The sequence below is a fragment of the Agrobacterium sp. NPDC089420 genome (genome assembly GCF_044900305.1).
In the GTDB taxonomy this organism is placed as follows: domain Bacteria; phylum Pseudomonadota; class Alphaproteobacteria; order Rhizobiales; family Rhizobiaceae; genus Agrobacterium.
Genome location: NZ_JBJDMY010000007.1, coordinates 170,337 through 284,892, shown reverse-complemented (window position 1 = coordinate 284,892; position 114,556 = coordinate 170,337). Strand labels below are relative to the sequence as shown.

Here is a 114,556-nt window from a genome sequence, read left to right as displayed (position 1 = left end):
ACACATCTTCATTCATTTGAAAAGCATTAATATACTTTGCGTTGAAGTTTTCATAATTCAGACATCTTTGGTTGAATTGATGAAAATCAGCTGTCGAAAGCCACGCTTCAGCCGTCGGATTTTCCCGTAAACAGACGCTGACCCACAGCCACCTTTGGGCGGCTGCCGGAGCCATGGAATGGAAAACCGCAACCGGGTTTTCGGCAGGCGTTCCGCGCGGACCTAAAGCCCGGCCGTTGCAGGCGGCGGATTTTGCCTGGTCTCGATCGTTTGGCCGGGAGAATGTCCTGCCGATAGAAAACGACCGATAATCAGATGCATCATGTCGGCCTCTTCGAGCGGCCGGAAATCGGGATCGACCGCCAGACGCGAGAAAACACCGTCGATCAGTGCGGCAATCCAGGTTGCGGCCCGCTCGGCATCAAGATTGGCGTCAATCTGGCCGCGTTCCATTCCCTTGCGCAGCAGATCGGCAATGCCTGCCCGGATTTCCTGGTCGGCAGCCCTGACAAGCACATGAATGGCGGGGTTGCGGATCGCCTCGGACGCGATTTCCAGCACCAGCCGCGCATAGGTGGGGTCGGTGGCAAGCTCCAGCGATGCGTCGACAAACCCCAAAACTGCGCCGAACTGATCGTCCGCCGCGCCAAGCTCGGCGAAATAGGCGGCGGTTTCCCGCCGCTCTTCGGCAACGATCGTTTCGATGATCGCTTCCTTGCTGTCGAAATAATGGAAGAGATTGCCGGAACTCATGCCGACGGCCGTGCAGATCTGCGCGGTGGTGGTCTGGTGAAACCCGTTTTTTGCAAAGCAGCTAATGGCAGCTTCCAGTATCTGCTGCCGCTTGGCTTCATGCTTCGCCGGATCCAGCTTGCGGGCCATGATCGCTCCCATAAATTAATTGAGCGCTTAGTCCAATAATTATAACGGGGCGGCCTGTCAACCCGTTGCCTCCCCGCTGCGGCGTCGGCAATCCGTCAAACGCTCAGTTCAAACCGCTCGCATTCGCGCAGGAAAGGCAGTCTTTCCCTTGTTTCATCGAGCATCCGGCGTGACAGCCGCTGCTGGTGCACGGTAACGTTCACATTGGCGTGAAAACATATCTCTCCCAGCGGATCGATCACCATGCTGTCGCCGTCATAGGCAAGGTCATTGCCGTCAATGCCGACACGGTTGACGCCGATGACATAGGCCTGGTTTTCAATGGCGCGAGCCGGCAGCAGGCTTTTCCAGTGTGCGGCGCGGCGGGCGGGCCAGCTCGCAATGTAAAGCGCCACGTCATATTGGCCGCGGTTGCGCGACCAGACCGGAAACCGCAGATCGAAGCAGATGAAGGGCGCGATGTTCCAGCCCTTCAAATGCACCACCTGCTGCGCCTGCCCGGGCGTGTAATGCGCGTGCTCGCCGGCATAGGTGAAGAGATGGCGTTTGTCGTAGTGGATGAGCGCACCGTCCGGACTGGCCCAGAGCAGGCGGTTGAAATAACGGCCCTCCTCGGCGATCGCCACGCTTCCGACGATGTCGGCGTCATGCCGGCGGGCGGTCTCCAGCAGCCATTTAACCGCCGGCCCGTCCATGGGTTCGGCCACGGCCTGCGGATTCATGCTGAAGCCGGTTGTGAACATTTCCGGCAAAACAATCAGATCCGTCTCGCCGATTTCATCCAGGTGGCGGTCGAACTGCTGGAGGTTTCGTTCGGGGTTTTCCCAGGCCAGATCCGCCTGCACCAGCGTTATGCGAAGATCGTTGTCACCCATGAATATCTCCAAAAATGATCTAACGGCAGATCAGCCAGGTACGGACGAAACTGCCGGTCACCGAAAACCGGATATGGAAACGGCTGCCGGCCGGAAGCGACCGATGCAGCGGACGTGTCAGTTCCAGTCGCAATGCATCGCGGCCGGGTTTTTCGAAAAGGCGTGCGGCGTGAAAATCGAAATGACGCCCGACCAGCGGATAGAGCGCCTTGAACAGCGTCTCCTTGGCGGAAAACACCAGAAACGGCAGCACGCGGCCGTCGCGCCGTTCCCGGTCGACGATCAACTCCCGCTCCATCGTATCGAGGGCACGTTTCAGAATGACCCCCGTTACCGCGCCCGGCTCCATCTTCTCGATATCGACACCCACCCTGGCCTCGCCATCCGGCGTCGCCATGCCGACACATATGCCGTGTGAATGGCTGATGGAGCCGGATATGCCCGCTGGCCAGACCGGTTCGCGCCCGTTGCCAATGGCGATCGGAACGGCCGGACAGCCCAGAAAAATCATCGCCGCCTGTCCCAGAAAACGTCCTGCGAGGAACTCCGCCTGTCGCTTGGGAACGGCGTCGGCCAGCAGCGCCGGCATCGCCACGCCCAGCCTGTCGAACAGCGCCGGCCGGTAGAAGGACAGATGATAGTGCGCTTCCAGCGCAACGACGTTTTCCGACCCGGTATCGAAAAAGGCCGGACAGGACAGAAAACCCTCCGAGCGGGCCGCAGCGGCGGCGATATCGTCCCGCATGGCGGGCGCGGCGATGGGGAAGACCAGCTGACCGGGGCTCATCCGTGCCCCCTCGACATTTCGGGTCCGCCGCGCACCTGGCGTTCGGCCCCTGCCCGGTCGTCGGCCGTCACCGAGGTGAGGCGCTGCAGCCCGCGCCCCAGCCAGCCGCGCAGATCATCCATATAGGTGAAGACGACCGGCACGAAAACGAGGCTCAACAGGGTAGAGGTGATGAGGCCGCCAATGACCGCAATCGCCATGGGCGCGCGGAAACCGGCATCCGCCCCCACGCCCAGCGCCGCCGGCATCATGCCGGCAACCATGGCAAGCGTGGTCATGATGATCGGGCGGGCGCGCTCGACGCCGGATTCGACCAGCGCCCGGTGGCGATCGAGCCCGCCATGGCGCTTCTCGATGGCGAATTCCACCAGCAGAATGGAGTTCTTGGTGACGATGCCCATCAGCATCAACAGGCCGATGACTGCCGGCAGATCCAGCGCGCCGCCATAAAGCAGCAGGCCGACGATCGCCCCGCCCACCGAAAGCGGCAACGCCACAAGAATGGTGATCGGCTGGAGAAAATCCTTGAAGAGCACGATCAGCACCGCCAGCACCATCAGCAGGCCGAACAGCATGGCGGCGCTGAAGCTCTGGAACATTTCGCCGATATATTCGGCATCGCCATATTGCACCTCCCGCACCCCGGCCGGCAGTAAGGCCATCGCCGGAAGCGCATGAATGCGCTCCAGCGCCACGCCGAGCGGAATGCCGGCAAGATCGGCGCTGATTGTCACACGACGCTGGCGATCGAAGCGGTTGAGCTGGCCCGGCCCCTCCGATACCGAAAGATCGGCGATCGACATCAGCGGCACGTTGCCATTCGCCACCGATACCCTGAGCATGCCAAGCGTATCGAGATTGCTCTGCGCCTCTCTGTCGATCATCACGCGGATCGGCACCTGCCGGTCGCCAATATTGAACTTGGCGGAATTGGCGTCCGTGTCGCCGGTAGTGGCGATGCGCAGGACGGTCGCGATCGACTGCGTGGAAACACCGAGCCGGGCCGCTTCATCGAAACGTGGCCTGATCTGCAATTCGGCGCGCGGCAAGGGTTCGACGGTCTGGACATTGGCAATGCCGGCGACGCCGCGCATCCCGGTCTCGAGGGCCAGTGCCGCGGCCGCGAGCTTTTCCGGGGCGTCGCCGACGAGAATGATGGAAACATCGCGCACCGCATTTTCATTCTGGAACGCGAAGCGGATATTCGGCGTGCGGGCGATGAGGCCGGCGGCGACCAGCTCGAACTGGCGTTGCGAAAGCGTCCGTTCGGAGGATGGCGCCAGATTGACCAGCAGCGAGGCGCGGGCGACGTCCGGCCCGTCATCCGTGCGGCCGACGGAGGCGAAGATGCTTTTGACCTCCGGCATTTGCCTGAGCGCCGCCGTTACCGACTGCACGGCGTCATCCGTATCGCGCAACGTCGATTCCGGCGGCAATTCGATCTGGATTCGCGACAGGCTGCGGTCGTCGCTGGGCAGGAAGCCCGATGGCAGCAGCGGAACGAGAAGGAAGGAGCCGACCAGCACCAGAACGCCGATGCCGCAGGTTTTCAGCCGGTGGCGCAACGCAAGCTCGAGAAGGGAGACGTAAGCCCGGCCCATGCGCGATTTCGGCGCTGCATGCTCCTCCACTGTCACCGCCTTGGGCGCCAGGATATAGGCCGCCATCAACGGCGTGACGAGACGTGCGACCAGCATGCTGGCCAGGACGGCGACCGAAACGGTAAGCCCGAACTGCTTGAAATATTGTCCGATCACCCCGCCGATGAAGCTGACCGGTAAAAACACGGCGACAATGGTGGCGGTAATCGCGAGAACCGCAAAACCGATCTGGTCGGCGGCGTCGATCGACGCCTGAAACGGTCGTTTGCCCATATGCAGGTGGCGGTCGATATTTTCCACTTCGACAATGGCGTCATCGACGAGGATGCCGATCACCAGCGTCAATGCCAGCAGGGTGATGCTGTTGAGGGTGAAATCGAACCACAGCATCACCGCGAAAGTGGGCAGGATCGACAATGGCATGGCGACGGCGGCAATCAGCGTCGCGCGCCAGTCGCGCAGGAAGAAAAACACGACCACGACCGTCAGCACCGCTCCTTCGATCAGTGTCTCCATGGCGACCTCATAGCTCGCCCTCGTATAATCGACCGTCGAAAGCACGCGGTCGATCTCGACGCCCGGATAGCTGTCGCTCAGCCGTGCGAGGGTGGCGGTCACGGCGTTCTCGACGGCGGTGTCGCTCGATCCCCTGGCCCGGAACACCGAGAAACCGACGACCGGTTCGCCGTTAAGACGCGACAATTCTCGCGGCTCGGCCGATCCGTCCGTTACCCTGCCAAGGGTGGCGAGCGTCGTCCATTGGCCGTTGGGAAGGCTGATCGGCCGTTCGGCAAGTTCGCCGGCGGTGATCGCCCCGCCGACCGCACGGATCGACTGTTCCTTCTCATTGAGCCGGCTTCTGCCGCCCGGCACATTGGTATTGAACGCCTGCACCTGGTTGTTGACGTCCTCGGCAGTGATACCGAAAGCGATGAGTTGATCGGGGTCGAGCTGGACGGTGATTTCGCGGTTGACGCCGCCAAGCCGCTGCACCCGCTGCACGCCCTTGGTCGTCAGGAGTTCGCGGGCGACCGTCTCGTCGACGAACCACGACAGATCGACGGGCGACAACTGCGGCGCGCGAACGGCGAAATAGAGGATCGCCCCGCCCTCGACATCGAGGCTGGCGATGAGGGGCTCCTCGATGTCCCGCGGCATTTCCGTGCGAATCTGCGAAACGGCCTGCCGCACGTCATTGGTGGCGCGGGCGGTGTCGATGCCGAGCTGAAACTCCACCGTCGTCGTCGAAAGGCCGTCACCTATGGTCGACTGGATGTGCCGTATGCCGGCCAGACCGGAAATCGCACCCTCGACCCGCCGGGTCACCTGCGTTTCCAGTTCGGCCGGCGCCGCACCGGCCTGGGCGATGGATACCGTGACGATCGGAAAATCGACGCGGGGATTGGCATTGACCGGCAGCTTCAGAAAGGACTGGATGCCGACGATGGTCAGCAGCAGAAAGAGCACAAGCGTAGGGATCGGGCGGCGGATGGCCCAGGATGAGATATTGGTCATCAACGCCCCTCCCCATTTTGAGCCATCTCCTCCACGCCGACGATCTGATCGCCGTCACGCAGGAAGGCGGCGGCACTTTCGACGACGCGTTCAGCCGGTTCCAGCCCGTCGAGGATTTCGACGACGCCGTTCTGCACCTGCCCGAGGCGAACGGTGCGTCGCGCCACCCGGGCGTCGGCATCGACCACAACCAGCTGGGCGGCGCCCTCACGGCGCAGCCGCAGAGCCGCCTCCGGAACGGAAACGAGGAAGCGGCGCTCGCCGAGATCGACCTTGCCGCGGGCGAATGCGCCGGCGCGCAGATCGGCCGCCGGAGGGACGGCGATCCGCACGATACCAAGACGGCTCTGGGTGTTGACTGCGGGTTCGACCACACGAATGCGTCCCTGGATGGGCCGGCTCACGCCATTGACGGTAATCGCCACGGACTGGCCGGCCTGCAGCGACGGCAGCACCCGTTCCGGCGCTTCCGCCAGAAACTCCAGTTCTCCGTCCTGCAGCAGGCGGAACAGAGGTTCGGCGCTGTCGGGCATGGCGCCGATGCGGGCATGGCGCTGGGTGATGATGCCGGGTTTGGGCGACAATATGTCGGTGCGCTCAAGCTCGAGGCGATTCTGGGTAAGCTGCGCCTGCGCGCCCGCCAGTTCCGCCCGCGCGCCTTCGATCTTCGCCTTGGCGGTGGCCGCCGCCGCGCGGCGCTGGCCAAGCTGCTCCTTGCTGACGCTGGAGCCGGAAAGGCCTTCGGCGCGGCGCAGGTTCTCGCTCGCCTCGATCTCCGCCGCTTCGGTTTCGGCAAGGGCGGCACGGGCGCGGGCGACGGCGGCCGCCGTCTGCTGAACCTGGGCCGCAAGCGTCTTGTTCTCCAGCCGTGCCAGCAGCTGCCCGGCGGCGACGGTATCGCCGACATCAACGAAGACCTCGACGATCCGCTGTCCCGTTACGGCCGTGCCGATCGAAATATCGTTGCGGGCGGCGAGGAGGCCGGCGACATCCTGACTGGCGTTGAAAGCGAAGGGTGCTGCGGCAACCACCGAGACATGCGGCAGCACGCTTCCAGCTTCGGCATTCTGCGCGGCCGCCGGCGTGTCTTTGCCGGGCAGGATCAGCCAGACGGCCGCCCCGAAAAAAGCAATAGCGGCCAGCGCCCACCAGAGCAGCCCGCCGGCGGAACCGCGCCCGCGCGTTTCGAGAGGTGCAGGCCCGGCGGGGTCGGAGGAATTTGGGGAAAGGGAATTCGGTTCGGTCATGACGGTACGGGTCCGGATGGGAAATTGATCGGGATTGGAGAGTTGCGACGGCGCTCCGGTCACGGCGGCGACCTACCCATCATCCGTGCCGCCCGGCTGAAGAGAACCCACGGCATCAGCAGAAAAAGCGTTGCCGTCAGCCCCCAGAGGAACCAGGCGGAACCGGCAGCCTCGACCCCGAAACCGGCGACCAGCACGGCAAGCGGTGTCGCCATCATGGCAATTGCCGCAGTCGTTCCAAGCACGCTGCCCCGGATCGAGGCCGGCGCGCGTTTCAGGAACACGGCATTGGCAAGCGGGCCAAGCGCCCCGGTCGACAGGCCGATCAAGACGGCTGCGACAAAGAGATAGGGTCCGGTCTGGAGAAAGGCGATCAGGCCGATCGCAAGCGTGGCGCCCGATATGCCGGCCAGAAGCACGGCGCGACCGTTCCAGGCGTGCCCCCATACGGCAAAAGTGACAGCCGATAAGGCCGCCCCTGCCCCGGAGACGGCAAGGAAGAGACCGAGGTCCAGCACATCCGCGCCACCTGCCTTGAACAGGACCGGCAGAATGACGGCGTTGAGCGCCCCGAAAACCGCCAGCATCACCATGGCGACGACAAGCAGGAGGCGAAGCAGAGGCTCCGACAGAAGGAAGCGCAGGCCCGCAAGCGCCGCACCGCCTTTGTCCGGATCGATGGTTCTGCGCCGTTGGCGCGGCAGGCAGATGGCGCCGATGAAGGCAGCAAGCAGGGAACAGCCCGCCGTGATCAGCAGGGCATATTCCATGCCGAAAGCGGCGATTGCGATGCCCGCGACGGGCGGACCGAAGATCAGCGCGGCGTTTTCCAGCAATTCATCGATGGAGGTCACCCGCTCGATCGGCATGCGCGCGACACGGGCAAGCTCCGGCACCCTTGCGTCATGCGCGATCATGCCCGGTCCGTCGAGAAGCGCCCCGATCACGATCAGGCCGATCAGCAGGCCGATATCCAGTTGCCCCGTCATCATCAGCAGGGGGATAGCGGCAACGCTCGATGCGCTGGCAAGATCGGCGGTAACGGCAACGACACGGGAGCCGAAACGGTCAACGACAGGCCCGCCGAAAAACGCGCCGATCACCAGGGGCATCATGCCTGCCGCCGCCGCAATGCCGGTCCATGCGGCATTGCCGGTCAGGGAAAGCACGATCCATGGCAGCACGACGCCGGCCACCGCATTGCCGAAAAGCGACAGGCCACCGGCGACGATGACACCATAAAGCGGTGCCCGGCTTCGCGGCAGGCAAAGCCCGCGCAACCCCTCTCCCGAACCAGCGGCGCGATTACCGCAAGCGGACGCAACGGCTATCGCCTCGGCGGTGCTGCTGTCTGAAGGCATCACGATCTCCAGGTTTCGCCGATCCGGCATTGCCGGCAAGGCTGACGGCGGCAGATGATCTCGTCTCATCGCGGACTGAAAGGAAGCAGACGGCCGAACCGGCAGCCCCCCGCATTCAGTCTTTCAAATTCATTAATTAAGTAGTCAGTCTATTTATTTCAAAATACGGTTTCCTGTCAAGCCGGCCCGCGAAAAATGCTAGAAGACATCGAGCCAGAATCGAGCCTGACGGCGCGGTCTATCTGTTTTCCGGCGCTTAGATGCTGTCGTCAGAATGGAGGAATGGATGGCGCTTTAAAGGAGCAACATATGCATCACATCTGCGGATATATCGATTGCCCTTCCCGCCTGTGCTCGGCCCTGGCAAGGCAAGCCGACGCACAGATACAGGAAATATAATATAGATATATCAATAGATAAAAATGTTTTTCTAACCTTGTTTATAGCTCACCGGACGCCTCGCGACGTCTCAGATCAAGCTCTTCGCTGTAACGGCGCAGCGTGTGGCTTTCGGTCAGCAGGCCAACCGGGCGATTTTCGATCTTGTCATTAACGACGACCAGGGCCTCGCTCTCCGCAGCGTCGAAGGCCGCCGCGGCCTGACGGGCATTCATGGTCGGCAGCAGAACCTCGTTCTTGTATTGCAGGTAGCTTTCGAGACTGATCTTGCCGGGATCGCGATCCATCGGATCGGCGTAGATTTCCGGCACGAGCACGATGCCGGCATAACGCCCGTCATCATGGGTCATGATCACCCTTTGCGTCGAGCCGAGCGGAAACGTCTCCTTGAAGGCTGCAAGCCCCATGCTGACATTGGCCTTGCGGATATCGGCGCGCATCATCTTGCCCACCGTAAGGTCGCGGATCCAGCCGATATCATGGGCGCTGCGAATGCTTTCACCGCGCAGGTGAAAACGCCAGGTGGCAAAGGAATAACCGAAGGTGGTGCGCACCACCAGCGAAGTGGTGATGACGGCGGCCAGCACCAGCGCGGTGATCTGGAAGTCGCCGGTCAATTCCAGCGCCAGGAAGGTCATCGTCAGCGGACCGCCGATGATGGCAGCCGCAAAAGCGCTCATGCCGATCACGGCATAAACGATGGGCGCCGTCGAACCATAACCGATATAGGGGGCGCAGAGCGCGAAGATCTTGCCGAGCAGCGAGCCCATGAACAGCGAGGCGAAAAACAGGCCGCCGCGGAAATTCGAACCGATGGAGATGGCGCTGGCCGCCGCCTTCAGCAGGAACAGCCCGGCCAGCCCGTAGATCGTCAGTTCGGCATCGATATTGAGATGCAGCGCCCCATGGCCGCTCGACAGGACCTGCGGCGAAATCAGCGCCAGACCGCCCACCGCCACGCCGCCAATTGCCGGACGCAGCCAGCCGGGAATGGCGCTTTTGCGCGCCGTCTCCTCGATGAAGGACACGGTCTGCATGAGGACGATGCCGATTGCCGCGCATACGACGCCGAGGAAAATGGCAGGCACGTAATCGGCGGGCGTCACGCGGCTGGCGTCGACGATATCGATCGCGAGGCCGTGGCCGCCGATAAGCCCGATGACGGTGGTGGCGACCAGTGCGGAGACGATGAGTGGCGCAAGCGTCACCACGGTATAGGTGCCGATGATCAGTTCGATGGCATAGAACGCCCCGGTCAGGGGCGCATTAAAAGCCGCCGCGATCGCCCCCGCCGCGCCGCAGCCGACGAGGATGCGCATGTCCCCTCGCCGCAGTTTCAGCTTGATGCCGATCTTCGAGGCGACACCGCTGGCGATCTGCGTATAACCGGCCTCCAGCCCCACTGACGCGCCAAAACCGTTGGAGACGATGTTCTGCACGCAGACGATGATGCTGTCCGTCAGCGACAGGCGCCCGCCATGCAGGGCATTGGCCTCGATGGGGTCGACCATCGGTTTCTTGCGTGTCTTCGAAAGAATGAAGATGATCAGACCGAGGGCGATACCGCCGATGATCGGTCCGGCCAGCACGACCCACCCTGACAGGTCGCTGCTGCTCAGCCGCTCGACACCGAACACCAGCACATGCAGCGTCGTGCTCAGGGCGCCGATCAGCGCCACCAGAAGGCCCGCCGCAATGCCGATGAGAACGGCGAGCGCCACCAGCCCCAGTTCGCCGCGACGGAACATGGCCCGCAGCCGGCTGGCGCGCAGATTGTCGAAGAAGCTCGCCATACTGGGTGCACGGAAAGGCCTGGTCGACATGCTGTTCCTTTTCAGGCGGTATCAGGGTGTCGCGATTTCAATCTCGAAACGCATCTGGTCATAGGCCGGTTCAACATGATCCGGCGTTTCACGCATCACCGTGTCATAATCGAGCGGAACATGCATGTGGGTCAAGATCGCCCGCCTGGGTGCGAATGTCTCGATCCAGCCGAGCGCCTGTTCCAGCGAAAGATGGCTGGGGTGATATCGGTATTGCAGGGCATCGATGACAAGCACGTCGAGACCGGCAAGTTTCGGCAGGCTTTCGGCCGGAAAGTCGCTGACATCGGTGCAATAGGCGACATCACCGATGCGAAAGCCGAGCGAATGCACATCGCCATGCTGCTGCATATGCACCTTGAAGGGGATCGGCCCGCCGGCCCCCTCGATGATCAGCGGCGCATTGATATCGGCGATGAGCTGCGCTTTGACGATGGGCGGATAGTTGCTGCCCGCCGGCGTCTCCAGGCAATAGGCAAAACCGTCCCTGATGCGCGCCATGGTGACGGGATCGGCATAGATCGGAATACGGCTTTTCTGAAGAGCGAAATAGATGCGCAGATCGTCGATACCGTGCAGATGGTCGGCATGGGCATGGGTGTAAAGCACGGCATCGACGGCGTCCACCTTCGCCGCGATCATCTGCTCGCGAAAATCCGGACCGGTATCGATGACGACGGTTGTCTTGCCGCCATCCGGGCCGATCTGCTCCACCATGAAGGCCGTGCGCGTGCGCCGGTTCTTCGGGTTTTCAGGGTCGCAGGCGCCCCAGTCGCCGTTGATGCGCGGAACGCCGGGCGACGACGCGCATCCGAGAACCGTGAAGCGGCGACGGTAAGTTGCCACGCCTACACCCTTGTCATCTTGGAAAAGCAGCGGAAGGCATTTTCGGTGGTGATTTCCGCCATGCGCTCGAAGGAGATGCCATGCACCTCCGCCAGAACCTCTGCGGTATTGACCACATAGGATGGCTCGTTGCGTTTGCCCCGCCAGCGCTTCGGCGCAAGATAGGGCGCATCGGTTTCAACCAGCAGCCTGTCCAGCGGCACGGTGGCGGCGATATCGCGGATATCCTGCGATTTCGGGAAGGTCAGAATGCCGGAAAAAGACACATAGCCGCCCAACTCCACGCCGGTTTTCGCCAGCTCCGGGCCGGCGGAAAAACAATGCAGGATGAAGGGGAATGCCCCCTTTCCGCTTTCCGCACGCAGGATCGCGGCCATATCGTCATCGGCGCTGCGGCTGTGGATGACAAGCGGCAGCTTCGTTCTTCTTGCGGCCTCGATATGGCGAATGAGGCCGGTCTTCTGGTCTTCCGGCTTCTGCGTGTCGTAGAAATAATCCAGACCCGCCTCGCCGATCGCGACGATCTTGTCGTGGCTTTCCGCCAGCCGCACCAGCTCGTCGGCAGAAATATCCAGTTCCTCGTCGGCATTGTTCGGATGCGTGCCGACCGAGCAGAAGACCGACGGATAGTGTTCCGCGATCTTCAAAAGCTCCGGCAGGCGACGCACCCGGGTCGAGATCGTCACCATCTGGCGCACACCGGAGGCATGGGCGCGGGCGATGATATCGTCGCGCTCAGCCTCGAAATCGGGAAAATCCAGATGGCAATGCGTATCGATCAGCATGGGTTTCGCCTTCACGCTTCCGGTGCGACGTAACGCGGGAAGACCGGCTTGGGTGCTTCCAGCGGCGTGCCCGGAACCAGACGACCCGCCTCGCCCAAAGCCGCGAAATCTCTGCTATCGGCAGGCGCCGCGACGAGATCGAGCAGCTTTTCGCAGGATGCCGGCATGAAGGGCTGCAACAGAATACCGATCTGCCGCACCACTTCCGCCGTGACGTAAAGCACGGTGCCCATGCGCTCCGGATCGGTCTTCTTCAGCGCCCAGGGCTCCTGCGAGGCGAAATAGCGGTCGGTTTCCGAGACGACGGCGATGATGGCGGCAAGCGCGCGGTGGATGAGCTGCTTGCCCATCTCCTCACGGCAGATCGAAAGCAGCCCGTCGGCGGAGCCAAGCATCGCCTTGTCTTCTTCGGTGAACTCACCGGGCGTCGGAATCTGGCCGTCGCAGTTCTTGACGATCATCGACAGCGAACGGCTGGCGAGATTGCCGATGCCATTGGCAAGATCGGCATTGATGCGCGTGGCGATGCCCTCTTCGCTATAGCTGCCGTCCTGGCCGAAGGAGACTTCGCGCAGGAAGAAATAGCGGACCTGATCGAGGCCGAAATGATTGACCAGATTGGCCGGATCGACGACGTTGCCGAGCGACTTCGACATCTTCTCGCCCTTGTTGAGCAGGAAGCCATGCGCATAGACCCGCTTGGGCAGCGGCAGCTTCGCGCTCATCAGGAAGGCAGGCCAGTAGACCGCGTGGAAGCGGATGATGTCCTTGCCGATGATATGCACGTCGGCAGGCCAGTATTTCGCGCGCGGGCCGTTCCTGTCTTCGATGTAACCCGTGGCCGTGATGTAGTTGGTCAGCGCATCGACCCAGACATACATCACATGTTTCGGATCGTTCGGAACCTTGATGCCCCAGTCGAAGGTGGTGCGCGAAATCGACAGGTCCTTCAGGCCGGATTTGACGAAGGAGATGATCTCGTTGCGCCTTTCGGCCGGGCCGATGAAATCGGGATTGTCCTCATAGAGCTTCAGCAGCTTGTCCTGATATTCGGAGAGCTTGAAGAAGTAGCTTTCCTCTTCCACCCATTCCACCGGCGTACCCTGCGGCCCGTAACGGACACCATCGGCGCGCACGTCCGTCTCGTCTTCGCCGTAATAGGCCTCGTCGCGCACGGAATACCAGCCGGCATAGCTGTCCTTGTAGATGTCGCCGCTATCGGCCATCAGGTTCCAGATATTGCGCGAGGTCTCGTGGTGACGTTCTTCCGTGGTGCGGATGAAATCGTCGTTCGAGGCGTTGAGCAGCTTGCCCATCGCGCGGAACTGGTCGGAATTGCGCTCCGCCAGTTCTTCCGGCGAAATGCCTTCCGCCCGCGCCGTCTGCTGCATCTTCTGGCCGTGTTCGTCGGTGCCCGTCAGGAAGAAAACATCCATTCCGTCCAGGCGCTGGAAACGTGCCATGGCGTCCGTCGCAATCAGCTCATAGGCATGGCCGATATGCGGCTTGCCGTTGGGATAGGAGATCGCTGTGGTGATGTAGAATGGTGTCTTGTCTGTCATGACGGTCGATCGACTTTACAGGCTGTTTTTTGGATAGACCGCTCTTAAACCATTGTTCGCAGCAGCGAAAGCGAAAGAGTATGATTTTCGTACAGTGAGGTTGATCGCATCACACTGACGTCATCCTCGGGCTTGACCCGAGGATCCATTGATTTCAACGGGTTGTGAATCCTCGCGTCAAGCCCGAGGGTGACGGAGGCAGTCCAAGACCTTCCCAATGGGGAGAGCGCCTTCCCTACAATCCCCAGCGCTCACACGCCGCGAATATCTTCCAGAATGGAAAGCACCATCTGCTTCTTGTCGAGATTATAAGCCTGCGCCACCGTGATGCGTTCGGAGAGTGTGGAAGAAAGCCGCGCATGTTTTTCCGCCGCCGCGATATCGCCGGCCATGGCCGCCGCCCGCGCCCGCGCCATCAACTCTTCCGTCACATGCTCCATGAAGAAGCCGAGGACGATGTCGCCATCCTTCTGCGCCAGAACCTCGGCGAGCTTGTGCATCCGCTTGCGCGCTCCCGGCCCCTCGGCAGCCATGACCTCGGCAAAGGCCTCGACAATGTCGGAACCGCCGTAATTCATCAGCTTCAGCGCCTGCGCCACGCTGCCCTTGGAAGCGGCAAGCAGGGCGTCGCGCTTTTCACCGTCGGGGCTGATGCCGAGATGATCGAGCGCTTGCACCATGGCCGCATCGGAAAGCTGCAGCAGCCGGAGCGGCATGCAGCGCGAGCGGATGGTCGGCAGCAATTTTCCCGGCGCGTGCGACAGAACGAGGAACATCGCCCGTTTCGGCGGCTCCTCCAGTATTTTCAGAATGGCATTCGCCGCATTGCGGTTGAGATCGTCGGCGGGATCGATGATGACGATCCGCCAGTTGCCGGTGCCTGATGTCTGCGACAAGAAGTGCCCTGCCCGCCGCACCTCATCCACGGTGATGGCCGATTTCACCCGGCCGGTCTTTTCATCCACGGGACGGGTCAGATGCAGCAGATTGTGCGAGGCCCCGGCGGTGATCTGCCGGCTGACGAGGGATTGCGGGTCGGCATCGGCAAGGAAATCCGGCGCGGATGCCGGGTCGGGATGGCTGAGGACGTGGTTGGCGAACCGGAAGGCCAGCGTCGCCTTGCCGATCCCCTCCGGCCCCTCGATCAGAATGGCGTGGTGCCCCTTGCCGGAACGATAGGATTGGGCAAGAAACGCCTCCGCCTCCCCATGCCCGAAAAGCTTCGTGTTCTGCTGCGGTGCAATCGCACCGTCGAGAACGCCCTGACCCTCACTCATGCGCCGCGCCCGCCGCAGTGTGCAACCGTTCCAGCAAGGGCTCGACAAAGGACATCACGTCCTCCGCCACCTTCTCTTGCGGCTGGTCGGCATTGACGATCCGACAGCGACGCGGTTCGGCAAGCGCAATATCGAGATAGGCTTCCCGCCGCTTCTCGTGGGTTTCGATTTCCTCTTTTTCGAAACGGTCGGGCGCCGCCCCCTCATCCGCGCGTTTACGGGCACGCGCCAGCCCCTTTTCGGCGGCGATATCGAAGATCAGCGTCAGCTCCGGCACGACGCCGTCAATGGCGATACGTTGCAGCGTTTCGATGAAATCCGGCTCCAGATTGCCGGTCGTGCCCTGATAGACACGGGAAGAATCAAGAAAACGGTCGCAAAGCACGATCTCGCCGCGCGCGAGCGCCGGGCGAATGACCTCCTCCACATGGTCGTTGCGCGCCGCCGCAAACAGGATCGCCTCCATGCGCACACCGAAGGATTCCGCCGCGCCCGACAAAATCACGTGCCGGACGGCCTCCGCCCCCGGCGAACCGCCCGGCTCTCGCGTCACGACGACGGTGAAGCCGCGGCCGCGCAGCGCCTCGGCAAGCGTGCGAATCTGTGTCGACTTGCCGGCGCCCTCGCCGCCTTCGAAGCTGATGAACAATCCAGTCTTTTCGGCCAATGTCACGTCCTGCGAGGAATTCACGTCAATATTGAAATGCCTGTTTACAGCATCGAACCAAAAAGTGTGAAGCGCTTTTCAGAAAATCCGGCGTCTGAACAAAAGCATAGGAGGAAGGTGGCCAAAGCGTGGACTGTCAGAGCCAGAACAGCAGCAATTCCTTAAGCGCGCCCGCCGCATTCTGGCTGAGCGAACCCTTGCCGACCGTGCCCTTGGTATAAAGCGGCACTTCCCGCAGCAACCGCTCTCCCGAAAAGACCTTGAGCGTTCCCGCATTGGCGCCGGCGTCCAGCGGCGCGTTCAAAGGCCAGCGATAGACGATCCGCCCCGAAATACGCTCCGCAGTATTGACCGGCACCAGCACGCTGACATCTTCCTTTGGCGAAAGATCGACATAGGAGGCGTCGCCGCCATAAACGCTGACCGAGCCGACCACCTCATCCTTGCTGAAAAGGTGACGTTTTTCAAAGGCCGTCAGACCCCAATCCACCACGCGACGGGCTTCTTCCTGCCGTGTCTTGTCGTCGGATATGCCGGCGAGCGCCAGATAGACCCGCCGTCCCTCCCGCTCTGCCGAAACGACGGCGGCAAAACCGCTGCCTTCGGCAAAACCGAGCCCGAGGCCGTCTATGCCGCTGCCCGGCACCAGCAGCGTGTTCTTGTTACGCTGGAAAATCCGGTTCCATTCGAAATCCGGCCTGGTGAAAAGCCCGTAGCGGTCGGGATAGGTGTCGTGCAGATGCTGGGCAAGGCGCACCATGTCCCTGGCGGTCGTCCTGTTGCCCGGATCGGGAAGCCCGGTGGAATTGCTGAAGGCGCTGCTGCCCATGCCGAGTTCGCCGGCCCTGGCCGTCATGCGCTTGGCGAAGGCGGGGTCGGACCCGGCCATGCCTTCGGCGATGATGATGCAGCCGTCATTGGCGTTCTGCACGATGATGCCGGTCAAAAGATCGTTGACGCTGACGGAGGATTTCAGCGCCGCAAACATGGTCGAGGTTCTTGAGGGTGCACCGCCCGTCCGCCAGGCATATTCCGAGACGGGATAGCCGGTCTCGGGCATCACCTGCCCCTTGGACAAGGCATCCAGCACCACCTCCACCGTCATCAGCTTGGCAAGCGAAGCGGGTGGAAAGGGCTGGTCCTCATTTTGCGAAAGCAGCACCGTGCCGGTCTCGGCATCGATCATATAGGCCTGTTCGGCCTTGGCGATGAAAGGCGCGGTCTGCGATTGCGCCGTCGCCGCGTTTAAAAACGCAAGGGCAGCCGCCGCGATAACGAAACGATAGGAGCGATGAATGGCCCTGCGCATGAAACCGCCCCAAGTCCTGCCTGCTGCAACCGGTTGCCCACGGTGAAAGCGAGGGGCCGCAGCCGTATCCTTCAATCCGTCAGCGCGACTTCGCCTGCTGACGCTTCACATGGGCGAGTATCGATTGCTCGTTGAGCGCGCCACGATCGACGAGCACGCTGTCGAAGGCGTGCGCGGTCTTCGATACTGTAGCCGATTCTTCCGAATAGGCGGCCGCATATTTGGAGGACGGGGTCGGTACGCGCAGATAATTGCCGCCGGGTGCCGCCGGCGCACGCAGGAAATTGCCTTCCGGACGCTCGGCCAGGAACGGACCGATTTCCGGCAGGATCGCGAATTGCTCGAAAGCCGGCGCCGGGCCATTGACCAGCGGCATGGCCTGAAGCGCCGCATTCTTCTTGGAACCGACGAGCGCCGTCTGGGTGGAGCCGCCATAGTTGGGGTTGGAAGCGGGCGCCGGCACGAAATTCGGCGAGGCCGAAGCCACCATCACGCCCGTGGCGATCTGCCCTTCGGGCGCTACGCCCGGCGAACGCGAACCCTTCGGAATATAGGAGGCCATCAGATAAGGCATATCGTGACCGTCGAGCGGCGCGCGGCCGGCATATTGCACCCGCACATTGGCCGTGCCCGTCGCCTTCATATCGAGAAGATCGGCCGTCTTGCTGGAAACGTCGATCAGGCGGCCTTCGTGGAACGGTCCGCGATCGTTGACGCGCACCAGAACCGACGCGCCATTTTCCATATTGGTGATGCGCGCATAGCTCGGCAGGGGAAATGTCGGATGTGCGGCGGAAAGATGTTCCTTGTCGTAAACCTCGCCATTGGCCGTCAGACGGCCGTGGAAGGCGGAACCGTACCAGGAAGCAAGACCGACCTTGTTGTAGCCCGGCTCTTCTTTCGGAAAATAACGGCGACCCTTGACGGTATAGGCATTGCCGATCAGCTCGCGCCCGCCGCCCTTGGGGATGCTCTTGCCGTCGGCCACCCGCGGGCTTGCCTTCACGCCATATTCGGATTCGGAAAAATATTCCTTGCTGCGCTTGGGCTTAGGCTTGGTCTCGGAGGTGGTGGAACACGATGCCGTTGCGGCGCAAAGCACGGAAATTGCAAGCCACTTCGCACCCGATCTGGTGCTGATGCCGAGTTTCTTGACCGCCGAATTCAAATCGTCTGCCCCACGCTGCTATTGGGTCGGAGAACCGCACCCTCACTTGCCTCGATTATTGCCCCTGCCATCGAAGCACCTAACAGTCGCTTAATCTTGTGCATAACGTGGCGAAAATGCGAACGACTTCTGCAAATTCGATAAAATTGTAATGAACGTGGTTAATGATTTCTATCTTTTGCGCCCGTCTGTAGGGCCGGATTTATCCGCCTTGCCCTTTCTTACCGGCCGCATCCTCAAGGAACAAACGGACGGCGACCGCGTTCTCTCCCCGCAAACAATCGAGCTTTCCGCCGGTTTCGGCTGAGGGAGGAAATATGATCAAGTTCATGAAAACCACAGGCCTGGCGATCGGCATCGCCCTCGTATCCTTCGCCGCACCGATCCCCGCCGGCGCACAGGATATGGAGCTCAGAATCGGCCCCGACGGCGTTCGCCCGGTCATCCGTGATCGCGACCGGGACACAGACCGCCGCGGCCCGCCCCGCATGCGCGGGTGCAGCGAGCGCGAAGCGCGCGCAGCTGCGCGAGAGGCCGGCCTGCGCGATCCCGAGGTCGTTCGCGTCACCCCGGGCCGCGTCGTCGTAGAAGGCTTCACACGCCGGGGACCAGACCGCATCACCTTTGCGAATGAACGGGGCTGCCCGGAAATCTGACTGGATCGGTTACCAGGAACCCGCCGCGAGGCGGGTTCTCTTTCGTGCCGATCTTCCTCCGTGACAGATGCCGAACAAATCGGCCAAAACATCCCTCGCGCAGCGGGATTGACGGCTTTTTTCAAACCGCTATAAAGCCTCACCACCAAGGATGGGTGTCCGAGTGGTTTAAGGAACCGGTCTTGAAAACCGGCGTGCGTGAGAGCGTACCGTGGGTTCGAATCCCACCCCATCTGCCATTTTCCTGAAAAGATGATTCGAAGGTGCCGCAACGAGCGATGCGTCGCTTGCCCTGTATGGCCAGCAGATCACTGACCCTTGTTGGTTGCCGGCGGCAGCAGCGATCCGTCCCCCGACGGAATCGACGGAACCTGCTGCGCCGTATCGAACAGCGTCAGGCTTAATACGATTGCGACAAGCACCAGCAAAAGCGCCACGAAGAGGATTCCCGATTTATCCATGCGTCTGCTCATGTCACGTTATGTTAAAGGCGAATATGTGCAATTCGAGGCAATGCGAAGAATAACCCAAAAGTCTGTCAAGTTGTCTTACAGATTCGCCCAACTCATCGTTCAAAAAACTGCGGATTGAGCGAAATTTATGCATAGGCGTACTGTTTGGGACGGAAGTGGCCTATCGCGTCAGCATTATTGTCACTTATATCAAGCCATCGCTCCCGGGCATTGCCCAACTTTCCCCGAGCGATCAACCTGCCCCGCCTGTTTGCGGGGCTTTTTTCTTTTAGGGTCACGGAAGACGAGGTGCCGACGAAAGGTCAGCGCGCCCCGCTGCGACGCCCTTGCCTCAGACGCCGATGCCCGGCCCGCCATTGCCGTGGCGGCCGTCACCCCGCAGAATATCCTCAAACAGGTTCAGCAGGGCGGGCGGCAAGGTGTCAGACAATTCGGCGATGATTTCGTTCGCGCGATTGTAGGAATAGATGGCGCAAAGCGTCAGCACCAGCAGCACGATCCATGGCCAGATCGGCTTGCGCCGTTGCGGCTCACCGTTCGGTTGTTGCGGTAAAGTCATGCCGTCACCTTCCGTTCAGGCCTTGACGCGCGGTTCGCCTCCCGGCGCATAGGCGGTTTTCTGCAGGAAGCGGAATATATTGCCGCATTGGGCGCAGCGGATCATGAAATCGGTCGGATCACCCGAGGCCCGTTCCGCGCGAAACCCGCGCGGCATCTCATCGATACGAAAATCAACGTCGCGACGGCTCTTGTCATCCGATTCCGATGCCTCGGCGAAACCCTGATGGCCGCATTTGGAACATTCGAGTTTCCGGGAATATCTGTCGCGCGCTGCCATATGCCGTCCTTTGCTTGCCCCTATCAGGTAACAGCGGCAAAACATCATTTCAATGGCGATCGCCGCAGGTTAAAGCTTTGTCAGCCCATTTCCAGCCCGGAAACCGCATTGCCGCAGGAGTGAATCGGGAGGCCCATGCAGAACGAAAGCCCCCTATTTTCATCGTCCCTCATACGCCGCGCAGCCGTGGCCGCCGGAAGTCTTCTTGTCGTCCTCGCCGCGCTCAATGCCGGCATCAAATGGTACGGCGAACGCATTCTCCAGTCGGGCCACACAACAGCCAAAGACGAGGTGAACATCGTCATCGGCAATGACCGGCTGAAACTCGCAAAAAATACGCTGCGCATGCCCTCCGACCGCCAGGGCGGCGAACGCGAACGGGTGGACCTGTATCTGACCTGGCCCGACCTCCAGGGATATGAGGACGCGAATCGCGCAATCTTCGACGATCCGGCCCGCGCCACGGGACTGATTTTCATTCAGCTGTCACAAAGCACCATGTCCGAGGATATGTCAGGCCGCTTCGGCCCGATCTATTCGCGATTGACCGAGGGTGAACCGGTGCACCTGAAACACGACCTGCTGCTGCACCGCCTGCGGGCGGATTCGGGCTACGGCCGGGAGGTCATATTAACGGGACCGCGTGCGGGCGACAGCGACTATGCGGTGCGCTGCCTGTTGCCGCAAAAGCCCGAGGAGACAACGGGCAGCGACTGCCAGCGGGATATCCACGTCGGTCAGGATCTCAACCTGTTTTACCGGTTTTCCGCAAACCTGCTGCCGCAATGGCGGAAGCTCGACGCGGATGTGAAGGCCTATGTCACGCAGCGCCTCGTAAAAGACGAAAATCCGTGAAACGCCATGGCACAGATTGCGCGCCAAAAGTCGCATTTTATGGGAGGCAGATACCTTTCATAAACCACTTGGTAACGCCATCCCGATAAAGTTTCTTCCCGGAGCAATCGGGCGGGGCGTGTCCGAGCGGAATAGAAATATGCGATTGAAGAGTTCAGCAGTGTTGAAAAGTCTATCTGGGGCACATTCGCGCAAGGCGGGTGCGACGTCTTTTGTAAGGTTTCTTGCGTTGACCCTTGCTGCGGCGTTCATAACCGCAACATCCGTTGGTACGGCGCAGGCCGATCCGAAATATGCGGGCATCGTCATCGACGCCAAGACCGGCAAGGTCCTTTACGGCGAAGATCCCGACGGCTTGCGTTATCCCGCTTCGCTGACGAAGATGATGACGCTTTATCTGACATTCGAGGCGCTGAGTTCCGGCCGCATATCGCTGGATTCGAAGGTGCCGGTGTCGGCCAATGCCGCCAAGGAGCCGCCATCCAAGCTTGGTGTGCGCGCCGGTGGCAGCATCACCGTCGAGCAGGCGATCCTGGCGCTCGTCACCCGCTCCGCCAACGATATGGCGACGGCGCTCGGTGAATATCTCGGCGGTTCGGAAGACCGTTTCGCCAGAATGATGACCGCCAAGGCCCGTGCACTCGGCATGACGCGCACGACCTATCGCAACGCCAACGGCCTGCCCAACACGGCGCAGATGACGACGGCCCGCGACCAGGCCCGCCTCGGCATCGCCCTTCGCCAGCATTATCCGCAATATTACGGCTATTTCTCCACCCGGACCTTCAATTTCGGCAAGCAGGTTATCGGTAACCACAATCGCCTCGTCGGAACCGTCAGGGGCGTGGATGGCATCAAGACCGGTTACACCCGTGCGGCCGGCAGCAATCTTGCCACGTCCGCGCAGGTCGATGGCCGGTCCATCGTCGCCGTCGTCCTTGGCGGCCGCTCCAGCGCCGCCCGTGACGCCACCATGCGCAAGCTGGTCGCAACCTATCTGCCGCAGGCTTCCCGCGGCGGCAACAGCAACCTGATCGCACAGACGCGGTCTGCGCCGATCGAAGAACCGGTCGCCGTGGCGGCCGCCGTTCCTTCCGCCGCAGTTGCAGCCGCCGATTCCGGTCTGCCGCATGCCGGCCCCGTACCGCAGGCCCGTTATGAGGAAGCCCCGGTCACGGCCTTTGCCCCGTCATCCTCCAATGCCGCGGTAAAAGCCATGGAAGCCGCGACCTGGCAGAAGGGCAAGGACCCGGTTGTTCAGGCGCCGGTCCCGCCAGACCGCAAGCTGATCACCAATTCGACCAAGGTGGACAATATCGTCACCGCCTCCGTCGCCTCCCCTTCGGTTTCGGCCAAGTCCGAGGCTCCGCAGGGTGGCTGGGTGATCCAGATCGGCGCATCGCCGGATGAGAACTCCGCCCGCGGCCTGTTGCAGAACGCCCAGGAAAAAGGCGGTGCGGCTCTGCGTTCCGCAAAACCCTTCACGGTCGCCTTCAGCAAGGACGGCTCCCAGATCTACCGCGCCCGTTTCGGCGGCTTCGATGGCCAGAATGCCGCGGTAAATGCATGTAATGCATTGAAAAAGAAAGGCGTAAGCTGCTGGGCGTCACTCCAGTAACAGGCGTTTCCGCAGGCGGTGCTTCCTTGCCGGAACATCGCCTGTCTCCTCGAATTGTGTAATGTGTAGCGAGGCTTTCCAAGATGGCAGTCAACGAGAATTATTCGGACATTGCGTCTGGCAACGGGCAAGGCAGCCTGTCGGTTCTGCATCCCATTCACGAGGCGGCGATGCGCATCGCCGATCTCGGTCTCAACCGTTCCAAGGCAAAAACGCGCGATCTCGTGGCGCTGCTTCTGTCGCACGGCGCCCGCGCCTGGCGCGCCAATCAGCCGGAAGCAAGCATCCATCTTCACGTCGCCCACCGTTCCGGACGCGCGCCGATCCATATGCGCATCCGGTAAAGGACCAGCAAAGAGAACAGCCAAAGAAAAACCCCGCGGTGCCTGTGCACCGCGGGGTTTTCGTTGATAGGCAGAAACGGCAGCGGGGCGGCTTACGCCTCGCTCTCCGGTGCCTCAGGCGCATCCGGCAGATGGCCATCCGCCTCTTCGCCATTGCCGTTTTCCGCATCATCGTCGCCCTCGGGCTCGTTGATGCGCTCCACGGAGACCACCTTCTCATCCTTGGCGGTGGAGAAGATGGTGACGCCCTTGGTGGCGCGGCTGGCGATGCGGATGCCGTTCACCGGCACGCGGATGAGCTGGCCGCCATCGGAAACCAGCATGATCTGGTCGCCTTCGTCCACGGGGAACGCCGCCACCAGCTCGCCAATCTCGGCTGTCTTGGAGGTGTCGGTGGCACGGATGCCCTTGCCGCCGCGGCCCGATGTGCGGAAATCATAGGAAGACGAGCGCTTGCCGAAGCCCTTCACCGAAACCGTCAGCACGAATTCTTCGCGTGCCTTCAGCTCCTGATAACGCTCCTCGCCGAGTTCGCCCTCCTCCGTCACTTCCTCGCCGACGAGCGCGATGTCTTCCTCGTCAACGCCAGCGGCACGCCGTTCGGCCGCCGAACGCTTGAGGTAGGCAGCACGCTCCCACGGCTCAGCTTCCACATGGCCGACAATGGTCATGGAGATGATGCGGTCGCCTTCGGCCATGTTGATGCCGCGCACGCCCACCGAATTACGTCCGGCAAAGACGCGTACATCGTCCACGGGGAAGCGGATGCACTGGCCGAGCGCGGTCGTCAGCAGCACGTCGTCGCGGTCCGTACAGGTTTCGACGGAGAGGATTTCATCGCCCTCCTCGTCCAGCTTCATGGCGATCTTGCCGTTGCGGTTGACCTGCACGAAATCGCCAAGCTTGTTGCGGCGAACCGTGCCGCGCGTGGTCGAGAACATCACGTCCAGCGTTTCCCAGGTGCTTTCGTCCTCGGGCAAGGGCATGATGGTGGTGATGCGTTCGCCGGGCTCCAGCGGCAGCATGTTGATAAGAGCCTTGCCCTTCGACTGCGGCGTGCCGATCGGCAAGCGCCAGACCTTCTCCTTGTAGACGATGCCACGCGAGGAGAAGAACAGCACCGGCGTATGGGTGTTGGCAACGAAGAGACGGTTGACGAAATCCTCGTCGCGCGTCGCCATGCCGGAACGGCCCTTGCCGCCGCGACGCTGTGCGCGGTAGGTGGTCAGCGGCACGCGCTTGATATAACCGAGATGCGAGACGGTGACGACCATGTCTTCACGGGCGATGAGGTCTTCATCGTCCATGTCCGGACCGCCCTCGACGATCTCGGAGCGCCGCGGCGTGCCGAATTCGTCGCGGATGGCGCCAAGCTCGTCCTTGACGATCTGCTGGATGCGCAGGCGCGACGACAGGATTTCCAGATATTCGGAAATTTCCGCGCCGATCTTGTTCAGCTCGTCGCCGATTTCATCGCGGCCGAGCGCGGTCAGGCGGGCAAGGCGCAATTCGAGAATGGCGCGCGCCTGCTCCTCGGAAAGATTGTAGGTGCCGTCATCATTGATGCGGTGGCGCGGATCGTCGATGAGACGGATCAGGCTTTCCACATCCTGCGCCGGCCAGCGGCGCGTCATCAGTTCCTCGCGGGCCGAAGCCGGGTCGGGCGCATGCCGGATGACGCGGATGACCTCGTCGATATTGGCGACGGCGATGGCGAGACCGACCAACACATGCGCACGCTCGCGCGCCTTGCGCAGCAGATATTTGGTGCGGCGGCTGACGACATCCTCACGGAATGCGACGAAGGCGCGCAGCATGTCCAGCAGCGTCATCTGCTCGGGCTTGCCGCCGTTCAGCGCCACCATGTTGCAGCCGAATGAGGTCTGCAACGGCGTATAGCGATAAAGCTGGTTCAGGATGACATCGGCATTGGCGTCGCGCTTCAGCTCGACCACGACGCGGTAACCCTGCCGGTCGGACTCGTCGCGCAGATCGGAAATGCCTTCGATGCGCTTTTCCTTGACCAGTTCGGCCATCTTCTCGATCATCGAGGCCTTGTTCACCTGATAGGGAACCTCGGTGATGATGATCTGCTCACGGTCGCCGCGCATCGGCTCGATGGTCGCGCGGCCGCGCATGATGACCGATCCGCGCCCCGTCTCGTAAGCCGAGCGGATGCCGGAACGCCCCATGATCAGCGCGCCGGTCGGGAAATCCGGGCCGGGAATGATCTGCATCAGTTCCGCCAACTCGATAGCCGGATTTTCAATGAGCGCGATACAGCCGTCGATGACCTCGGACAGATTGTGCGGCGGGATGTTGGTGGCCATGCCGACGGCAATGCCGCCTGCGCCATTGACCAGCAGGTTCGGGAACTTCGCCGGAATGACGACCGGTTCCTGCAGCGTGCCGTCGTAGTTGTCGCGGAAATCGACCGTTTCCTTGTCGAGATCGTCGAGCAGCGAATGCGCCGCCTTTTCCAGGCGGCATTCGGTGTAACGCTCGGCCGCCGGCGGATCGCCGTCGATGGAGCCGAAATTGCCCTGGCCGTCGATCAGCGGCAGGCGGAGCGACCAGTCCTGCGCCATGCGCGCCAGCGCGTCATAAATCGCCGCATTGCCGTGCGGATGGAATTTACCCATCACGTCCCCGGTCACGCGGGCGCATTTGACGTATTTCTTGTTCCAGTCGATGCCGAGTTCGGACATGCCATAGAGAATACGGCGATGAACCGGCTTCAGGCCGTCTCGCACATCGGGAAGCGCGCGGGACACGATGACGCTCATGGCGTAATCGAGATACGACCGCTGCATTTCCTCCATGATGGAAATCGGTTCAATGCCTGGCGGAAGTTTTCCGCCGCCGGGGGGGCTCTGGTCAGTCAAAACGGATCACATTCTCTGTTAAGAATCGGATGGATTTTTATAGCGGAAACAGCCACGTTAAGCCAATTTCCCGGCGAGTTTTGAACAGGCTTTTGCGTCATTTGCAAGACGAGCGCCGCTTTTCACGCTTTAGCCCGGCAAAAGCATCGCCGCTCCCTTTCAAAGTGCCGGCGACTTGCGTAGGCTCCGACCTAAAAACAAAACGAATGGGGAAAGAATGGCCAGCAGCGAAACGCTCATCAATGCGCTTACCACACTTCTGGTCACGCTCGATCCGCCGGGTCTCGCCCCCGTTTTCCTGGCGCTGACAGCCGGCATGACGCGTGACCAGCGCTCGCAGGTGGCGCTGCGCGGTTCCATCATCGCCTTCGGCATTCTCGCCGTCTTTGCCCTGTTCGGCCTCGCCATCCTCAACCTGCTCGGCATTTCGCTCGGCGCCTTCCGCATCGCCGGCGGCCTTCTGCTGTTCTGGATTTCCTTCGAGATGATTTTCGAGAAGCGTCAGGAACGCAAGGAAAAGACCTCGGAAATCGCCATCACCAAGGACCATCTCCACAATCTGGCGGTCTTTCCGCTGGCGCTTCCCCTGATCGCCGGACCGGGCGCCATTTCCGCCACCGTCCTTCTTGCCGGAACGATGAAGACCACCGTCGAGATGCTCGTCCTCATCCTGATCCTCGCTTTCGCCATGGCCCTCGTCTACGCGGCGCTGATCGTTTCGGAACGCATGGACCGGTTTCTCGGCAATACCGGCCGCGCCATCCTGACCCGGCTGCTCGGCGTACTGCTGGCTGCGCTTTCCGTACAATTCGTGGTCGACGGCATAAAATCGGCCTTCGCTTTCTGATCCGCGGTTTGATCGCATATCCGCGCAACAAAATCCCGTATCCGCCACGAAGCGAGAAAAATCCGTTCTTTAAATCCGACCGCCGCTTCGGTTAAATCACAGGCATCTTTTCCGGATTCGAAAGTTATCCCCATGCGTTCCACGCTGCGCCGCCTCATCCCGGATGCCGCACCCGTCAGCAGCAGGGAAAGGCTGCGCTCTGCGACCGGCGCCTTTGTCGGCATTCTGCTGACCGGCCTCCTGGCCAACCTCGCATTGCATTTCGACCATACCCTGCCCGCCATGATCGCGCCGATGGGCGCTTCGGCCGTGCTTCTGTTCGCCGTGCCCTCGAGCCCGCTCGCGCAGCCCTGGTCGATCCTGTGCGGCAATCTCGTATCGGCTTTCGTGGGTGTGACGGCGGCGCTGCTGGTTCCGGACATATTCCTTGCCAGCGCGCTCGCCATCAGCCTTGCCATAGCCGCCATGATGGCGCTGCGCTGCCTGCACCCGCCAAGCGGTGCGGTGGCGCTGACGGCCGTTCTCGGCGGCCCCGCGGTGCACAGCCTGGGATACGGTTTCCTGCTGTGGCCGGTCGCCGGAAACTCGCTGATCCTTCTTGCGCTCGCGCTCGCCTATAACAATGCCACCGGCCGTGCCTATCCGCATGGCCTGAAGCTTGGAAAGGCGGCCCACGGCACCAAGGACCCCACTCCAATTCAGAAAATCGGCTTTTCGTCCACCGATCTGGACGCGGTCTTGAAGGAATATGACGAGTTCATCGACATCGACCGCGATGCGCTGGAAACCATACTGCGCAGAACCGAACTGCGATCTTACCGGCGTCGCGCGCTGCATCTCGATTGCGAAAGCGTCATGTCGCGCGACGTCGTCGGCGTCGCCCCGGACGACAGCCTGCGCCACGCCCATACGCTGATGCACAGCCATCATTTCAAGGCGCTGCCCGTCACCAATGACAGGGCGGAAATCCTCGGCATCGTCACCCAGACGGATTTTCTGGAAAAGGCGAGCTGGAGAAACGGTCGTCCCTCGATCGGTTTCCTGCAGCGGCTGCGCCTCATCCTGTCCGGCGCAAGTGCGCCAAACGATACCGTCAAGGACATCATGACATCGCCGGTCAGAACCGTGCGGCCGGAAACCTCGATCGAGGAAGCCATCATCCGCTTTGCGGAGGAAGGGCTGCATTATCTGCCGGTGATCGACGCCCGGGGCAAGATGGTGGGTATCGTCTCGCAATCCGACGTCATGGTCGCGATGCTGGCGGACAAGGTCGCCGCCTAGCCTGTCGCGATATCGAAGTGCCTGCGTCCCCGGGAGAGAACCGGCAGAGACGCGCGATCAGCGTCTCGCCTTGAGGAGACGCTGCCACAACGTGCCGCCGAAGAACCGCCCGAGCACGACAAAATAGGCGATGATCAGCGCAAAGGCGATAAAGGCGGGCACGCCATTCAGGGCAAAACCCTCTGGCGTGCGCCCGCCCGCAACCGCCGCGACAAGAAATCCGGCGGCGAAAAACGCCGTCCAGAAATCCAGGAAGAAGGCGAGGATGATGCGCCAGGTCGCCGGTTGTCTTTTCGCCGGCTGTTTCGGTGCGGTTTCGTCATTCATGCCAGTCTCCTGTCACGCTTTTATTGGTTCGCCGCCCGCTCAGAACGGGATATCGTCGTCCATGTCGTTGGAGAAGCCGCCGGAAGGCTGGCCGCCGCCACGGGAGGAGCCGCCGCGCGAGGAGGACTGCTGGTCGTAACCGCCGCCATAACCGGAGCCGCCGCCGCTGCCATAATCATTGCCGCCGCCGAAATCGCCGCCGCCGCTGCGGCCGCCGCCGCCTTCACCGCGACCGTCGAGCATCGTCAGCGTGGAGTTGAAGCCCTGCAGCACGATTTCGGTGGAGTAGCGGTCGTTGCCGGTCTGGTCCTGCCATTTGCGCGTCTGCAGCTGGCCTTCGATATAGAGCTTGGCGCCCTTCTTGACATATTGCTCGACGACCTTGCACAGGCCTTCGTTGAAGACCACGACGGTATGCCATTCGGTCTTTTCGCGGCGCTCGCCGCTGTTGCGGTCCCGCCAGGTCTCCGAAGTGGCGATGCGCAGATTGGCGATGGGCCGGCCATCCTGCGTCCGGCGGATTTCGGGATCGGCGCCCACGTTTCCGATCAGAATTACCTTGTTTACGCTACCAGCCATCTCGTCATCCTGTCCCGCCGGCCATCATGACCGGCAATTGCATTTCAAAAAATTCGCCACACAATAGCTGCGGCTGCCCGCAAAGGGCACCGCAGGCATGGAACTATCCACAAAGAATAATCTTAAGCTGCGGGAGCAGACATTCGCGCTTGCAATCCGTTCCTTTTTTGTTCTATTAAATCGCAGATTTCGAGTCAAGCATTCCGAAAAGCTGCGACCGATAGGGAATAGACCTCGACACATCCTGCTGCGTCACTACATAAGGACGCGCTGCCATCAAGCCTGTTATTTTGTCCGAGCCTTGTCATGAGTGAACTGAAGACGATTTCCATCCGTGGTGCCCGCGAGCACAATCTCAAGGGCATCGATCTCGATCTGCCGCGCAACAAGCTGATCGTCATGACCGGGCTTTCCGGCTCGGGCAAGTCGTCGCTTGCCTTCGACACGATCTATGCCGAGGGCCAGCGCCGTTATGTCGAAAGCCTTTCGGCCTATGCGCGCCAGTTTCTCGAAATGATGCAGAAGCCGGATGTCGACCAGATCGACGGTCTGTCGCCGGCTATTTCCATCGAGCAGAAGACCACCTCGCGCAATCCGCGCTCCACGGTCGGCACGGTCACCGAGATTTACGACTATATGCGCCTTCTCTTCGCGCGTGTCGGCGTGCCCTATTCGCCGGCCACAGGCCTGCCGATCGAAAGTCAGACCGTCAGCCAGATGGTCGACCGCATCCTCGCTTTCGAGGAAGGCACGCGTCTTTATATCCTCGCGCCGATCGTGCGCGGCCGCAAAGGCGAGTACAAGAAGGAACTTGCCGAGCTGATGAAGAAGGGCTTCCAGCGCGTCAAGGTGGATGGCCAGTTCTACGAGATCGCCGACGTTCCTGCGCTCGACAAGAAATACAAACACGATATCGACGTGGTGGTCGACCGTGCCGTTGTCCGCCCGGATATGGCCGCACGCCTCGCCGACAGTCTGGAAACCTGCCTCAAGCTCGCCGACGGGCTGGCAATTGCCGAATTCGCCGACAGGCCGCTGCCGCCGGAAGAGACCGCCGCCGGCGGTTCCGCCAACAAGTCGCTCAACGAAACCCATGAGCGCGTGCTGTTTTCGGAAAAATTCGCCTGCCCGGTTTCCGGCTTCACCATTCCGGAGATCGAGCCGCGGCTGTTCTCCTTCAACAATCCCTTCGGCGCCTGCCCGAGCTGCGATGGCCTCGGCTCGCAGCAGAAGGTGGATGAGAACCTGATCGTGCCGGAGCCGGCCCGCACGCTGCGCGACGGCGCCATCGCTCCCTGGGCCAAATCCTCCTCGCCCTATTACAACCAGACGCTTGAAGCGCTCGGCAAGGCCTTCGGTTTCAAGCTGTCGAGCAAATGGTCGGATCTGTCCAGGGACGCGCAGCACGCCATCCTTCAGGGTACGGACGACAAGATCGAATTCAACTATCAGGACGGCGCCCGTTCCTACAAGACGGTGAAGAATTTCGAAGGCATCGTGCCCAATCTGGAACGTCGCTGGAAAGAGACCGACAGCGCCTGGGCGCGCGAGGAAATCGAGCGTTACATGTCGGCGGCCCCCTGCCCGGCCTGCGCCGGTTATCGCCTGAAGCCGGAAGCGCTCGCCGTCAAGATCAACAAGCTGCATATCGGTGAGGTCACCGAAATGTCGATCCGCACGGCGCGCGACTGGTTCGAGGTTCTGCCGGAGAGCCTCAACGCCAAGCAGAACGAAATCGCGGTCCGCATCCTCAAGGAAATCCGCGAACGCCTGCGGTTCCTCAACGATGTCGGGCTGGATTATCTCAGCCTGTCGCGCAATTCCGGCACGCTGTCCGGCGGGGAAAGCCAGCGCATCCGGCTCGCTTCGCAGATCGGATCGGGCCTCACGGGCGTTCTTTATGTTCTCGACGAACCATCGATCGGCCTGCACCAGCGCGACAATGCCCGCCTGCTCGATACGCTGAAACATCTGCGCGATATCGGCAATACCGTCATCGTGGTCGAACATGACGAGGACGCCATCCTGACGGCGGATTACGTCGTGGATATCGGCCCGGCCGCCGGCATTCACGGCGGTCAGGTCATCGCCGAAGGCACGCCGCAGGAGGTGATGGCCAATCCGAAATCGCTGACCGGCAAATATCTCTCCGGTGAACTCGGTGTCGCCGTGCCGGCGGAGCGTCGCAAGCCCAAGAAGGGCCGCGAGATCAAGGTATTTGGCGCACGCGGCAACAATCTGAAGAATGTCACGGCCGCCGTGCCGCTCGGCGTCTTCACGGCCGTGACCGGCGTTTCGGGCGGCGGCAAATCCACCTTCCTGATCGAGACGCTCTACAAATCCGCGGCGCGCCGGGTGATGGGCGCGCGCGAAATCCCGGCCGAGCACGACCGCATCGACGGTTTCGAATTCATCGACAAGGTGATCGACATCGATCAGTCGCCCATCGGCCGCACGCCGCGCTCCAACCCCGCCACCTATACCGGCGCCTTCACGCCGATCCGCGACTGGTTCGCCGGCCTGCCGGAAGCAAAGGCGCGCGGTTATGCGCCCGGACGTTTCTCCTTTAACGTCAAGGGCGGCCGCTGCGAGGCCTGCCAGGGCGACGGCGTCATCAAGATCGAGATGCACTTCCTGCCCGACGTCTATGTCACCTGCGATGTCTGCCACGGCAAACGTTATAATCGCGAGACGCTGGACGTCACCTTCAAGGGCAAATCCATCGCCGACGTGCTGGACATGACGGTGGAGGAAGGCGTGGAATTCTTCGCCGCCGTGCCGGCCGTGCGCGACAAGCTGCAATCGCTGTTCGATGTCGGCCTCGGTTATATCAAGGTCGGCCAGCAGGCCAATACGCTCTCCGGCGGCGAGGCGCAGCGCGTCAAGCTCGCCAAGGAACTGTCGAAACGCTCGACGGGTCGCACGCTCTATATCCTCGACGAGCCGACGACCGGCCTGCATTTCCACGACGTCAACAAGCTCCTGGAAATGCTGCATGCGCTGGTGGAACAGGGCAATTCCGTCGTGGTGATCGAGCACAATCTCGAAGTCATCAAGACGGCCGACTGGATCATCGATATCGGCCCTGAAGGCGGCACGGGCGGTGGCGAAGTGGTTGCGACCGGCACACCGGAAGACATCGTCAAGGTTGAGCGCTCCTATACCGGTCACTTCCTGAAGGAACTTCTCGACCGCCGGCCGGCCGGCAAGCGGGAAGCTGCGGAATAATTGCCGGGGTGCCGAAAGGCCCCGGAGACTTCTCCGTCATCCTCGCCCTTGTGGCGAGGATCCGGGGCCAGGGATCCGGTCGGGCGCTGCACCCAAAGAATGACGGTGGCGCGGCGTGTTGGAAAACAGCGCGAATTGGGAGAAACAGCATATGTCGACATCAGGCACGATCCGCACCGGTATCGGCGGCTGGACCTTCGAGCCGTGGGAGGGCACGTTTTATCCGGAAAAGCTGCCGAAGAAACGGCAACTTGAACATGCCAGCCGACAATTGACGGCAATCGAGGTAAACGGCACCTATTACAGCAGCCAGAAGCCGGAAACCTTCGCCAAATGGGCCTCCGAAGTGCCCGAGGATTTCATCTTCTCGCTGAAGGCGAGCCGCTTCGTCACTAATCGCAGGGTTCTGGCCGAGGCCGGCGAATCGATGACGAAGTTCCTGACGCAGGGTCTGACGGAACTTGGCTCCCATCTCGGCCCGATCCTCTGGCAATTCGCGCCGACGAAGAAATTCGATGCGGATGATTTCGGCGCCTTTCTGGCGCTGCTGCCGGAAAAACAGGACGGCATCTCCCTGCGGCATGTGGTCGAGGTGCGCAACGAGACATTCCAGGTGCCGGAATTCATCGATCTCCTCGCCAAACACAAGGTCGCGGTCGTCTGCGCCGATCATCACGATTATCCGATGCTGCCGGATGTGACCGCCGATTTCGTCTATTGCCGCCTGCAGAAGGGCGAGGACGATATCAAGACCTGTTATCCGCAATCCGGGATCAGCGACTGGGCAAAGCGGGTCAAGACCTATGCGGCGGGCGGCGTGTCTGACGATCTGCCGCTGATCGCACCCGGGCGAAAGGTCGAAAAGACCCCGCGCGACGTCTTCGCCTTTTTCATCACCGGCGGCAAGGTCAATGCGCCCGTCGGTGCACAGGAGCTGCAAAAAGCGGTCTGAGGTGTCTCAGCCCGCCAGTTCCTGCGTCGGGTTGAAATCGATCGCCGCGAAAGCCGCCTCGATCACCTTCGGCCCCGCCCCTGGCCGGGTGGCGTCGCTGGAGAGGATTTGCCGGAAACGGCGCGCACCCGGCATGCCCTGAAACAGACCGACCATGTGGCGGGTGACGTGGTTGAGACGCCCGCCCGCGGCAATATAGTCGCCGGCATAGGCCATCATGGCGTCGCGCAACCCCATCCAGTCATGCGGCCGTGCCTCGTCGCCATGGATGCGATGATCGACATCGGCAAGAATGCAGGTGTTGTGATAGGCGGCGCGGCCGAGCATCACGCCGTCCATATGCTGCAGGTGGCCGCAAGCCTGATCGAGATCGGCGATGCCGCCATTGATGCCGATGAAGACGTCCGGATTGTCCCGCTTCATGCGATAGACAAGCGCATAATCGAGCGGCGGCACCTCGCGGTTTTCCTTGGGCGAGAGCCCCTGCAGCCAGGCTTTTCGCGCATGGATCCAGACAGCATCCGCGCCGGCCGCAACGACACGCGCCAGAAAATCCGGCAACACGGCTTCCGGCTCCTGATCGTCGACGCCGATCCGGCATTTGACCGTGACCGGCACGGCAGCAACCGCCTTCATCGCAGAGACACACTGCGCCACGACATCCGGCTCGCGCATCAGGCAGGCGCCGAAAGTGCCGGATTGCACCCGGTCCGAAGGACAGCCGACATTGAGGTTGATTTCGTCATACCCGTAATCGCCGGCAATCCGCACCGCCTCGGCAAGCTTGGCCGGATCCGATCCGCCAAGCTGCAGCGCAACGGGATGTTCCTGCGGGTGGTAACCGAGCAGCCTGTCACGCTGACCATGGATGATGGCGTCGGCAACAATCATTTCGGTATAAAGCAAAGCGCGCTTCGACAATTGCCGGTGCAGAAACCTGCACCTCGTGTCGGTCCAATCGATCATCGGGGCCACGGCGAAGATTTTTTCGCCGCTGGCAAGCGCTTGTCTGTACATGGATAAACCTCTTTGCGCCGGCTTCTACAGCAAAGGGCTGTAAAAAGCCAGTTTTGCAGGCAAGGTCATTTTGAACTGGAAATCGCCCCGGAATCGCGGGACAAGAATTGCACCTTAAAAGAGACGACAGGAAACTCCCATGGCCGCTACCGTCATTCCCGCCCCGAAACCCGTTCTCCTGCCCGTTGAGGGCACGGACGACATGTTCCCCGTGCGGCGGGTCTATTGCGTCGGCCGTAACTATGCCGATCACGCCATCGAGATGGGCCACGATCCCTCGCGCGAGCCGCCCTTCTATTTCCAGAAGAACCCGGACAATCTGCTGCCCGCCGGCGCTGATTTCCCCTACCCGCCGTTGTCCTCGAACGTGCATTACGAAGTCGAATGCGTCGTGGTCCTGAAAAGCGGCGGCGCGGATATTCCGGCGGCCGAGGCCCTGAGCCACGTCTGGGGTTACGCCGTCGGCATCGACATGACCCGCCGCGACCTGCAGGACGGGCTGAAGAAGATGGGCCGCTCCTGGGAGGGCGCCAAGGCGTTTGAATATTCCGCACCGGTCTCCGCCATCGTTCCCGCCGATAAAATCGGCCACCCGGCGACGGGCGCGATCTGGCTTGATGTCAATGGTGAACGCAAGCAGACGGGCGATCTCGCACAGATGATCTGGAAGGTGCCGGAAGTGATTGCCGAGCTTTCCAAGCTCTTCACGCTTGCCGCCGGCGACGTGATCATGACCGGCACGCCGGCCGGCGTCGGTCCGATCGTGCGCGGCGATCGCATCGACTGCGGCGTCGACGGTGTCGGCACGCTGTCGGTGACGGTCGCCTGATCGCTGCCGGCGGATAATCCAGAAGGAGAAACCGAATGCCGCTTTACCGCCTCGCCGACCGGGTGCCGCAAACCCCATCAGCGGATCGTTACTGGCTCGCCCCCGATGCCAATGTCATCGGTTCGGTCACGCTCGGTGAGGATGTCGGCATCTGGTTCGGCGCGACATTGCGCGGCGATAACGAACCGATCAGCGTCGGGCGCGGCACCAATATCCAGGAGGGCGCAATGGTGCACAGCGATCCCGGCTTTGCCGCGACCATCGGCGAAATGTGCACCATCGGCCACCACGCCATCGTGCATGGCTGCAGCATCGGCGACAATTCGCTTGTCGGCATGGGCGCGACGATCCTGAATGGCGCCAAGATCGGCCGCAACTGCCTCGTCGGCGCCAATGCGCTGGTGACGGAAGGCAAGGAATTTCCGGACAATTCGCTGATCGTCGGATCGCCGGCGCGGGCGATCAGGACGCTGGATGACGAAGCCGTCGCCGGCCTTCGCCACTCGGCCGAAAAATACATCGACAACTGGAAGCGTTTTTCGAAAGACCTGGCGATCATCGAGGGCTGAGAACGGCGGGCGATGATGCCCGCCCTCACCATGATGTTATGACGCGCAGTTTGCGCAGAGACCGCGGATCTCGATGGTGGTCTTTTCCGCCTTGAACTTGCTGTCCTTCACCCAGCGCTCGAGGCGATGGTCGATTTCGTGATCATGGAACTCGGTGACCTGCCCGCAGGATTCGCAGATGGCGAATGCCACGGTTCCATGGTGGTGCGAGCAGCATTCGGCCTGCGTATGTGTGCAGGCCACGAAGGCGTTGAGGCTTTCCAGCCGGTGCACGAGACCGAATTCCACCAGCTTTTCCAGCGCCCGGTAAACCTGCAGCGGTGCGCGGAACCCGTCATCTCGCAGCTTATCGAGAATCATATAGGCGCTGAGCGGCTGATGCGCGTTTGACAGGGCGTTCATGACCAGCGACTGGTTCTTGGTAAGGTTCTGCTGGGTCTGCGCATTCATGACTTGCCTCCTTCATCCGCGGAGCGGGAAAAACCCGGCGCCGGCAACAGGCTTATAACGAACAGGATCACCGCGGCAACCACGATGGAGGGGCCGGACGGCGTATCATAGGTCAGAGAGCCGAACAGGCCGCCGACAACGGCAACCGCACCGATCAGCGACGCGACCACCGCCATCACCTCCGGCGTGGCGGAAAAGCGTCTGGCGGTCGCGGCCGGTATGATCAGCAGCGAGGTGATGAGCATGATGCCGACCACCTTCATGGCGATGGCAATCACCAGCGCCATCAGCAGCGTGAAGATGAGCTTCGCCCGCTCCGGGTTCAACCCCTCGGCTTCGGCCAGTTCGGTATTGACGGTGGAAGCGAGCAGCGACCGCCACAGGAAGACCATGGAGACGATGACCACCAGCCCGCCGCCCCAGATCAGCGCGATATCGCTGCGGGTGACGGCAAGAATATCGCCGAACAGGAACGAAACGAGGTCGATCCGCACCCAGCTCATGAAGGCGACGATGACAAGGCCGATCGCCAGCGCCGAGTGGGACAGGATGCCCAGCAGCGCGTCGGAGGACAGCGCCTGTCGGCGCTGCAGGAAAATCAGCAGGATCGAAACGGCGGACGCCACCAGAAAGACGCTGACGATGAGGTTGAGCTGCAACAGCAGCGAGAGTGCGACACCGAGCAGCGCCGAATGGGCCATCGTATCCCCGAAATAGGCCATGCGTCGCCAGACGACGAAACAGCCGAGAGGCCCGGCGGTCAGGGCAACGCCAATTCCGGCGACCATGGCGCGAACGAAGAAATCGTCAAACATGCCGGTCTCCCTGCGCATGCTTCGAGGGCGCATGGTCCCCATGTTCATGTTCATGTTCATGGTCATGTTCATGTTCATGTTCATGACCGCAACCGCAGTCGCCATGGTCATCATGATGGCGGTCATGATCATGGGCGTGATGGTGGCCATCGTCAGGGTGGCAATGATCGGTCACCGAACCGTCGGCATGCTGCACCCGGCCATCGGGCAGATGAGTGTGGTCGTGATGGTGGCTGTAGACGGCAAGCGCCCTGGCGGCAGTACCGCCGAACAGCCGCATATATTCCGGGCTCTGGCTTACCGCCTGCGGCGTTCCCCGGCAGCAGACGTGGCCGTTCAGGCAGATCACGGTATCGGTTTCCGCCATCACCACATGCAGGTCATGCGAGATTAACAGAATGCCGCAATTATTTGAATTTCTGATATTTTTTATCAAATCATACAGCGCGATCTCGCCGGAGAAATCCACCCCCTGCACGGGCTCGTCAAGCACCAGCAGATCAGGCTTTCGGGCGATGGCACGGGCCAGAAGCGCACGCTGGAACTCGCCGCCGGACAGGTGCTGCACTTCCGCATTGGCCAGATGGGCGATGCCGGTCGCATTCAGCGCGGCATCGATCTCGCGTGCGGCCAGCGGCCCGGTCAACGTCATCAGCCGGCGCACCGAAAGCGGCATGGTCCAGTCCACCGAAAGCTTCTGCGGAACATAACCGACGCGCAGACCGACAATGCGCGACACCTCGCCCTCGGTCGGCTTCATCACGCCGATCGCCATTTTCGCGCTGGTGGATTTGCCCGAACCGTTCGGGCCGATCAAGGTGACGATCTCGCCTTTGCTGACGGAAAATTCCACGCCGCGCACCAGCCAGCGACCGTTGCGCTGCACGCCGGCATTGGCAAGGGAAACCAGTATCTCGTTGCCCCTCTGGGCGGAATGAAGCATGGGATTGTCCGTTCAGCGATGTTGCTTACCGCTATTGCATACGTTATAGAGTTACGCAATAAATGTAATAACATAACTATACTTCTTCAAGTGGAGTGCATTTCATGAAATCGATCCTGATCCCGCTCATGGCGTCGGTGGCAATAGCGGCCGCCGCTTCGGGCGCCACAGCCGCACCCGATGTCGTGGTCTCGATCAAGCCCGTCCACTCCCTCGTCTCGGCAATCATGCGCGGCGTGGGTGAACCGCAGCTCATCGTCGAGGGCTCCGCCTCCCCCCACACCTATAATCTGCGGCCCTCCAATGCGCGCAGGCTGGAAAAGGCCGACCTGGTGTTCTGGGTCGGGCCGGGGCTGGAAGCCTTCCTGGAAAAGCCGCTGGAGGCGCTGGCCAGCAAGGCGACCGTCGTGGAACTGGAAGACGCCAAGGGACTGGAAAAGCTGCCCTTCCGCGAAGGCGGTCCCTTCGAGGCGCATGACCATGGCGAGGAGGGCCATGAGGACCACGCAGATGGCGAGGCGGCACACGACCATGGCCATGACCACGGCGAGCACGAGCATGGCGCCTATGACACACATCTCTGGCTCGATCCGGCCAATGCCAAGGCCATGGCCCAGACCATCGAAACCGCACTGATTGCGGCCGATGCCGGCAATGCCGCGACCTATCAGGCCAACACCAAAAAACTGATCGACGATCTCGATGCACTCGACACGGAACTGGCTGCAACGGTCGAGCCGGTCAAGGACAAGCCCTTCATCGTCTTCCACGATGCCTATCAATATTTCGAACATCGTTATGGCGTGAAGACGGCGGGGTCGATCACCGTCAGTCCCGAAACCCTGCCCGGCGCTGATCGTGTCAAGCAGATGCAGGAAAAGGTTCGCCAGCTGGGCGCAACCTGCGTCTTCGCCGAGCCGCAATTCGAGCCGAAACTGATCTCCGTCATCACCGAAGGGACGGCGGCGAAATCGGCGACGCTTGATCCGGAAGCGGCCACGCTGGAGCCCGGTCCCGACCTTTATTTCAAGCTGATGCGCGGCATCGCCGGCTCGCTGAAGGATTGCCTGTCCTGATCCGGAACGGCGCCGGGCTCCTTACGGCTTCGGCGCCATGGAAGACCAGACCGGGCCGCTGACGCTCTGCAGGGTTTCCGGCGGCGCGCCGTTGATGCGCGCCAGAAGGGCTTTCGCGAGCTCCCTGCCCGCCAGCTTGATATCCTCGTTGACGGTATGGATCTGCGGCTTGATCCAGTTCAGGAATTCGGCCGACTGTTTCGAGACGATATCGATATCCTCGCCGATCTTCACGCCCGCGGCTTCAAAACCCGCCACCAGCGCGATGGTGCTGCTGCCGCTGATCGACACGATGCCGTCGGGTCGATCATCCGATTGCATCAGTCTCTGGCCGAAATCGCGGATTTTTTCCAGCGGCGTTTCGATGGTTATGGCATCCAGCGGAAATTCCGCAAGGCCGAAATCCCTGATCCCGCGGTTGAAGCCCTTGCGGGCATGGTCATGAAACGAAAACCGCGACGGCGGCACGATGATGGCGATCCTTTTGCGCCCGCATTGCGCCAGCCGCTCGACTGCCTCATAGGCGTAGGCCTCATTGTCGAAATCGTGAAAGGCGTGGTCGATGCCCATATCCGAACGCCCATGGGTGACAAACGGCATGTTGCGCTCCGTCATGAAGCGCACGCGCGGATCGTTCGGCTCGATCTTCGAGATAATGACCCCATCCGCCGAGCCGGTCTCGAGAATATAGCGGATCGGCACCATGGAATCCTTGGCGTGGATATGGGGCGTGACGACCAGGTGATATTGGGTGGTGGAGAGAACCTCGGTGATACCGAACACCATCTGGCTGGTAAAACCCATCAATTCTTCATCGACGCTCAGCACCAGCGCGATGACATTGGTCTTGCCGGTGCGAAGCCGCACGCCGGCGCGGTTCGGCTGATAACCGATCTGCCGGGCGATCAGCCGCACGCGCTCCTTGGTCTCGGCGCCGATATCGGGCGCATCCTTCAACGCGCGCGAGACGGTGGTGATGCCAAGACCCGTCATGTAAGCGATGGTTTTCAGGGTCGGGCGCTCGCCCGTCGTCGCAGGTATGTCGCCCCCGCCGGATTTGCCAGTATCGTTCATGTCATTTCGCCACGCTTTACCGAACGATAATCATAGATAGCTTTTGCGCTGTTGCAAAGGCAAAGGTAACCCGGCCTACAGCCGTTCCTGCCCGGCAAACCGCCAAAGCAGCTATAACGATATAGGACTGGAAAATATTTCCGCCTGCGAGACCGGCCTGCGGCCACCCGGTCGCCGATACCAGCGTCAAAAAAATACTGATAATTCAGATTAGAACACTGAATTAACTATATAATAAAAATGATAAAATTTAAAAAAATATGCAATCGCCCTGCCTTGCCGGCATCAAGCTGCATCTTCCGTCATTTTTCATGCCGCTGAACGACACTCAAAGGCATGACGGCAGGTTTGTTTTACGGTAACGTTGCCGGAAGGAGGAGGCCATGATGCCAAACGAACGGGCATAAGCCGTTTCGCGGGCATCCGTTTCCCCAGATTCAGACACAAGCCCGCATTATGATGCCGGGCCGTCTTCTTTGAATTCATCATATGCAGGGTCCGACAATGATCTCTTCCTCCACGCCCGAAACCACCATCGATCTGGCCGGGCCTTGGCGCCTGACATCGGCGGAAGGAGAGCATGCGACCGAACTGGCCGTACCGGGCGATATTCATTCCGCGCTCAAGGAAGCCGGCCTCATTCCCGATCCCTATCACGGCGCCAATGAAAACGCGGTGCAATGGGTGGCGCAGCAGGACTGGATCATCGAGCGCACATTCATCCTCGATGAAGCCGATGCCAGCTGGTATCTCGATATCGACTACCTCGATACCGTCGCCATCGTCTTCGTCAACGATGTCCCTGTCCTGAGTGCCGATAATTGCTTCCGCCGTTACCGTCCCGATATTTCCCGCGCCGCGCGGCCCGGTGAAAATACCATCCGCATCCATTTCCATTCCAACATCGCTGCCGGTGCGCAGCGACAGGCGCGACAGCCTTTTTACATTCCCTATCACGAGGGTAACTCGCCGATCGCCAACGGCAACATGCTGCGCAAGCCGCAATGCCATTTCGGCTGGGACTGGAACATCGCCATCGCGCCGCTTGGCCTATACGGCAAAATCCTGCTGAAGCGGCTCGACACGGCCCGTATCGAACACGTCGTGACATCGCAGTACCATGTCGAAGGCGGCGTCGAGCTGCATGTGGCCGTCACGCTGTTTGCCGAGGGGCCGGCAAGCCTGCCGGTCTATCTGTCACTGAATGACGAAAGGCTGAGACTCGATTGCGGCGTCGGCGCCGGCGAGACGGTGGTGCGCCACGTCTTCTTCGTGGAAAATCCGGACCTCTGGTGGCCGGCCGGAAGCGGCGAACAGACGCTCTACAGGCTGACGGTGGAGCTGCCGGACGAGACCGCCACCCGCCAGATCGGCTTCAGGACGATCGAACTTCTGACCGACAGGGATGAAGCCGGCAGCCGTTTCGCCTTCCGCATCAACGGCCGCGAAATCTTCTGCCGCGGCGCGAACTGGATTCCCGCCGACGCGCTTTATTCGCTGACCAGCCGGGAGAAGACCGAAGATCTCCTCTGCTCCGCGGTCGAGGCCAACATGAACATGATCCGCGTCTGGGGCGGCGGATTTTACGAGGAAGACTGGTTCTACGATCTCTGCGACCGTCTCGGCCTGCTGGTCTGGCAGGATTTCATGTTCGCCTGCAATCTCTATCCCTGCAGCGAGGACTTTCTCGACAATGTCGAACACGAGGTCGATTATCAGGTGAAGCGCCTGTCCTCACATGCCTCCATCGCGCTCTGGTGCGGCGACAACGAACTGGTCGGCGCGCTGACCTGGTTCGACGAATCCCGCAACAATCGCGACCGTTATCTCGTGGCTTACGACCGCCTGAACCGCACCATCGAAAGAGCCCTGAAAAAAGCCGCCCCCGAAGCGCTGTGGTGGCCATCGAGCCCGGCCTCGGGTTATCTCGATTATGGCGATGCATGGCACGCGGATGGTTCCGGCGACATGCATTACTGGTCCGTCTGGCACGAGAACAAGTCGTTCGACAATTACCGATCCGTCAAACCGCGCTTCTGCTCCGAATTCGGTTTCCAGTCCTACACGTCGATGCCCGTCATCCGCACCTATGCCGACGACAAGGACATGAACATCGCCTCCCCGGTCATCGAGCTGCACCAGAAGAATGTCGGCGGCAATGAGCGGATCGCCGGCACCATGTTTCGCTATTTCCGCTTCCCAAAGGATTTCGAGAATTTCGTCTATCTGAGCCAGGTTCAGCAGGCGCTGGCGATCCGCACGGCCGTGGATTACTGGCGCTCGCTGAAACCCCATTGCATGGGCACGCTTTATTGGCAGCTGAACGACACCTGGCCCGTCGCCTCATGGTCGAGCCTCGATTATGGCGGCGGCTGGAAAGCGCTGCATTATGCCGCCCGCCGCTTTTTCCAGCCCGTCACGGTGTCGGCCATTCCTTCCGCAGATGGAGGCCGGGTGAGCTTTTCCATGGTCAACGATACGGCGGAGGATGTGGAAATCGACATGAACATCGTTGCGCTGACGACCGACGGCAACCGCGTGCCGCTGAAATCCGCAAACGGCACATGCACAACGGACAAGGCCGCAATGCTGACCGATATCGACATGGACAGCCTGCCCGATGGCGCCATCCTCGCCTGGAATTTCATCGCTTCCAACGGCATGACTGGCGAAGGCCACCATGTGCGCGACACTTACAAATCACTGGAGCTTCAGCCCGCCGGGCTGGAATTGTCCGTCGGTCCGCTGAAAAACGGCCAGTTCGAAATCGATGTCACGGCAACCGGTCTCGCGCTCTTCGTCATGCTGGAGGCAGATCAGCCGGGACGGTATTCCGATAACCTCTTCGATCTTGCCGCCGGCGAAACCCGCCGCATCATCTTCACTCCGAAGACGGATGGCCCCCAGCCGCATTTCCGCATCTTCGATCTTCATACCTGCCAATCCCCGCCCAATCCCGGCATTGAAACCATGGGGAGAAAGGCATAACCATCCCTCTCGGGAATGACAGGTGCGCCTGCGCCTGTTTTCATCGTTTCCAAGGGCTGCCGGGTTCTTCGGCAGCCAGTCATCAGCAAGTGGAGGAAGACCCATGGTTTGGCAACCGGCCGAAAACCGATACGCATCCATGACATACAATCATTGCGGCAAGACCGGCCTGAAGCTGCCGGCAATTTCGCTGGGGCTCTGGCACAATTTCGGCAACGACACGCCGCACCAGACGAAACAGGCCATTTGCCGCCGCGCCTTCGACCTCGGAATCACCCATTTCGATCTCGCCAATAATTACGGCCCGCCGCCCGGCAGCGCCGAAACCGCCTTCGGTGAAATCCTGAGGACGGATTTTGCCGGCTATCGGGACGAGATGATCATTTCCTCCAAGGCCGGTTACAACATGTGGCCCGGCCCCTATGGCGAATGGGGCAGCCGCAAATATCTGATCGCCTCCTGCGACCAGAGCCTGAAGCGCATGGGGCTGGATTACGTCGATATCTTCTATTCCCACCGTTTCGACCCCAACACGCCGCTCCAGGAAACCTGCGGCGCGCTGGACCAGATCGTGCGTTCGGGCAAGGCGCTTTATGTCGGCATCTCGTCCTACAACTCGAAGCGCACCCGTGAGGCTGCCGCGATCCTGAAGGATCTCGGCACGCCCTGCATCATCCATCAGCCGAGCTATTCGATGATCAACCGCTGGATCGAGGAAGACGGTCTCGTCGATACGCTGGAAGAGCTGGGCATCGGCTCCATCGTCTTCTCGCCGCTGGCGCAGGGCATGCTGACGACGAAATATCTCGGCGGCGTGCCGCAGGGCAGCCGTGCATCGCAGAGCAAGTCGCTGAACCCGGCCTTCCTCAACGAGCGCAATGTCGAAAACATCCGCTCCCTCAACAGCATTGCCGAGCGGCGCGGCCAGACGCTGGCGCAGATGGCGATCGCCTGGGTTTTGCGTGGCGGCCGCATCACTTCGGCGCTGATCGGCGCAAGCCGTGTCGAACAGGTCGAGGATTGCGTGAAGGCGCTCGAAAAGCCGGATTTCACCGCCGAAGAGCTTGCGGAAATCGACCGTTACGCCAGGGAAGCGGATATCAACCTCTGGGCAAAATCCGCCGAACGCGTCTGATGCATGAAAAGGCGTGCCGAAATCTCCAAATAAAAGATGATGGTCCGCGACACAAAAATCACGGATGGGGCTCTTACGAAACTTGCCTTCGCGTGATGTACTCTTCCTCATCCCTGTGCTTGTCACAGGGATCCAGCCAGCCCAAGTCTTTGGGCTGAAAAAGTCTTTCCGCCGCGCAGACGCGCGTCGGCTGGATTCCTGTGACAAGCACAGGAATGAGGGTCGAGGGAGACTCCGACACAGGAAATCCTTTTGCCACCGACTAGAGAGAAAGATTAACTCCCGTCCCTAACCGTTAATAACCATTACATAAATGTAATTTTAAATTCAGTTTCCGTTCATTCGTTTATTCGTAAGTTCTTCTCATCGAAACACGAGAGGAAACTTCCATGAAAAAGTTCGTCACCATTCTCCTGGCCGCCACCGTTCTTGCAGCGCCGATGGCGCAGGCGCAAAGCCGCCATGACGACCGCCATCGCGGCGTCACCGTCGAGCGTCAGGTCACGACCAAGAAGGTCATCGTCAAGAAACACCGCTGGGATCGCGGCCAGCGCCTGTCTGCGGGCGAACGCCGCCACGTCGTCGACCGTCGCGATTATCGCCGTTACCACCTCGCGGAACCGCGCCGCGACCAGCGCTGGGTGCGTGTCGACAACCAGTTCCTGCTCATCAACGCCGTCAGCGGCCTGATCGTCGGCCTCGCCGCCGCCCGCTAATCCAGGCATCGATGGAATGAAAAAGGCCCGCTTGCGCGGGCCTTTTGTCGTTTGTCGTTTCAGCCGATCAGAAAATGTCGGCGCCGCTGCCCCATGGGCCGTGCGGCTTGTCCACGCCATCGGTGCGTTCGAAACCATGCGCGCCGAAGAAGTCGCGCTGCGCCTGAATGAGGTTGGCGCTGCCGCGACCGCGGCGATAGGCATCGAAATAGCCGAGTGCCGAAGCCAGCGCCGAAACCGGCAGGCCGGAGAGCACGGCGTAGGAAACCACGCGGCGCAGCGGCGCATCGGTATCCTTGACGATGGCGGCGAAGGCAGGCGTCACAATGAGGTTGGCCACATGCGGATCCTTGGTGAAGGCCGAGGTGATCTCATCGAGGAATTCCGAACGGATGATGCAGCCGGCGCGCCAGATGCGGGCGATCGTCGGCATCGGCAGGTTCCAGTTGAACTCCTTGGAAGCGGCCGACATGATGGCGAAGCCCTGCGCATAAGCACCGACCTTGGCGGCCAGAAGCGCGCTTTCCAGATCGGCGATGAAGGCCTTTCTGTCAGCCGGCGCCGCCGCGAGGGTCGGCAGGCCGAAAATCTTCTCGGCAGCTTCGCGCTCATCCTTCTGCGAGGAGAGAATACGGGCAGCCACGGCCGCCTCGATGGCGGTTGCGGCGACGCCCATGTTCTGCGCCTCGATGACCGACCACTTGCCGGTGCCCTTCTGGCCGGCCTTGTCGAGGATCAGATCGACCATCGGCTTGCCGGTGATCGGATCGGCGGCGCGCAGAACCTTCTCGGTGATTTCGATCAGGTAGGAATTCAGGCGGCCCTTGTTCCATTCGGCGAAGACATCGGCGATTTCGACGGCGCTCATGCCAAGGCCATCACGCAGGATGCCGTAGATTTCGGCGATCATCTGCATGTCGGCATATTCGATGCCGTTATGGATGGTCTTGACGAAATGGCCGGCGCCGTCATTGCCGAGCCATGCCACGCACGGATCGTCATTATATTTGGCGGAAATGGAGGTCAGCACCTTCTCCACACGCTTCCAGCTGTCCTCGGTGCCGCCGACCATGATCGACGGTCCGTGACGCGCGCCTTCCTCACCGCCGGAAACGCCCATGCCGATAAAGGTCAGGCCGCTATCCTTCAGATTGTCGAAACGGCGGATCGTATCGCGGAAATTGGCATTGCCGGCGTCGATCATGATGTCGCCATTGGCGAGATGCGGTTTGAGGATTTCCATCTGCTGGTCGACCGGATCGCCGGCCTTGATCATGATGATGATCGGGCGCGGAGGGCGAATGGCGGCGACGAATTCCTCGATGGTTTCGCAGGGAATGATCTGGCCCTGCAGTTCGCCCGCATCGGCGTAGAATTTTCGTGTAACTTCCGGGGTTCGGTTGAATACGGCAATCTTGTTGCCCTTTTCCGCGATGTTCAACGCCAGGTTCGAGCCCATGACGCCGAGACCGATCAAACCGATTTCTGCCTGTTCCACGGATGTGCCTCCATCTTGCTTTTTGGTGGTCGTGTTGTGGCACTGTAATCACCAAACGGCAAGGCTAGGGGCGACTGAAACGATTAAATTTTGATGACGCAAGTCAGCTTTGCATATTTGCGACAGGTCAAGGCCAGGTCAAAACTGACCTTTTGCTTCTCCTTCAAGAAGGCCGCGGCCGATCATCACCATCATCGATTACGCGCCACGCGGCCCCGTCCATATCGTCATACTGACCGGACCGCACCGACCAGAGGAAGGCGAAAAGCCCGAGCGCCCCTAAAAACAGAGCGACGGGAATGAGATAGATCAGCATGTTCATGCCAGTTGCGCCCCCTCGCCCGTAAATCCTGTCTTCGTTTCGTTGTGGGGGCGAACGTTTTCAGCCGCACCGGCAAGACGTAACGCATTGGCGACGACGATCAGCGACGATGTCGACATCGCAATGGCCGCGATCATCGGCGTCGCATAACCGGCAATCGCGATCGGTACGGCAATGATGTTATAGCCGATGGCCAGCGCGAAGTTTTGCCGGATAAGCTTTCCGGCCCGCTGCGACGTCTCGATCGCAAAAGGCACGGCATCGAGATCCTCCTGCATGAACACGAAATCCGCGGCCTGCCGGCCGATATCGGCGGCGGTGGCGGGCGCCATCGACACATGGGCGGCGGCAAGCGCCGGCGCATCGTTGATACCGTCACCCACCATCAGGACCCTGCGCCCCTCGCCGGCAAGTTCGGCGCAACGCGCTGCCTTGTCCTTCGGCGACAGGTCCGCACGCCAGTTGCCGATCCCCAGCCGCTCAGCCATCGCGCTGACGGCGGCGGCCCGGTCACCCGAAACGATTTCCTGCATCAGGCCCCGCACTGAGAGATTACGCAAAGCCGCAACAGCACCCGCGCGCGGATTATCCTCGAAACCGAAGCTCGCCAGTTGATGGCCATCGAGTGACAGCACCACTTCCGACCGCGCATCGCCATTGTCGGTCCTTACCTCATCCGGGCAGGCGAACCGGCGATTGCCGAGCCGGTAGGTGCCGGCTTCCGTCTCGGCCTCGACACCCGAGCCCGGAATTTCCCGCACCGTCTCATAGGCCGGCAAAGCACTGCCGTAGGCGGCATGCAGGGCTTTCGAGAGAGGATGACGTGAATGGGCGGCAAGCCCCGCTGCAATCGCCATAATCGCAGGCTTCACATCGCCGGTTTCGACCAGTCGCGGCTTGCCAACGGTCAGGGTGCCGGTCTTGTCGAACAGCACGGTGTCGATGTCGGCCAGCCGCTCCATGGCCGAGCCTTCCTTGACCATGATGCCGTGCCGGAACAGCCGTCCTGCCGCCACAACCTGCACGACGGGAACGGCAAGGCCGAGCGCACAGGGGCAGGTGATGATGAGAACCGCAATGGCGATCAGCATCGCCTGTTTCCAGTCGCCGCCGAAAATGCCCCAGCCGAGAAACGTCACCAGCGCGAGAAGATGCACCACGGGTGAATAATAGCTTGCGGCGCGGTCGGCGATACGGCGGTAACGCGCCCGGCCGCCTTCCGCCGCCTCCATCAACCCGATCACCTCCGACAGGAAGGAATCCCTGGCCGAGGCGGTCACCCGTGCGGTGAGCGAACCGGTGAGGTTGAGCGTGCCGGCCTGCAGGCCGTCGCCTGTCGTCACGCGGCGCGGCGCGCTTTCACCATTGACGATGGACATGTCGAGATCGCTGCTGCCGCAGACCACTATCGCATCCACCGCCACACGGTCGCCCGCCGCAATCGCGATCGACATTCCCGGTTGGACATCGGCAAGCTGGCGATATTCCCGCGTCCCATCCTCACTGATGACGGTCGCGCCGCGCGGCGACAGCCGGGCGAGCCCGGCAATGGCGGAGCGCGCCCTGTCGCGCATGATATGGTCCAGCGTCCGGCCGATCAGCAGGAAGAACAGCAGCGATACGGTCGCATCGAACCAGGCATGCTCACCGTGATGGATCGTCTCCCACAGCGACACGGCATAGGAGAGCGTAATGGCAAGCGCAATCGGCACATCCATGTTGGTGCGGCCGTGTTTCAGCGCGTTCCAGGCAGACTGATAGAAGAAGCGCCCGCCATAGATCAGCGCCGGCGCGGCGATCATCGCCGATATCCAGTGAAACATGTCGCGCGTCGCCGCATCCGCCCCCGACCAGACGGAGACGGACAGAAGCATGATATTGGCTGAGGCAAAACCGCACAGCGCCACCGCCCTGATCAGCTGCGAGCGCAAGGCGTCCGAAGCATCCTGACCGCTGGCGAAAAGGTGTGTGCGGTATCCCGTCGACAGGATTGCACGGGCAATCTCGGCGGGATCGGTCCTGACGCCATCGACCTCTTCCTTCCAGACGACTGCCACACGTCTGGACGACAGGTTCACCCGCGCCCGCTCCACTTGGCGGAGATGGGAGAGCGCGGTCTCGATGGTGGTGATGCAGGTGCCGCAATAAACATCCGGCACGCTGAGATCGGTCTGACGCAGCCCCTGCCCCAGATCGCGGCTCGCCAGCAGCAATTCCTCCGACGATGGCGGATTGACCGGCTCGCCGAGTTGCAGCGAACCTTCCGTTCCCGGTGCGCAGCAGCTCATTGACGTCCCCTGATAACGGCGATCCGCGTGCCCTCATGCACGATGATCCGGCCGTCCTTGACGGCGGTGACCTCAACGATCCATTGCCCGGGCAGCATGTCATGCGCGCCGGTAAAGACGCCGGTGGCGGCCGGGCTCAGTTCCATGTCGAAATTCTGGCTTTCACCCACGGGCCGGCGAAAATGCGCTGTCACCGCATCCGTATCGATCGGGCCTTTATCCGGATGAAAAACCTCGTAACGCACGGTCTTTTCATCCACGGCCAGCCTGCCCTTGATGCCGGTTGCAGCCCGTGCCTTGGCGGCTTCCGCCTTGGCATTGAACTGCTGGCTGGCGACATAGGTGTTGGGTACCACAAGCCCGCTCCAGCTGTGAACCGCATTCCAGGCCATGATCATGTTGACGGTGATGATGGTGCCGAAGAACAGCACCATGACGCCGAGCATGTGCCAGCCGGTGAAAACGAAGCTGGATGTCTGGCGATTGTTGACTGTCATTTTTTCACTCCCGGAGCATTGAAGACCGCATCGTAACGGGCCGTTTCGTGGCCGGCCGTATCGCTGACGATGAATTCGAAATTTTCCGCCGCCCGCGCAATATCCTTGCCCGGCAGGGTGACGAAGACCTTCAGCGTCGTCGCCTCGTCCGGCTCCACCGTCATCTCGAAGGCGCGCGCGGCAGTGTCAGACATGCCGTTGATCTTCATCACCGCGTTCGGAAGGCCTTCTATCGTCAGGCTCATCATACGCGGCTGCGGCACCATGTTGAGGATGCGGACCGTATAGCCGTTGCGGATCGAACCGTTGGATTCCAGCACATATTGCGGATTGCGGTCGTGCAGGACATTGAGCGCCAGCCGCTCGCGCGTCACCAGCGCAAACAGCATGCCGATGCCGACCGCAGCCCATATCGCCGTGTAAAGCAGCGTGCGCGGCCGGAAGATGATACGCCAGTTGAAGTGGCGGACGCTCTTGCTGAAGCTGCCATCCGCCCCGCGCACATTGGCGGGGCGGATGGCGTATTCGCCATTGCCGGTCGCCAGCGCCATGTTGGACTGGTATTCGGCAAGTGTCGCATAGGCGATCAACCCGCGCGGCTTGCCGATCTTGTCCATCACCCCGTCGCAGGCATCGATGCAGAGCGCGCAGGTGATGCATTCCAGCTGCTGCCCGTCCCTGATGTCGATGCCCATGGGACAGACCGCGACGCAGGCATTGCAATCGACGCAATCGCCGATGCTCTCTCCTGCCGCCGCAGCCTTCTTGGCGTGCCGCGAGCGCGGTTCGCCGCGCCAGTCATTATAGGTGACGACAAGCGAGTTCTCATCCAGCATCGCCGCCTGGATGCGCGGCCAGGGACACATATAGGTGCAGACCTGTTCGCGCATCAGCCCGCCGAAAACATAGGTGGTCGCGGTGAGGATGGCGACGGTCGAATAGGCGATCATCGGCGCCTGCCCGGTCAGGAACTGCATCGCCAGCGTCGGCGCGTCGGCAAAATAGAAAATCCATGCGCCGCCGGTCAGTACGCCGATCACCAGCCAGATCGCATGTTTCAACACCCGCTTGCGCAATTTGCCAAAGGTGAAGGGCGCGGCATCCAGTTTCATGCGGGCGTTCCTGTCGCCCTCGATCGCCCGTTCGACCACCAGAAACAGGTCAACCCAGACGGTCTGCGGACAGGTATAACCGCACCATGCGCGCCCGACCGCGGAAGTGACGAGAAACAGCCCGAGCCCCGCCATGACCAGCAGGCCGGCGACGAAGAAGAATTCCTGCGGCCATATCTCGATGAAGAAGAAATAAAAGCGCCGGTTGGCGATATCGATCAATACCGCCTGATCGGGCGCATAGGGACCGCGGTCCCAGCGCAGGAACGGCGTCAGATAATAAATGCCGAGCGTGAAGAGCATCACCAGCCATTTGAACCGCCGGAACCTGCCCTCGGCGCGCTTGGGAAAAATCTTCCTGCGCGCTTCGTAAAGGGGTTTTCGCGTTTTTGCGGAATTGACGGCTTCCGCTTCCAGCCTTTCGACGGGCTGTTGCGGGCGGTCCTGTCCGGCGCGATAGATGTTCATGATAGGAGTCCGTTTTTATCTCCTTGCTTTCTCCCATCTCCCCGGCGAAACATCCTTGACTTGCATCAAGTGACGACAAAGTGGCGCAGCAAGAGGAGCGTGACGCCAAGGGAGGGTGAAATGCCTGTCATGCAGTCGAGAATCATTCATCTGTCGATCGAAAAGCCATGGAGCCAGGTCCATCAATTTACCTCCGACCCGCAGAACATGCCGCGCTGGGCGGCAGGTCTTGGCGGCGGGCTGAGGCCGGAGGGCGAAGACTGGATCGCCGATGGCGGGCCGCTTGGCGAGGTGCGCGTGAATTTCGCGCCCGCCAATGAATTCGGCGTCATAGATCATGTCGTCACATTACCTGACGGGCTGAAGGTCTATAACGCGCTTCGGGTCACGCCGAATGGCAGCGGCGCCGAAGTGAGCTTCACGCTGCTTCGGCTTGACGGCATGACGGACGAGGATTTCGAAGACGACGCCAAGGCGATAACGGCCGATCTCGAAACGCTGAAATCGCTGCTCGAAGCGGATTGATGGAGTGAATGATGACGACGAACACCAATGACCAGCGCATCGACTATGTCGAATTCAACGTCGCCGACATCGAGCGCAGCAAGGAATTTTACGGCGGCGCCTTCGGCTGGTCCTTCAAGGATTACGGTCCGCAATATTGCGAGTTTTCCGATGGCCGCCTGACGGGCGGCTTCACCACCACCGCGCCGGTATCGGCCAGGGGCGGGCCGCTCGTCATTCTCTACGCCGCCGATATCGAGCATGTGCAGCGGCGCGTCGAGGCCGCCGGCGGCCAGATTAGCGTCGCGATCTTCGCCTTTCCCGGCGGCCGGCGTTTCCATTTCACCGATCCGGATGGATACGAGCTGGCCGTCTGGTCAGCTGAATAAAAAGGGCCGCGTCGCGGCCCGTCTCCCTAAGCCTCTCTTGCGTCATCCTCGGGCTTGACCCGAGGATCCACCGCTGGTGGCACCATGGATCCTCGGGTCAAGCCCGAGGATGACGTCGAATCTGGGAAGGACGCGTCATCACCGTGAGGGCCGCATCACGCGGCCCTTTCCTTTTCCTGCCTATACGATCACTCACCCCCACCAAGCGAATGCACGAAGATCGCCAGCTGCTTGACGGTCGTGTCACCGAGACGCTCACCCCAGGCGGGCATGACGCCATGCTTCGGTGAACGGATCTGCGAGACGATGCCTTCCTCCCCATGCGACTTCAGCCAGATCGCGTCGGCCAGATTGGGTGCGCCGAATTCGCGATTACCCTTGGCGTCTTCCCCGTGGCACGAGGCGCAATTGTCGGCAAAGAGCTGCTTGCCGGGTTCCACCAGCGCCGGGTTGGAAGGCGTGCCGGTAAGGCTGACGACATAGGCGGCGACCTCGCGGATTTCATTCGACTGGAGGATGTCGCCAAAAGCCGGCATTTCCGAAGCGCGCGTATCAGGATCATCGGCAAAACGGATGCCGTGCTTCACCGTCGTGTAGATATCGTCGGCACTGCCGCCCCACATCCAGTCATCGTCATTGAGGTTGGGATAACCCTGCCCGCCTTCCGCGCCCGAACCGTGACACTGAATGCAATTGACCTTGAAAGCGGCTGCACCGCCGGAAAGGGCAAACTGCATCAGGGTCGGGTCCGCCTGAATTTCGGCAAGCGAGGAATTGGCGATTCTGTCGACATAGACGCTCTGCGCCTGTTTCGCATCGGCAATTTCGGCGGCGATTTCGCCGCGGCTGCTCCAGCCGAGCAGCCCTTTTGTTGCGCCTGATATCAGCGGGTAAGCCGGATAGGCGATGGTATAACCGATGGCCCAGAGGATCGTGAAATAAAAGGTCCAGACCCACCAGCGCGGCATGGGATTGTTCAGCTCACGGATACCGTCCCATTCGTGGCCGGTGGTTTCGACGCCACTGATGTCATCAATGTGTTTTTCGGACATATCCTAGTCCTCCTTGAGCGGAATGCTGGCGGCATCGTCCGCGGCTTTTTTGGAGCCGGGGCGAAGGGTAAAAACGACGACGCCGGCGAAGAACAGGGTCATGGCAAGCAGGCCCCAGCTATCGGCGAAGTGGCGCATGGCCGTATAGGTTTCCATCGTTTCGCCTCCTCACCGGTATCCGGCGGCATCGTCATAGGTCGAGAAATCGACCAGCGTGCCGAGCATCTGCAGATAGGCGACCAGAGCATCCATTTCGGTAAGCTTGGCCGGATCGCCGTCGAAATCGCCGATCTTCGCCTTCGGATAACGCGCCAGCAGGTCCGACGAATCCGCATTCGGGTCCGCCTGGGCGGCAAGATCGGCTGCGGACTTCTCGATCATCTCGTCGCTATAGGGCACACCGACGGCGCGGTTGGCCTTCAGCTCCATCGAGATATCGGTGATCTTCAGCGGCGTCGTCTTGAGGAACGCGTAAGACGGCATGATCGATTCCGGCACCACGGAGCGCGGATCGGCCAGATGCTGCACATGCCATTCGTTCGAATAACGGTCGCCGACGCGCGCAAGGTCTGGCCCCGTGCGCTTGGAACCCCACTGGAACGGATGGTCGTACATGGATTCCGCCGCAAGGCTGTAATGTCCGTAACGCTCCACCTCGTCGCGGAATGGACGGATCATCTGGCTGTGGCAGACATAACACCCCTCGCGGATGTAGATGTTGCGCCCGGCCAGTTCCAGCGGCGTGTAGGGTCGCATGCCCTTCACCTTCTCGATGGTGTTTTCGAGATAAAAGAGCGGTGCGATTTCCACGATACCGCCGATCGAGACCACCAGCAGGGAGCCGACCAGAAGCAGCGTGGCGTTGCGTTCGATGACGCCGTGTTTGTCGAGTATGGACATCGGCCCCTCCTTATTCAGCAGGCTGCAGCGAAGGAGCCGCGCCCTTGCTGGCGCCCTCCTCGCGTTGATGACCGAGGATGGTCATCGTGACGTTGTAGGCCATGATCAGCGCGCCGCTGAGGAACATCAGGCCACCCAGTGCACGCATCACGTAATAGGGGAACAAAGCCGCGACCGATTCCGCGAAGGAATAAACGAGGAAGCCTTGGGCATCATATTCGCGCCACATCAGAGCCTGCTGGATGCCGGCCACCCACATGACGGCGGCGTAAACGACGATGCCGAGCGTGGCGAGCCAGAAGTGCCAGTTGACCAGTTGCAGGCTGTAGAGACGCTCCCTGCCCCAGAGTTTCGGCGTCAGGTAATAGATCGCGCCGAAGGTGATCATGCCGTTCCAGCCGAGCGCGCCCGAATGCACGTGGCCGATGGTCCAGTCGGTGTAGTGGCTGAGCGAGTTGACGGCCTTGATCGACATCATCGGACCTTCGAAGGTCGCCATGCCGTAAAAGGCCACCGCCATCACCATCATGCGCACGACGGGATCGGTGCGGATCTTGTCCCAGGCGCCCGAAAGCGTCATCAGGCCGTTGATCATGCCGCCCCACGACGGCATCCACAGCATCACCGAGAACACCATGCCGAGCGTCTGCGCCCAGTCCGGCAGCGCCGTATAGTGCAGGTGGTGCGGGCCGGCCCAGATATACATGAAGATCAGCGCCCAGAAGTGGATGATCGACAGGCGGTAGGAATAGACCGGGCGGTTCACCTGCTTGGGAATGAAATAATACATCATGCCGAGGAAGCCGGCGGTCAGGAAGAAGCCGACGGCGTTATGGCCGTACCACCATTGCGTCAGCGCATCCTGCACGCCCGAGAAGGCCGAGTAGCTCTTCACGCCCAGGAACGACACGGGCACCGCCAGATTATTGACGATGTGCAACATGGCGATGGTGACGATGAAGCCGAGATAGAACCAGTTCGCCACATAGATATGCGGCTCCTTGCGCATGAAGATCGTGCCGAGGAAGGTCACGAGATAGGCGACCCAGACGATGGTCAGCCAGATGTCGACATACCATTCCGGCTCGGCATATTCGCGGCCCTGGGTAATGCCCAGCAGGTAACCGGTGGCGGCCATGACGATGAAGAGGTTATACCCCCAGAACACGAACCAGCCGAGATTGCCGCCGAACAGGCGCGCCCGACAGGTTCTCTGCACCACGTAGAAGGAGGTGGCGATCAGCGCATTTCCCCCGAAAGCGAAGATCACCGCCGAGGTGTGCAGCGGCCGCATCCGGCCGAAATTGAAATAGGGCGCGATGTTGAGATCGGGAAAGGCGAGCTGCAGCGCCACCACGACCCCGACCAGAAAACCGACGACACCCCAGAACACGGTGGCGATGACGCCATATTTCACCACCTCGTCGAAATATTCCGACTTCCGGCGGGCAAGCGCGTCCGGATCGACGGGCGCAAAGGAGACACGGCGCAAAAGAAGCACCGTGCTGACCAGCAGCGTAAAGAACAGCACCCACATATGGGCGGCGAAAAGACTGTCATGGGCAAAGGCTGCCCCGAGCAACGCGAGAAAGGCCCCGAGGGCCACGATCGCGGTTTCCAAAGTGTAATTCATTGTTGGTTTCCCCCAACGTGCAAGCCGACCGACGAAAGGCACGGCACGCGCCTGGGAGAGCGGAAACACGCCTTTGCGTCGGTTGGAGCATTGCCACCGCCGAAAGAAGGCCACCTTGATCCAGATCAAGAATGCAAACCTGTCGCAGCGCCGCTGGAAACGGCGCGACTTGAGCGGAGAAAATACGCAAGCAAGGGACAGTGACGGTCATCCCGCTGTCGCAGGTGAGGCGTCAACCCTTCATCTTCAGCGGCAATCCGGCGGCGACGAAATAGACTTCGCCGGCGATGGCGGCAACGCGCTGGTGCAGCCGGCCGGCATGGTCGCGGAATTCACGCGCCATGCGGTTCTCCGGCACGATGCCGAGACCGACCTCATTGGAGACGAAAATCAGTTTCGCTCTGGCCGATGCGATTGCCGCCGCAAGCGCGTCGAAGGCAGCCTCGATATCGGCGCTCTCCATCATCAGATTGGTCAGCCACAATGTCAGGCAATCGATGAGAATGACATTGTCCGGCCCGTCGAGGCGCTCCAGCGCCGCAGCGACGTCGAGCGGCGCCTCGTGGGTGGTCCATTCGCCGCCGCGCCGTTCCTGATGATGGCTGATACGATCCCGCATCTCGTCATCCCACGCCCGGCCGGTCGCCAGATAATGCAGGTTTCCGCCGGCCTTGCCCGCAAGCGCCTCCGCAAAACGGGACTTGCCGGAGCGCGCGCCGCCAAGAATAAAAACGGAGCGGTTTTGATCTGTCATGGAAAACCCGGATGAAGCGATGAAACGGACCGGCGTCTTTGCGATGCCGCAAGCCGGCGGCAGATGGACATGAAGGGAACGATTCGTAGAAAAGGCGTTCCCCGGTTGCTCATGCCGGACTGCCGCGGATACCGGGCCAGAGAGACAAAACCTGCCCGCACGATGCGGGACATGAAAGCCTTGGCGCTCCGGATGCCGGAAACACCGGTCCTTGTGGAAGGCTAGGTGCGAACCGCCATCCTGTCAATCGGCGGATGACGCTCGCGGAAATTCAGGCGGAACCGGTACGCAATACCTTAACCGGAACCGGCGGACCTCACATCCGCGACAGGATTGATAAAGCGACTTGGTTACCGGAAAGTTAGCGAAAATCCGAATGCGGCGGCGGCGACGGCAAAAGAGAATATTGGGTGGCGGCAACCGCCGCCATTGCCTTGCCATGGCCTTCAAATCAATATGCCTTCGAAGATTCGCAAACAGCAAGGTGGCCTGCCCGTGATGACCGTCATGGACTATATCGCGATCGCCGTTTTTATCCTGTTATGGGCTGCCTATACCCATGTCACGACGGGAACGACGCTGTTTTCGCGAACCAGCCTCAATCAGGCCATGGCGGAGCGCCGGCGTGACTGGATCCACAATTCGCTGAAGCGCGACCTGAAGATGATCGACACGCAGATCATGGCCGGCCTGCAGAACGGCACCGCCTTCTTCGCCTCCACCTCCATCTTCGCCATCGGCGGATGTTTCGCCCTGCTCGGCGCCACCGAACAGGTCGAATCGGTCTTTCGCGACATGCCCTTCGTGCATTATGCCGGGCGCACCGCCTTCGAGCTGAAGGTCATCGGCCTAACCTGTCTTTTTGGTTATTCCTTCTTCAAATTCGGCTGGTCCTACCGCCTGTTCAACTATTGCACGATCCTGTTCGGCGCCATCCCCATGGTCCACGATGTCGGTGCGGACCGCCAGGCGGCGGAGCGCGCGGCCGAAAACGTCATCAAGATGAACATCATCGCTGCCAAGAACTTCAATGACGGCCTGCGGACGATCTTCCTGTCCATCGGTTATCTCGGCTGGTTCATCAGCCCCTATGTCTTCATCGCCAGCACCGTCATCATCATCGTGGCGCTGTTGCGCCGCCAGTTCTTTTCCGAAGCACGGCGCGCCATCATGGAAGAAAACCGGCCTTGAAATAGCCGCACTTCAAGGGCCAAGCCCAAGTGAGAATACCGGCCCCGAAAAGCTGACAAAGCGGAAAACATGGATACGAACACAGCCGCAAATGAAAACCGCCGCAAAGGCCGCATCGGCGGGCTGGATACCCTCAGAGGGCTCGCCCTCCTTGCCATGGCATCCTACCACTTCACGTGGAATCTGGAATATTTCGGCTATCTCGACCCCGGCACGGCGACCACGGGTCTCTGGAAGCTTTATGCGCGCGGCATCGCCAGTTCGTTCCTGTTTCTGGCCGGCTTCAGCCTGTTTCTCGCCCATGGCAAGGGTTTGAACTGGCCGTCCTTCGGCAAGCGTTTCGCGATGGTGGCCGGGTCGGCGCTGCTCATCACCGTCGCCACCTATTTTGCCTTTCCGGACAGCTTCATCTTCTTCGGCATCCTGCACAATATCGCCGCCGCAAGCCTGGTGGGACTGCTGTTCCTGCGGGCGCCCGCGCCCGTGACGCTGGTTTTCGCGGTGATCGCGTTTGCCCTGCCGCAATATCTGCAATCCGACCTGTTCAACGCAAAATGGCTGGCCTGGATCGGCTTTTCCACCATGCCGCCGCGCTCGAACGATTATGTGCCGCTGCTGCCCTGGCTCGCGCCTTTCCTTACCGGACTTGGCGTTTCGCAATTCGTCGCACCGCGCGGCTGGCTGGACCGTTTCCGCAATCCAAGCGCACCCCGCAACCTGATCGCCAGCGCCGGCCGTCACAGCCTTGCCTTTTATCTCATTCACCAGCCGGTGCTTATTGGCCTGGTTTACGTCCTCTCGCTCTTGACTCCGCCTCCTCCCGTCGATCAGGTGGAGCTTTACAAATCGAGCTGTGAAAAAAGCTGCGTCGAACAGCCGAACGGGCTGGAATTGTGCCAGCGCTTCTGCGGCTGCACGCTGGAAAAGCTGCAGGCGGAAAACCTCTTCGACACTATGATGGAGGGCAAGCTCAGTGCCGACCAGCAGACGAAGGTCGGCGAAGTGGCGCAGCAGTGCACGGTTGAGGCGCAGTAGGACGGCGAATGCGGCGTTGCGATTTGCCCTCATGTCTTCTCCCAGGCGTGGGAGAAAAAACAAGCAAAACCCGCTCGTTCCATATGCAGACAAAACTGGACAGGCTTCGGAGCCGTTAGCGACGGTTACGTCAACGGAAGAGCCAAACCGCTAAACGGCGCCGCTCAAGTCCCCACGCCGATTTCGGCAAGGCGCGTCAGACAGGCCTCCTCGACATTGTCGAGTTCCGCCAGCGTCTCTTCTATGTCCTTGCGTTTTTGGCGAAGCTCGGCGCGCTTTTCATCGACCTTTTTCATCAGCAGCACCAATTGCCCCGATTCGCCGGGCGGCTCCTTGTAGACGTGAATGATCTCGCGAATTTCGGAGATGGTGAAACCGATACGGCGGCCACGCAGGATTTCCTGGATAAGTCGACGGTCCGCGGCTCTGAAAAGCCGCGTGCGCCCGCGGCGCTCCGGATGGATCAGCCCCTCATCCTCGTAAAATCGCAAGGTACGGGTTGAAACACCGAATTCGCGCGTCAGTTCGGTTATGCTATAATACTTGTCCAAGGGCCTATCCGATTCATAACCGGAAGATATTATTTGACCTTCACGTAAAAGTCAATTTTCGCCCCTCGCCTATCCGGAAATACCGTACCACCAGGTTGCTATGCCAAGAAAGGCGAAAAAGCCGACAATATCGGTCACCGCCGTCACGAAGACGGCCGAAGAAACCGCCGGGTCCGCCCCGAACTTGTCGAGAACCAGCGGAATGAGAATGCCCGCCAGCGCCGCCGCCAGCATGTTGAGACACATGGCCGTGGCGATGATGCCGCCAATATGCACATCCTGAAACCAGATGCCGGCAACCACACCGATGGCGCAGCCGAACAACATGCCGTTCAGAATACCGACACCCGCCTCGCGCCGGATGATGCGGGCGGCATTGTGAATATCGAGGCTTTTGGTGGCGAGCGCCCGCACCGACACCGTCATTGTCTGCGATCCGGCATTGCCGCCCATGCCGGCCACCGCCGGCATCAGGATCGCCAGCGCCACGATCTGCTGGATCGTCGCATCGAACAGGCTGATGACCGAGGCGGAGAGAAAGGCAGTGATGAGATTGACGGCAAGCCAGGGCACGCGTGAACGCGAGGTGCTGGCTATCGAGTCCGACAGTTCTTCGTCACCCACGCCGCCCAGGCGCAGCAAGTCCTCCTCGGCTTCCTCCTGAATGACGTCGACCACATCATCGATGGTCAGTACGCCCACAAGCCGGCCGTTATTGTCGACCACGGCGGCGGACAGAAGGTCGTATTGCTCGAAAAGCTGCGCCGCCTCTTCCTGGTCCATCTCGGCCGGAATGGAATGGTTCGTCTCGTGCATGATCGTTTCGATCTTCACCTGACGCTTGGCGCGCAGCACCTTGTCGAGATCGAGCGCGCCGACCAGCTTGAAGGTGGGATCGATGACGAAGATCTGCGTGAAGGAATCCGGCAGCTCTTCTTCTTCGCGCAGATAATCGATGGTCTGCCCCACGGTCCAGAACGGCGGCACGGCGACGAATTCCGTCTGCATGCGACGGCCGGCCGAGCTTTCCGGATAATCCAGCGCCCGCATCAGCCGCACACGTTCGGTAAACGGCAGCTGCGAGAGAATATCCTCGCGGTCCTCGTCGTCGAGATCTTCGAGAATATAGACGGCGTCGTCCGAATCGAGTTCGCCGATACCGGCGGCGATCTGCTCGTTCGACATCTGGTCGACGATGTCGAGACGGATGCCCTCATCCACCTCGGTCAGCGCCGTCATGTCGAAATCGGAACCAAGCAGCCTGACCAGTGCGTGACGTTGTTCCGGCAGGATGGATTCCAGCACGTCGCCGAGTTCGGACTCATGCAGCCGCGCCACATTCTTGCGCAGGAAAAGCAGGTCGCGATCGGCGATCGCAGCGCCCACCATCGTCAGGAAATCCGAGCGGACCGACCCGTCCTCCGCATAAATATCGGAGGGCGCGTCCGCAGGCTTCAACTCTTCGGGCGCGGCAGGATCGTGGTCACGGTCTGTCAATCTTGCGTCCCCTCGTCGTCAAATGCGGCAGTGCACGGATGCGCAGGCAGAATGGCGTTAAAAAGCGTATTGTCAACAACCGGATAGCTGCAAAACCACAAGCTCCGCGACTGCGGCGAAAAATCCATTCGTCATTCCTCTTCAGCGCAGATTCGACACCGGCGCGCCCGTTTCCCGGTGATCAATAACCAATCTCTGCGGCGTATTTTAAGACAACGCCTGCGACCTCCGAGCCGTTCCCAACTTGAGGATGGCGCAAGGATCGTCCATTCATCGCAATGCACAACAAAGGCGTTGACATAAAGCGCACATCGGCGCTTGTGAATATGACTTTGACAAACGGCAAGCCGCCTCCCATCTCAGCATCAGGCAGGCAAATTCCGGGAAACCAGAAAAATGAGCAAGACGGACTTCATTGGCAAGGCATCCTCCGCGGCGGGCGGCTGGGGCGCGCTTAAAAGTGTGGGCAAACGGCTCATGGAATCCGGAGCGCCGCTGTCCGGCGCCCGCATCCTGCTGAAGACCAACCAGCCGGACGGCTTTGACTGCCCGGGCTGCGCTTGGGGCGACCCCGAACACGGCTCCTCCTTCGAATTCTGCGAAAACGGCGTCAAGGCGGTCGCCTGGGAAGCGACGGAAGCGCGGGTGCCGCCGGACTTCTTCGCCACCCGCACCGTCTCCGAACTGCGCGGCTGGTCCGACTACGAGCTGGAAAAACAGGGCCGCCTCACCCATCCCATGCGTTACGACAGGGCGAGCGACAAATATCTGCCGGTCTCCTGGGACGACGCCTTTGCCGAGATCGGCCGCATCCTGAAAAGCCTCGACAGCCCGGACCGGGCGGAATTTTACACCTCCGGCCGCGCCTCCAACGAGGCGGCTTTCCTCTATCAGTTGATGGTCCGGCTTTACGGCACCAATAATTTTCCCGACTGTTCCAACATGTGCCACGAGGCAAGCGGTGTCGGCCTGAAGGCTTCGATCGGCGTCGGCAAGGGCACCGTGCTGCTTGAGGATTTCGAACAGACGGATGCAATTTTCGTGATCGGACAAAATCCCGGCACCAACCATCCCCGCATGCTGGGCGACCTGCGCCGCGCCGCCCTTCGTGGCGCCCGCATCGCCGTCTTCAACCCCATCCGCGAAAAGGGGCTGGAGCGCTTCGCCGATCCGCAGGACAAGGTGGAGATGATCACCGGCGGCAGCACCCGCATCGCCACCAATTATTACCAGCCCCGCCAGGGCGGCGACATGGCGGCGGTACGCGGCATGAGCAAGGCGGTCTTTGCGGCCGACGATGCCGCGCGGGCGGCGGGCGAGCCCGCCATCATCGATTACGACTTCATCGCCGAACATGCGGCGGAATTCGAGGCCTATCGCGCCGCCGTCGAGGCGACGAGCTGGGAAAGCATTCTCGACCAGTCCGGCCTCACTCGTGCCGAAATCGAGGAAGCGGCCCGCATCTACATGAATGCCGGCTCCGTCATCGCCACCTGGGCCATGGGTGTCACGCAGCACCGACATTCTGTCATCATCGTTCGTGAAATCACCAATTTCATGCTGCTGCGCGGCAATATCGGCCGCCCCGGCGCCGGCCTTTGCCCGGTGCGCGGCCATTCCAACGTACAGGGCGACCGCACAGTCGGCATCGACGAAAAAGCCCCGCCTGCCCTTCTCGACGCGCTGGAGAAGGAACTGGGCGTGCCGATGCCGCGCAAGCCCGGCCACAATACCGTGGAGGCCGTGGCCGCCATGCTGGACGGCAAGGCGCAGACCTTCATCGCGCTCGGCGGCAATTTCCTGCGCGCGACGCCCGACAGCCCGCTGATCATCAAGGCTTTCGAAAAACAGAAGCTGACCGTCAACATCGCCACCAAGCTCAACCACTCACACCTGGTGCCGGGCGAAACCTCCTTCGTGTTGCCCTGCCTTGGGCGAACGGAAATCGACCGCAATTCGGCGGGTCGGCCGCAGATCGTCACGGTGGAGGATTCCATGAGCATGGTGCATGGCTCCGGCGGCATCAACCCGCCCGCTTCCGGCGAACTGCGCTCGGAAGTCGCGATCATCGCCGGCATCGCCGAAGCGACGCTCGGCAACGCCCATGTGCAATGGAAGGCGCTTGCCGATGACTACGATCTCATCCGCGACATGATCGAGCGGGTTCTCCCCGGTTTCGACAATTTCAACGAACGTGTCCGCGTGCCCCGCGGTTTTCACCTGCGCAACGCGGCGGCCGAACGGCAATGGAACACGCCGGCGAAAAAGGCCACCTTCTATAGCGGTCCGCTGCCCGAGCAGACCGAACACCAGCAGGCGCTCACGCGCGATGACCTGTTCGTATTGCAGACCTTCCGCAGCCACGATCAGTACAACACCACGATCTATGGAATGGATGACCGCTATCGCGGCGTCTATGGCGAACGCCACGTCATCTTCATGAACCCGAAGGACATGGAGGCGCTTGGCGCCCATTCGCGCCAGCGCGTCGATGTCATCGGCGAATATGGCGACGGCGTGCAGCGCATCGCGGAAAATTTCCGGCTGGTCCCCTACAATATCCCGCAGGGCAGCGTCGGCGGTTATTATCCGGAACTGAACGTACTGGTGCCGCTGTCGAGTTATGGCGAAGGCAGCTTCACGCCGACATCGAAATCGGTGCTGGTTTCCGTCCGCCTGCGCCAGGATGCCTCCTGATGGATGAGGAACAATCCGCTGCCGCCTTCATGGCGGCGGTGGAGCGGCTCCAAGACGGGTCTTCGCAAGCGCTGACCGCCACGGGCGCCGCCATCCTCTTGGCGGTCCATCTGGATATCGCCACCGACAGCCGCAGCATCGCCAACCGGCTGGGTCTCGCCCATGCCTTCGTTCTGCGTGAAATCGCCGCCCTGTCGCCCCGCTATGTGCGGGTGACAAAACGCGACGCCCGCACCCAGCGCAGCTTTCTGGAGACGACGGCGCAAGGACGGACACTCGCCGCCTCTTCCTCGCGGATTTGAAACGAACGGAGCATTCCTTGGCAATCAGGCCGATCCTGCCCTACCCCCATGCCGGTCTTTCCGATGTCTGCGCGCCGGTCACGGTTTTTGACGCGCAGCTGAACGATCTCGTCACGGACCTGACCGACACGATGCGCGCCGCCCCGGGCGTCGGCATCACCGCCGCCCATATCGGCGTGAAACACCGGGTCTTCGTGCTGGAGCTGACGCCGGGAACCGTCCTGACCTACGTCAATCCCGAAATCATCCGCCGGTCGGCCGTGACCATGCGGCATGTCGAGGGCAGCGTCTCCATGCCGGGCTTCACCGACGAGGTGGAGCGGCCGGCCGAGGTCGAGTTAAGGTTTCAGGACGTATCCGGCAAGGAGCACCGGCAGACCGCCGAGGGTTTCCATGCCGTCTGCATCCAGCATGAAATCGACCAGCTCGACGGCATCTTCTGGCTGAAACGCCTCTCCAAGCTGAAACGCGACCGGCTGGTGAAAAAATGGGAAAAATCCCGCAAGCCTTGACGGTCAGCCCGCGAGCGACAGCACGAATTGCGCGTCACCCTTCAGCGTGTTGCTGACGGTACAGATATCTTCGGCGGCATGAGCGATCGCGGCGCGCGTCGGCCCGTCGAAATCCCCCTCGATCCCGATGCGAATATCGAAACGGACAATCCGCGATGGTTCCTCTTCCGCCTTTTCGCCGGAGACATGCACGGTGACCCTTTCGAACCGGTCGAGAATTCCCATACGGCTCGCCGCTATCCGGGCGCTCAGCGCCAGACAGGCGGCCAGAGATGAATAGAGAAGATCTAGCGGGTTGAAACCCGGCTCCGAAGCCGCCGTCACAACCGTCAGCGCGCCGCCGGTTGCGGTGACGACATCGGGATGCCCGAGACGGGCAAGCGTAACGGTCGCGCCCGTCGGTCGCTTCTTGACCCTGAACTGATTCACACGCCGCCCCGTCTCTCGATTTTGGCCAATGGAACCAAAACTAGCCTCGCGCTTTTACTCACGCAACGGTGAACGACCGTTGAAGATCGATTAAAAAGGGAGCTGGGACATATGGTTACATCTACGCTCGTCAGCATTCTGATCACCTTCCTGGTGATTGTGCTCGTCTTGTGGCTCATCGCGCGACTGCCCGTCGGCGGCGGCGCGAAACAGATCGCCCAGGTGATCGTCATCATCATCGGCATCATTTCTCTGCTGAAATATCTCGCGGTTTTCTGATGTCCCGGTGACACGCGAACAGAAAAAGGCGGCGAAAGCCGCCTCTTTTATATCGAAAATTGAAAAGGCTGACGGTTACTGGCGCGGCTCGAACTGATACGCCTTCTTCAGGGTTATGTCCCGAACGCTGCCGATACCGAGAAACGGCGTATTGTCCGCATCAAAAATCGCCCTGCCCTTGGCCACGATCCAGCGAACCGAACCATCCGGCAGATTGACCTTATAACGCTGGTCGAAAAAGACACCGGTGGTGATGCTGTCGAAAATCGCCTGCGCCACCAGGTCTCGCATCTCGACATCGATTTTTTCAAGAACCTCTTCGATCGTCACCCCGAGCGAGGCCACCGGTTCGGAAAATCCATGACATTCCGCGGTAACCGCGTCCATGATCAGCCTGTTGTCCGAAATGCTCCACATATAATAACCGAGCGCATTGTCTGAATCCGCCTTGTCCCCCAGCACGAAAACCCCCGGACATTTTTTCCTGACAAAAGCTAACATCAGACCTCTAAGATTCCACCCCTCGTTTTTGCAGGGTGAACGGCATAGTTGTCATGCGCCTTCCCGATATCCACCAAAAATTGGCGGTTCGGAACAAACCGGTACAGCTGATGTGAGAATTGAGGAAACGACGCCAATGAACTGGCTGAAAAAGAAAAAACCCGCCGAAGCGGGTTTCTTTGGTGCGGTCGAGAAGACTCGAACTTCCACGGGTTGCCCCACAGCGACCTCAACGCTGCGCGTCTACCAATTCCGCCACGACCGCATCGTGGTAGGTATCGACTTGCGCCGACGGGGGTGCATGTAGCAAAAGGATTTTCGGTGCACAAGAGCGTCGTGACAGTTTTTTGAAATTAAAAATCCCACCACGCCACCCTATATGCAGGAAGCCCGGAAATGCTGGGCTTGCCGGCCTGCCGCCATTTTGCGAGAAGGCTGTGGAAAGGACTTTTTCATGCTCACACGCACCGATATCGAGACAAACATGCTGCCCGCCGCCGGTTCGCCGCCGGTTCGCTGGCGAATCTCGGAAGGTCTCGTGCCCTATGGGCAGGCAATCGAGGACATGGAGCGGGAAGTGGCCGCCATTGCCAGCGGCGAGGCTGACGAACTCGTCTGGCTTCTGGAGCACCCGCCGCTTTATACCGCCGGCACCAGCGCCGACGCTGCCGATCTGATAGAACCGGATCGTTTTCCCGTCTTCGCCACGGGGCGCGGCGGCGAATATACCTATCATGGGCCGGGCCAGCGGGTCGTCTACGTCATGCTCGACCTGAAGCGCCGCCGGCAGGATGTCCGCGCCTATGTCGCCGCGCTGGAAGCGGTGATCATCCGGACGCTCGACAAGATGAATGTCCGCGGCGAGCGGCGCGAGGATCGCGTCGGCGTCTGGGTCAGGCGGCCGGAAAAGCCGCTGCTGCCCGATGGCGGCATGGCCGAGGACAAAATCGCCGCACTCGGCATCCGTTTGCGTAAATGGGTGAGCTTTCACGGGCTGTCGATCAATGTCGATCCCGACCTCACGCATTTTTCCGGCATCGTTCCGTGCGGCATCAGCGCCTATGGCGTCACCAGCCTTGTCGATCTCGGATTGCCGGTTATGATCGGCGACGTCGACGTTCTGCTGCGCGAGGCCTTCGAGGAGGTTTTTGGCCCGGCAGTGCCCGAAACCGGCGCGGGCGGCTGATCCCACCGCAACCTTTGCCGCCGGCCGGTGTTTGCAGCATCGATCACCACAAGAGGAGGAACGACCATGTTCACAACGTCCGCCTATGCCTGCGATGACGGTTCATCGCCGATGAAGCTCGCGGCCATCAAGCGTCGCGATCCGGGTCCGCGCGATGTCGAAATTGAGATCGAATTCTGTGGCGTCTGCCACTCGGATATCCACACGGCCCGCAGCGAATGGCCGGGATCCCTCTACCCCTGCGTTCCCGGCCATGAAATCATCGGCCGGGTCGGCCGGGTGGGTTCGCAGGTCACCAAATTCAAGACGGGCGACCGCGTCGGCGTCGGCTGTATCGTCGACAGCTGCCGCGAATGCGCAAGCTGCGCCGAAGGGCTGGAGCAATATTGCGAAAACGGCATGACCGGCACCTATAATTCCCCGGACAAGGCCATGGGCGGCGGCGCGCATACGCTTGGCGGTTACTCCGCCCATGTGGTGGTGGACGACCGTTATGTGCTCAATATTCCCGAGGGGCTCGATCCCGCCGCGGCAGCGCCGCTTCTCTGCGCCGGCATAACCACCTATTCGCCGCTGCGCCACTGGAATGCCGGTCCCGGCAAGCGCATCGGCGTGGTTGGCCTCGGCGGCCTTGGTCACATGGCCGTCAAGCTTGCCAATGCCATGGGCGCCACGGTGGTGATGATCACCACCTCGCCCGGCAAGGCGGAAGACGCCAAAAAGCTCGGCGCCCACGAGGTGATCGTCTCGCGCGACGCCGAGCAGATGAAAAAGGCCGCCGCAAGCCTCGATCTCATCATCGATGCCGTCGCCGCCGATCACGACATCAACGCCTATCTGGCGCTGCTGAAACGTGACGGTGCGCTGGTGCAGGTGGGGGCGCCGGAAAAGCCGCTTTCGGTGCTGGCCTTCAGCCTCATTCCAGGACGCAAGACTTTTGCCGGCTCGATGATCGGCGGCATTCCCGAGACCCAGGAAATGCTGGATTTCTGCGCCGCAAAAGGCATCGCCGCCGAAATCGAGATGATCGACATCGATCAGATCAATGACGCTTATGAACGCATGATAAAAAGCGATGTGCGTTATCGCTTCGTCATTGATATGAAGAGCCTGCCGCGCCAGAAGGCCGCCTGACCTTGAGAGGGGACGGCCTTTCGGGCGTCCCCTTCCTCCTTGGACCTTTCGGTCGAAAGCACAGCCTGACCCATGAGCAGCCAGACCGGTTTCAGCGATATCGCCAAGGGCATGACCATCATGGCGGGCTGCATGTTCGTGCTGCCGGTCATGGATGCCATCGCCAAATACATGGCGGTGAGCGGCGGCATGTCGCCGGCGCAGGTGACCTTCTACCGCTTCTTCTTTCAGGTGCTCTGCACCCTGCCGCTGCTGCTCGTGGTTTCGCCCAGAGCGCTGTTCAGCGCCAGACGGCCGTGGATGAATTGCCTGCGCGGCGTGCTGCATGCCTCAGCCAGCCTGATGTTCTTCGCCGCCGTCAAATACATGCCGCTTGCCGATGTCTTCGCCATCTATTTCGTCGAGCCCTTCATGCTGACGATGATGTCGGCCCTCTTCCTCGGCGACAAGGTCGGCTGGAAGCGCTGGACGGCGATTGTCGTCGGTTTCGGCGGCGCGCTGATCGTCATTCAGCCGAGCTTCGAAATCTTCGGCTGGACCTCGCTGCTGCCGGTCGCCTGCGCTTTTCTCTATACGCTTTACCTGTTCCTGAACCGCGCCATCGGTGACGCGGACAGCCCGCTGGTCATGCAGACCATGTCCGGCATCGCCGGCACGATCTTCATGGGCGCGGTGCTTCTGGCCGGCGATACGCTGGGCGACAGGGATTTTGCGATCTCGCTGCCGCAATCCGGCTTTGCGCTTATGCTGCTCATCCTGTTGGGGTCGATATCCGGCTACATGCACCTGCTGATCGTCAGGGCTTTCCGGCTGGCGCCTCTGTCGCTGCTGGCGCCGTTCCAGTATTTCGAGATCATCTCGGCGACGATCCTCGGTTATGCACTGTTTTCGGATTTCCCGACGCCGTCGAAATGGCTCGGCATCCTCATCATCGTCGCATCCGGCCTGTTCATCATCTGGCGGGAAAGCAAGCAGGCGCACGCGACACCGCCGCTCGACGGGCAGTGACGGCGCAAAGCCGCACGCCTTCAGGCGCCGGAGGGCAGCGGCCCCTCATCGTGGTGGTCCTGCGCCTCCACGAGGCTGCCAAGCAGCCACAAAGAAACCTCTGCCGCTTCACCGGCGGATTTGAAGCGGTATGAGCCGCTATATTTCGGCATGTCGAAGAAAGTGACGACGAAGCCGTCGCCGCTCTCCAGGCTTTCGACCCTGATACGCTCCGGATCGATCATCACGCAGACATAGTGGGACCCCATATTGCGCATGAAACCAGCCTTGTTGTCGTGCAGCCGCACGAAGGCCGCCCCGCCATCCGCTGTCATGTGCAGGCTTCTGATCGCCTCGTTGGGAAAGGCGCGGGCGAAGTCCATGATCGCCTGCCCCACATCATGGCTGTTGTCATCCTCCGTCGCCCGCGACATGCGCCAGGCATAAACGGCAAAGACCGCAAGCAGCACGAAAACGATAATCCAGATTGCTAGATTCATCCGGAACGCTCCCTCAGCACCAAAACTTCTCGATTCGCGACTCGAAACGACGCGAACCCGGTTCGGGTTCATAAAGGCCGAGGCTTGCGTGAAGTGTGGCTCCTTGCGGAGCGGCGGCGGTTTTCTCCGCGATGCGCGGTTTGCGCCGTCAGAAACGCTTGAGGAAAGACGCCTTTGCCAGCAGCCATTGCCGGCGAAGCTGCGACAATTGCAGGTCGCCATCGAACACGCCTGCGCCCGCCCTTCGGGCGGCGGCAATGACCGGACCGGATAAAGCAACGGGAAGATAGGCGGCAAAGACGTTTCTCGACATAGTCGCGCGTCGCGCCTTTTCGATATGATCCAGCGCGTGGGCCGCGAAAATCTCGATGGCAATGCCGATACGCTGCCTGTCCTGACCTTCAAGGAAGGTCTCGCGGTCAAGCCCTGCCGCCGCCAGCATGTCGGCGGGAATATAGACCTGGCCGCGGCGCCGGTTGAGCGGCATGAGCAGCAGCATGCCGGCCATGGCCTGCGCCACGCCCGCATGGCCCGCCGCTTCGGCGTTCTCCGCGGCGTCTTCCGCAGAAAGCACGAGGCTTGCAAGCTGTATCAACGCCGAAGCGGTTTCGCCGGCATAGCCTTCAAGCGCATTGCGATCCTCGAACAGATCGTCATAAAGATCGAAGATACGCGCCTCGATCATATTGACCAGCACCGGGCGCGGCAGGCGATGCCGCTCGATCGTCGCCAGAAGTGCGGCGGCGACGGGGTGGGACTGGCTGTCCCCATGCGCATTGCCCTCAAGCAGGTCGCGCCACCATTGCATGCGCACTTCGCCGGGCAGAGCCTCGCGCACCGAATCGCGGATACGGGCGATTTCGGCATTGAAGGCGTAAAGTGCCGCCAGCGCATTGCGTTTATCGGCAGGCGACAGAAGACAGGCGAGATAGCGGTCGCGATCGGTATCGCGCAGCGTCGCAAGGCAGACGTCGAGATTTTCTATGGGTGCCATGGTTCCCCGCGCGAAACGTCCTGTCAGCCTTCGACGGCAATCAGCGCCGCGGCGACAGCGCGCGATTCCGACAGCATGATGTTATAGGTGCGCACGGCAGCGCCCGTGCTCATCGGATCGACGGAAATGCCCGCTTCCTTGAAGGCCGCGCGCAATTCCTTCGGCAGCACCCGCATGCCGTCACCCGTACCGATCAGCAGCACCTCGATATCCTGCGCTTCCGCCAGAACCTTTTCGAAATGCCCGACGGTCAGTTCTTTCGCATCGACCGGCTCCCACCCGTAAATGCCCGAAGGCAGGAGCAGAAGCGAGCCGCGATGCGACATGTCGGCAAAACGGAAACCGCCATTGCCATAGACATCGATGGGCGCCCGGCCGGGAAAATGGGCCGGGCGTATTTCGATCCCGCCAGCCATCAGACGGCAGGCTTGCCGCCGACGGCATTGCCGGATTTTTCGTCCTTCTCGTCTTCCGCATCCTTGCTGTCAGGACGCAGCTTGAAGGCGATCAGCACCGGAGCGGCAATGTAGAGCGAGGAGAACACGCCGATACCGACACCGAACAGCATGGCGAAGGTGAAGGAACGAATGACCTCGCCGCCGAAGAGGTAAAGCGCAAGCAGCGCCAGAAGCACGGTCAGACCGGTGAGGATCGTGCGCGACAGCGTCTGGTTCAGTGACACGTCGATGATCATCGACAGCGGCATCTTTTTATAACGCCTGAGGTTTTCGCGGATACGGTCGTAGATGACGACGGTGTCGTTCAGCGAATAACCGATGATCGTCAGGATCGCCGCGATACTGGTGAGGTTGAACTCTATCCCCAGGAAGACGAAGAGGCCGATGGTGAAGACCACGTCATGCACCATCGAGATGACCGCACCCAGCGCGAACTGCCACTCGAAGCGAACCCAGATGTAGACCATGATCGCCGTCATGGCGAGCAGGATGCCGATCGTGGAGGTAAAGGTAAGGTCACCCGACACGGCCGGCCCGACGACTTCCACACGGCGGAAATCGTATTTGTCCTCCAGCTCGCCGCGCACCATGGTGATGGCCGACTGCTCGGCATTTTCGCCGCCGTCCTGCGCCTGGATACGGATGAGGACATCCTGCGGCGTGCCGAAATTCTGCGCCTGGATTTCACCGAGATTGAGCTGGTTCAGACGCTCGCGGATATCGGCGAGATCGGCTTCACCCTGCTTGGCGCGCACTTCGATGACCGAGCCGCCCTGGAAGTCGATGCCGAGGTTCAGGCCCTTGCCGATGAAACCGCCGATACAGGCGAGCATGATGGCACCGGTGATCATGAACACCACGCGGCGATAACGCATGAAGGGAATGTCGCGGCCATCGAACATGGCGGTGCGGACACCCTTCGGCAGGTGTTTCGGGCGGCTGCGGCGAACCCAGTAACCGAACATCCACGCCGTCAGCGTATAGGCGGTGAAGACGGTGGTGATGATGCCGACCGCAAGCGTGACCGCAAAGCCCTTGACCGGACCGGTGCCCATGTAGAACAGCACGCTCGCCACGATCAGCGTCGTCAGGTTGGCGTCGATGATGGTCGCAAAGGCGCGGGTAAAGCCGTTATCCAGTGACTGGATCAGCGGTTTGCCGCTCTTCACCTCCTCGCGTATTCGCTCGTAGATCAGAACGTTGGAATCCACCGCCATGCCGATGGTCAGCACGATACCGGCAATACCGGGCAATGTCAGTGTCGATCCGATCACACTGAGAACGGCGAGCAGCATGACGACGTTGACGACAAGGGCGATGTTCGCCAGCAGGCCGAAGAAGCCATAAAAGACGAACATGAAGATGAGGACGCCGACAGCGCCGATGGCGCTCGCCGTCAGGCCGGCGGTGATGGAGTCGTTACCGAGGCTCGGGCCGACGGTGCGTTCTTCAACCACGGTCAGCGTCGCCGGCAATGCACCGGCGCGCAGCAGGACCGCGAGGTCGTTTGCGCCCTGCACCGAGAAATTACCGGAAATCTGCCCCGAACCGCCGATGATCGGCTCGCGGATGACCGGCGCGGAAATAACCTGATTGTCGAGCACGATGGCGAAGGGCTTGCCGACATTCTGTTGTGTCGCCTGTGCAAAGCGCTGCGCGCCGCGGCTGTCGAAGCGGAAGGTGACGACGGGTTCGTTGGTCTGCTGGTTGAAGCTTGCCTGTGCGTCGACGAGATTGTCGCCGGAAACGAGCGCGCGGCGTTCCACCAGATAGGGAACCGGTGGATCGTCCTGCGAATAGAGAACCTCGGAGGTCGCGGGCGGACGGCCGTTCATCGCTTCCTGCACCGGCATGGTGGTATCGACCATGCGGAAGGACAGCTTTGCCGTCTGGTTCAAAAGCGATTTCAGGCGCTGCGGATCCTGAAGACCCGGCACCTGCACGATGATGCGGTCTGAGCCCTGGCGCTGGATAAGCGGCTCGGTGGTGCCGACTTCATCGACGCGGCGGCGCACGACTTCGATCGACTGCGATACGGCCGACGACAGGCGGTAATCGATACCCTCATCCGTCAGATTGATGCGCAGCAGATTGTCGCCGCCGTCATTCATCGTCACTTCGGTGATAGAACCGCCGACCAGCGTGCCGGCGGACACCGGCTGCGTCAGGTCGCGAAGTGCGGTCTTGGCGGCTTCCACCTGGGCGGGATCGCTGATGCGGACCTGAATCTGCTGGCCGTTGCCGGTCAGCCCCGAATAGCGGATATTGGCGTCGCGAAGCTGCGTGCGCACATCGCCGACGATCGTTTCGAGCCGTTCCTTGACAATGTCGGAACGCTCGATCTTGAGCATGATGTGCGAGCCGCCCTGAAGGTCGAGACCGAGCGTTACCTTGTTGTCCTTGTACCAGGCGGGCATGCCCTCCAGCTGTTTGTCCGTGAACAGGTTGGGAGAGGCGATGAAGACGCTTGCCAGCACAAGCAGCCAGATGAAGACTGTTTTCCAACGGGAAAAATGAAGCATTTCGATCTCGGTCAGGGTTGGGGGTCGCGCGGATGGCGCAACCCGTCAAAATTCGGAAGCAGGCATCGGTTATCCGGCAGGATCAGGAAGCGGCTTCCGTCTTGACCACTTCGCCCTTCACGCGCACTTCGGCGATATAAGCGCGCGCGGCACGGATTTTCACGCCTTCGGCGATTTCGACTTCGAGTTCATTGTCGTCGATGACCTTGGTCACCTTGCCGACGATGCCGCCGCCGAGAACGACCTGGTCACCGCGACGAATGCCCGACAGCGTTTCCTGGCGCTTCTTCATCTGCGCCCGCTGCGGACGGATGAGGAAAAAGTACCAGACCACCATCAGCGGCGCAAACAGGAAAAGCATTTCAAGGCCGGAACCGAAGGCCGATGCGCCGCCCGCTGCGTCCTGGGCAAAAGCTTGACTAATGAACATATAAAACTCCTCAGAATTACGGCACGACCTTGGATGCCGCCCCAGCTTTCAAGCCGCCGGAATATAGTGGGGAACGCCGGGATTGCAACAGATGCAGGGGCCTCGCCGTACCGATTCCGGACCTCTTAACCTTTATGGGCCGGAAACACCATGCTAGGCCGGGCGCAAAACAGAGTTTTGAACACCAGACAAGCGGAAGAAACACCATGATTCGAGAAGAAACGGCCACCCTGCTTCTTGCCGAACTGCGTCGGCTGAACATTGCCGTGGAGCGGCTTGCCGGCCCCGCCCCCGCCGTAAACGACTGGAATGCGGCCGATTGTTTCGTCTGGTCGCCCGTCAACTCGTTCCTGCAGCCCGTCCAGCGCCCCAACCGCATCGCCCTGAAACTCATCCGCGGCGTCGATCATGTCCGCGATATACTGCATGAAAACACGCTGCGTTTCGCCGAGGGTTTTCCCGCCAACAACGTGCTTCTGTGGGGCGCGCGCGGCATGGGCAAGTCATCGCTGGTCAAGGCCGTTCACGAAGATGTGCGCGCCGCGACCGGCATTTCCCTGAAGCTGGTCGAGGTGCACCGCGAGGATATCCACACCCTGCCCGCCCTGCTCGACATATTGAAGGCGTCCGGAGAACGCGTCATCGTTTTCTGCGACGATCTTTCCTTCGACCACGACGACACGGCCTACAAGTCGCTGAAGGCGGCGCTTGACGGCGGCATCGAAGGACGGCCGGACAACGTCCTGTTTTATGCGACCTCCAACCGCCGCCATCTGCTGCCGCGCCACATGATGGAAAACGAGCAGTCCACCGCCATCAATCCGTCCGAGGCGGTCGAAGAAAAGGTTTCGCTCTCCGATCGCTTCGGCCTGTGGCTCGGCTTCCACAAATGCGGCCAGGAAGATTATCTGACGATGATCGACAGCTATGCCGAGCATTTCGATCTGGGTCTGGACCGCGACACCCTGCATCACGAGGCGCTGGAATGGGCGACCACCCGCGGCGGCCGCTCCGGCCGCGTCGCCTGGCAATATATTCAGGACGCCGCCGGACGCCTCAGAAAACCCATCGACCGATAACGCCACCGTGACTTCGGGCGAAAGCCGGTGTCGTTAAGGCTATAGGCGTTGTCGTATTCCCGAACGCCACCGTCCCCGGCACATGGTTTGCTGCACATACGGTTTCATCCTGCCTGCGGAGGAGCGGGCGGGTGCCGGTGTTCAAACCATGGAGGAGATGGATATGAGCAGGAACAGAGGCGTCGTCTACATGCGCCCGGGCCAGGTGGAGGTTCGCGACATCGACGACCCCAAGCTTGAGGCGCCGGATGGCCGCCGTATCGAACACGGCGTTATTCTCAAGGTGATTTCCACCAATATCTGCGGCTCCGACCAGCACATGGTGCGCGGCCGCACCACGGCGATGCCAGGCCTCGTCCTTGGCCACGAGATCACCGGCGAAGTCATCGAAAAGGGCGTCGATGTCGAAATGCTCGAAATCGGCGATATCGTCTCGGTGCCGTTCAACGTCGCCTGCGGCCGTTGCCGCTGCTGCAAGTCGCAGGATACCGGCGTCTGCCTGACGGTGAACCCGTCGCGCGCCGGCGGCGCTTACGGTTACGTCGACATGGGCGGCTGGATCGGCGGACAGGCCCGTTATGTCACCATCCCCTATGCCGATTTCAACCTTCTGAAATTCCCCGACCGCGACAGGGCGATGGCGAAGATCCGCGACCTCACCATGCTGTCCGACATCCTGCCGACCGGCTTCCATGGCGCGGTCAGGGCGGGCGTCGGTGTCGGCTCCACGGTCTATGTCGCAGGCGCGGGTCCCGTCGGGCTTGCGGCTGCCGCCTCCGCCCGCATTCTGGGCGCTGCGGTCGTCATGATCGGCGATTTCAACAAGGATCGCCTCGCACATGCGGCAAAGGTCGGTTTCGAACCCGTCGATCTTTCCAAGGGTGACCGGCTGGGCGACATGATCGCCGAAATCGTCGGTACCAACGAGGTGGACAGCGCCATCGACGCCGTCGGCTTCGAGGCACGCGGCCATGCGGGCGGCGAGCAGCCGGCCATCGTTCTCAACCAGATGATGGAGATCACCCGCGCCGCCGGTTCGATCGGCATTCCCGGCCTCTATGTCACCGAGGACCCCGGCGCGGTCGACGCCGCGGCGAAACAGGGCAGCCTGTCGCTGCGTTTCGGCCTCGGCTGGGCCAAGGCGCAATCCTTCCATACCGGACAGACGCCGGTGCTGAAGTACAATCGCCAGCTGATGCAGGCGATCCTGCATGACCGCCTGCCGATTGCCGATATCGTCAATGCGAAGATCATCGCGCTCGACGATGCCGTGCAGGGTTATGAAAGCTTCGATCAGGGCGCGGCGACCAAATTCGTGCTCGATCCCCACGGCGATCTGCTGAAGGCCGCCTGACGCCTGCCGCGAACAGGCCGGAATGACGAAACGCCCGCGACACATCCGGTCGCGGGCTTTTTTAAAAGCCAGACATGTCTCCAGCCGGAGATGTTAGATGTCGCTCTCGACAAGCGCCTCGAGCTCGGCCTTTGCCTCGGCGGAGAGATAGGGCCGGAACAGGCTGGAGACCTGCTGCAGCCCCCAATCCAGCTGCTGCGGCCCGAATTCGCCGACACCCTCCTGCAGATTGAGATAGGCAGCCCAATAGGTCGAGACGATCCATAGGTTCGTCAGAACCGCATCGCGCTCGCTTTCGGGAATGGTCACCAATCCGGCTTTCTGCATCCGTCCGACAATGTCGCCAACCGCCAGCCGCATGGTGGCGCTTATGGCCCTGACCGGCTCCACCAGCCCCGGCGCCAGCGCGACGAGCCCGACCAGATCGCGAAACAGAAAGCGGTAGTTCCACACCAGCGAGAACCATTGCCGAAGAAAACCGGCATAGGTGGCCGCCGCCGCCTCGTCTGCCCCGTCAACGGTCGCGACAAGCGCCATCGTATCGGCTTCAAAGCGCTCAAACAGCGCGAGCACCAGCGATTCCTTGGTGCGGAAATGATAATAGAGATTGCCCTCGTTGATATCGACCGCAAGGGCGATCTCGGCCGTCGTTACACGATCAGGCCCGCGCCCGTTGAAGAGGTCAAGGGCGGCATCCAGAATTCTGTCCCGCGTGCGCCGTGGTCGTTTCGCATCATTGTTCTTCATCAAAATCGCGCCCCATCATTGAAATATAAGGCATGCACCTTAAATATCTAAAATAAGGTATACACCTTAACAGCAAAATCCCGTTGTTCAACACGCATTGAGGAGCTGTCGATGATTGGAACCGGCCCTTCCACCTCGCCCATCAACAGGACCGAGACAGAACCCCTGTCGAAATTCGCGGCGGCGCGTCTCGCACTAGCGCTCGTCCGCAATCCGTTGAAGGCATTGCCGCCGGAAATCTTCAGCAAACCGGCTGTCTTCACCCGTCTCGCCGGCACGATGCGTGTGCATCTTGCCGATCCCGCGCTCATTCATGAGGCCCTGGTCAAGAACGCCCAGTTGCTCGGCAAGGGCGAGGACGTACGCCGGGTGCTCGGCCCTGCGCTCGGACAGGGTCTTCTGACCGCAGATGGCGACCACTGGAAATGGCAAAGACAATCCGTCGCCGCCGCCTTCCGCCATGAAAAACTGCTGGACCTGCTGCCGGTCATGATCGACACGGCGCGACGCACGCAGGCACGCTGGCGCTCCGCTTCCACGGGCGACATCGATATCGGCCATGAAATGATGCGAACCACCTTCGACATCATCGTCGAGACCATGATGTCCGGCGGATACGGCATCGATATTGCCCGGGTCGAACGGAGCATCACCGATTATCTGAGGCCCACGGGCTGGACATTCGCGCTGACCATGCTGGGCGCGCCGGAATGGCTGCCGCATCCCGGCCGGCGCAAATCCCGCGCCGCCGTTGACTATCTGCGCGCCAGTCTCGCGAAGGTGATCGCCGGGCGACGCGAGAACCCGACCGACAGAACCGACCTCGTCTCCATGCTGCTGGAAGCCCGGGACCCGGAAACGGGTCGCATGATGAGCGATACGGAAATCATCGACAATCTGCTGACCTTCATTACCGCCGGCCATGAAACGACGGCACTGGGCCTTGCCTGGACCTTCCACCTTCTGTCGCAGAACCCGGAAACGGAAAGAAAAATCGTCGAGGAAATCGAGGCCGTCACCGCCGGCGACCCGGTTGCGGCGAACCATATCGCCAGTCTCACCTACACCCGGCAGGTGTTTTCCGAGGCGATGCGGCTTTACCCGCCCGCCCCGGTCATCACCCGCACGGCATTGCAGGATTTCAGGCTCGGCGAGCACGATATCCCGGCCGGGACCGTTCTTTACGTGCCGATCTACGCCCTGCACCGGCACGCCGCATTGTGGGATGAACCAGACCGCTTCGACCCGTCACGCTTCGAACCCGAAAAGGTCAAGGCGCGGCACCGTTATGCCTATATGCCCTTCGGCGCCGGCCCGCGCGTCTGCATCGGCAATGCCTTTGCCATGATGGAAGCCGTGGCGATCCTTGCCGTCCTCCTGCAGACGATCCATCTCGACAATAAATCAACGAATGCGGCGGAGCCGCTGATGCGGGTGACATTGCGGCCGCAGGAACGGCTGATGATGACGATCACGCAGCGAAAAAACAGATCGCCCGCGGCGTGAACCACCGCGGGCGACTGATGGACAAATGCGAAAATCCACCCGTCACCGGATGGTGACGGTCAGAGGTCGACGTCGAGGATCGCCATGGAGAAATTATACGAGCGGTCGCCATCTTCGTCGTCGATATAGACAACGCCGAGAAACTCTTCGCCAAGATACACTTCGGCGGAATCGTCCTTGCGCGGACGCGCCTTGACCACCATCGTCGGATTGAAGGTGCGCTTGAAATAGGCGTCGAGTTTTTTGATTTCGTCGGCTTTCACCACTATTCTCCTGTGCGGTTCGCGTTGGCCCGCTTTTGGCATGGGACAAAGGCCAAAGTAAAGTGAAAGCGGCACATCGCCCCTGTCTTCCACACGGACGAGTACAATATTACGCCCTGTCAGATGTCGGCGCCGATCACCTGATCCATCAGCCGCGAGGGTTCGGAACACCCTGCTTCTCCCACCACCCGCGCCGGCACGCCGGCAACCGTGGTCTTAGGCGGAACGGGTTTCAGCACCACCGAACCGGCGGCGATGCGCGAGCAGCTGCCGATCTCGATATTGCCGAGAATTTTCGCACCCGCCCCGATCATCACGCCATTGGCGATCTTCGGATGGCGGTCCGCCCCCTCCTTGCCGGTACCGCCAAGCGTCACACCATGCAGGATGGAAACATTGTCACCGATGACGGCCGTTTCGCCGACCACCAGCCCGGTTGCATGGTCGAGGAAGATGCCCTTGCCGATGCGCGCGGCCGGATTGATATCGGTCTGGAAGATGCTCGAGGAGCGGCTTTGCAGATAGAACGCGAAGTCCTTGCGGCCCTTGTGCAGCAGCCAATGGGCAAGGCGATGGGTCTGGATGGCCTGGAACCCCTTGAAATAAAGCAGCGGCTCCATGAAGCGCGTGCAGGCCGGGTCGCGATCGTACACGGCCTGGATATCGACGCGCAGCACGCTTCCCCATTCCGGCCAGTCTTCCAGCATGTCCTGGAAGGTCTGGCGCAAAAGCACGGCCTGCATGTCGGGGTGATCGAGGAGTTCGCAGATACGGTAGATCACGCATTCTTCGAGGGACCGGTGATTGAGGATCGTCGAATAAAGGAAGGCGGAAAGCAGCGGGTCCTGTGCCGCGGCACTTCGGGCTTCATTGAGCAGGCTGCCCCAGATGGGATCGACGATCGCCAGCTGTTCCGGCTGACGGGCCTCGGTACGTGCGACCATGAATGGTCTCCTCGTTTGCAGTGGTCGTTCTTTATACAGAAAAAGACGTGCATTAGAAATGGGATTCGAATGACGACTTTAAAGGCGACAAGGCTTCAGTTTTTCTGCATGCAACATGAAAAACCGTTTCTTGCCGTCCTGAGCTTTGCCGCATTTGCGGACGGAAAACCGGGCTCCGCTTTTCCTGAAAATGCTCCAGATCAAAGCGAGCGGTAGAAGTCCAGCACCGCCGCCTTGAATACCCGGTCGCCGACAGCCAGCATATGGTCGCGGCCGGGAATGTCGATCGCGCTGGCATGCGGCATGATCGCGGCAAGCTCCGCGCCCGATCCGGCGATGTCGTCCTTCGTTCCGACCGCGATCAGCGTCGGCGCGTCGATCTTTTCCGCCTGTTTTCGCGTGACGAGAACCCGCGATGTCTCGATACAGGCGGCAAGCGCCAGCCGGTCGCTTTTCGTCTGGTCGGCAAAGGCGCGGAACATGCGGCCGCGCTCATGGGTGACGACATCGAGCGACGGCGCCAGAAGCGCCTCGGCAATCGGATCCCAGTCGCCGACGCCTTCGACCATGCCGATGCCAAGCCCGCCGAACACCAGCGACCGCACACGCTCGGGATGCGCCATGGCCAGAAAGGCGGAAATGCGCGCGCCCATGGAATATCCCATCACATGGGCTTGCGCGATGCCGAGATGATTGAGCAGCGCCACCGCATCCCCGGCCATGACGGGTGGATAATAGGCTTCCGGATCGTGCGGCTTGTCGCTTGCGCCATGGCCGCGATTGTCGATGGCGATCACGCGGTAACCCGCCTCGCCCAGCGTCTTCAGCCAGCCGGGATGCACCCAGTTGACATTGGCGCTGGAAGCAAAGCCGTGGATCAGCAAAACCGGATCGCCCGCCGGATCGCCCTCGTCGAAATAGGCAAGGGAGAGGCCGTCATGGGTAAAATCGGAAAATTGCGGCGTGTTGAGATTCATCAAGGACATCCTTTTTGCCGGACCATATGGCAGGAATTAGCGATGTTGACCATGTTTTGCTGACGATTTTTATGGAGATGCAATGCGTTTGAGGCTACATATCCGCAACGACGGGCCGACGCGCGAAGACCGATCGCGGCCCGATAACGATATTGCATTTGGAGACGAACATGGCCGGCCATTCCATTCCCCACTTCCAGAACGATGGCGGACACCGCATGATCGAGATCGGCGTCAAGGAATTCATGTGCACCGGCGCTTCGGTGCCCTACGACCATCCACATATCTTCATCGACATGGGCGACGACAACGAGAAGGTCTGTTCCTACTGCTCCACCCTTTACCGCTACAATCCGTCGCTGAAGGCCGAACAGACCAATCCTCCGGGCTGTGTTTTCCATGTGAAGGCCGCCTGACCTTCCTTCTTTCCTGATCGGGGCGCATCATGCCCATGAAATCCGTAGCCATTGTCGGTGCCGGCATCGCCGGTCTCACCGCTGCCCTTTCCTTTGCCCGGCACGGTATCGACTGCGAGATCATCGAACAGGCCGGTGAACTGACGGAAGTGGGCGCAGGCCTGCAGCTGTCGCCCAACGCCGCCCGCATTCTCGCCGAACTCGGCGTCTTGCCGGAGATAGAAGCGCGCTGGACCGAGCCGGTCAGCGTCGATCTCGCCTCCGGAAAATCGCTGGCCACGCTGCTGTCCCTACCTATGGGCGCGGTGGCCCGCCGCCGCTGGGGTGCGCCTTACGGCGTGCTGCACCGCGCGACGCTGCAAAATGCGCTTCTCCAGGCGGTCCAGCGCAATCCGCTCTGCCGGCTGCATCTCGGCAAGCGCATTGAAAACGCCACCGCCGACATCATCGCCGCAACCACCTTCCGCGATCACGAGCTGATCGTCGGAGCGGATGGCGTCTGGTCGGCGGCGCGCTTTGCCGTTCCTTCCGCGCCGACAGCCACCTTTTCCGGCAATATCGCCTGGCGCTTCACGGTCAGCGAAAATGACGTTCCTCCCGCCATCAACAAAAGCGCCGTCACGGCCTATCTCGGTTCCGGCGGCCATATCGTTGCTTATCCGCTGAAGGAAGTCGGCGGCTTCAACATCGTCGCCATCGCGCTCGGCGCCGATCCCGGCGCCACCTGGCGCGCCGAATCGAGCGGACGGCAGAAGGCCATGCTGCTCGAACAGTTTCGCGGCTGGAGCCCGGAGCTGCTGCGGCTGCTGGAAAAAGCCGATGATCCAACGTTCTGGCCGCTCTACCAGGCCGGCCCGGGCCGCTGGCATAACGGCCGCGACACTGTCCTGATCGGCGACGCGGCACACGCCATGATGCCCTTCGCCGCCCAGGGCGCTGCCATGGCGATAGAAGACGCTTTCGAACTTGCCGGCATGCTTGCCGGAGAAACCCGGCAAACGCTCGCGGCTTTCGAAGCCTTGCGCCTGTCGCGCATCGAAAAGGCCCGCAAGCGGGCCTCTCTCAATCGTTTTGCCTATCACGCCACAGGCCCGGTTCGCATTGCCCGTGACCTGGTATTTGCCACCCGTCCCGCAGAAGCCTTCCTGAAGGACTTCGACTGGCTGTACGGCTATCGCGCCAGGGGCTGAGGTCAAGCGCCGACTGCGGCGGCCGCCGCAAAGCCGGCCTCGAGGTCCTTCTTGAGATCGGCGACATCCTCGAGCCCGATCTGAAGGCGGATGACCGGTCCTTCCGAGGGGCCTTTTGCAATCGTCCTGTCGACAAGCGAGACAGAAACGGCAAGCGATTCGTAGCCGCCCCAGGAATAACCGAGCCCGAAGAATGTCAGCGCATCGAGGAAGGCTGCCGCCGCCGGCTTGTACTTGCCTTCTTCAGCCTTGAGCACGAAGGAGAAGACGCCGCTCGCGCCCTTGAAATCGCGCTTCCAGAGGTCGTGCCCGGCAAAGCTCGACAGGGCCGGATGCAGCACCCGCACCACATCGTCGCGGCTTTCCAGCCATTGCGCGATATCGAGCGCGCTTTTCTGATGGTGTTCCAGCCTGATTCCCATGGTGCGCATGCCGCGCAGGATCTGGTAGGCCTCGTCCGAGGTAACGCAGATGCCAAGATTGGTATTGGCCTGATAAAGCGCCTTCCAGTGCTTTTCATTGGCCGAGACGAAGCCCATCAGCACGTCGGAATGGCCGGAAGGATATTTCGTGGCGGCGTGAATGGAAACGTCGACGCCGAAATCGAGCGGCCGGAAATAAAGCGGCGTCGCCCAGGTATTGTCCATCGTCACGACGCAACCATGCCTGTGGGCGATCTCGGTGACCAGCCGGACATCCTGAATTTCGAAGGTGTTGGAACCGGGCGCCTCGAGATGCACCAGCTTCGTATTCGGGCGGATGAGCGCCTCGATGCCCGCACCGATCGCCGGATCGTAATATTCCACCTCGACGCCCAGTTTCCTCAGCATCGTGTTGCAGAAACGGCGGGTGGGAAAATAGACCGAATCGACGATCAGCGCATGATCGCCGGCGCCGAGATAGGCAAGGAACGGCACGGTAATCGCGGCAAGTCCCGAGGGCACGAGAATCGTTCCGAACGATCCTTCCAGCGCGTTGACGAGATTGCACAGCGCATCGGTCGTCGGCGTGCCGTGGGTGCCATAGGTGTATTTCTGGTTTTCGGTCGAAAGCGTCTCGGCATCCGGAAAAAGCACGGTGGAGCCGCGCACGATGGGCGGGTTCACGAAACCGAAACAGTCCGCGGGATCGTTGCCGCCATGGGTCAGGCGCGTATTCACACCTGCGGCGGAAAGCAGGTCATTTGTCTTGGTCATTTCAGATCAGCTTTCGAAGGAATATTGACGCGTGCGACAATGGGGAGCGCGCAAGGCAAGGTCAAGTCCCGTCAGCGCCCGCCGGAAGGGCAGATTGATCCAACGCGAAACAGCATACAAGAAGTATACAAAAATCGTGCAAGTGCAAATTTCCGCAAAAATATGCTTATATTTTCACCCTTTGCACACTTCCCGACCAAAATCTGGAAAATTCCGTTTTATAGGCACAATTATTGCCGGCACGTCTTGACCCCGCTGCCAATTGTGATTGTGATAGAAAAAGCGGATCGAAAAGATTTCGCTGAGGGGGGAGCTGGGGCAAAACAAACATGCCGGTCCCCTTGCGATTGACGATAACAAACAAAGGTTGGGAAAAATGAAAAAGGCAATTCTGTCAGCCGCCATCGGCGCAGCAGTTTTGGGAGGAGCCTCTGTCGCTTCGGCTGCGACGCTTCAGGACGTGAAGGGCAAAGGTTTCGTCACCTGCGGCGTAAGCGCGGGCATTCCGGGATTCTCCAATCCCGATGACAAGGGTGAATGGTCCGGTATCGACGTGGACTATTGCCGTGGTATTGCCACCGCGATTTTCGGTGACGCTTCGAAGGCCAAGTTCGTCGCCCTTTCGAGCAAGGACCGCTTCCCTGCCCTTCAGTCGGGTGAAGTCGACGTTCTGACGCGTAACACCACCTGGACGATCAGCCGCGACACCTCGCTCGGCTTCAACTTCCGCACCGTCAACTATTATGACGGTCAGGGTTTCATCGCCAAGAAGAGCCTCAACGTGAAGTCCGCTCTCGAGCTTTCCGGCGCCGCCGTCTGCGTTCAGACCGGCACGACCACCGAGCTCAACCTCGCAGACTACTTCAAGACCAACAATCTGCAGTACAATCCGGTCGTCTTCGAAAAGGAATCCGACGCGACCTCCGCTTACGATTCGGGCCGTTGCGACGTCTACACTACCGACCAGTCCGGCCTCTACGCAATCCGCCTGAAGCTGAAGAACCCGGACGAAAACGTCGTTCTGCCGGAAGTCATCTCCAAGGAGCCGCTTGGCCCGGCCGTTCGCCAGGGTGACGACCAGTGGTTCGACATCGTCAGCTGGGTTCACTATGCGATGGTCAACGCCGAAGAGCTGGGCGTCACCTCCAAGAATGTCGACGAGCAGAAGAACAGCGCCAACCCGGACGTGAAGCGCCTGCTCGGTACGGAAGAAGGCACCAAGATCGGCACCGATCTCGGCGTGACCAACGACTGGGCCTACAACATCATCAAGCTGGTGGGCAACTACGGCGAAGTCTTCGACCGCAACGTCGGCGCCGGCTCGCCGCTGAAGATCGAGCGTGGCCAGAACGCGCTGTGGACCAAGGGCGGCCTGCAATACGCACCGCCGATCCGCTGATCGGCCCCATCATCGGCTAGATCATGACAGGAGGCTGGGCAACGCCCGGCCTCCATTTGGAATTATATAAATAAGCTCGCAAAGAGCATATAAAAGGGAAAGGTGCCTATGGCAGGCAACGCGGTCAGTTCGCAACGATCGCGCGCGCAAAGCGCGTCGTCACTTATCTACGATCCACGCATACGCGGCATTTTTTATCAGGTCCTGACAGTCGTCATCCTGGCCGCCTTCGTCTGGGTCATCGTGACGAATACGATCACCAATCTTCAACGATCAAACATCTCGTCCGGCTTCGGCTTCCTCAACGGAAGAGCCGGTTTCGACATCGGCCAGTCGCTGATCGCATATACCAGCGACGCGACCTATGGCCGTGCATTGCTCGTCGGCATTCTCAACACGATCCAGGTTGCATTTTTCGGCATCATCGCCGCCTCGATCATCGGCTTCATCGTCGGCATCGCCCGGCTCTCCAACAACTGGCTGATCTCGAAGCTCGCGCAGGCCTATGTGGAAATCTTCCGCAACATCCCGCCGCTGCTCGTCATCTTCTTCTGGTACAAGGGTGTCATCTCGGTTCTGCCGCAGGCGCGCGAGTCGCTCGAGCTTCCGCTTGGAAGTTATCTCAACAATCGCGGCTTCTTCTTTCCCAAGCCGCTGTGGGGAGAAGGCACCTGGCTGATACCGCTCGCCTTCCTCGTCGCCATCGTTCTCAGCTTCTTCGTTTACCGCTGGGCGAAGGCCAGACAGGAAAGAACCGGACAGCAGTTCCGCACCGGCATGACGGTGACGCTTCTCATCATCGGCCTGCCGCTGGCGACATTTCTGGCGCTCGGGGCACCGCTGACATTCGACTATCCGATTGCCGGGCGGTTCAATCTCTCGGGCGGCGCGGTCGTTGCGCCTGAATTCATGTCGCTGTTCCTGGCGCTTTCCTTCTACACCGCCTCCTTCATCGCCGAAATCGTTCGCGGCGGCATCAAGGCCGTGGCGAAGGGGCAGACGGAAGCTGCGGATGCGCTCGGGCTTCGTTCCAGCACCACGACGCGCCTCATCGTCGTGCCGCAGGCGATGCGCATCATCATCCCGCCGCTGACGAGCCAGTTTCTCAACCTGACGAAGAACTCCTCGCTTGCAGTCGCTGTCGGTTTCGCCGACATCGTCTCTGTCGGCGGCACGATCCTGAACCAGACGGGTCAGGCAGTCGAAGTCGTCGCCATCTGGCTGGTCATCTATCTCTCGCTGTCCCTGCTCACGGCCGTGGTCATGAACTGGTTCAACGCGAAAATGGCCCTGGTGGAGCGATAATCGATGACAACAAGCAATCACGCCTTCGTGCGACAGACCATCGAGGAAGCCCGGCCCGCCCCTTCAAGCGCCGTCGGACCGAGCCATTGGCTGCGCACCAAACTCTTCGCCACGCCGAAGGATACGGTCCTTACGGTTCTTGCCCTTGCTCTTCTCGCCTATCTGGTGCCGCCGATCGTCAACTGGCTGTTCATCGATGCGGTGTGGACCGGCAGCGACCGTATCGCCTGCCTGACCGCCTCGCAGGGCGGTGCGCTGCCGGACGGCCAGTCCGGCGCGTGCTGGGCCTTCGTATCGGCCAAGCTCGGGCAGTTCGTCTTCGGCCGCTATCCGCTCGATGAGCGCTGGCGTCCGATCCTCGTGATGGTGATGTTCACCATCCTGTTGATCCCGATGCTCATCCCGAAAGCGCCGTTCAAGCGCCTCAATGCATTGGCGCTTTTCATCATCCTGCCCTTCATTGCGTTTTTCCTGCTCATCGGCGGCGTCTTCGGCCTGCCGAAGGTGGAAACGCAGCTCTGGGGCGGCCTGATGGTGACGCTGATCCTGTCGTTCTTCGGAATAACGGTATCCCTGCCCTTCGGCATTCTTCTCGCACTCGGCCGGCGGTCCAACCTGCCGGTGATCAAGATGCTCTGCGTGCTCTTCATCGAGATCATTCGTGGCATTCCGCTGATCACCGTGCTGTTCTTCGCCAGCATCATGCTGCCGTTGTTCCTGCCCGACGGCTGGACCTTCGACAAGTTCCTGCGCGCGCTCGTCGGCGTGTCGCTGTTCTCGTCCGCCTATATGGCGGAGGTGATCCGCGGCGGCCTGCAGGCCATTCCCAAGGGACAATATGAAGGGGCGGATTCGCTCGGCCTGAACTACTGGCAGAAGACGAGACTGATCGTGCTGCCGCAAGCGCTGAAGCTCGTCATTCCGGGCATTGTCAACACCTTCATCGGGCTGTTCAAGGACACGTCGCTGGTCTCGATCATCGGCATGTTCGATCTGCTCGGCATTGTCACACTCAACCAATCGGATGCGAACTGGGCCACACCGGTCACCGCCATGACTGGCTATATCTTCGCTGGTTTCGTATTCTGGATATTCTGCTTCGGCATGTCGCGTTATTCGCTGTTCATGGAACGGCACCTCGACACCGGGCATAAACGATAAGGGACGCTCAAATGGCAGAAACCCAAGCAAAAAAACTGGCCGTCTCGACAACGGACGTGGCAATCGAACTCATCGGCATGAACAAGTGGTATGGCGACTTCCACGTGCTGCGCGACATCAATCTCAAGGTGATGAAGGGCGAGCGTATCGTCATCGCCGGTCCTTCGGGATCGGGCAAGTCGACCATGATCCGCTGCATCAACCGGCTGGAAGAACATCAGTCGGGCACGATCAATGTCGATGGCATCGAGCTTACCAACGATCTCAAGAAGATCGACGAGGTGCGCCGCGAGGTTGGCATGGTATTCCAGCACTTCAACCTCTTCCCGCATCTGACGATCCTCGAAAACTGCACGCTGGCGCCGATCTGGGTTCGCAAGATGCCCAAGAAGGAAGCCGAGGAAGTGGCGATGCACTATCTGAAGCGCGTCAAGATCCCCGAGCAGGCCCATAAGTACCCCGGTCAGCTCTCCGGCGGCCAGCAGCAGCGTGTGGCGATTGCCCGCTCGCTGTGCATGAAGCCGAAGATCATGCTGTTCGACGAGCCGACCTCGGCGCTCGATCCGGAAATGGTGAAAGAAGTGCTCGACACCATGGTCAGTCTTGCCGAAGACGGCATGACCATGCTGTGCGTGACCCACGAAATGGGCTTTGCCCGCCAGGTCGCCAACCGCGTCATCTTCATGGACCAGGGCCAGATCGTCGAACAGAATTCGCCCGCCGAATTCTTCGACAATCCGCAGCACGAGCGCACTCGGCTGTTCCTCAGCCAGATTCTGCACTGAGACTGCAGTCATTATCGTATTATCCAGCGGGGCCGTTTCGGCCCCGTTTTTGTTGCAGGAACAGTGCGCCACACCCACCGTCATCCTCGCCCCTGAGGTGAGGATCCATGCGCGGCTGAAGAGTGGATCCTTGCCTCGAGGGCGAGGATGACGGTAAACGGGTTCTCCCTCATCACGCCCTGGCTGTTCGGTTGCAATCCCGCCAAAATCGCTCTGAGTCGTCTTTTCACCGCCCGCGCCCCCCAGCGAAATGCCTCAAAAACGGCAACGCCCCAATCATTTAACCATTTGTTACGAAACAGGAATCCTTGTTTTACAGGGCTTGTGGCCGCCCATGTCATTTTTTTGTCAAATCATGCGTTTTTCCGCTTGCAGACCATCGGGAGCCTGACTATAAGGGCGCCACACCACAAGCGCACGCGCCCTTCGTCTATCGGTTAGGACGTCAGATTTTCATTCTGAAAAGAGGGGTTCGACTCCCCTAGGGCGTGCCACTTGCTTTCGTGTTTCCCCTCTAAAATATCTCTACAATCCGCTTATCGTCGCGAATTTTTCGCACGTCATCATTGCCGCGGAACCGATTCCCGATCGGCACGTTAGAATGGCGTCCCCCCGATGGAAGGCAAGCCGGATGAAATGCCACCCGGCGGATCATCCGGCTTGCCTTTCCCCTCATCCCGACCACAGCGTCCATTCGTCCCGGACTGCAGCTTGATGCCAGCTAAGGGTTGGAAATCCGCCATACTGACCCTCCACGCTGTATGAGGGCACTATCGCCCGCAGCGATTGGAGCGATATTTCAAGGTCTTGGCCGGTTCCGTCACAGTTTTCCACAGCCCTTTCGGCTTCCATAAAAAAACTCGTCGCGAAGCGAAAAAAATCAATTTTTCCGCTTGCAGACCTTCCGGAGCCTGACTATAAGGGCGCCACACCACAAGCGCACGCGCCCTTCGTCTATCGGTTAGGACGTCAGATTTTCATTCTGAAAAGAGGGGTTCGACTCCCCTAGGGCGTGCCACTTGCTTCTCCTTGAAAATCAGGCTTCTGCACGTAAAACTTCACGTAACGCGTGAGTTTCGGAACGTTTGCCGTTGACGGCGCGCCAGTCGGGCTGATCCGCAAAAATTCGAACCGATCCGCAGCCGTCAAGGCGCGAAGGCCGCGTCCAGAACGCGCAGCTGCACACGTCTCTGCCCCTGCCAGAGATCGGCGCCCACGGTGCCTGCGACGTGAATGTTCCTGCCGCGCGCATTCATCAGCATCTGCCCCAGAGGGGCTTCGGCGGCGCGAAAGGCGATGCCATCAAGCCGCGAGCCGTCCATGGCCTCCAGCGTGATCTTGACGTGAGCTGTACCCACAAGCCGCACATCGCGCAGACGATGCGCCGGCACGGCAAAGATGGGCTGCGAATGACCGGAGCCATAGGGACCGGCCTGCTCCAGCTGGTCGACAAGCTGCAATGTCGCGCCCGACGCGCCGATGGCGCCGTCGATCTTCAGCACGCTGCTTTCCACCAGCTCGTTCACGGTCTTTGCCGCCGCTTCCTCGAAGAAAGTCCTGAGTTTGCCGAGATTGGCGCGCTCCACCGTCAGGCCGGCCGCCATGGCATGCCCACCGCCCTTGACCAGCAATCCCGCCTCCACAGCGGCGCGCACCATGCGCCCCATATCGAAGCCGTTGATCGAGCGGCCGGAACCCGTGCCCTTGCCGGAAGGATCGAAGGCAATGGCGAAGGCGGGACGGCGGAAACGGTCCTTCAGACGCGAGGCAAGCAGTCCGACGATGCCGGGATGCCAGTTCTCCCGGGCGGTGACGATGACGCCCGCGCCCGAGCCGTCACCATATTCGAACAGCGCCTCCGCCTCTGCTTCCGCCAGCATGGCGGCTTCCATGGCCTGCCGCTCGCGGTTCAGCTCATCCAGCCGCTCGGCAATCACCTCGGCCTGCAAAGCATCATCGATAGTCAGGAGGCGGCTGCCGAGCGCGGCATCGCCGATGCGGCCGCCGGCATTGATGCGCGGCCCGATCAGGAAACCGAAATGATAGGGCGTGACAGGCCCGCCCAGCCCGGCCTTTTTAAACAGCGCCGCAAGCCCCGCATTGTTCATATGGCGCGCGGCAATCAGCCCCTTCACCACATAAGCGCGGTTCAGCCCCTTCAGCGGCACCACATCGCACACCGTCGCGAGCGCGACAATATCGAGCAGCGACAGCAGGTCGAGCGTGAAGGCCTGCCGGTTGCGCCTGTCCTTCAGCATGCGCAGCGTGGCCACCAGCACGAGGAACACCACGCCGGCGGCGCAGAGATGCCCCTGCCCGGACAGATCGTCCTCACGGTTGGGATTGACCAGCGCCACGGCCGGCGGCAGTTCCGTGCCGACCTGGTGATGGTCGATCACCACCACATCCGTTCCCGCGTCTTTTGCGGCCTGCAGCGATTCATGGCTGGTGGAGCCGCAGTCGACCGTCACGATCAGCGTCGCGCCATTGGCGGCAAGCTGCTGCATCGCCGCCGGGTTCGGCCCATAGCCTTCGAAAATGCGATCGGGAATATAAATTTCCGGCGTCAGCCCGAAATGCGCGAGAAAGCGAAACATCAACGCCGAAGAGGCCGCGCCGTCGACATCGTAGTCACCGAAGATCGCCACCTTCTCACCGGTCTCGATGGCGCGCACCAGCCGCCCAGCGGCCTTCTCGCAATCGGTCAGCATATGCGGGTCGGGCATCAGCGAGCGTATGGTCGGATCGAGGAAGGCCAGGGCGTCATCGACACCCACCCCACGCCCAGCAAGCACCCGCGCGATCAGTTCGGGAATGGCGTGGATCTGGGACATGGCCAACGCACGGTTCTGTCCGGCCTGATCCAGCCGTGACACCCAGCGCTGTTCTGTCGCCGACCGCTCCACGCTTAAAAATGCGCGCGCCACGGTATCGGCCGGCTCCATCATCGCCATCCTGTCCATTCGTCCTGTCATGCGCCTATATCGGCGCTTTAATGCTTAGAACGGGCTAAATGGCGATGGGACGTTTTTCAAGCAAAAACGCCTGATCCGGCTGTCACACCGCAAAAATCGAAAAAAACGGGCTGACGATCGATACAGCGCCCACCAGCAGCAATAACGAAAAGACGGCCAGCGAACACCAGTTGCGCTCATGCTCGGCCATGTCGAATTCCATGCTGCGAATATTGTCGTTGGCATTATGCGGCCGCAGCCGGTGATGGGTGACCGGAACGCCGGCGCGTTTGTTGTCCTTGAACAGAATGATCGATGTCACGGCCACGCCTCCCTCGCTTGGTGAACAGGATTAACCATAGTGCCGAATCGCCTTGTTTTCCAGCGGTTCCGACGCCTTCCCCTCAAATTTTATGGACTTCGGAACACCGGCGCGATGCGGGCAGCTAGGCAACAAAAAACCGCGCCTCCAGATGGAAGCGCGGCTCTCGATGTCATCAAGATAACGACGAGTCTCAGGTCCGCTCGATGCGGATGACCTGCGGCTCGCTGACCAGATATTTCTCGTTCTTGATCGCCTTCACCGCCTTGCGGATCGCATCTTCCATCGTCGCATGGGTGACGAGGATGATGGTCTGCGGCGCGCCTTCCACATGCACGCGCTGACGCTGCACGATGGATTCCAGCGAGATGTTGTTATCCGCCATGCGGCTGGCGATGGAGGCGAAGACGCCGGCCTGATCCTTCACCGTCAGGCGGATGAAATAACCGCCCTCATGGCTCTTCATCTTGGCGCGGCGATAGTCCGTCAGAGATTTTGCCGGACGGCCGAGAACGGGCACCTGCTGGGCGCCCGGGCGGCTCTTGGCGATATCGGCGATGTCGCCCAGCACGGCAGATGCCGTGGCGTTGCCGCCGGCACCCGGGCCGACCATCAGCAATTCGCCGAGAATGTCGGATTCGATCGCCACCGCATTGGTGACGCCATCCACCTGGGCGATGACGGAATCGAGCGGCACCATGGTCGGATGCACGCGCTGCTCGATGCCGGATTCGGTCACCTGCGCCACGCCGAGAAGCTTGATGCGGTAACCGAGGTCGGCGGCCGCCTGAATATCCTCGCTGGAAATATTGGTGATGCCTTCCAGATAGATGTCGTCGGCCGAAATCTTGTTGCCGAAGGCAAGAGTCGTCAGGATGGCGAGCTTGTGGGCGGTGTCGTTACCTTCGATGTCGAAGGCCGGATCGGCTTCGGCATAACCCAGCCGCTGCGCTTCCTTCAGACAGGCTTCGAAGGACAGCCCTTCCTTCTCCATCTTGGTGAGGATGTAGTTGCAGGTGCCGTTCATGATGCCGTAGATGCGCGACACATGGTTGCCGGTCAAAGACTCGCGCAGCGCCTTGATGACCGGGATGCCGCCGGCCACCGCCGCTTCGAAGTTGAGAAGCGCGCCCTTGTCTTCGGCTATGGTCGCCAGTTCAACGCCATGCTTGGCCAGCAGCGCCTTATTGGCCGTCACCACATGGAGACCGCGCGCCAGTGCAGCCCGCACCGCATTTTCCGCCTGGCCGGAAGCGCCGCCGACCAATTCGACAAAGACGTCGATATCGGCTTCGCTCGCCAGCTGCTCCGGCGTATCGAACCAGGCAATACCCTTGAGATCGATGCCGCGGTCGCGCGAACGGTCGCGCGCGCTTACCGCAATAATCTCAATCGCGCGTCCGCAGGTAATCGCAAGTTCGTTGCTTCTCTGCTGGAGGATGCGCACGAGCGAAGCGCCGACAGTGCCGAGGCCCGCTATGCCGATTCTCAATGAATCTGCCATGGGTATGTTCCTGATTTGCTGGTGATGATGGCGGCCGAGGCCCGGCCGCCTTGGGTTGCCCTTATCTGTGGGCGTTGAGCGAAACGACGTTATGCATCGTTTCGTCTGCGCTCGACAGGAAACGCTTCAGATTGCGCGCTGCCTGACGAATTCGATGCTCGTTCTCCACGAGCGCGAGACGGACGTAATCGTCGCCCATCTCGCCAAAGCCGATGCCGGGAGCAACGGCAATATCGGCCTTCTCGACCAGAAGCTTGGAGAATTCCAGGCTGCCGAGATGGCGGAACTTTTCCGGGATCTTCGCCCAGGCGAACATGGTCGCCGCCGGCGGCGGAACCTCGAAACCGGCCTTGCCGAAGGTGTCGACCATCACATCGCGGCGGCGGCGATAGACATTGCGCACTTCGGCAATGTCGGAACCGTCGCCGTTCAGCGCATGGGTCGCCGCAACCTGGATCGGCGTGAAGGCGCCGTAATCGAGATAGGACTTCACGCGCGTCAGCGCCGCGATCAGCCGCTCGTTGCCGACGGCAAAGCCCATGCGCCAGCCGGGCATGGAGAAGGTCTTCGACATCGAGGTGAACTCCACCGCAACGTCGATGGCGCCGGGAACTTCCAGAACGGATGGCGGCGGATTGTTTTCGTCGAAATAGATTTCCGAATAGGCAAGGTCGGACAACACGATGATCTCGTGCTTCTTCGCGAATGCGATGACGTCCTTGTAGAAATCGAGCGAGGCGACATGCGCCGTCGGGTTCGACGGGTAGTTGATGATCAGCGCCAGAGGTTTGGGAATGGAGTGGCGCACCGCGCGCTCCAGCGGCCCGAAGAAGCTCTCATCCGGCTCGACATTCATCGAACGGATGACGCCGCCCGCCATCAGGAAACCGAAGGCATGGATCGGATAGGTCGGGTTCGGACACAGGATGACGTCGCCAGGTGCGGTAATGGCCTGCGCCATGTTGGCGAAGCCTTCCTTGGAACCGAGCGTGGCGACAACCTGCGTGTCGGGGTTCAGCTTCACGCCGAAACGGCGGGCGTAGTAGGCGGCCTGCGCGCGGCGAAGGCCGGGGATGCCCTTGGACGAGGAATAACGATGGGTGCGCGGATCCTGAACGACCTCGCAAAGCTTGTCGACGATCGCCTTCGGGGTCGGAAGGTCGGGATTGCCCATGCCGAGATCGATGATATCGGCCCCGGCCGCTCGCGCGCTCGCTTTCAAACGGTTGACCTGTTCGAAGACGTATTGCGGCAGACGCCGGACCTTGTGAAACTCTTCCATCTCTTTCCTCATGGGAATGGACCGGTACTGCCGGCCCATAACGAAGGTTCGTTTTTGTTTTTAAACGCCGCCGACACGAACCGATCCGGCAGGCGTTATTCATTGTACCGCAAAGCACGGGAAAACCTACAAGGCTTTTCTCGGCCCACGCGGCGCGCGGTCATTGCCCTTGCCTTCGGCACGGCTTTCCAGCGGCCTGCGGCAAGACGGATCGCGCAATGGGATCAAGGAACTTGCATAACGCCAGATTCTTGGAAAATGCAAGGCAAGCCATGCTCAAGAACGGCCATTCCTGCCGTTCAGCCGCGCTCGCCCTTCACAATTGCCGCGCGGATGAGCGAAAGCACGCGCTCCGGCTCGATATCCGTGCAGACGAGCTGGCTCGGATGCCCGTCCCAGTCGCCCGGCGGAAAGGCGCGGCCATCCGGCTTCTGGATGGTCTGGCCGTCGGCAAGTCCGCCGCAGACGACGCGCACCGGGCCGCTGCGGGTGGTAAACAGTTCCGGCGCGACGAGATAGACGCAGGCGCAGCTGTCATGCACCACCATGCCGTCGCCGGTGCGGGTCTTGTAGAAATCGATATAGAACTGCGACAGGTCGGAAAGCAGCTGCACCGGCTTGCCGCCGGCCTCTGCCATCTCCGCCATGAAGGCGCTGGTCATCACGGTCCTTGTCGTGACATCGAGACCGACGACGACCACCCGCCAGGGGGCGGTGAAGACGAGATCGGCCGCTTCCGGGTCGCCATGAATATTGGCCTCGGCCGCCGGCGAGACGTTGCCGTTGATGTCGAAGGCACCGCCCATGACGATGACCTCCTTCACCAGCGCAGCGAAATCCGGCTCTTCTCTCAGCGCCAGCGCCAGATTGGTCATTCGGCCGACGGCGATCAGCGTCACCTCGCCGGGATGGGCCTTCACCGTCTCGATGATGAAACGATGCGCCGGGCGCGGATCGAGCGGCAGATCGATGGTCTCGGGGATATCGATGTCACCGAGCCCGTTTTCGCCGTGGATGAAGGTGGGCCAGTGGCCTTCCTTGCGGGCAGGATCGAAGGTCATGCCCGCACCCCTGGCAACTGTCGCTGTCATCTGCCATTCCCGCTTGAGGAAAAGCGCATTGCGGGTGGTGATATCGATGGGGGCGTTGCCGAAAACCGTGGTGACGCCGATCAGATCGATATCGGGGTGGCGATGCAGGAACAGAAGCGCCATGGCGTCGTCCACACCGGGATCCGTATCGAATATCACTTTATGCATAATGCCCTCATCCATGTGTCTCAGGCGTCAACCGTCCTTCTGGCGACGCGCCACGGAAACATAGCGATAAGCGGCCACACCGCAATCCCCTGCCCGCAGCCGAACGCACAGAAAGAGATTGCGCAGTCATCCTTTCGGTGAAAGAAGAAGCCCTCTCCTTCCGCCTGCCCGGACATATCAAGTGCAAGACATCGCCCTCAACGTTTTTCTCGTCCTTTTCTGCGTCGCCATCTTTGCCGGATTTATCGATTCCATCGCCGGCGGCGGCGGTCTCATCACCATTCCGGCGATGCTGATCATGGGTATCGCGCCGCTCGATACGCTCGGCACCAACAAGCTGCAATCGCAGTTCGGCTCGGCCTCCGCCACCATCGCCTATGCCCGGCGCGGCCATGTCAATCTGAGGGAACAATTGCCCATGGCCGTCATGGCCATGCTCGGCGGCGGGCTCGGCGCCGTCACCGCCGCCTTCGTGCCGGCCGACCTGTTGCGCACCATCATGCCGTTCCTGCTGATTGCGATTGCGCTTTATTTCGCCTTCAAGCCGCAGCTCACCGATATCGACAGCCACCGCCGCATCACGCCTTTCGTGTTCGGCCTTACCGTCGCGCCGCTGGTCGGTTTTTACGACGGTGTTTTCGGCCCCGGTGCCGGGTCCTTCTATATGCTGGCTTTTGTGGCGCTCGCCGGTTTCGGCATGCTGAAGGCGACCGCCCATACCAAGCTCTTAAACCTCGGTTCGAATTTCGGCGGCTTTGTCGTCTTCGCCATTGGCGGTGCAGTTCTTTGGAAGCTGGGATTGGCCATGGGTGTGGGCCAGTTCATCGGCGCGCAGATCGGATCACGCTTCGCCATGAAAAACGGCGCGAAGATCATCCGCCCGCTTCTCGTTCTGTCCTGTATGGCAATGGCGACGAAGCTGCTCGTCGATGCGTCGTCCGCCTGGTCCATCGCCACGATCTGGGAAACAATCTTCCCGAAATAGGCGATGACGAAGCGCCGTGCCCCCGTCATCAACGGGCGGACGGCAGGCGCTCCGACAGGTCAGCCGGCGGCGCGGCGCCGGCGATCGGCGATTTCCCGGATCACCACCATGGCGCCCACGAGCTTGTAGGCGGAGGAGTAGCAGGGCGACATTTCCAGCGATTTCACGACCGTGCGGCCGTTCTGGTCTTCCGCATAGGTATATTTCGACGTGTCGCCCTTGAAGCAATTGTCGAGCTTTTCCCTGAGGTCGTTCTGGAAACGATGCACACCGACAAGCTCGGCAATGTGGCAGCCCAAAAGCCCTTCGGGCGCATTGCGCTGGAAGGCATCGAGCGCATTGGCAAAGGAGACCCTGTAACCGGGGGAAACAATGACCACCGGTTCGTCAAGATCGTTGAGCATGTCCTCGTCGAGGATCAGGTGACGGTGGTGCCACTCCAGAGTGTCTTCGTCCTCGTCGCCGATGACCTTCGCCTTCGGCGGCATGCCGACATAGCGATCGACAAGCGTGCGCAGAAGCTCGGAATTGCGCTGCACGCAACCAAGGTCTTCCGCTTCATGATTGAGGAGATCGATGGCGAAACGGAACTGCTCGCGAATATCTTCGGAGCTCTCCGTCTGACGCCCGACGACACGCTCGAGAAGCTGCTCCAGTTCACGCTCCAGCACCGCGATCTTGTCGGCTTCGTTTTTACCAACGGCAGATTGCAGTTCCGTATAACGCAGCCAGAACAGCTCAATCAAATCTTTCAACCCAATTCTCCCTGAGCGGGCAAACACCCCGCTCCCAATCCGAAAGGATAAACCCTTTACCCCCGATTATAGCGTCTTCGCGCTTAAAAATGACGTAACGAAGCGCGGAAACGCCGTGGGGATTGTTGTCCAAAATATCACAGCCACCGCTATTTTTTCAATTTCGATAATCCATGAACGAAAAATGAGGTTCCACTAATATGGAAAAATATCGAAACGCACAATTTCGCGGTCGAATTTAATATGAATTGTGAAAAACGCACTGGCGGCTGAAGGCCTCAGATCTGGTGCTTCACGTCCCAGCGGTCGTGATACCACAACCATTGTCCGGGATATTCCCGCACCCAGCTTTCCACCTTGTCGTTCAGAAGCTGCGCCGTTGCCTGAATATCGACATTGCCTCTTTCATCGCGGGGAATCTCGACCTTCGGTTCGATTTCCAGACGGTAGCGGTTGTCCGGCAGGCGCACGCAGCGGGCGGGATAGACATCGCAGTTGAACTGCCGCACCAGCTTGGCCAGGAGTGGATTGGTGCGCACCTCGAGCCCGAAGAATTTCGTCGTCAAACCCTTGCTGAATTTCTGGTCGACAAGCACGCCGACACCGCCGCCCTTTTCCAGCTGCCGCGCTAAGGCAAAGGAGGAGCCCGCATGCGATGGCACAAGGTTGCCCATGCGCTCCTTGCGGAAATTGAACACCTTGTCGGCCACGAAAGGATTGTTCGGCGGCCGGAACAGTACCGTTACATCAAGGCCGAAGGCCGAGCCGGCCACCGGCAGCAGCTCGAAATTGCCGCTATGGGCGGTAAAGACGATGAAGGGCCGCGGATTGTCGCGCAGCTCGAGAAAGGTCGGGATGCCCTCGACCTCGATGCGGCCCGGCTCGTTCTTTTCCGGATCGAAATCGAACAGCCGGTCGAGAAACACATATTCCGCCGCCAGCCGGCCCATATTGGCCCAGCTGTCCATGGCGATCTCAAGCCGCTCTTCTTCGGATTTCTCCGGAAAGGCGCGCGCCAGATTATGAAGCATCAGCTTGTGGCGGCCGGTTTTCGGCCCCACGAAGCGCGCCAGCCGGTCGGCGGCGCGAATGCCCGCATCGGCGGGGAAAAGCTTCAGCAGGTTGAGCAGGCCGAAAGCGAATGTCGCAATCAGCCACTGCCGGAAGTGGTCCAGTTTCAGGACGATCCGCGTCAGGAACAGTTTCACGATGGTCAGTCCATCCGCAGAACGATCTTGCCGAACACCTGGCGCGTCTCCATGCGCTCCAGCGCCCGGTCGATATCGTCGAAGGTAACTTCGGTGTCGATGACGGGATGAACGATGCCGCGCGCCATCTTCTGCATGGCATTGGCCATGTTTTCCATGCGGCAGCCGAAGGAGCCGAGCAGTTTCAGCTGCTGCTGGAACAGCATCATCAGATTGATGTCGGTGGAAACGCCCGAGGTGGAACCGCAGGTGACGAGGCGGCCGCCGCGCTTCAGCGAGAACATCGAGGCGACGAAGGTGTCCTTGCCGACATGTTCGAAGACAACGTCGACGCCCTTCTTTTTCGTCAGCTTGCGCACGACGCCTTCGAAACGGTCGGTGCGGTAGTTGATGACGTGGTCGGCGCCCAGCGCCTTCGCCCGTTCGATCTTGTCGTCGGAACCGACGGTGGTGATGACGGTGCAGCCCATCTTCTTGGCAAGCTGGATCGCCGCCGTGCCGATGCCGGAACCACCGGCATGGATGAGAATGGTTTCGCCGGGCTCGAGCTTGGCATTGTCGAACAGCATATGCTCGACGGTGCCGAAGGTCACCGGCGCCAGAGCCGCAGCAACGGCGTCAATGCCATGCGGTGCCGGCACGAGCTGACGGGCGGGAATATTGATCTTTTCCTGCGCGAAACCGTCGAGATGGAAACCGTGCACGCCCTGGACATGTTCGCACAGATTGTCACGGCCTTCGCGACAGGGCTTGCACAGCCCGCAGGTGCGCGCGCCATAGATCGCGACGAGCTGGCCGGGCAGCACGTTCGAAACGCCCGGACCGATGGCCTCGACCACGCCCGAAGCCTCGGCGCCAATGGTGAGCGGCATCTTGCGCTTGGCGAAAGCCATGCCGCGCCAGCCCCATACGTCGATGTGGTTGAGCGCCACGGCCTTGACGCGCAGCGTCACCTCGCCCGGTGCCGGCGCATCCGGTTCGGGCAGGTCCACTTTTTCGAGCTTCCGGTCGTCCACGAGTTGAAGAGCGCGCATATATCAGTCCTTCGCCCGAGGGCGTTTATCTAAAAATCATTCCAGCAAAACTCTGTAACGGTTTTGCGGCCGGAATGCGTAATCAAAGAAGCGAGAGCGTTTCCGCAATTGCCTCGGAAACGCTCCTGTTGATGGCGAAACCGGTTAAGCCGGTTCCCGCGTCATGACAAGGCTTGCATTCTGCCCGCCAAACCCGAAGGAGTTGGAGAGAACCGCGCCCACCTGCGCATCCCGCTTCACATTCGGCACCACGTCGAGCGTGATGGTCGGATCGGGATTGTTGTAGTTGATCGTCGGCGGCAAAGTGCCGGTCAGCATGGTCTGCAGCGAGAATACCGCTTCCACGGCGCCTGCTGCGGTCAGGGTATGACCGATCATCGACTTGTTGGACGACAGCGGAATATCCTTCAGGCCTTCGCCGAAGACGGCCAGCATCGAGCCATATTCCATCTTGTCGTTTTCCGGCGTCGAGGTGCCGTGGGCGTTGATATAGCCGATATCGCTTTCGGCCACGCCCGCATCGGCCAGCGCCGCGCGGATCGTCGCAATCGCCGGTCCGCCATCGGGCGAAGACCGGGTGCGGTGGAAGCTGTCGGCCTTTTCACCCGCACCCTTGATGATGCCGAGCACCTTCGCACCGCGTGCAACGGCCGCTTCGAGCGATTCCAGCACCAGCGTCGCAGCGCCTTCGGCGATCACGAAACCGTCGCGGTCCTTGCTGAACGGCTTGGAGGCCTTTTCCGGCGGGTCGTTCTGGGTCGAAAGCGCGGAGAGAAGCGAAAAGCGGATCAGCGCTTCGGCGCTGACCGAACCGTCGGTCGCAACCGTCAGCGCCCGCTCCGTGCGGCCCTGGCGGATGGCTTCGACGCCAAGCTGGATCGCGGTCGCGCCCGATGCACAGGCGGTGGACAGCGTGACCGGCAGGCCGCGTGTGCCGAAACGGTCGGAAAGACGCTCGGAAATCGCGCCGAACAGGGCCGCTTCCTGGAAGGCCGGGTCGGGACGCTGCCGGAAGGCCGTCAGGAAACGTTCATAGGCATCACCCGGCTGGGCGGCCGGCGGAGACCGGTCGGCAAGCTCGAAACGGGCGCTCCATTCCGGTTCGATCGGCGGCGCTGCGAGAAACAGCGGACCGTCGAAATCGCCGGAGATGCCGGCCTGCGCCAGAGCCTCGATGGTGGTTTCGCGGGCAAAAGCATAGGAACGCTCGACGGAATTCGGAACCGGGATATCGATGAAATCCACCGTGCCGCTGATCCGCGTCGAAAGCCCCTCGGTCGGGAAACGGGTGATCTTGTGGATGCCCGACTTGCCCGACGTCAGCGCCGCCCAGTTATCGGCAAGCCCCTGCCCGAGCGAGGTGATGATGCCCATGCCGGTGACGGCGACGATCGGGCGACCGAGATGATCCCTGAAATTGGAAGTCATGGTCTTTCTCCTCAAACGTCGCGCGACAGAACGGCGACACCTTCGCCGCGCACATGGCCGACGGTGGTGACAACGGCTTCGCTCGCCGCTTCGCCCATGGGCTTTTCCGCAGCCGCGTCGAAGGTAGGAACCTTCGCGCCGCTTTCAAGCGTCAGCGCCGCGAGCGCGAGGCCGAGCGGAAACTGTGCTTCAAGTCCATGGCCGGTGATACCGCCAAAACCACGAATGGCAGCATTCGGCAGGGCTTTTTCGAGAATGTCCTTCTCGCGGGCCGTCACGCCGTCATGACCGCTGGCGCCGGAAAACACGACGGTCGCAGCGCTGTCCTTTGCAGGCGCAAGCAGGCGCTCCATGCGCTTTTCCATCTTGCCGTCATCGCGGCTGCCGCGGTCGCCCTCAATGGCGTCGATACGGGCATAAACCCGCGCGCCGCGCGCGCTGGCATGCTTGCGCGATTCCAGCACGAGGAAGGCGCCGAGCGAACCGGAAATCATGCCGCCGCCGTCCTGGCTTTCACGCGACCACAGCGGCTGCCAGCCGCCCTGCGCATGCGCGCCGATGGCTTCAAACAGCAGGATCATGTCGGGACGTTCAGCCGAGAAGGCGCCGCCGACAAGGGCATGGCTCGATTCGCCGGAACGGATGCGGTGGAATGCGGTTTCGACGGCGGAAATGCCGGCCGCTTCTTCGCCCATGAAGGTGCGGGACGAACCGGTGACCTTGTGCACGATGGAGATATTGCCGGCCATCAGGTTGGAAAGCTGGGCGAGAAACAGCGTCGGGCGCAGTTCCGTCGTCAGCTTCTCGTTCAGCAGCTTTTCACGGTCGTTGCGCTTCAGGGCCTCGTCGACGATCAGCGTATCGACATTGATGTCGCGCTCACCGCCGCCGGCCGCCACGATCATGTCCATGGTGGCGCAGGCCTCGGCATTGTCCTTCAGCCCGGCATCGTCAAGCGCCAGACCCGCGGCGAACACGCCGAGACGCTGCCAGTTTTCCATCTGGCGCTGGTCGCCGCGCTTGGCGATCTGCGCCGACCAGTCGATCTCCGGCATGGGATGAACCGGATAGGGCTTGAACTTTTCGGTCTCGACAATCGTCGCCGGCGCAGCGGCTCCAGAAAGAAGCGCCACATGCGCCTGGCTGCCGACGCCGTGACAGGTCACGATGCCGACCCCTGTTATCACCACATCATTGTCAGATTTCATCGTCTGTCATCCTTTGCAGCCGGCCCCACCGAAACGGTCACGGCTATCCACAGCGGTTGCGAACAACCACGTCATGTGTTGCGGAATAAAGCCCGCGATGCGGATTGGCAATGGTGAAGGCCTGTTCCGCCGTCGCGAGCCCACGATTTTCATGCTTCGAAACCGGGCCGGCGGCAAAGCGGCCCTCTTCGAAACGGGTGGAAACGCTTAACCCTGCGCGTCTGCGGCAATGGCGGCGATCAGGCCGACTTCCTCGGCCCGCTTCTTGACAATCGGACCAAGCGGGATTTCGCTGAACGGCATGGTGCGCAACTTCAGCTGCGCGTCGCAGACCTTCTTGCCGGCAGAGGTGATCTTCGCCTTGGTGACCGCGAAACCGGAACCGTCATGCTCCAGCACGGCCTCGATATCGAGAACCGCGCCCGGCTCCACGAAGGTGCGCATCTTGGCGCCGTCGACCGACATCAGGAACGGCATGGAGGCAAAATCGGAAAATGCCAGAACCAGCATGCCGGAGGCCTGCGCCATGGTCTCGATCAGAAGCACGCCCGGAACCAGCGGCATGCCAGGGAAATGGCCTTCGAACACCGGGCTCTTGTCGGGAACGACAGACTGCGCCTTCAATGTGCGCGCCGTCATGTCCACGGCTTCGACCTTGTCGATCATCTGAAAATATTCAAGCAGCATTCGTCCGGCCCGTTTCTGGTCGGTTAGTCATGGTTTGCGCGCAGGCGGCATCAAAAGAAAATGCCCGCCGGAAGCGGGCATCGTCACATCAGCCCTTGGCTGCACGCAATTCGTCGATCTTGGCGCAGAGGTTCTTCAGCACGAAATATTCTTCGGTGGAAACCTTGCCTTCGTTGACTTCCTGCGTCCACTGCTCGAGCGGAATCTTGATGCCGAATTCCTTGTCGATGGCAAAGACGATATCAAGAAAGTCGAGGCTGTCGATGCCCAGATCGTCGATCGTGTGGCTCTCCGGCGTAATGGTCTCGCGGTCGATTTCGCTGGTTTCGGCGATAATGTCGGCAACCTTGTCGAATGTAGCTGTCACGCCCATAATCCTTATTGTCGTTCGTATGAATTATCCTGTCTGACGCACCACATAGGCAAGTCGCACAAAAAAGCCAATGGTTTCGTGACGTAACTTTGAAATTTGCCCCAAAACTGTTGCCTAAACAGCAACCGAATGGCGGCCGCGTCCATTGCCGAGATAGGTGTCGAAGATTGCCGCTATATTACGCACAAAGGGCCTTCCGGCCTCCGTTACCGCAAAAATATCGGCGTCGAAACGCACCACCCCGTCCCGGTCGCTTGCGGCAAAATGCTGAGCCTGCATCCTCACCGAACGGCTACCCTTGCCGAAACGCCGTTGCAGATCCGAAAGATCGATCGAGAAATCGCACATCAGCCTCTCGATCACATGCGAGCGCAGATGATCCTCGTCCGACAGTTCTATTCCCCTGACGACGGCAAGCCCGCCGTCGCCCGCCAGACGCTGATATTCCCCCGTCGCCGCCATGTTCTGCACATAACCCTGCGGCAGCCTGCCGATCGACGAGGCGCCGAGCCCGATCAGCGCATCGGCCGTGTCGGTGGTATAGCCCTGGAAATTCCGCCTGAGGGCGCCCGCTTCTGCAGCCTGGCAGAGAGTATCGGCCGGCCTGGCGAAATGATCGATGCCGACCGCCCTGTAACCGGCCGTTTTCAGCATCTCGCCTGCCATCGTCATCTGGCGGTAACGCTCGCCAATGTCAGGCAGCGCGTGTTCGGGGATCAGCGACTGGTGTTTTTTCATCCACGGCACATGGGCATAACCGAAAAGCGCGATGCGGTCGGGATCGAGCGAGACGATCTGACCGACGGTCTTTTCCAATGTCTCGCAGCTCTGGAACGGAAGGCCGTAAAGGATGTCGCAATTGACCGAATGCACACCCCTCGCCCGCACGGCATCCACCACCGATTTCGTCTGTTCGAACGACTGGATACGGTTGATGGTTTTTTGCACTTTGTCATCGAAATCCTGCACGCCGAGGCTCGCCCGCGACATGCCGATGGCGGCAAGCGCGTCATAGCGGCCGTCATCCAGATCGTTGGGGTCCATTTCAACACTGATTTCCGGTGCGAGCCCGAAGGTGAAGTGACGCCGCAGACAGTCCATCAGGCTCCGCAGGTCCTGCGGCTTCAGCATGGTGGGAGAACCGCCGCCGAAATGCACCGCGCTCACCACGGCATCGGGTGAAACAAGCGCGCCCACCGCCTCGATCTCCCGCTTGAGCGCTTCCAGATAAACGGCAATCGGTTCGTATTTCAGCGTGTGCTTGGTATGACAGGCGCAGAACCAGCACAGCCGGTCGCAATAGGGAATATGCAGGTAAAGCGATATCCGGTTCCTGTGACCCAGCGCGCCGAGCCAGCCGCGATAGGTGGCGTTATCGATTCCCCCGTGGAAATGCGGCGCGGTGGGATAGCTGGTGTAACGCGGCACGGCGCCCGAATATTTGCGAAGAAGTTCGGTATTCATCACCGGATTTGCCTTTTATCAAGAAAATGTCGATTTCCTCTCTTTCAGTAACGGCTGCGACAGTTTGCAACTTTGACTTCAATCAAATTGCACCGTAAGTTCTTGCTAAAGTAGACGCGGGGGCGACGGCTACGCGGCGCAAGCCTTCAGAGGGACCGGATCTGATACCCACGGTCGCAATCGTTCCGAAAAAGCCAGCATTGGAAAAGGCTTATGGATACGCTGCAGAAAACCATCCACAATTCGGAAGAGCCCGTCGTCTGCCGCTCGTGCGAGGCGCGTCACGGCGGTCTATGCAGCACGCTGACACCGCAGCAACTATGCGATCTTAACCGCCATTCCAGCCGCAAGAAACTGCAAGCCGGCAACGAGCTGCTTGGCCAGGGCGAACTCGTCACCTCCTACGGCAATATCCTCAATGGCGTGGTGAAGCTGTCGAAAATGATGTCGGACGGCCGCCAGCAGATCGTCGGGCTGCAATTCGCGCCGGATTTTCTCGGCCGGCCGTTCATGGCCGAAAGCAAGATGACGGCGGAGGCGGCAACCGATGTGGAAATCTGCCTTTTCCCACGCCGCGTCGTGGACCGCATGGTCTGCGAAGTGCCGGACATGGAGCGCAAGCTCCACAATCAGTCGCTGAAGGAACTGGACGAAGCGCGCGACTGGATGCTGACGCTCGGCCGCAAATCGGCGCAGGAAAAGGTTGCCAGCTTCCTTTATATGATCGCCACCCATATCGATCCGGAAAACGATGACAAATCGGCTTTCGACCTGCCGCTGTCACGCGCCGACATTGCCGATTTCCTCGGCCTCACCATCGAGACTGTTAGCCGGCAAATGACCAAGCTGCGCAAGGAAGGCATTATCCGCATCGAGAACAACCGCCATATCACGGTGCCTGATCTCGATGCGCTGAGCGAAGCCGCCGGCAACGACTGACCAGCGCTTCGCCGCCTTCTTCATCGTCCCTGAAGCGCGGATGTTCCGATATTGACATACGGCGCGCGCGCCTGAGCCGGCGCGAGCGCAAAACCGGCAAGAACCAGCAGAGCGGCAATGCATCTCATGATATTTCACCCTGTATGCCGCCTTTTCAGCGGCCTGTTTGTTATGGCTGCAACATAAGCGGAAAACCGCATCCATCCGCTTAACATCTTCGGTAAGCAGATGGTTCAAAGGCAGGGTAAAGAAGGGGTTATGACGTCCTTGGCCATTCTCCGGTAAGAACAGCCTGTCGAGGAACATCCGTCAGGCCGGCATGCATGCGCATGGCGGGCGAGACATGCCAAACAGCGGGAAGACGGCAAAGCAGGCGGCCGCTTTAGCGATAGACGTGCAGCGCCAGGGCTGGCGCACCGACAATCGCCGCATCAACCGGATTGAGCCCTTATTGCGAAGCAGGCGTCGCAACAGGCTTCTGGTTTTCGGCAAGCGCCCGCAACTCTGCCACCCGGCGCTTGTATTCGGCTTCCGAAATCTGGCCGTTGCGGCGGGCTGCGCCGAGGCGGGAAAGGCTCGATTCCATTTTGGAGGCCTCATCGTCACCCATCTGCGTTCCGGCGGCCGTCATGGGGGCGGAAAAGGTCGGATAGGTGCCGGTGTCGCGCTTCTGGCTCACCGCATTGTCGCTGACGGGGCGCGGACCGACGATTTCGGCTGTCGGGCGGCGCATATGGGCAGGTGCCACGATCGGTTCGGGAGCCTTGCAGGCGGCGAGCGTGGTGACAAACACGGTGCCGCAGAGCGAGAGAACAGCGATTTTCGCGGCGTTTTCCGCATATGTTCCCCATGTGCCCCATATGCCCATGTGCTTGCCCATCGTCCTGTTCCGCCTGTAAGGATATCTGCCGATATCGAATTCGACCATGGTTCGGCCTTTTGCGGCCTCCCCTTGCTGGTGGAACTTGTATTCGTTTTCATGCAGAATGTGCAAATACAAATTTGGTGGAGGATGATGCATGGCAGGTGTTGACGGCGGCGCTGAGAAAAAGGGTGGCAAAACCCCCGGCTTCGACGCCAGCTCCGCCGAGGCCTACCTGATCCGCGACCCCGAAACCTTCGCGATCAACCTCGCCCGTGCGCTCGAAAATCTCGGCAAGGCCGCATCCGAATGGCTGGCGCCGCGCGAACGCGGTGAAATCCCGAAGACCAGCGCCGATCCGCTGACCGACCTCGTCAAGACGCTGTCCGACGTCGCCGAATATTGGATGGCCGAGCCGAAACGGTCGCTGGAGGCGCAGACCCATCTGCTTTCCAGCTATTACGATCTGTGGGCAAAATCGGTGGCGCAGTTTTCCGGCGATGCCGATTCGGCCCCGCAGAAACCCACCGAAAGCGGACCTGCGGAACGGCGCAACCGGCGTTTTGCCGATGCCGACTGGCAGGCCAATCCGTTCTTCGATTTCCTTCTGAAAGCCTACCAGACCACCGTTGGCTTCGCCGACCGGATGGTGACGGAGGCAGAGGGGCTGGACGAACATACCCGCACCAAGGCGCTATTTTACATGCGCCAGGTGACGGAGGCGCTTTCGCCGGCCAATTTCGTCTTCACCAATCCGCAGGTCTTCCGCGAGACGGTCGCCTCCAGCGGCGCCAATCTCGTCAAGGGCATGGCGCAGCTGGCAGAGGATGTCGCGGCCGGCAATGGCCATCTGAAACTGCGCCAGACCGACTACAGCAAATTCGTCATCGGCCAGAATATCGCCGTCACCCCCGGCAAGGTGGTGGCGAAAAGCCCGCTCTGCGAAATCATCCATTATGCGCCGACGACGAAAAAGGCCTTCAAACGGCCACTGCTGATCGTGCCGCCCTGGATCAACAAATTCTACATTCTCGATCTCAACCCGCAGAAATCCTTCGTCGGATGGTGCCTCGAGCAGGGCCACAGCGTCTTCATGGTCTCGTGGATCAACCCGGATGCAGGCCTCGCCGACAAGGGCTGGGACGATTACATCCGCGATGGCATCGATTTCGCCCTCGACACCATCGAGGAGCGCACCGGCGAGAGGCAAATCAACGCGATCGGTTATTGCGTCGGCGGCACGCTCCTGTCCTCGGCGCTGGCGCTGCATGCGCAGCAGGGCGATGAGCGTATCCGCAGCGCCACGCTGCTTGCCGCCCAGACCGATTTCATCCATGCCGGCGATCTCAAGGTCTTCATCGACGAAGGCCAGCTTGCCGCACTCGACAAGCACATGCAGGCGGTCGGTTATCTCGACGGTTCGATCATGGCCACCGTCTTCAACATGTTGCGCGCCTCCGATCTCATCTGGCCCTACATGGTCGATAATTACCTGCGCGGCGCCGAGCCCCTGCCCTTCGATCTGCTCTACTGGAATTCCGATTCGACCCGGGTGACGGCCGCCAGCCACTCCTTCTATCTGCGCAATTGTTACCTCGAGAACAATCTCGCCCGCGGGCTGATGCGCATTGCCGGCAAGCGGATCAATCTCGGCGATATCACCATACCCGTCTATGATCTCGCCACACGCGACGACCATATCGCGCCTGCGAAATCGGTCTTCACCGGTGCTGCGCTGTTCGGCGGGCCGGTGGAATTCGTGCTCGGCGCGTCCGGCCACATCGCCGGCGTCGTCAACCCGCCGCAGCTTGAGAAATACCAATATTGGACCGGGCCGTCACCCGCCGGAGACTTCGAGGCCTGGCAGGCTGCCGCCACCGCCCACAAAGGTTCCTGGTGGGTGCACTGGCAGAACTGGATCGAAAGCCAGAATGCCGAAAAGGTCAAGGCGCGCAAACCCGAAGACGGCAAGCGCCCCGTGCTCGGCGACGCGCCGGGGACGTATGTGCTGTCATAGAACGTCCGTGAAAATGACCAGTACAGGATAGAAAGACGTCTTCCACCAGCGATCCCTCCACCCTCATTCCTGTGCTCTTCACAGGAATCCGGCCGATGCGCGTCTGCGCCGCGACAGAGGCCGTTCAGCCCAAGGACTTGGCTGGCTGGATCCCTGTGACAAGCACAGGGATGAGGGTGTAAGACAGATCCCGCAAAACACACGCTTACCGTCAAGGCCCCATGTTCTTCACACCCCCGCTCATTCCCGCCACGCTTATTTCCCGCTACAAACGTTTCCTCTTCGATGCCGTGCTGGAAGACGGAACCGCGATCACCGGCTCCTGCCCCAATACCGGCTCCATGCGCGGGCTGACGACGCCGGGTTCGCGCATCTGGCTGTCCGAACATGACAGTCCGACCCGCAAATATCGCCATATGCTGGAAATGGTCGAGGCCGATGGCACCGTCGTCGGCATCAATACCGGCATGCCGAACCGGCTGGCGGAAGAGGCCATCCTCACCGGCCGCATCCCGGAGCTCGGCGGTTATTCGACGATCCGGCGCGAACAGAAATACGGCCGCAATTCCCGCATCGATTTCCTGCTGTCGCAACCCGGCCGGCCGGATGCCTATGTGGAGGTCAAGAACGTGCATTTCATGCGCGAGAAGGGGCTGGCCGAATTTCCTGATACCGCCACCAAACGCGGCGCCAAACATCTGGAGGAACTGGGTGACGCTGCGCAAGCAGGTTACCGCTCAGTGATGCTCTATCTCATCCAGCGCGACGATTGCGCGCGGATGCGCATCTGCGATGATCTCGACCCCGTCTATGCGCTGGCGTTTCAGCGGGCGATGGCGCGCGGCGTGGAGGCCTATGCGGTGAAATGCACGGTCTCGCCCTCACAAATTTCGGTCAGTGGAACGGTTAAGATGGACGAATGGCGTCCCGCTGTTTTATGAACAGGGACGTAAAGAGACAGAAAGCACTCAGATGGTCACCTATATCGACGCAGCCTCCGCCCCCCTCAAGAATACCGGCGTCATCCGCCTTTATACGCTCGAGGACTTTGACGGCATGCGCAAGGCGTGCCAGCTGACGGCGCGTTGCCTCGATGAGCTGGCGGCCATCGTCAGGCCGGGCGTGACGACCGACGCCATCGACCGTTTCGTCTTCGAATTCGGCGCCGACCATGGCGCGCTGCCGGCGACGCTGAATTATCGCGGTTATACCAAATCCGTCTGCACCTCGATCAACCACGTGGTCTGCCACGGCATCCCGGATGAAAAACCGCTGCGCGAGGGCGATATCGTCAATATCGACGTGACCTATGTGCTGGATGGCTGGCATGGCGATTCGAGCCGCATGTATCCGGTCGGCCAGATCAAGCGCGCCGCCGAGCGGCTGATGGAAGTGACCTATGAATGCCTGCTGCGCGGCATCGCGGCGGTAAAACCCGGCGTGCGCACGGGTGCGATCGGCGCGGCGATCCAGGCCTATGCGGAGGCCGAACGCTGCTCCGTCGTGCGCGATTTCTGCGGCCACGGCGTCGGACGCCTGTTCCACGACACGCCGAACATCCTGCACTACGGCCGCCCCGAGGAAGGACCGGAAATCCGCGAGGGCATGATCTTCACCATCGAACCGATGATCAACCTCGGCAAGCCGCATGTGAAGGTGCTCTCCGACGGCTGGACGGCGGTGACGCGCGACCGCTCCCTCTCCGCCCAATATGAACATGCCGTCGGCGTCACGGCCACCGGCTGCGAAATCTTCACGCTGTCGCCGGGCGGCTTCGACCGTCCGGGCCTGCCGCCGCTTCCCCCCGCATAAGGCCAGACCGCCTATGGCAAAACGCCCCGCCCCGCCTCCCGCCGATCTTTCCACACCCCCCGGCTTTCAGGCGGGCGAAGGCGACCTTTTCGACGCGGCGGATGAGCGCGGCTTTTTTGCCGAACCGCGAAACACCCCGAAGAAAGCCGAACGGGCCGTTGCGGACCAGGAGGCGGATGCCGTTCACTACCACGGCCACCGGGACCGGCTGCGGGCACGTTACCGCGATGGCGGCGACGCAGCCCTTGCCGATTATGAATTGCTGGAGCTCGTGCTGTTCCGGCTGATTCCGAGACGCGATACCAAACCCATCGCCAAAGCGCTCATCGCCCGTTTCGGAACGCTTGGCGGTGTGCTCGGCGCGCCCTTGCCGCTATTGCAGGAGGTGAAGGGCGTGGGCGAGGCCGTGGCACTCGATCTGAAACTCGTCGCCTCCGTTTCCCAGCGCATGCTGAAAAGCGAAATCCGCAACAAGCAGGTCCTGAGTTCCTGGTCATCGGTCATCGATTATTGCCATGCCGCCATGGCCCACGAAACGCGCGAGCAGTTCCGCATCCTGTTCCTCGACAAGCGCAACGTCCTGATCGCCGACGAGGTGCAGGGCCAGGGAACCGTGGACCACACGCCGGTCTATCCGCGCGAAATCGTGCGCCGCGCGCTTGAATTATCGTCCACCGCCCTGATTTTAATTCACAACCATCCGAGTGGAGACCCCACTCCTTCGCGTGCGGATATCGAGATGACCAAGACCATCATCGATACGGCCAAGCCGCTCGGCATCACCGTCCACGACCATATCATCATCGGCAAGGATGGCCACGCCAGTTTCAAGGGCCTGCGGCTGATCTGAAATTTATAAAAAAATACAAAGAGATAGATAGAGCTCGCTATTCACGAAGGGCGGAAGCGCCCTTGCGGTGACGCGAAGATCCATTCCCGCCTGCAACCCATAAGAGCGACATCAATACAAAATTAACACCTATAAATTAGCATTTCCGAAAATAATAAATCAAGGCATCGAACCTTGATGCCTTAGGAACGGGGGTGCTTTATGCGTAATGGAGTACGTTTATTTCGCGACCGATCCGGCTCGTCAGCCGTCGAATTCGCCATCGTCGCGCCTATCTTCTTTCTCGTCCTGCTGACCATGATCGCCTACGGCATCTACCTGATGGCGGCCTATTCGGTGCAGCAGGTCGCCGCCGATGCGGCAAGGACGGCGGTTGCCGGCCTCAATACGACCGAGCGTCAGCAGCTTGCCCGGGATTTCATCGCCAGAAGCAATCTCGGTTACGCCTTCATGGACAAGAAGCGTTTCACCGTCGATGTCGCTACCGATCCGGCCAATGCCAACCAGTTCACGGTCAAGGTCGAATATGACGCCCGCGATCTGCCGATCTGGAGCCTCTACAGCTACACCCTGCCCGAGCCGGTCATCCGGCGTTTTTCCACCATCCGGATCGGAGGAGCATGACATGCGGACCATCCATTCCCTGCTTCCCGGCTTCCTGAAGGACCGCGGCGGCAACATCGCCATCTCGGCCGGACTGACCGCGCCGCTTTTCATCGGCATTCTGGCGCTCGGCGTCGACTACGGTTATCTGACGCTGCAGAAACGGCAATTGCAGCAGACCGCCGATCTCGCGGCCATTTCGGCGGCCGCCAGCGCCGCCGACCCGGAAAAGGCCGTGCAGCAATATTTCGCCCTCAACGGCATGAACCTCGGCGTCAAGACGGCGCAGGGTCTCCTGACCGAGAAGGGTCTGCAACCCTTCGATCCCTTGAACGAATTTGCCAGCAGCAACGGTTACGCCGAAGTCATCAAGGGCCACTATGAGCCGGACGCCACCGTTCCCGTCGGGCAACGCTTCGTCGAAAACGCCCTGCCCACCAATGCGGTGAAAGTGAATATCGTCGAAAAGGGCGAGATATTCTTCGCCTCCGCCTTTACCAAGCCCCCCAAGGTCTCCGCCGTCGGAACCGCCTCGTCCCAGAGGATTGCGGCATTTTCGGTAGGATCGCGGCTCGCCAGCCTCGATGAGGGGATCATCAACAGTCTGCTCGGCGGCCTGCTCGGCACCACCGTCTCGCTGAAACTCATGGATTACAAGGCGCTCATCGCTGCCGACGTCAACGCGTTGCATGTCGTCGACGCCCTGGCGATCGATCTCAAGCTCACGGCCGGCACCTATAAGGATGTTCTCCAGACGGAAATCACCTATGGCAAATTCCTGGACGTGCTGACGAAAACCACCGGCGTGCAGCCTGCCGTCGCGACAATTCTCGGCACGCTGCAGAAGGTCGCCAATAAAAGCAACATCAAGATCAAGCTGGAGGAAATCCTCAATCTGGGGCCTCTGTCGGACAAGCTGATTGGCAGTGGCGAAAACCTCAAGGTCAATGCCAGCGTGTTCGATCTCATCAACGCCGCCGCCATCGCCGGTAATGGCGGAAGTCAACTCGGGCTCAATCTCAATGCCAATCTTCTGGGCCTTGCTTCGGTCAAGGCAACGCTTGCCATCGGCGAGCCGCCGGTCGAAACCCCCTCGCTCGCGGTCGGCGGACAGGGAACCATCGTCCGTACCGCGCAGACCCGGCTGGCGCTGAATGTCGTGGTCGACGGTCTTCAGGCCATTGCCGGCCTCAAGGTCAATCTTCCGCTTTATGTGGAAGTCGCCCATGCCGAAGCGCGGCTTGCCGATATTCGCTGCACCGGCGGCGGACAGGGCACGGTGGATGTGGAGGTTGTGCCGGGTGTTGCGGAAATCGCCCTCGGCAATGTCGATACCTCGGCCTTCGCCAATTTCGGCAAGGACCCGCGCGTCACCAAGGCGGCAATCGTGGATTCGGCGCTGCTTGCCATCAATGGCAGCGCCCTCATCAACGCCACCAACATGACAAAGACCAAACTGACCTTCACGCAGTCGGATATTACACAGGGCAAGATCAAGAGCGTCTCCACCAAGGACACCGTGACCACCCTTGTCAGCTCGCTGCTGAAGAACCTCAATCTGGATATCAGGCTGCTGTTCCTCAACCTCGATCTGGGAGGTCTGGCGGGCATACAGTCGGCGCTGGCCAACACGCTTGCAGTTGTCACGGCGCCCGTCGATCAGCTGCTCTACAACGTGCTTCTGGTTCTCGGCGTCAAGATCGGCGAAGCCGATGTGCGGGTCACGGACGTCCGCTGCCAGCAGCCGGCGCTGGTGCAGTAATTCCATCTTCACGCACAAAAAAGCCGCCGGGAAATATCCCGGCGGCTTTTCATGTGATCGCTTTTTGTATCAGGCGTTGGCAATCGCCAGACGCTTCTCGTCACGGCCGCTCTTCATGCGTTCGGACAGCAGGAAGGCCAGTTCCAGCGCCTGATCGGCGTTGAGACGCGGATCGCAATGGGTATGGTAACGGTCGGACAGCGAATCCGCCGTCACGGCGCGCGCGCCGCCCGTGCATTCCGTCACGTCCTTGCCGGTCATCTCGATATGGATGCCGCCCGGATGCGTGCCTTCGGCACGGTGAATCTGGAAGAAGCTTTCCACTTCCGACAGGATGCGCTCGAACGGACGCGTCTTGTAGTGGTTGAGCGTGATCGTGTTGCCATGCATGGGATCGCAGGACCAGACGACCTTGCGGCCTTCCTTCTCCACCGCGCGAATGAGCTTCGGCAGGCTGTCGGCAACCTTGTCATGGCCGAAACGGCAGATCAGGGTCAGGCGGCCGGCCTCGTTCGTGGGGTTCAGCGCATCGATCAGCTCGATCAGATTATCGGGCGTCAGCGACGGACCGCATTTCAGGCCGATCGGGTTCTTGATGCCACGGAAATATTCCACATGCGCATGGTCGAGCTGGCGCGTGCGGTCGCCGATCCAGATCATGTGGCCGGACGTGGCGTACCAGTCGCCGGAGGTGGAATCGACGCGCGTGAGCGCCTCTTCGTAACCGAGCAGCAGCGCCTCATGGCTGGTGAAGAAATCGGTTTCGCGCAGGCTGGGATTGCTCTCCGCCGTAATGCCGATCGCCTTCATGAAATCCATGGTTTCGGAAATCCGGTCGGCCAGCTTGCGGTAACGGTCCGCCTGCGGGCTGTCCTTGATGAAACCGAGCATCCACTGGTGAACGTTTTCAAGGTTGGCGTAACCACCCATCGCGAAAGCGCGCAAGAGGTTCAGCGTCGCGGCCGACTGGCGGTAGGCGTCGAGCTGGCGCTCCGGGCTCGGCACGCGCGAACCTTCGTTGAATTCGATGCCGTTGATGATGTCGCCGCGGTAGGACGGCAATGTCACGCCATCCAGCACTTCCACGTTGGAAGAGCGCGGCTTGGCGAACTGGCCGGCAATGCGACCCACCTTCACGACGGGCAGCTGCGCGCCGTAGGTCAGGACGACGGCCATCTGCAGGAAGGCACGGAAGAAGTCGCGGATATTGTCCGCGCCATGTTCGGCAAAGCTTTCGGCGCAATCGCCGCCCTGCAGCAGGAAGGCGTTGCCTTCCGCCACATTGGCGAGCTGTTTTTTCAGGCGGCGGGCCTCACCGGCAAAGACCAGCGGCGGATAGGTCGCAAGCGTGGCTTCCGTTGCCGCAAGCGCTGCCGCGTCCGGATATTCGGGAACCTGCTGGATCGGTTTCTGCCGCCAGCTGCCGGGGGTCCAATTCTGTGCCATGTTCTTACCCTTTTCTCGCCCGCGTGACTGCCGCGCGGCCGCCTCGAAAAATTGAGCGGCTTATAGCCTCAAGCATCGGCTTTGCATAGCCGATCCCCGTTCCATCCGGCTCATTCTGGCCGTTTTGGGCGCTCCAGATGCACAAAAGTCAATTCAAACGATTTAACCAACCCGCCGCGCTTTGAAAAACACTGGTTTTCGAAGGGCGGCGGGCAAATTCGGACAAGGATCATATCACGCTGACATCAGCGCTACACCC

Annotated in this window: 107 protein-coding genes and 4 tRNA genes (1 of these 111 running past the window's edge); 45 read left to right on the top strand and 66 right to left on the bottom strand. The window is 60.9% G+C overall.

Annotated features, from left to right (window positions below):
• Positions 1-222: 222 nt before the first annotated feature.
• The 14 genes from ACI2KA_RS13995 to ACI2KA_RS13930 all read right to left on the bottom strand — a co-directional run bounded on the left by ACI2KA_RS13995 (position 223) and on the right by ACI2KA_RS13930 (position 18,104).
• Positions 223-882, bottom strand: coding sequence for a TetR/AcrR family transcriptional regulator (locus ACI2KA_RS13995; RefSeq protein ID WP_404502951.1), 660 nt, complete (start codon positions 880-882; stop codon positions 223-225).
• Between the two features lie 95 nt (positions 883-977).
• The gene (locus tag ACI2KA_RS13990; RefSeq protein WP_404502949.1) at positions 978-1,757 is read right to left on the bottom strand and encodes an amidohydrolase; all 780 of its coding nucleotides are present in this window, start codon (positions 1,755-1,757) and stop codon (positions 978-980) included.
• A 19-nt stretch (positions 1,758-1,776) separates the two neighbouring features.
• Positions 1,777-2,544: a 4'-phosphopantetheinyl transferase gene (locus ACI2KA_RS13985; protein ID WP_404502947.1), complete on the bottom strand. Its 768-nt coding sequence runs from the start codon at positions 2,542-2,544 to the stop codon at positions 1,777-1,779.
• A complete protein-coding gene (locus ACI2KA_RS13980) occupies positions 2,541-5,660 on the bottom strand; it encodes an efflux RND transporter permease subunit (protein WP_404502945.1) in 3,120 nt (1,039 codons plus the stop codon). Before ACI2KA_RS13980 ends, ACI2KA_RS13985 begins: the two co-directional genes overlap by 4 nt.
• On the bottom strand, positions 5,660-6,907 hold the full coding sequence (locus ACI2KA_RS13975; protein WP_404502943.1) for an efflux RND transporter periplasmic adaptor subunit: 1,248 nt from the start codon (positions 6,905-6,907) through the stop codon (positions 5,660-5,662). Before ACI2KA_RS13975 ends, ACI2KA_RS13980 begins: the two co-directional genes overlap by 1 nt.
• Before the next feature lie 59 nt (positions 6,908-6,966).
• Entirely contained in the window at positions 6,967-8,268 is a 1,302-nt protein-coding gene (locus ACI2KA_RS13970; protein WP_404502941.1) for an MFS transporter, read from the bottom strand.
• A 440-nt stretch (positions 8,269-8,708) separates the two neighbouring features.
• Positions 8,709-10,490, bottom strand: a complete 1,782-nt coding sequence (locus tag ACI2KA_RS13965; RefSeq protein WP_404502939.1) for a chloride channel protein — start codon at positions 10,488-10,490, stop codon at positions 8,709-8,711.
• Positions 10,491-10,511: 21 nt separating this feature from the next.
• The gene (locus tag ACI2KA_RS13960) at positions 10,512-11,336 is read right to left on the bottom strand and encodes an MBL fold metallo-hydrolase (protein WP_404502937.1); all 825 of its coding nucleotides are present in this window, start codon (positions 11,334-11,336) and stop codon (positions 10,512-10,514) included.
• Positions 11,337-11,338: 2 nt separating this feature from the next.
• Positions 11,339-12,121: a TatD family hydrolase gene (locus ACI2KA_RS13955; protein ID WP_404502935.1), complete on the bottom strand. Its 783-nt coding sequence runs from the start codon at positions 12,119-12,121 to the stop codon at positions 11,339-11,341.
• Between the two features lie 11 nt (positions 12,122-12,132).
• The gene (gene metG / locus ACI2KA_RS13950) at positions 12,133-13,683 is read right to left on the bottom strand and encodes a methionine--tRNA ligase (RefSeq protein WP_404502933.1); all 1,551 of its coding nucleotides are present in this window, start codon (positions 13,681-13,683) and stop codon (positions 12,133-12,135) included.
• A 251-nt stretch (positions 13,684-13,934) separates the two neighbouring features.
• Positions 13,935-14,960, bottom strand: a complete 1,026-nt coding sequence (locus ACI2KA_RS13945) for a DNA polymerase III subunit delta' (protein WP_404502931.1) — start codon at positions 14,958-14,960, stop codon at positions 13,935-13,937.
• On the bottom strand, positions 14,953-15,627 hold the full coding sequence (tmk, locus tag ACI2KA_RS13940) for a dTMP kinase (protein ID WP_404502929.1): 675 nt from the start codon (positions 15,625-15,627) through the stop codon (positions 14,953-14,955). The genes ACI2KA_RS13945 and tmk overlap by 8 nt, the downstream gene beginning before the upstream one ends.
• A 136-nt stretch (positions 15,628-15,763) precedes the next feature.
• Positions 15,764-16,936, bottom strand: a complete 1,173-nt coding sequence (locus ACI2KA_RS13935) for a D-alanyl-D-alanine carboxypeptidase family protein (RefSeq protein WP_404502927.1) — start codon at positions 16,934-16,936, stop codon at positions 15,764-15,766.
• A 79-nt stretch (positions 16,937-17,015) separates the two neighbouring features.
• Positions 17,016-18,104 carry a septal ring lytic transglycosylase RlpA family protein gene (locus ACI2KA_RS13930; RefSeq protein WP_404502925.1) on the bottom strand — a complete coding sequence of 363 codons (1,089 nt, stop codon included), beginning with the start codon at positions 18,102-18,104 and terminating at the stop codon, positions 17,016-17,018.
• A 317-nt stretch (positions 18,105-18,421) separates the two neighbouring features.
• Here ACI2KA_RS13930 and ACI2KA_RS13925 point away from each other — a divergent pair, with 317 nt between their 5' ends.
• Entirely contained in the window at positions 18,422-18,760 is a 339-nt protein-coding gene (locus ACI2KA_RS13925) for a hypothetical protein (RefSeq protein WP_404502923.1), read from the top strand.
• Between the two features lie 149 nt (positions 18,761-18,909).
• Positions 18,910-18,999, top strand: a tRNA-Ser gene (locus ACI2KA_RS13920).
• A gap of 69 nt (positions 19,000-19,068) precedes the next feature.
• On the opposite strand, the gene ACI2KA_RS13915 is transcribed toward ACI2KA_RS13920, so the two are convergent.
• The 3 genes from ACI2KA_RS13915 to ACI2KA_RS13905 form a co-directional block, all read right to left on the bottom strand.
• Positions 19,069-19,221: a hypothetical protein gene (locus tag ACI2KA_RS13915; protein ID WP_404502921.1), complete on the bottom strand. Its 153-nt coding sequence runs from the start codon at positions 19,219-19,221 to the stop codon at positions 19,069-19,071.
• 343 nt (positions 19,222-19,564) lie between these two features.
• Positions 19,565-19,792, bottom strand: a complete 228-nt coding sequence (locus tag ACI2KA_RS13910; protein WP_404502919.1) for a hypothetical protein — start codon at positions 19,790-19,792, stop codon at positions 19,565-19,567.
• A 15-nt stretch (positions 19,793-19,807) separates the two neighbouring features.
• Entirely contained in the window at positions 19,808-20,071 is a 264-nt protein-coding gene (locus tag ACI2KA_RS13905) for a hypothetical protein (RefSeq protein WP_003525070.1), read from the bottom strand.
• Positions 20,072-20,206: 135 nt separating this feature from the next.
• On the opposite strand from ACI2KA_RS13905, the gene ACI2KA_RS13900 reads away from it, so the two are divergent.
• The 3 genes from ACI2KA_RS13900 (at position 20,207) to ACI2KA_RS13890 (ending at position 22,888) form a co-directional block, all read left to right on the top strand.
• Positions 20,207-20,926 (top strand): hypothetical protein, encoded by a 720-nt coding sequence (locus tag ACI2KA_RS13900; protein WP_404502917.1) that lies wholly within the window; start codon positions 20,207-20,209, stop codon positions 20,924-20,926.
• A 139-nt stretch (positions 20,927-21,065) separates the two neighbouring features.
• Positions 21,066-22,544 (top strand): D-alanyl-D-alanine carboxypeptidase, encoded by a 1,479-nt coding sequence (locus ACI2KA_RS13895; protein WP_404502916.1) that lies wholly within the window; start codon positions 21,066-21,068, stop codon positions 22,542-22,544.
• Positions 22,545-22,627: 83 nt separating this feature from the next.
• The gene (locus tag ACI2KA_RS13890; protein WP_404502914.1) at positions 22,628-22,888 is read left to right on the top strand and encodes a hypothetical protein; all 261 of its coding nucleotides are present in this window, start codon (positions 22,628-22,630) and stop codon (positions 22,886-22,888) included.
• Positions 22,889-22,980: 92 nt separating this feature from the next.
• On the opposite strand, the gene gyrA is transcribed toward ACI2KA_RS13890, so the two are convergent.
• Positions 22,981-25,773, bottom strand: coding sequence for a DNA gyrase subunit A (gene gyrA / locus ACI2KA_RS13885; RefSeq protein WP_404502912.1), 2,793 nt, complete (start codon positions 25,771-25,773; stop codon positions 22,981-22,983).
• A gap of 217 nt (positions 25,774-25,990) precedes the next feature.
• Between gyrA and ACI2KA_RS13880 the strand changes: the two genes are divergently transcribed.
• Together ACI2KA_RS13880 and ACI2KA_RS13875 are read left to right on the top strand one after the other, a co-directional pair.
• Positions 25,991-26,620 (top strand): MarC family protein, encoded by a 630-nt coding sequence (locus ACI2KA_RS13880; protein WP_404502910.1) that lies wholly within the window; start codon positions 25,991-25,993, stop codon positions 26,618-26,620.
• 132 nt (positions 26,621-26,752) lie between these two features.
• Complete coding sequence (locus ACI2KA_RS13875; RefSeq protein WP_404502908.1) at positions 26,753-27,901, top strand: HPP family protein; 1,149 nt, start codon at positions 26,753-26,755, stop codon at positions 27,899-27,901.
• 57 nt (positions 27,902-27,958) lie between these two features.
• Here the strand turns inward: ACI2KA_RS13875 and ACI2KA_RS13870 are convergent, their stop codons facing one another.
• Positions 27,959-28,228: a hypothetical protein gene (locus ACI2KA_RS13870; RefSeq protein WP_404502906.1), complete on the bottom strand. Its 270-nt coding sequence runs from the start codon at positions 28,226-28,228 to the stop codon at positions 27,959-27,961.
• A 39-nt stretch (positions 28,229-28,267) separates the two neighbouring features.
• Entirely contained in the window at positions 28,268-28,807 is a 540-nt protein-coding gene (locus ACI2KA_RS13865) for a single-stranded DNA-binding protein (RefSeq protein ID WP_404502904.1), read from the bottom strand.
• A gap of 306 nt (positions 28,808-29,113) precedes the next feature.
• Here ACI2KA_RS13865 and uvrA point away from each other — a divergent pair, with 306 nt between their 5' ends.
• The gene (gene uvrA / locus ACI2KA_RS13860; protein ID WP_404502902.1) at positions 29,114-32,035 is read left to right on the top strand and encodes an excinuclease ABC subunit UvrA; all 2,922 of its coding nucleotides are present in this window, start codon (positions 29,114-29,116) and stop codon (positions 32,033-32,035) included.
• A gap of 151 nt (positions 32,036-32,186) precedes the next feature.
• A complete protein-coding gene (locus tag ACI2KA_RS13855; RefSeq protein WP_404502900.1) occupies positions 32,187-32,987 on the top strand; it encodes a DUF72 domain-containing protein in 801 nt (266 codons plus the stop codon).
• A 6-nt stretch (positions 32,988-32,993) separates the two neighbouring features.
• Here ACI2KA_RS13855 and dusA read toward each other — a convergent pair whose 3' ends face one another.
• Positions 32,994-34,004: a tRNA dihydrouridine(20/20a) synthase DusA gene (gene dusA, locus ACI2KA_RS13850; protein ID WP_404502898.1), complete on the bottom strand. Its 1,011-nt coding sequence runs from the start codon at positions 34,002-34,004 to the stop codon at positions 32,994-32,996.
• 139 nt (positions 34,005-34,143) lie between these two features.
• On the opposite strand from dusA, the gene ACI2KA_RS13845 reads away from it, so the two are divergent.
• Together ACI2KA_RS13845 and ACI2KA_RS13840 are read left to right on the top strand one after the other, a co-directional pair.
• A complete protein-coding gene (locus ACI2KA_RS13845) occupies positions 34,144-34,833 on the top strand; it encodes a fumarylacetoacetate hydrolase family protein (protein ID WP_404502896.1) in 690 nt (229 codons plus the stop codon).
• 35 nt (positions 34,834-34,868) lie between these two features.
• On the top strand, positions 34,869-35,402 hold the full coding sequence (locus ACI2KA_RS13840; RefSeq protein ID WP_404502894.1) for a gamma carbonic anhydrase family protein: 534 nt from the start codon (positions 34,869-34,871) through the stop codon (positions 35,400-35,402).
• A gap of 36 nt (positions 35,403-35,438) precedes the next feature.
• Here ACI2KA_RS13840 and zur read toward each other — a convergent pair whose 3' ends face one another.
• The 3 genes from zur to znuC are packed head-to-tail and all read right to left on the bottom strand — an operon-like array spanning position 35,439 to position 37,610.
• Entirely contained in the window at positions 35,439-35,852 is a 414-nt protein-coding gene (gene zur / locus ACI2KA_RS13835; RefSeq protein ID WP_065115613.1) for a zinc uptake transcriptional repressor Zur, read from the bottom strand.
• Complete coding sequence (gene znuB / locus ACI2KA_RS13830) at positions 35,849-36,733, bottom strand: zinc ABC transporter permease subunit ZnuB (RefSeq protein WP_404503002.1); 885 nt, start codon at positions 36,731-36,733, stop codon at positions 35,849-35,851. The genes zur and znuB overlap by 4 nt, the downstream gene beginning before the upstream one ends.
• Positions 36,660-37,610, bottom strand: a complete 951-nt coding sequence (gene znuC, locus ACI2KA_RS13825; protein ID WP_404502892.1) for a zinc ABC transporter ATP-binding protein ZnuC — start codon at positions 37,608-37,610, stop codon at positions 36,660-36,662. Before znuC ends, znuB begins: the two co-directional genes overlap by 74 nt.
• Before the next feature lie 104 nt (positions 37,611-37,714).
• Here znuC and znuA point away from each other — a divergent pair, with 104 nt between their 5' ends.
• On the top strand, positions 37,715-38,686 hold the full coding sequence (gene znuA, locus ACI2KA_RS13820; protein WP_404502890.1) for a zinc ABC transporter substrate-binding protein ZnuA: 972 nt from the start codon (positions 37,715-37,717) through the stop codon (positions 38,684-38,686).
• Between the two features lie 21 nt (positions 38,687-38,707).
• Here the strand turns inward: znuA and ACI2KA_RS13815 are convergent, their stop codons facing one another.
• Entirely contained in the window at positions 38,708-39,760 is a 1,053-nt protein-coding gene (locus tag ACI2KA_RS13815; protein WP_404502888.1) for a LacI family transcriptional regulator, read from the bottom strand.
• A 489-nt stretch (positions 39,761-40,249) separates the two neighbouring features.
• Here ACI2KA_RS13815 and ACI2KA_RS13810 point away from each other — a divergent pair, with 489 nt between their 5' ends.
• The 3 genes from ACI2KA_RS13810 to ACI2KA_RS13800 all read left to right on the top strand — a co-directional run bounded on the left by ACI2KA_RS13810 (position 40,250) and on the right by ACI2KA_RS13800 (position 44,599).
• Complete coding sequence (locus tag ACI2KA_RS13810; RefSeq protein WP_404502886.1) at positions 40,250-42,748, top strand: glycosyl hydrolase 2 galactose-binding domain-containing protein; 2,499 nt, start codon at positions 40,250-40,252, stop codon at positions 42,746-42,748.
• 103 nt (positions 42,749-42,851) lie between these two features.
• Complete coding sequence (gene mgrA / locus ACI2KA_RS13805; protein WP_404502884.1) at positions 42,852-43,883, top strand: L-glyceraldehyde 3-phosphate reductase; 1,032 nt, start codon at positions 42,852-42,854, stop codon at positions 43,881-43,883.
• A gap of 389 nt (positions 43,884-44,272) precedes the next feature.
• Complete coding sequence (locus ACI2KA_RS13800) at positions 44,273-44,599, top strand: RcnB family protein (protein WP_404502882.1); 327 nt, start codon at positions 44,273-44,275, stop codon at positions 44,597-44,599.
• Positions 44,600-44,666: 67 nt separating this feature from the next.
• Here ACI2KA_RS13800 and gndA read toward each other — a convergent pair whose 3' ends face one another.
• From gndA to ccoG, 5 genes are all read right to left on the bottom strand, one after another.
• On the bottom strand, positions 44,667-46,097 hold the full coding sequence (gndA, locus tag ACI2KA_RS13795; protein WP_137003540.1) for an NADP-dependent phosphogluconate dehydrogenase: 1,431 nt from the start codon (positions 46,095-46,097) through the stop codon (positions 44,667-44,669).
• A 163-nt stretch (positions 46,098-46,260) separates the two neighbouring features.
• Positions 46,261-46,419: a cbb3-type cytochrome oxidase assembly protein CcoS gene (gene ccoS / locus ACI2KA_RS13790; RefSeq protein ID WP_035223387.1), complete on the bottom strand. Its 159-nt coding sequence runs from the start codon at positions 46,417-46,419 to the stop codon at positions 46,261-46,263.
• Entirely contained in the window at positions 46,416-48,707 is a 2,292-nt protein-coding gene (locus tag ACI2KA_RS13785; protein ID WP_404502879.1) for a cation-translocating P-type ATPase, read from the bottom strand. Before ACI2KA_RS13785 ends, ccoS begins: the two co-directional genes overlap by 4 nt.
• Positions 48,704-49,204, bottom strand: a complete 501-nt coding sequence (locus tag ACI2KA_RS13780; RefSeq protein WP_404502877.1) for a FixH family protein — start codon at positions 49,202-49,204, stop codon at positions 48,704-48,706. The genes ACI2KA_RS13785 and ACI2KA_RS13780 overlap by 4 nt, the downstream gene beginning before the upstream one ends.
• On the bottom strand, positions 49,201-50,784 hold the full coding sequence (gene ccoG / locus ACI2KA_RS13775; protein ID WP_404502875.1) for a cytochrome c oxidase accessory protein CcoG: 1,584 nt from the start codon (positions 50,782-50,784) through the stop codon (positions 49,201-49,203). The genes ACI2KA_RS13780 and ccoG overlap by 4 nt, the downstream gene beginning before the upstream one ends.
• 120 nt (positions 50,785-50,904) lie before the next feature.
• On the opposite strand from ccoG, the gene ACI2KA_RS13770 reads away from it, so the two are divergent.
• Complete coding sequence (locus ACI2KA_RS13770) at positions 50,905-51,309, top strand: SRPBCC family protein (protein WP_404502873.1); 405 nt, start codon at positions 50,905-50,907, stop codon at positions 51,307-51,309.
• A gap of 11 nt (positions 51,310-51,320) precedes the next feature.
• A complete protein-coding gene (locus tag ACI2KA_RS13765) occupies positions 51,321-51,677 on the top strand; it encodes a VOC family protein (protein ID WP_404502871.1) in 357 nt (118 codons plus the stop codon).
• A gap of 188 nt (positions 51,678-51,865) precedes the next feature.
• Here the strand turns inward: ACI2KA_RS13765 and ccoP are convergent, their stop codons facing one another.
• From ccoP to cobU, 5 genes are all read right to left on the bottom strand, one after another.
• The gene (gene ccoP / locus ACI2KA_RS13760) at positions 51,866-52,729 is read right to left on the bottom strand and encodes a cytochrome-c oxidase, cbb3-type subunit III (protein ID WP_137003547.1); all 864 of its coding nucleotides are present in this window, start codon (positions 52,727-52,729) and stop codon (positions 51,866-51,868) included.
• A 3-nt stretch (positions 52,730-52,732) separates the two neighbouring features.
• Complete coding sequence (locus tag ACI2KA_RS13755) at positions 52,733-52,885, bottom strand: CcoQ/FixQ family Cbb3-type cytochrome c oxidase assembly chaperone (protein ID WP_003502810.1); 153 nt, start codon at positions 52,883-52,885, stop codon at positions 52,733-52,735.
• A 12-nt stretch (positions 52,886-52,897) separates the two neighbouring features.
• On the bottom strand, positions 52,898-53,629 hold the full coding sequence (gene ccoO / locus ACI2KA_RS13750) for a cytochrome-c oxidase, cbb3-type subunit II (RefSeq protein WP_404502868.1): 732 nt from the start codon (positions 53,627-53,629) through the stop codon (positions 52,898-52,900).
• A gap of 10 nt (positions 53,630-53,639) precedes the next feature.
• Positions 53,640-55,262, bottom strand: a complete 1,623-nt coding sequence (ccoN, locus tag ACI2KA_RS13745) for a cytochrome-c oxidase, cbb3-type subunit I (RefSeq protein ID WP_404502866.1) — start codon at positions 55,260-55,262, stop codon at positions 53,640-53,642.
• Between the two features lie 232 nt (positions 55,263-55,494).
• Positions 55,495-56,016, bottom strand: a complete 522-nt coding sequence (gene cobU, locus ACI2KA_RS13740) for a bifunctional adenosylcobinamide kinase/adenosylcobinamide-phosphate guanylyltransferase (RefSeq protein WP_404502862.1) — start codon at positions 56,014-56,016, stop codon at positions 55,495-55,497.
• Positions 56,017-56,514: 498 nt separating this feature from the next.
• On the opposite strand from cobU, the gene ACI2KA_RS13735 reads away from it, so the two are divergent.
• Positions 56,515-57,207, top strand: coding sequence for a DUF599 domain-containing protein (locus ACI2KA_RS13735; protein WP_404503000.1), 693 nt, complete (start codon positions 56,515-56,517; stop codon positions 57,205-57,207).
• 69 nt (positions 57,208-57,276) lie between these two features.
• A complete protein-coding gene (locus ACI2KA_RS13730) occupies positions 57,277-58,242 on the top strand; it encodes a heparan-alpha-glucosaminide N-acetyltransferase (protein WP_404502860.1) in 966 nt (321 codons plus the stop codon).
• Between the two features lie 164 nt (positions 58,243-58,406).
• Here the strand turns inward: ACI2KA_RS13730 and ACI2KA_RS13725 are convergent, their stop codons facing one another.
• Positions 58,407-58,793: a MerR family DNA-binding transcriptional regulator gene (locus ACI2KA_RS13725; RefSeq protein WP_003524989.1), complete on the bottom strand. Its 387-nt coding sequence runs from the start codon at positions 58,791-58,793 to the stop codon at positions 58,407-58,409.
• Positions 58,794-58,862: 69 nt separating this feature from the next.
• Positions 58,863-60,290, bottom strand: coding sequence for a magnesium transporter (gene mgtE, locus ACI2KA_RS13720; protein ID WP_404502858.1), 1,428 nt, complete (start codon positions 60,288-60,290; stop codon positions 58,863-58,865).
• 396 nt (positions 60,291-60,686) lie between these two features.
• Between mgtE and ACI2KA_RS13715 the strand changes: the two genes are divergently transcribed.
• The 3 genes from ACI2KA_RS13715 to ACI2KA_RS13705 are packed head-to-tail and all read left to right on the top strand — an operon-like array spanning position 60,687 to position 63,801.
• A complete protein-coding gene (locus ACI2KA_RS13715) occupies positions 60,687-62,987 on the top strand; it encodes an FdhF/YdeP family oxidoreductase (RefSeq protein WP_404502856.1) in 2,301 nt (766 codons plus the stop codon).
• Positions 62,987-63,289, top strand: coding sequence for a hypothetical protein (locus ACI2KA_RS13710; RefSeq protein WP_404502854.1), 303 nt, complete (start codon positions 62,987-62,989; stop codon positions 63,287-63,289). Before ACI2KA_RS13715 ends, ACI2KA_RS13710 begins: the two co-directional genes overlap by 1 nt.
• A gap of 17 nt (positions 63,290-63,306) precedes the next feature.
• Positions 63,307-63,801, top strand: a complete 495-nt coding sequence (locus tag ACI2KA_RS13705; RefSeq protein ID WP_404502852.1) for a peptide deformylase — start codon at positions 63,307-63,309, stop codon at positions 63,799-63,801.
• 3 nt (positions 63,802-63,804) lie between these two features.
• Here ACI2KA_RS13705 and ACI2KA_RS13700 read toward each other — a convergent pair whose 3' ends face one another.
• Complete coding sequence (locus tag ACI2KA_RS13700) at positions 63,805-64,230, bottom strand: OsmC family protein (RefSeq protein ID WP_404502850.1); 426 nt, start codon at positions 64,228-64,230, stop codon at positions 63,805-63,807.
• 111 nt (positions 64,231-64,341) lie between these two features.
• Between ACI2KA_RS13700 and ACI2KA_RS13695 the strand changes: the two genes are divergently transcribed.
• The gene (locus ACI2KA_RS13695) at positions 64,342-64,509 is read left to right on the top strand and encodes a Thivi_2564 family membrane protein (protein WP_003502827.1); all 168 of its coding nucleotides are present in this window, start codon (positions 64,342-64,344) and stop codon (positions 64,507-64,509) included.
• 75 nt (positions 64,510-64,584) lie between these two features.
• On the opposite strand, the gene ACI2KA_RS13690 is transcribed toward ACI2KA_RS13695, so the two are convergent.
• Both ACI2KA_RS13690 and ACI2KA_RS13685 read right to left on the bottom strand, forming a co-directional pair.
• On the bottom strand, positions 64,585-65,010 hold the full coding sequence (locus ACI2KA_RS13690; protein ID WP_404502848.1) for a PAS domain-containing protein: 426 nt from the start codon (positions 65,008-65,010) through the stop codon (positions 64,585-64,587).
• A gap of 180 nt (positions 65,011-65,190) precedes the next feature.
• A tRNA-Leu gene (locus tag ACI2KA_RS13685) sits at positions 65,191-65,275 on the bottom strand.
• A gap of 189 nt (positions 65,276-65,464) precedes the next feature.
• On the opposite strand from ACI2KA_RS13685, the gene lipB reads away from it, so the two are divergent.
• From lipB to ACI2KA_RS13670, 3 genes are all read left to right on the top strand, one after another.
• Complete coding sequence (gene lipB, locus ACI2KA_RS13680) at positions 65,465-66,196, top strand: lipoyl(octanoyl) transferase LipB (protein WP_404502846.1); 732 nt, start codon at positions 65,465-65,467, stop codon at positions 66,194-66,196.
• A 66-nt stretch (positions 66,197-66,262) separates the two neighbouring features.
• Complete coding sequence (locus ACI2KA_RS13675; protein ID WP_404502844.1) at positions 66,263-67,330, top strand: NAD(P)-dependent alcohol dehydrogenase; 1,068 nt, start codon at positions 66,263-66,265, stop codon at positions 67,328-67,330.
• Between the two features lie 72 nt (positions 67,331-67,402).
• A complete protein-coding gene (locus ACI2KA_RS13670) occupies positions 67,403-68,338 on the top strand; it encodes a DMT family transporter (RefSeq protein WP_404502842.1) in 936 nt (311 codons plus the stop codon).
• Positions 68,339-68,358: 20 nt separating this feature from the next.
• Here the strand turns inward: ACI2KA_RS13670 and ACI2KA_RS13665 are convergent, their stop codons facing one another.
• From ACI2KA_RS13665 to yajC, 5 genes are all read right to left on the bottom strand, one after another.
• Positions 68,359-68,817, bottom strand: coding sequence for a hypothetical protein (locus ACI2KA_RS13665; protein ID WP_404502840.1), 459 nt, complete (start codon positions 68,815-68,817; stop codon positions 68,359-68,361).
• Between the two features lie 148 nt (positions 68,818-68,965).
• The gene (locus ACI2KA_RS13660) at positions 68,966-69,811 is read right to left on the bottom strand and encodes a phytoene/squalene synthase family protein (protein ID WP_404502839.1); all 846 of its coding nucleotides are present in this window, start codon (positions 69,809-69,811) and stop codon (positions 68,966-68,968) included.
• Positions 69,812-69,834: 23 nt separating this feature from the next.
• On the bottom strand, positions 69,835-70,227 hold the full coding sequence (locus ACI2KA_RS13655; protein ID WP_404502837.1) for an Mth938-like domain-containing protein: 393 nt from the start codon (positions 70,225-70,227) through the stop codon (positions 69,835-69,837).
• Positions 70,227-72,791 carry a protein translocase subunit SecDF gene (gene secDF, locus ACI2KA_RS13650; protein WP_404502835.1) on the bottom strand — a complete coding sequence of 855 codons (2,565 nt, stop codon included), beginning with the start codon at positions 72,789-72,791 and terminating at the stop codon, positions 70,227-70,229. The genes ACI2KA_RS13655 and secDF overlap by 1 nt, the downstream gene beginning before the upstream one ends.
• 82 nt (positions 72,792-72,873) lie before the next feature.
• Positions 72,874-73,221: a preprotein translocase subunit YajC gene (yajC, locus tag ACI2KA_RS13645; protein WP_404502833.1), complete on the bottom strand. Its 348-nt coding sequence runs from the start codon at positions 73,219-73,221 to the stop codon at positions 72,874-72,876.
• Between the two features lie 206 nt (positions 73,222-73,427).
• Between yajC and ACI2KA_RS13640 the strand changes: the two genes are divergently transcribed.
• Positions 73,428-74,300, top strand: a complete 873-nt coding sequence (locus tag ACI2KA_RS13640; RefSeq protein WP_404502831.1) for an ATP-binding protein — start codon at positions 73,428-73,430, stop codon at positions 74,298-74,300.
• A gap of 163 nt (positions 74,301-74,463) precedes the next feature.
• Entirely contained in the window at positions 74,464-75,654 is a 1,191-nt protein-coding gene (fdhA, locus tag ACI2KA_RS13635) for a formaldehyde dehydrogenase, glutathione-independent (RefSeq protein WP_404502829.1), read from the top strand.
• A 93-nt stretch (positions 75,655-75,747) separates the two neighbouring features.
• On the opposite strand, the gene ACI2KA_RS13630 is transcribed toward fdhA, so the two are convergent.
• Positions 75,748-76,401, bottom strand: a complete 654-nt coding sequence (locus ACI2KA_RS13630) for a TetR/AcrR family transcriptional regulator (protein ID WP_404502827.1) — start codon at positions 76,399-76,401, stop codon at positions 75,748-75,750.
• 111 nt (positions 76,402-76,512) lie between these two features.
• Between ACI2KA_RS13630 and ACI2KA_RS13625 the strand changes: the two genes are divergently transcribed.
• Positions 76,513-77,907 (top strand): cytochrome P450, encoded by a 1,395-nt coding sequence (locus tag ACI2KA_RS13625; protein ID WP_404502825.1) that lies wholly within the window; start codon positions 76,513-76,515, stop codon positions 77,905-77,907.
• Positions 77,908-77,966: 59 nt separating this feature from the next.
• Here ACI2KA_RS13625 and ACI2KA_RS13620 read toward each other — a convergent pair whose 3' ends face one another.
• The 3 genes from ACI2KA_RS13620 to ACI2KA_RS13610 all read right to left on the bottom strand — a co-directional run bounded on the left by ACI2KA_RS13620 (position 77,967) and on the right by ACI2KA_RS13610 (position 80,091).
• The gene (locus tag ACI2KA_RS13620; RefSeq protein WP_003524869.1) at positions 77,967-78,170 is read right to left on the bottom strand and encodes a DUF3126 family protein; all 204 of its coding nucleotides are present in this window, start codon (positions 78,168-78,170) and stop codon (positions 77,967-77,969) included.
• 119 nt (positions 78,171-78,289) lie between these two features.
• The gene (gene cysE / locus ACI2KA_RS13615; protein ID WP_404502823.1) at positions 78,290-79,114 is read right to left on the bottom strand and encodes a serine O-acetyltransferase; all 825 of its coding nucleotides are present in this window, start codon (positions 79,112-79,114) and stop codon (positions 78,290-78,292) included.
• A gap of 200 nt (positions 79,115-79,314) precedes the next feature.
• Positions 79,315-80,091 (bottom strand): alpha/beta fold hydrolase, encoded by a 777-nt coding sequence (locus ACI2KA_RS13610; protein WP_404502821.1) that lies wholly within the window; start codon positions 80,089-80,091, stop codon positions 79,315-79,317.
• Positions 80,092-80,261: 170 nt separating this feature from the next.
• Between ACI2KA_RS13610 and ACI2KA_RS13605 the strand changes: the two genes are divergently transcribed.
• Positions 80,262-80,507 carry a zinc-finger domain-containing protein gene (locus tag ACI2KA_RS13605; protein WP_035261222.1) on the top strand — a complete coding sequence of 82 codons (246 nt, stop codon included), beginning with the start codon at positions 80,262-80,264 and terminating at the stop codon, positions 80,505-80,507.
• 29 nt (positions 80,508-80,536) lie between these two features.
• Positions 80,537-81,697 carry an FAD-dependent monooxygenase gene (locus ACI2KA_RS13600; RefSeq protein WP_404502819.1) on the top strand — a complete coding sequence of 387 codons (1,161 nt, stop codon included), beginning with the start codon at positions 80,537-80,539 and terminating at the stop codon, positions 81,695-81,697.
• Positions 81,698-81,699: 2 nt separating this feature from the next.
• Here the strand turns inward: ACI2KA_RS13600 and ACI2KA_RS13595 are convergent, their stop codons facing one another.
• Positions 81,700-82,893 carry a cystathionine beta-lyase gene (locus ACI2KA_RS13595; RefSeq protein ID WP_404502817.1) on the bottom strand — a complete coding sequence of 398 codons (1,194 nt, stop codon included), beginning with the start codon at positions 82,891-82,893 and terminating at the stop codon, positions 81,700-81,702.
• A gap of 376 nt (positions 82,894-83,269) precedes the next feature.
• On the opposite strand from ACI2KA_RS13595, the gene ACI2KA_RS13590 reads away from it, so the two are divergent.
• The 6 genes from ACI2KA_RS13590 to ACI2KA_RS13565 all read left to right on the top strand — a co-directional run bounded on the left by ACI2KA_RS13590 (position 83,270) and on the right by ACI2KA_RS13565 (position 88,561).
• The gene (locus ACI2KA_RS13590; RefSeq protein ID WP_404502815.1) at positions 83,270-84,292 is read left to right on the top strand and encodes an amino acid ABC transporter substrate-binding protein; all 1,023 of its coding nucleotides are present in this window, start codon (positions 83,270-83,272) and stop codon (positions 84,290-84,292) included.
• A 108-nt stretch (positions 84,293-84,400) separates the two neighbouring features.
• Complete coding sequence (locus ACI2KA_RS13585) at positions 84,401-85,597, top strand: amino acid ABC transporter permease (RefSeq protein WP_404502813.1); 1,197 nt, start codon at positions 84,401-84,403, stop codon at positions 85,595-85,597.
• A 3-nt stretch (positions 85,598-85,600) separates the two neighbouring features.
• Positions 85,601-86,758 carry an amino acid ABC transporter permease gene (locus ACI2KA_RS13580; RefSeq protein ID WP_404502811.1) on the top strand — a complete coding sequence of 386 codons (1,158 nt, stop codon included), beginning with the start codon at positions 85,601-85,603 and terminating at the stop codon, positions 86,756-86,758.
• Positions 86,759-86,769: 11 nt separating this feature from the next.
• Complete coding sequence (locus ACI2KA_RS13575; RefSeq protein WP_400818401.1) at positions 86,770-87,543, top strand: amino acid ABC transporter ATP-binding protein; 774 nt, start codon at positions 86,770-86,772, stop codon at positions 87,541-87,543.
• A 419-nt stretch (positions 87,544-87,962) separates the two neighbouring features.
• Positions 87,963-88,037, top strand: a tRNA-Glu gene (locus ACI2KA_RS13570).
• A 449-nt stretch (positions 88,038-88,486) separates the two neighbouring features.
• Positions 88,487-88,561 (top strand) — tRNA-Glu (locus tag ACI2KA_RS13565).
• Positions 88,562-88,688: 127 nt separating this feature from the next.
• On the opposite strand, the gene recJ is transcribed toward ACI2KA_RS13565, so the two are convergent.
• The 5 genes from recJ to ACI2KA_RS13540 all read right to left on the bottom strand — a co-directional run bounded on the left by recJ (position 88,689) and on the right by ACI2KA_RS13540 (position 94,864).
• Complete coding sequence (recJ, locus tag ACI2KA_RS13560; RefSeq protein ID WP_404502998.1) at positions 88,689-90,497, bottom strand: single-stranded-DNA-specific exonuclease RecJ; 1,809 nt, start codon at positions 90,495-90,497, stop codon at positions 88,689-88,691.
• Positions 90,498-90,600: 103 nt separating this feature from the next.
• Positions 90,601-90,825 (bottom strand): hypothetical protein, encoded by a 225-nt coding sequence (locus tag ACI2KA_RS13555; protein WP_404502809.1) that lies wholly within the window; start codon positions 90,823-90,825, stop codon positions 90,601-90,603.
• A 187-nt stretch (positions 90,826-91,012) separates the two neighbouring features.
• Positions 91,013-92,323 carry a homoserine dehydrogenase gene (locus tag ACI2KA_RS13550; protein ID WP_404502807.1) on the bottom strand — a complete coding sequence of 437 codons (1,311 nt, stop codon included), beginning with the start codon at positions 92,321-92,323 and terminating at the stop codon, positions 91,013-91,015.
• A gap of 61 nt (positions 92,324-92,384) precedes the next feature.
• The gene (locus ACI2KA_RS13545; RefSeq protein ID WP_035223305.1) at positions 92,385-93,605 is read right to left on the bottom strand and encodes an LL-diaminopimelate aminotransferase; all 1,221 of its coding nucleotides are present in this window, start codon (positions 93,603-93,605) and stop codon (positions 92,385-92,387) included.
• 299 nt (positions 93,606-93,904) lie between these two features.
• The gene (locus ACI2KA_RS13540; protein WP_404502805.1) at positions 93,905-94,864 is read right to left on the bottom strand and encodes a nucleoside hydrolase; all 960 of its coding nucleotides are present in this window, start codon (positions 94,862-94,864) and stop codon (positions 93,905-93,907) included.
• Positions 94,865-95,045: 181 nt separating this feature from the next.
• Between ACI2KA_RS13540 and ACI2KA_RS13535 the strand changes: the two genes are divergently transcribed.
• On the top strand, positions 95,046-95,849 hold the full coding sequence (locus ACI2KA_RS13535) for a TSUP family transporter (protein WP_404502803.1): 804 nt from the start codon (positions 95,046-95,048) through the stop codon (positions 95,847-95,849).
• A 59-nt stretch (positions 95,850-95,908) separates the two neighbouring features.
• Here ACI2KA_RS13535 and ACI2KA_RS13530 read toward each other — a convergent pair whose 3' ends face one another.
• From ACI2KA_RS13530 to hemN, 8 genes are all read right to left on the bottom strand, one after another.
• The gene (locus ACI2KA_RS13530) at positions 95,909-96,604 is read right to left on the bottom strand and encodes a hypothetical protein (RefSeq protein ID WP_404502801.1); all 696 of its coding nucleotides are present in this window, start codon (positions 96,602-96,604) and stop codon (positions 95,909-95,911) included.
• 278 nt (positions 96,605-96,882) lie between these two features.
• Positions 96,883-97,812 carry a lipid A biosynthesis lauroyl acyltransferase gene (locus ACI2KA_RS13525; protein ID WP_404502799.1) on the bottom strand — a complete coding sequence of 310 codons (930 nt, stop codon included), beginning with the start codon at positions 97,810-97,812 and terminating at the stop codon, positions 96,883-96,885.
• A gap of 5 nt (positions 97,813-97,817) precedes the next feature.
• A complete protein-coding gene (locus ACI2KA_RS13520) occupies positions 97,818-98,846 on the bottom strand; it encodes a zinc-binding dehydrogenase (protein WP_404502797.1) in 1,029 nt (342 codons plus the stop codon).
• A 144-nt stretch (positions 98,847-98,990) separates the two neighbouring features.
• Complete coding sequence (locus ACI2KA_RS13515; RefSeq protein WP_065115765.1) at positions 98,991-100,274, bottom strand: beta-ketoacyl-ACP synthase; 1,284 nt, start codon at positions 100,272-100,274, stop codon at positions 98,991-98,993.
• An 11-nt stretch (positions 100,275-100,285) separates the two neighbouring features.
• Complete coding sequence (locus ACI2KA_RS13510) at positions 100,286-101,482, bottom strand: beta-ketoacyl-ACP synthase (RefSeq protein WP_404502795.1); 1,197 nt, start codon at positions 101,480-101,482, stop codon at positions 100,286-100,288.
• Positions 101,483-101,689: 207 nt separating this feature from the next.
• The gene (locus tag ACI2KA_RS13505) at positions 101,690-102,169 is read right to left on the bottom strand and encodes a 3-hydroxyacyl-ACP dehydratase FabZ family protein (protein WP_404502793.1); all 480 of its coding nucleotides are present in this window, start codon (positions 102,167-102,169) and stop codon (positions 101,690-101,692) included.
• Positions 102,170-102,257: 88 nt separating this feature from the next.
• Complete coding sequence (locus ACI2KA_RS13500; protein ID WP_003495848.1) at positions 102,258-102,542, bottom strand: acyl carrier protein; 285 nt, start codon at positions 102,540-102,542, stop codon at positions 102,258-102,260.
• 114 nt (positions 102,543-102,656) lie between these two features.
• Positions 102,657-104,006: an oxygen-independent coproporphyrinogen III oxidase gene (hemN, locus tag ACI2KA_RS13495; protein WP_404502791.1), complete on the bottom strand. Its 1,350-nt coding sequence runs from the start codon at positions 104,004-104,006 to the stop codon at positions 102,657-102,659.
• A gap of 213 nt (positions 104,007-104,219) precedes the next feature.
• Between hemN and fnrN the strand changes: the two genes are divergently transcribed.
• On the top strand, positions 104,220-104,945 hold the full coding sequence (gene fnrN, locus ACI2KA_RS13490) for a transcriptional regulator FnrN (protein WP_404502789.1): 726 nt from the start codon (positions 104,220-104,222) through the stop codon (positions 104,943-104,945).
• 448 nt (positions 104,946-105,393) lie between these two features.
• Here fnrN and ACI2KA_RS13485 read toward each other — a convergent pair whose 3' ends face one another.
• Entirely contained in the window at positions 105,394-105,873 is a 480-nt protein-coding gene (locus ACI2KA_RS13485) for a hypothetical protein (protein WP_404502787.1), read from the bottom strand.
• A 91-nt stretch (positions 105,874-105,964) separates the two neighbouring features.
• On the opposite strand from ACI2KA_RS13485, the gene ACI2KA_RS13480 reads away from it, so the two are divergent.
• The 6 genes from ACI2KA_RS13480 to ACI2KA_RS13455 all read left to right on the top strand — a co-directional run bounded on the left by ACI2KA_RS13480 (position 105,965) and on the right by ACI2KA_RS13455 (position 112,851).
• Positions 105,965-107,824: a PHA/PHB synthase family protein gene (locus ACI2KA_RS13480; RefSeq protein WP_404502785.1), complete on the top strand. Its 1,860-nt coding sequence runs from the start codon at positions 105,965-105,967 to the stop codon at positions 107,822-107,824.
• Positions 107,825-108,045: 221 nt separating this feature from the next.
• On the top strand, positions 108,046-108,765 hold the full coding sequence (sfsA, locus tag ACI2KA_RS13475; RefSeq protein WP_404502783.1) for a DNA/RNA nuclease SfsA: 720 nt from the start codon (positions 108,046-108,048) through the stop codon (positions 108,763-108,765).
• Between the two features lie 31 nt (positions 108,766-108,796).
• Positions 108,797-109,636, top strand: a complete 840-nt coding sequence (gene map, locus ACI2KA_RS13470; protein ID WP_404502781.1) for a type I methionyl aminopeptidase — start codon at positions 108,797-108,799, stop codon at positions 109,634-109,636.
• Between the two features lie 13 nt (positions 109,637-109,649).
• Positions 109,650-110,486, top strand: coding sequence for a DNA repair protein RadC (gene radC, locus ACI2KA_RS13465; RefSeq protein ID WP_404502779.1), 837 nt, complete (start codon positions 109,650-109,652; stop codon positions 110,484-110,486).
• Between the two features lie 201 nt (positions 110,487-110,687).
• Positions 110,688-111,110, top strand: a complete 423-nt coding sequence (locus ACI2KA_RS13460; RefSeq protein WP_404502777.1) for a TadE/TadG family type IV pilus assembly protein — start codon at positions 110,688-110,690, stop codon at positions 111,108-111,110.
• Between the two features lies 1 nt (position 111,111).
• On the top strand, positions 111,112-112,851 hold the full coding sequence (locus tag ACI2KA_RS13455; protein ID WP_404502775.1) for a TadG family pilus assembly protein: 1,740 nt from the start codon (positions 111,112-111,114) through the stop codon (positions 112,849-112,851).
• Positions 112,852-112,920: 69 nt separating this feature from the next.
• Here the strand turns inward: ACI2KA_RS13455 and ACI2KA_RS13450 are convergent, their stop codons facing one another.
• Together ACI2KA_RS13450 and gor are read right to left on the bottom strand one after the other, a co-directional pair.
• Positions 112,921-114,297 carry a class II 3-deoxy-7-phosphoheptulonate synthase gene (locus ACI2KA_RS13450; protein ID WP_404502773.1) on the bottom strand — a complete coding sequence of 459 codons (1,377 nt, stop codon included), beginning with the start codon at positions 114,295-114,297 and terminating at the stop codon, positions 112,921-112,923.
• 251 nt (positions 114,298-114,548) lie between these two features.
• A protein-coding gene (gor, locus tag ACI2KA_RS13445; RefSeq protein WP_404502771.1) for a glutathione-disulfide reductase crosses the window boundary here: on the bottom strand, positions 114,549-114,556 show its end. Its footprint extends 1,378 nt past the window's final position; the window shows 8 of its 1,386 coding nt (coding positions 1,379-1,386); its start codon lies off the right edge, out of view; the stop codon is at positions 114,549-114,551.

Coding starts and splice junctions, on each gene's coding strand:
- ACI2KA_RS13995 (WP_404502951.1), bottom strand. CDS start 882: ATGGCCCGCAAGCTGGATCCGGCGAAGCATGAAGCCAAGCGGCAGCAG.
- ACI2KA_RS13990 (WP_404502949.1), bottom strand. CDS start 1,757: ATGGGTGACAACGATCTTCGCATAACGCTGGTGCAGGCGGATCTGGCC.
- ACI2KA_RS13985 (WP_404502947.1), bottom strand. CDS start 2,544: ATGAGCCCCGGTCAGCTGGTCTTCCCCATCGCCGCGCCCGCCATGCGG.
- ACI2KA_RS13980 (WP_404502945.1), bottom strand. CDS start 5,660: ATGACCAATATCTCATCCTGGGCCATCCGCCGCCCGATCCCTACGCTT.
- ACI2KA_RS13975 (WP_404502943.1), bottom strand. CDS start 6,907: ATGACCGAACCGAATTCCCTTTCCCCAAATTCCTCCGACCCCGCCGGG.
- ACI2KA_RS13970 (WP_404502941.1), bottom strand. CDS start 8,268: ATGCCTTCAGACAGCAGCACCGCCGAGGCGATAGCCGTTGCGTCCGCT.
- ACI2KA_RS13965 (WP_404502939.1), bottom strand. CDS start 10,490: ATGTCGACCAGGCCTTTCCGTGCACCCAGTATGGCGAGCTTCTTCGAC.
- ACI2KA_RS13955 (WP_404502935.1), bottom strand. CDS start 12,121: ATGCTGATCGATACGCATTGCCATCTGGATTTTCCCGATTTCGAGGCT.
- metG (WP_404502933.1), bottom strand. CDS start 13,683: ATGACAGACAAGACACCATTCTACATCACCACAGCGATCTCCTATCCC.
- ACI2KA_RS13945 (WP_404502931.1), bottom strand. CDS start 14,960: ATGAGTGAGGGTCAGGGCGTTCTCGACGGTGCGATTGCACCGCAGCAG.
- ACI2KA_RS13935 (WP_404502927.1), bottom strand. CDS start 16,936: ATGCGCAGGGCCATTCATCGCTCCTATCGTTTCGTTATCGCGGCGGCT.
- ACI2KA_RS13925 (WP_404502923.1), top strand. CDS start 18,422: ATGATCAAGTTCATGAAAACCACAGGCCTGGCGATCGGCATCGCCCTC.
- ACI2KA_RS13915 (WP_404502921.1), bottom strand. CDS start 19,221: ATGGATAAATCGGGAATCCTCTTCGTGGCGCTTTTGCTGGTGCTTGTC.
- ACI2KA_RS13910 (WP_404502919.1), bottom strand. CDS start 19,792: ATGACTTTACCGCAACAACCGAACGGTGAGCCGCAACGGCGCAAGCCG.
- ACI2KA_RS13905 (WP_003525070.1), bottom strand. CDS start 20,071: ATGGCAGCGCGCGACAGATATTCCCGGAAACTCGAATGTTCCAAATGC.
- ACI2KA_RS13900 (WP_404502917.1), top strand. CDS start 20,207: ATGCAGAACGAAAGCCCCCTATTTTCATCGTCCCTCATACGCCGCGCA.
- ACI2KA_RS13895 (WP_404502916.1), top strand. CDS start 21,066: ATGCGATTGAAGAGTTCAGCAGTGTTGAAAAGTCTATCTGGGGCACAT.
- ACI2KA_RS13890 (WP_404502914.1), top strand. CDS start 22,628: ATGGCAGTCAACGAGAATTATTCGGACATTGCGTCTGGCAACGGGCAA.
- ACI2KA_RS13880 (WP_404502910.1), top strand. CDS start 25,991: ATGGCCAGCAGCGAAACGCTCATCAATGCGCTTACCACACTTCTGGTC.
- ACI2KA_RS13875 (WP_404502908.1), top strand. CDS start 26,753: ATGCGTTCCACGCTGCGCCGCCTCATCCCGGATGCCGCACCCGTCAGC.
- ACI2KA_RS13870 (WP_404502906.1), bottom strand. CDS start 28,228: ATGAATGACGAAACCGCACCGAAACAGCCGGCGAAAAGACAACCGGCG.
- ACI2KA_RS13865 (WP_404502904.1), bottom strand. CDS start 28,807: ATGGCTGGTAGCGTAAACAAGGTAATTCTGATCGGAAACGTGGGCGCC.
- uvrA (WP_404502902.1), top strand. CDS start 29,114: ATGAGTGAACTGAAGACGATTTCCATCCGTGGTGCCCGCGAGCACAAT.
- ACI2KA_RS13855 (WP_404502900.1), top strand. CDS start 32,187: ATGTCGACATCAGGCACGATCCGCACCGGTATCGGCGGCTGGACCTTC.
- dusA (WP_404502898.1), bottom strand. CDS start 34,004: ATGTACAGACAAGCGCTTGCCAGCGGCGAAAAAATCTTCGCCGTGGCC.
- ACI2KA_RS13845 (WP_404502896.1), top strand. CDS start 34,144: ATGGCCGCTACCGTCATTCCCGCCCCGAAACCCGTTCTCCTGCCCGTT.
- ACI2KA_RS13840 (WP_404502894.1), top strand. CDS start 34,869: ATGCCGCTTTACCGCCTCGCCGACCGGGTGCCGCAAACCCCATCAGCG.
- zur (WP_065115613.1), bottom strand. CDS start 35,852: ATGAATGCGCAGACCCAGCAGAACCTTACCAAGAACCAGTCGCTGGTC.
- znuB (WP_404503002.1), bottom strand. CDS start 36,733: ATGACCATGAACATGAACATGAACATGGGGACCATGCGCCCTCGAAGC.
- znuC (WP_404502892.1), bottom strand. CDS start 37,610: ATGCTTCATTCCGCCCAGAGGGGCAACGAGATACTGGTTTCCCTTGCC.
- znuA (WP_404502890.1), top strand. CDS start 37,715: ATGAAATCGATCCTGATCCCGCTCATGGCGTCGGTGGCAATAGCGGCC.
- ACI2KA_RS13815 (WP_404502888.1), bottom strand. CDS start 39,760: ATGAACGATACTGGCAAATCCGGCGGGGGCGACATACCTGCGACGACG.
- ACI2KA_RS13810 (WP_404502886.1), top strand. CDS start 40,250: ATGCAGGGTCCGACAATGATCTCTTCCTCCACGCCCGAAACCACCATC.
- mgrA (WP_404502884.1), top strand. CDS start 42,852: ATGGTTTGGCAACCGGCCGAAAACCGATACGCATCCATGACATACAAT.
- ACI2KA_RS13800 (WP_404502882.1), top strand. CDS start 44,273: ATGAAAAAGTTCGTCACCATTCTCCTGGCCGCCACCGTTCTTGCAGCG.
- ccoS (WP_035223387.1), bottom strand. CDS start 46,419: ATGAACATGCTGATCTATCTCATTCCCGTCGCTCTGTTTTTAGGGGCG.
- ACI2KA_RS13785 (WP_404502879.1), bottom strand. CDS start 48,707: ATGAGCTGCTGCGCACCGGGAACGGAAGGTTCGCTGCAACTCGGCGAG.
- ACI2KA_RS13780 (WP_404502877.1), bottom strand. CDS start 49,204: ATGACAGTCAACAATCGCCAGACATCCAGCTTCGTTTTCACCGGCTGG.
- ccoG (WP_404502875.1), bottom strand. CDS start 50,784: ATGAACATCTATCGCGCCGGACAGGACCGCCCGCAACAGCCCGTCGAA.
- ACI2KA_RS13770 (WP_404502873.1), top strand. CDS start 50,905: ATGCCTGTCATGCAGTCGAGAATCATTCATCTGTCGATCGAAAAGCCA.
- ACI2KA_RS13765 (WP_404502871.1), top strand. CDS start 51,321: ATGACGACGAACACCAATGACCAGCGCATCGACTATGTCGAATTCAAC.
- ccoP (WP_137003547.1), bottom strand. CDS start 52,729: ATGTCCGAAAAACACATTGATGACATCAGTGGCGTCGAAACCACCGGC.
- ACI2KA_RS13755 (WP_003502810.1), bottom strand. CDS start 52,885: ATGGAAACCTATACGGCCATGCGCCACTTCGCCGATAGCTGGGGCCTG.
- ccoO (WP_404502868.1), bottom strand. CDS start 53,629: ATGTCCATACTCGACAAACACGGCGTCATCGAACGCAACGCCACGCTG.
- ccoN (WP_404502866.1), bottom strand. CDS start 55,262: ATGAATTACACTTTGGAAACCGCGATCGTGGCCCTCGGGGCCTTTCTC.
- cobU (WP_404502862.1), bottom strand. CDS start 56,016: ATGACAGATCAAAACCGCTCCGTTTTTATTCTTGGCGGCGCGCGCTCC.
- ACI2KA_RS13735 (WP_404503000.1), top strand. CDS start 56,515: ATGACCGTCATGGACTATATCGCGATCGCCGTTTTTATCCTGTTATGG.
- ACI2KA_RS13730 (WP_404502860.1), top strand. CDS start 57,277: ATGGATACGAACACAGCCGCAAATGAAAACCGCCGCAAAGGCCGCATC.
- ACI2KA_RS13715 (WP_404502856.1), top strand. CDS start 60,687: ATGAGCAAGACGGACTTCATTGGCAAGGCATCCTCCGCGGCGGGCGGC.
- ACI2KA_RS13710 (WP_404502854.1), top strand. CDS start 62,987: ATGGATGAGGAACAATCCGCTGCCGCCTTCATGGCGGCGGTGGAGCGG.
- ACI2KA_RS13695 (WP_003502827.1), top strand. CDS start 64,342: ATGGTTACATCTACGCTCGTCAGCATTCTGATCACCTTCCTGGTGATT.
- ACI2KA_RS13690 (WP_404502848.1), bottom strand. CDS start 65,010: ATGTTAGCTTTTGTCAGGAAAAAATGTCCGGGGGTTTTCGTGCTGGGG.
- lipB (WP_404502846.1), top strand. CDS start 65,465: ATGCTCACACGCACCGATATCGAGACAAACATGCTGCCCGCCGCCGGT.
- ACI2KA_RS13675 (WP_404502844.1), top strand. CDS start 66,263: ATGTTCACAACGTCCGCCTATGCCTGCGATGACGGTTCATCGCCGATG.
- ACI2KA_RS13670 (WP_404502842.1), top strand. CDS start 67,403: ATGAGCAGCCAGACCGGTTTCAGCGATATCGCCAAGGGCATGACCATC.
- ACI2KA_RS13665 (WP_404502840.1), bottom strand. CDS start 68,817: ATGAATCTAGCAATCTGGATTATCGTTTTCGTGCTGCTTGCGGTCTTT.
- ACI2KA_RS13660 (WP_404502839.1), bottom strand. CDS start 69,811: ATGGCACCCATAGAAAATCTCGACGTCTGCCTTGCGACGCTGCGCGAT.
- ACI2KA_RS13655 (WP_404502837.1), bottom strand. CDS start 70,227: ATGGCTGGCGGGATCGAAATACGCCCGGCCCATTTTCCCGGCCGGGCG.
- secDF (WP_404502835.1), bottom strand. CDS start 72,791: ATGCTTCATTTTTCCCGTTGGAAAACAGTCTTCATCTGGCTGCTTGTG.
- yajC (WP_404502833.1), bottom strand. CDS start 73,221: ATGTTCATTAGTCAAGCTTTTGCCCAGGACGCAGCGGGCGGCGCATCG.
- ACI2KA_RS13640 (WP_404502831.1), top strand. CDS start 73,428: ATGATTCGAGAAGAAACGGCCACCCTGCTTCTTGCCGAACTGCGTCGG.
- fdhA (WP_404502829.1), top strand. CDS start 74,464: ATGAGCAGGAACAGAGGCGTCGTCTACATGCGCCCGGGCCAGGTGGAG.
- ACI2KA_RS13630 (WP_404502827.1), bottom strand. CDS start 76,401: ATGAAGAACAATGATGCGAAACGACCACGGCGCACGCGGGACAGAATT.
- ACI2KA_RS13625 (WP_404502825.1), top strand. CDS start 76,513: ATGATTGGAACCGGCCCTTCCACCTCGCCCATCAACAGGACCGAGACA.
- cysE (WP_404502823.1), bottom strand. CDS start 79,114: ATGGTCGCACGTACCGAGGCCCGTCAGCCGGAACAGCTGGCGATCGTC.
- ACI2KA_RS13610 (WP_404502821.1), bottom strand. CDS start 80,091: ATGAATCTCAACACGCCGCAATTTTCCGATTTTACCCATGACGGCCTC.
- ACI2KA_RS13605 (WP_035261222.1), top strand. CDS start 80,262: ATGGCCGGCCATTCCATTCCCCACTTCCAGAACGATGGCGGACACCGC.
- ACI2KA_RS13600 (WP_404502819.1), top strand. CDS start 80,537: ATGCCCATGAAATCCGTAGCCATTGTCGGTGCCGGCATCGCCGGTCTC.
- ACI2KA_RS13595 (WP_404502817.1), bottom strand. CDS start 82,893: ATGACCAAGACAAATGACCTGCTTTCCGCCGCAGGTGTGAATACGCGC.
- ACI2KA_RS13590 (WP_404502815.1), top strand. CDS start 83,270: ATGAAAAAGGCAATTCTGTCAGCCGCCATCGGCGCAGCAGTTTTGGGA.
- ACI2KA_RS13585 (WP_404502813.1), top strand. CDS start 84,401: ATGGCAGGCAACGCGGTCAGTTCGCAACGATCGCGCGCGCAAAGCGCG.
- ACI2KA_RS13580 (WP_404502811.1), top strand. CDS start 85,601: ATGACAACAAGCAATCACGCCTTCGTGCGACAGACCATCGAGGAAGCC.
- ACI2KA_RS13575 (WP_400818401.1), top strand. CDS start 86,770: ATGGCAGAAACCCAAGCAAAAAAACTGGCCGTCTCGACAACGGACGTG.
- recJ (WP_404502998.1), bottom strand. CDS start 90,497: ATGGCGATGATGGAGCCGGCCGATACCGTGGCGCGCGCATTTTTAAGC.
- ACI2KA_RS13550 (WP_404502807.1), bottom strand. CDS start 92,323: ATGGCAGATTCATTGAGAATCGGCATAGCGGGCCTCGGCACTGTCGGC.
- ACI2KA_RS13545 (WP_035223305.1), bottom strand. CDS start 93,605: ATGGAAGAGTTTCACAAGGTCCGGCGTCTGCCGCAATACGTCTTCGAA.
- ACI2KA_RS13540 (WP_404502805.1), bottom strand. CDS start 94,864: ATGCATAAAGTGATATTCGATACGGATCCCGGTGTGGACGACGCCATG.
- ACI2KA_RS13520 (WP_404502797.1), bottom strand. CDS start 98,846: ATGCGCGCTCTTCAACTCGTGGACGACCGGAAGCTCGAAAAAGTGGAC.
- ACI2KA_RS13515 (WP_065115765.1), bottom strand. CDS start 100,274: ATGACTTCCAATTTCAGGGATCATCTCGGTCGCCCGATCGTCGCCGTC.
- ACI2KA_RS13510 (WP_404502795.1), bottom strand. CDS start 101,482: ATGAAATCTGACAATGATGTGGTGATAACAGGGGTCGGCATCGTGACC.
- ACI2KA_RS13505 (WP_404502793.1), bottom strand. CDS start 102,169: ATGCTGCTTGAATATTTTCAGATGATCGACAAGGTCGAAGCCGTGGAC.
- ACI2KA_RS13500 (WP_003495848.1), bottom strand. CDS start 102,542: ATGGGCGTGACAGCTACATTCGACAAGGTTGCCGACATTATCGCCGAA.
- hemN (WP_404502791.1), bottom strand. CDS start 104,006: ATGAATACCGAACTTCTTCGCAAATATTCGGGCGCCGTGCCGCGTTAC.
- fnrN (WP_404502789.1), top strand. CDS start 104,220: ATGGATACGCTGCAGAAAACCATCCACAATTCGGAAGAGCCCGTCGTC.
- ACI2KA_RS13485 (WP_404502787.1), bottom strand. CDS start 105,873: ATGGTCGAATTCGATATCGGCAGATATCCTTACAGGCGGAACAGGACG.
- ACI2KA_RS13480 (WP_404502785.1), top strand. CDS start 105,965: ATGGCAGGTGTTGACGGCGGCGCTGAGAAAAAGGGTGGCAAAACCCCC.
- sfsA (WP_404502783.1), top strand. CDS start 108,046: ATGTTCTTCACACCCCCGCTCATTCCCGCCACGCTTATTTCCCGCTAC.
- map (WP_404502781.1), top strand. CDS start 108,797: ATGGTCACCTATATCGACGCAGCCTCCGCCCCCCTCAAGAATACCGGC.
- radC (WP_404502779.1), top strand. CDS start 109,650: ATGGCAAAACGCCCCGCCCCGCCTCCCGCCGATCTTTCCACACCCCCC.
- ACI2KA_RS13460 (WP_404502777.1), top strand. CDS start 110,688: ATGCGTAATGGAGTACGTTTATTTCGCGACCGATCCGGCTCGTCAGCC.
- ACI2KA_RS13455 (WP_404502775.1), top strand. CDS start 111,112: ATGCGGACCATCCATTCCCTGCTTCCCGGCTTCCTGAAGGACCGCGGC.
- ACI2KA_RS13450 (WP_404502773.1), bottom strand. CDS start 114,297: ATGGCACAGAATTGGACCCCCGGCAGCTGGCGGCAGAAACCGATCCAG.